Below are 115,343 nucleotides of genomic sequence, written 5' to 3'. Positions count from 1 at the left end.
CCGGCGGTCTCCAGTCCCTAGGCTGGGCCCATGGACGACACCGCGACCCAGGACGAGCTGCCCGGCGACCTCGACCTGACGTGGCGTCCGCTGACCCCGCAGCACTCCGAGGCGCTGTTCGCGCTGATCGCCGCGATCGAGACCGCCGACGACCTGCCGTACCGGACCTCCCAGGGCGAGGTCGCGGAGATGCTCGAGGGCGACTGGAAGGACCTGGTCGCCGACACGGTCGTGGGTATCGACGCGACCGGGGAGATGCGCGCCTACGCCACGGTGGAGATCCGCCCCGGTGACGTCTCGACGGTCCGGGCCTTCGTCGGTGGAGGTGTGCACCCCGCGGCGCGCGGGGTGGGCATCGGGAGCGCGCTCGTCGCGTGGATGACGCAGCGCGCCCGGACCAGGCTGGCGGCCCGCCCCGAGCGTGGCCCCGGTCGGATCGCGGCCTACCTCGAGGACACCGCACCTGAGCACTGGCGGCTCTACGAGCGGGCTGGGTACACCGCGCAGCGGTTCTACACGACCCTGCGCCGCGACCTGCGCACCGACATCCACGAGGCCACGCTCGAACCCGGGCTGCGACTGCTGCCGTGGAGCGAGGACCTCGACGAGGCGACCCGGCTCGCGCACAACGACGCCTTCCGTGACCACTGGGGCAGCGAACCGGCCACCCCCGAGTCCTGGGTGCAGGGCCGGAGCACCTTCGCTCCTGGGTGGAGCTTCGTCGTGGTCGACGACAGCAGGTCGACCGACGCGGACCCCTTCGTCGTGGGCTACCTGCTCTCCGGACGGTACGAGCAGGACTGGCCGGTGGCCGGGTACTCCAGCGGCTACATCGAGACTCTCGGCGTGCGACGTGAGTACCGAGGGCGCAAGATCGCGATCGCGCTGCTCGCCGCGGCCATGACCGCCTACCGCGACGACGGCATCGAGTACGCCGAGCTCGACGTCGACACCGACAACCCCTCGGGTGCGTTCGGACTGTACTCGACGCTGGGGTTCACGAAGGTGCAGGGGTCACGGATGTACTCGATCGAGCTGGACGAGGTGGGTCCGGCGGTCCGGGGCGCCCTTCCACACGCGTAGCACACGCGTAGCACGGGCGCAGTGCGGGCGTAGAACGGGCGCAGGAACAGTGAGACGCCCGCTCCCACCGGTGGCAGCCGATCTAGACTGCCCCAGGTAGTCCCGGCCGCGCCCATGCCGCCGGAGTGTTCGTGCCCGCCGCCCGTCCCGTGCCCGGGATCACCCGAGGCCCCTCAGTGGCCCGGCGGCGGCACCGTGATGAAGAGGATTCCGTGACCCGTCGAACTGTTCCGCTCCTGTCCGTGGCCCTCGCCACGACGTTCCTCGCCCTGGCCGGCTGCTCAGGTGCGGACGCGCCGTCCGCCTCCACCCCGCCCAGCCCGTCAGCGACCGCGACGGCCTCCGACGATGCCGACGCCGCCGACGCCGCCGACACCGCGGCGCCGACCAGCGCTGCCGCGTCTGCCGAGGCTGCTGCCGCGTGGCTGGTCACCTCCGCAGCAGGGGCGCCGATCTTCCAGACCGAGTTCGACGGCGTCGCCTACGACGACTACGGCCTCACCACCGACGTCACCCTTGCGCTGCTCAGCGTCGGCGACGACGACGCCGCGCAGACCTTCGCGGAGGCGCTCGCTGCCCCCGACGCGGTGACCGCCTACATCGGAGACCCGGCGACCGCACAGTACGCCGGGTCCACCGCCAAGCTCCTGGCGACCCTGGAGACCGCCGGGATCGACACCGCCGACCTCGGTGGCCGTGACCTGGTCTCCGAGCTCGTGGCGCTGCAGGCGCCCTCAGGCCGGTTCAGCGACCTCGGTGCAGACGACTACTCCTCGACCGTCTCCCAGGCCTGGGCCGTCCTGGCGCTCAGTGCGACCGCCGAGGCACCCCAGGTCGCCGTGGACTACCTCACCGCCCAGCAGTGCGCCGGCCTGGGCTTCCCGGTCCAGCTCTCCGACGTCAGCCCGGCGGACTGCGTGCCGGACGTCGACGCCACCGCCTTCGCCGTCTCCGCCCTGATCGGTGCCGGGGTCCCGGTGGACGCACCCGCCGTGGCCGACTCCCTCGCCTGGCTCGAGACGGTCAGCGTCCCTGCCGACGGGGGACAGTCCTGGGCCGCCTCGGGCTCCCAGGATCCCAGCGTCAACAGCACCGCGGTCGTGGCCGCGGCCCTGAGCGACGCCGGGGTGGACCCGGCTCCGGCGCTGACCTGGCTCGAGTCCCAGATCCTCACCGAGGGCGCCGACGCCGGAGCCTTCCCGCTGGCCGGGGCACCGGACGCACGCGCGAGCGCACAGGCCACCCTCGCCCTCGCGGGAACGGGCCTGCACGGCCTGATCGGCTGACCTCATGACCGGTCGGGCGTGGTCTGGGGTGGCGTGGTCTGGGGTGCGGCGGTCTGCGGTGCGGTGGTCCAGCGTCGGGGTCCTGACCGCGCTCTGGGCCGCACCCTGGGCCCAGCCGGCCGCGACCGCCGCATCTGCTGCGCCTGTTGCGCCCGCTGCCCCCACTGCGACCGCTCTACCCGACCATCTCACGGCAGACGTCGCGGGGGCCTGCGACGGGGTCGGCGTGGTCGTCGACTTCTCGGGTCTTGGTGCCCCAGGGGTCCGGGGCTGCGCACCCCTCGCACCCGAGGAGTCGTCGACGGCGCTCGAGGCGGTCCTGGCCGCGGGGGTGAGCGTGGAGGGGACGGCGCAGTGGGGGACGGCCTTCGTCTGCCGGGTGGACGGCCGACCCGGCGCCGACGAGGAGATCCACCTCCCGGACGGGTCCACCGTGCGGGAGAGCTGCAGCCGGACCCCGTCCCAGCTCGCCTACTGGTCGCTGTGGCACGCGGACGGGTCACCAGGGGCGCCCGGTGACTGGCTCTACGCGACCACCGGTGCCGGCGACCTCACCGTGGGTGCCGGGGACGTCGTCGGGCTCGTGTTCACGACCGGGACCCAGGCCGCGACGGCGCCGTCGCTGCCCACCGACCTGGCGGCCTCGGGCGACCTGCCTGGCGACTGGGTCGACCGGGCACCGGGCACGACGGCACCGGGCACGACGACACCGGGCGCGACTACGTCAACCGGCGGCGCGCCGAGCAGCGACGTACCGGGGGACTCCACCTCGGGCAGCGGCGCCTCGGGCGCCAGCACCGGCGTCGTGCCGCTGGTCGCGATCGCGGTCGTCCTCGCCGGCGGGGCGGGCGCCGCGGTCGTGGCGCGGCGGCGCAGATGACCGTCCACCCGGCGGCCTGGTGGATCTGGGCGCTCGTGCTCGCCGCGGCGGCGACCGCGACGACGAACGTGCTCGTGCTCGCCCTCCTCGTGGTGGCGGTCTGCCTGGTCGTGGCGAGCTGCGCGCAGGACACCGCACCGTTCCGGCTCTACCTCGTGGTCGCGGCGGCGGTGGTCGTGGTCCGGATGGCCTTCCGGCTGGTGTTCCCGGCCGGCGGCGGCACGGCCCTGCTGACGCTGCCGACCGTGCACCTGGGACCGCTCGAGCTCTTCGGCACCCTCACGACCCAGGCGCTGGTCAGCGGCCTGACCGGCGGGCTCCAGCTGGCCGTGGTGATCCTCGCGGTGGGCGCCGCGCACACCCTCGCGGACGTGCTGGAGCTGCTCAAGCACGCCCCACCCGCCCTGGCCGGGCTCTCGACCTCCCTCGTCATCGCGGTGTCGGTGTTCCCGGGGCTCACCCGCTCCGTGGTCGACGTGCGCCGGGCTGCCCGGCTCCGAGGCGGTCGCCGCACGGGTCTGCGTGCCACCGTGATCCCGGTGCTCGAGGGCACCATGGACCGTTCGCTCACCCTCGCCGCCGCGATGGAGGCCCGCGGGTACGGTTCGCGGGTGACGGAAGCCGGGGGAGCCGTCTCGCGCACCTGGGCACAGCCGGCCGGCGTGCTCGGCGCAGTGACGTGCGTGGCGCTCGCCGCCTACGGGCTCTTCGACTCCGCGTGGCCGAGGTGGGCGCCGGTCGTGCTCACCGCCGTGGCGGTGGCCGCGCTCGTCGTCGCCACCCGGCTGGACCGTTCGGCGCGCCGGACGGTCTACCGGCCCCAGCCCTGGACCGTGGTCTCCTCGCTCGTCGTGGTGAGCGCGGTGGTCAGCGCGGGGATGCTGGTCCTGGGCGTCCCGTCGCAGGTGCGCCACCCGCCACCGGTGCTGCTCCCCGACCTCACGCTGGTCGCCCTGCTCGCCCCGCTGGTCGCTGCGGCACCCGCACTGTCAGCCCTGCTGGTCCGCCGGAGGACATCATGATCGAGTTCACGGACGTCGCCTTCGCCCACGCCGGCGGCCCGAGAGTCTTCGGTGGGTTCACCCTCGCCCTCGAGCCGGGCCAGCTCGTGCTCGTGGCCGGCGGCACCGGCAGCGGCAAGTCGACGCTGCTGGCCACCATCAACGGCCTCGCCCCGCACTTCACCGGCGGCACGCTCACCGGCCAGGTCCGGGTGCACGGCCGCTCGACCCGTGAGGTGCCTCCCCGGGACATGGCCGACCTCGTCGGCTACGTCGGGCAGAACCCCGCCCACGGGTTCGTCACCGCGCGGGTGGAGTCCGAGCTCGCCTTCGCCATGGAGCAGCGCGGTGTGGACCCCGCCGCGATGCGTCGGCGGGTGGAGGAGACCCTCGACCTCGTGGGCATCGCCGACCTGCGCGACCGGGCGCTCGACACGCTGTCCCTGGGGCAGCAGCAGCGCGTCGCCCTCGGTGCGGTGCTCACCGCGGGCCCCCGGGTGCTCGTCCTCGACGAGCCGACGTCGGCCCTGGACCCGGTGGGCGCAGAGGAGGTGCTGGCCACGATCACCCGCCTGGTGGACGACCTCGGACTCACCGTCGTCCTCGCCGAGCACCGCCTCGAGCGCGTCGTGCACTTCGCCGACACCGTGGTCTACCTGCCCGGGGACGGGACGGTCGTGTCCGGGCCCCCCGGTGCGGTGCTGCTCGGCACACCGGTCGCCCCGCCGCTCCTGCGCCTCGGTGCGCTGCTGGGCTGGGACCCGGTGCCGCTCACCGTCCGAGATGCCCGACGCCGCGTGCGAGACCTGGTCGCCCTGCCACCAGCTGTCAGCACACCGGCCCGCACATCTCCCACCGCTCCCATCCCTGCCACCGCTCTCGCATCGCGCACCTCACTCACCTCACCCGCCCCCCTCGCGCCACCCACCTCACCCACCTCACCCGCCCCCCTCGCGCCACCCACCACGCATCGACCGGTCGTGCTGCGAGCCATCGGTCTGCGGGTGCGGTACGGCGCGCGCGACGCGCTGCGCGGGGTCGACCTGGAGCTGCGCGCCGGTGAGGTGACCGCGGTCATGGGCCGCAACGGCTCGGGGAAGTCCTCGCTGCTGTGGGCGCTGCAGGGGAGCGGACGCCGTGACGGCGGCAGCGTCGACGTGCGGGGCACCGACCCGGCCACCGTCTCCCGGGTGCTCGCCCGGGCCCTGGTCGCGCTCGTGCCGCAGGACGTCACGAGCCTGCTGTTCTGCGAGAGCGTGGGCGAGGAGTGCGCGGCCGCGGACCGCGAGGCCGGAGCCACGCCGGGAACGACATCGACGTTGCTCGATGCGATGGTGGCTGGCGTCGACCGCCAGGCCCACCCTCGTGACCTGTCCGAGGGGCAGCGTCTCGCCCTCGCCCTCGCCGTCATGCTCGCCGTGCCGGCCGCCGTCCTGCTCCTCGACGAGCCCACCCGCGGGCTGGACCACGCTGCGAAGGATGCCCTGGTGGTGATCCTGCGGCGGTTGGCCGACGCCGGTGCAGCGGTCGCGGTCGCCACCCACGACGTCGAGCTCGCTGCGGTGCTCGTGGACCGTGTGGTCCTCATGGCTGAGGGGGAGGTCGTCGCGGACGGCCCCGCTCGGGCGATGCTGACCGGCTCGCCGGCCTTCGCCCCGCAGATCGCGAAGGTCTTCGCGCCGTCGACCTGGATGACATTGAGCGATGTCGATGTCTCACGGGTGGCGCCGGCGCCCGAGGTCCGGCCGTGACAGGCGAGCAGGTGACCGGCGAGCACGCAGCCGGCGAGCACGCAGCCACCGGGCATGTGATCGATACCGGCGCGACCGGCGCCACGGCGACCAGGGCGACCAGGCCTCGGCGCGGCGTCTGGCACTGGGGTGTCGTCGTGGTGGCGTGCCTGCTCGGGCTGGCGATGTTCTGCTGGCCGCTGGTGGCCAGCGTCCTGCCCCGGTCCGGTGGGCAGAGCGCGCCGTGGCTCATGCTCGTCCTCGTGCCGGTGCTGCTCGTGATCGTGCTCGGGCAGGTCGGCTCGGGCGAGCTCGACCCGCGCACGCTCGCGATGCTCGGGGTGCTCTCGGCGGTCAACGCCGCCCTGCGCCTGGTGAGCGCCGGGACCGGCGGGATCGAGCTGGTCTTCTTCCTGCTCGTGCTCGCCGGGTACGTCTTCGGTGCGACCTTCGGGTTCCTGCTCGGGATGCTCTCGCTCTTCGCGTCCGCGCTGCTCACCGCCGGGGTGGGTCCGTGGCTGCCGTTCCAGATGCTTGCGGCCGGATGGATCGGTCTGGGCGCCGGATTGCTGGGCCAGGTGCTCGCCGGGCGGGTCGCCCCGCGCGGGCGGGCGGAGATCGCGGCGCTCGCGATCTACTCCGCGGTCGTCGCCTACCTCTTCGGCGCTTTGATGAACCTGTGGTTCTGGCCCTTCGCGATCGGCGGGGACACGGCCGTGTCCTACCTGCCCGGGGGCCCGCTGGGGGAGAACCTGCGGCGCTTCGTCGTGTTCACGCTCACCACGTCCACGCTGACCTGGGACACCGTGCGCGCGGTGACCAACGTCGTCGCGGTCCTCGTGCTGGGCCGCGCCGTGCTCGGCACGCTGCGCCGGGCCCGGCGCCGGGCGGCCTGGGCCGGAATCCCTGAATAGACCCTTCACGGGGCCAGTGTCTGCAGCGTCAACTCCGTCATGGCGTGCCTGACCGCCCGAGGTGCTCGACGCCGCGTGGACCGTCCCAGAGCGGCGAACCGCCTGACCGGCGCCTGGCCGGCGCCTGACCGCGTTAGGAACGCCTGGTCAACCAGTGGGAGGTCGGCCCGCTGTCGCAGTTCAGTTGCTGCTCGGGGTGATCTCGTAGTTCGCCTCCTCGCTGCTCGCCGCCGGGGTGGGGCCATAATTGCCGTTCCAGATGCTCGCGACCGGAGGGATCCGCCTGATGTCACGAAACACTGCCTTATTTGGGGCATAGATCTGATAACCTCGCTGCGCGTCGACTCAGCCTGCCTCCTGGGCTCGTCCGGTCGCGCTCGTCCGGTGACGTCCCGGACCGTTCTTGTGGCACAGACGTCTTGTGGCACAGTCGGCCAGCCGCGGGTGTGGCGGTGCGGGCTGCACGGCAGAGCGACCGGGCCCAACCAGCGACATCCGAACCGAACAGAAGGACAAGACCTTGAACAAGCCGGTAGCCGGAATCGTGTTGGTGTGTGCGCTCGCTGTTGGTCTCGGTGGATGTGCGTCGTCCGACGACGACCAGAGAGGGAGTTCGTCGGCCAAGGCGGCCCCGGCCGCGGAGGAATCGACTGCGCAGGAGTCGACTGCGCCGGAATCAGAGGCAGCAGGCGAGGCTGAGGTCGAGGAAGGGGCGTCGCAGCGAGAAGCTCTCGACGCCTATGTCGCGACTGAGCTGGCCACGTTGCAGGAAGCCGATGCACAGATGCTCGAGATGTTCTCGGACATCACGGTTGAAGGCGTCGACCCGGGCACGGTCGCCTTCGGCTACACCTTCGGCGACCAGATCGACGCCGCCGTGGCCGCGGAGCAGTTCGACCTCGTTGCTTCGGACCTGCAGGAAGTGTGCGACACCCAGGTGTTCCCGGCCATGGAGAGCGTGGGTGTCACTGACTCCCCGATGGTCACCTACACCTACTGGAACGCCGATGGTGCGGAGATCTGGTCAAGGACCTTCGAGCCGTCCTGACCTGACCCGGTGCTGGGCGTGCAACGGCGGCCCAGCACCGTGCAGCTCCAGCCCAGCCACCCTCAGCCGGGGCTGCGGACTTTCCTGGTCTACCAGCCGCGACGCGCGGGGACGTCACACCGAGAAGTACTTCGCCTCGGGGTGGTGGAAGACCATCGCGTCCGTCGACTGCTCCGGGTGCAGCTGCAGCTCCTCGGAGAGCACGACCCCCACCCGCTCGGGGCGCAGCAGCTCCACGACCTTGCGGCGGTCCTCCATGTCGGGGCACGCCGGGTAGCCCAGGGAGTACCGTGCTCCGCGGTAGGCCACCTTGAACATCCCGTCCAGGTCGGCCGGGTCCTCGGCCGCGTAGCCGAGCTCCTCGCGCATGCGTGAGTGCCAGAACTCGGCGAGGGACTCGGTGAGCTGGACCGAGAGCCCGTGCAACTCCATGTAGTCGCGGTACTTGTCCGCCGCGAAGAGCTTGGCGGTGTGCGCGTCGACCGAGGCACCGACGGTCACCAGCTGGAAGCCGACGACGTCGATCTCGCCGGAGTCCTTGGGCCGGACGAAGTCGGCCAGGCACAGGTGACGGTCGCGGCGCTGGCGCGGGAAGGTGAACCGCATCCGCTCGGTGCCCACCTCGCCACCGGAGCCGCCGTCAGGCCCGTCGTGGTGCAGGATCACCATGTCATCGCCGTCGGCGACGGCGGGGAAGTAGCCGTAGACGACCGAGGGGTCGAACATGTTCTCGGTCTTGATCCGGTCGAGCCACTCGCGCAGGCGCGGGCGCCCCTCGGTCTCGACGAGCTCGTCGTAGCTCGCGCCGTCGTCGCCGCGACCGGGCTTGAGGCCCCACTGGCCCATGAAGGTGGCGCGCTCGTCGAGGAAGGCGGCGTAGTCGGCGAGCTGGATGCCCTTGACGATGCGCGAGCCCCAGAACGGCGGCGTCGGGATCGGGTTGTCGGCCGCGACGTCCGAGCGGGCCGGCAGGTCCGCGTCGGGGGTCTGGGTGACGGTCACCGTGGCGTGGCGGCGCTTCTTGAGCGGCGGCAGGCCGACGGCGTCGCGCGCCTCCCCGCGCGCGATGCGGACCAGGGGCTCCATGAGCCGCAGGCCCTCGAAGGCGTCCTTGGCGTAGCGGACCTCGCCCTCGTAGATGTCGGCCAGGTCGTCCTCGACGTACGTGCGGGTCAGCGCGGCGCCGCCGAGCAGCACCGGCCACCGGGTGCCGAACCCGCGGGTGTTGAGCTCGGCGAGGTTCTCCTTCATCACCACGGTCGACTTCACCAGCAGCCCGGACATGCCGATGACGTCGGCGTTGTGCTTCTCGGCGGCCTCGATCATCGCCGCGATCGGCTGCTTGATGCCGATGTTGATGACGGTGTAGCCGTTGTTGGTGAGGATGATGTCGACAAGGTTCTTACCGATGTCGTGGACGTCTCCGCGGACGGTGCCCAGGACGATCGTGCCCTTGCCGGCCTCGTCGGACTTTTCCATGTGCGGCTCGAGGTGCGCGACGGCGGTCTTCATCGCCTCGGCGCTCTGCAGCACGAACGGCAGCTGCATCTCGCCCTTGCCGAAGAGCTCACCGACGACCTTCATGCCCTCGAGCAGGTGGTTGTTGACGATGTCGAGGGGCTTCATGCCTTCGGTCAGGGCGAGGTCGAGGTCGGCGTCCAGGCCCTTGAGCTCACCGTCGATGATCCGGCGCTCTAGGCGTTCCCCGAGCGGCAGGGCGGCCATCTCGGCGGCCCGCTGGTCCTTGAGGGCGGCAGTGTCGACGCCGGCGAAGAGGTCGAGCAGGTGGGCCAGCGGGTCGTGGGTCACGTTCCCGTCGGCGTCGTACTCACGCTTGTCCCACACGAGGTCGAGGGCGGCCTGGCGGTGGTCGTCGGGGATCTTGGCGAGCGGGAGGATCTTGGCGGCGTGCACGATCGCGGAGTCGAGCCCGGCCTGGACAGCCTCGTGCAGGAACACCGAGTTGAGCACGATGCGGGCGGCGGGGTTGAGGCCGAAAGACACGTTGGACACCCCGAGCGTGGTGTGCACGCCGGGGTACTTCGCCTTGAGCGCGCGGATCGCCTCGATGGTCTCGATACCGTCTCGGCGGGTCTCCTCCTGGCCGGTGGCGATCGGGAAGGTCAGGGTGTCGACGATGATGTCGGCCACGTCCATGGCCCACGTGCCCACGAGGTCGTCGATGAGCCGGCTGGCGATCGCGACCTTGGTGTCGGCGGTGCGGGCCTGCCCGTCCTCGTCGATGGTCAGTGCGATGACGGCCGCGCCGTGCTCCTTGACGAGGGGCATGATGCGCCCGTAGCGCGACGTCGGGCCGTCGCCGTCCTCGAAGTTCACCGAGTTCACGACGGCGCGACCACCGATGAGCTCAAGGCCGGCCTGGATGACCGGCGGCTCGGTCGAGTCCATGACGAGCGGCAGGGTCGACGCGCTGGCCAGGCGGGAGACGACCGAGCGGGCGTCGGCGACGCCGTCGCGGCCGACGTAGTCGATGCAGACGTCGAGCAGGTGCGCGCCGTCGCGGGTCTGTGCGCGGGCGATGGCCACGCACTCCTCCCAGTTCTCGGCGAGCATGGCCTCGCGGAAGGCCTTGGAGCCGTTGGCGTTGGTGCGTTCGCCGATGGCCAGGAAGGCGGCGTCCTGGTCGAAGTCGACGTGGGTGTAGAGGCTGGCCACACCCTGCTCCGGGACGGGGGTGCGCTCGACGACCGGGCGCCCACCGACCCGCTCGACGACCTCGCGCAGGTGCTCGGGGGTGGTTCCGCAGCAGCCGCCGACGAGCCCGAGGCCGAACTCGCGCGCGAACTGCTCGTGCGCCACGCCGAGCTCAACCGGGGTGAGCGGGTAGTGCGCGCCGTTCTTGCCCAGCACCGGCAGGCCGGCGTTGGGCATGCAGGTCACCGGCACGGTGGAGTGCTTGGACAGGTGGCGCAGGTGCTCGCTCATCTCGGACGGGCCGGTTGCGCAGTTGAGGCCGATCGCGTCGATGCCCAAGGCGGCCAGGGTGGTCAGCGCGGCGCCGATCTCGGAGCCCATGAGCATGGTGCCGGTGGTCTCCACGGTGACCTGGACGATGATCGGCAGGGTGATGCCGGACTCGGTCATGGCCTGCTTGGAGCCGTTGACCGCGGCCTTGGCCTGCAGCAGGTCCTGGCTCGTCTCGATGAGGATCGCGTCCGCGCCGCCGCTGATCAGGCCCGCGGCCTGGATCGCGAAGGTGCCCTTGAGGTGCGCGTACGTGGTGTGCCCGAGGCTGGGCAGCTTGGTTCCCGGGCCCATCGAGCCCAGCACCCAGCGGGGCTTGTCTGGGGTGGAGTTCTTCTCGGCGCTGCGCCGCGCGATCGCTGCGCCGGCCTCGGCGAGCTCGAAGATCCGGTCGTCGATGTCGTAGTCGCCGAGGTTGGACCAGTTCGCCCCGAAGGTGTTCGACTCCACGCAGTCGACGCCGACGGCGAAGTACGCGTCGTGGACGGACTCGATGACGTCGGGTCGGGTGACGTTGAGGATCTCGTTGCACCCCTCGAGCCCGAGGAAGTCCTCCAGGGTGAGGTCAGCGGCCTGCAGCATGGTGCCCATCGCGCCGTCGGCCACGACGACCCGGGTGGAGATGGCGTTCTTGAGGGCGGCGGCGCGGGGAGTGAGCATGGAGTCAGTGTAGGGAGCGGGGGACTGGCGCGACGAAGCGCCCGCTCAGTGGGCACGGGAGCGCGCACCACCCCCGGATCGCGTGGTCGCGGAGTCGCCACGGTGTGTGTCGGCAGGCCCTGTGCGGTCCGGTGCTCACCCGGTATCGGGCCACCGGTTCCTGGCCGCGGGCTTCTCGTGAGCGGGACGCCCAGGTGGCCCGTCATCGACCCGGATGTGGCCCTCGGATGGCTCGCGCTGGACGGCTGCTCGGGGACTGGGCGGCGCGGGCGGGCGTGTCGGCCCGGTCTCTACGGGTGGTCGGGGACAGCTCGGTGGTCGGGGACCGGCAGACGGCCGCCCGTCTCTGAGCAGGGGCGATGAGGCCTCGGCTACCCGGCATTCGGCTGTGCCTGGGCTGCGGGTGGCACGGCCTTCGCTGTGGACACCCCGGCGTGCGGCGCGGACCTCGTGCCCTCCGGTGGGTCGATGGTGGATGGTGAGGTTGAGGCGGTGGACTTCGTGGTGGTGGTGGCTGCAGAGGAGGATGGCGTTGTTGAGGGAGGTTTCTCCGCCGTTGGTCCACCAGTGGATGTGGTGGATTTCGCACCAGTGGACGGGTTGGGTGCAGGCGTGGAATTGGCATCCGCGGTCGCGGGCGATGATGGCTCGGCGTTGTTCGCGGGTGTAGAGGCGGGCGGTGCGGCCGAGGTTGATGGGGACGTTGTCGGCGGTGATGACGATGCGGGTGAGGTCGGCGTCGCAGAGGATGCGGGCGAGTTCGCTGAGGGGGACGGGGGTCCCGTCCTCGAACGTCGCGGGCTCCACGAGCCCTGGTGCGTTGGACGCGCTGGACTCACTGGACTCGCCGCTGTTTGGACTGTGGCCCCCGGATGGGTTGTCCTGGTTCGATGCCGGGTCATCGCCCTCGGTACTGGCGGCTTGGGCTGCGGCTGCGGCTGCGCGGCGCCGGAGTTCGCGTTGGGACTGGACGAAGGTGTCTTCGGTCATGATGACGGACACGTGGGGGCGGACTGCTGCGCCGTTCTTGAAGGTCCCGCCGTTGATGGCGCGGTCGGCGACGTCGACGAGGGCGTCGGCCATGCGTTGGGGGTAGTCGCGGTCGTCGCCGTCTTCGGGGCGGTGCATCGCCGCCTCGATGGCCACGGCGACGCGGCGTCCGGCGACCACGTTGAGGAATCCTTTGAGGTGGGTGCCGGTGGGGGTGTGGCTGATCGTGAGGTACCGCTTGCGGCGGGTCTCTTCGTGGGTGGCGTCGTGGGCGAGGCAGTCCCGGCGGGCCCACCACCGGTCGGCGGTCTTGGCGAAGGCGTCGGCGTCTTCCTTCGTCGCTAGGTCCAGCAGTTCCTTGTTCTCGCTGGGGGTCAGTTCCGTGGTGCCGGGGCGCTCCGCCTTGGACCGGACCCGGCCCAGGATCTCGGCGTGGACGACCGTCACCGTCCCGGTCGCGACCGCCTGGGCAGCCTCGGGGGACTCCTCGAGCACAGTGGCGACCGTGAGCTGGGTGCGCGCGGTCCGCAGGCCTTCCCCGGACATCTGTCCGCGCCAGGCTTCGAACGAGGAGTATCCGGCTTTCTTCCATTCCCCGCAGTCGCGCTCGGCGACCAGCAGCGAGGCCCGTTCGGCGGTCAACGCCGCGATCGACCTGTCCAGCTCCACGATCCGCCCCACCGGGCCCGCGACGCGGCAGCGACCGGCTGCACGCCCACGGCCGCGCCCGGAGCAGGGACCAGGTCCCAGGGGGCGACGGTCCCCGGAGGCGCAGCTGCGGTGTCCGGCGCAGGCAGCCGAGCGGGGGCCGGTGCGCCACCAGGACTCAGACCCGCGCCCACGCCACCCGCGGCGCCGAACAGCGCCAACCCGGGCTGCACCACCGCCCTCGCAGGACCCGCCATGACCCACCACCCGACACCGTCGTCGACCGCTACAGAGACCGCCATGTCCCCGGAGAATGCGGGGCTCCCACCAGATGCATCGACCCTAGACCCGACCACCGACACGCAGCCCGAGCCAGGAACGGACCGCCACGACAGGCGACCTCTGCCACTCGAAGAACTGCCCGTCACCAGGTAGACGCCCCCGACACGCCGGATGTGAGGTCGACGTCGACGCCATTCTCGACGATGGCGACGGTCCGGCCCTGGGCGGCGAACGAGCGAGCACCGCGTCAACGCTATGCCGGAGCCGTGCGGGCGCTCCTCTACCCGGCCTCGTTCCGCGCAGTCGTCGAGATCAGGAGCAGGACATAGAAGGCGAGGAAGCACGCCGCCCCGCACGCGGCGACCACCTGTGAGGCGACGACCGCGCCGGGGAGCAGTGTGAGGACCACCGAGTACGGCTCGTCCTGGAGGGAGTCGACGGTGATGCCTGCGCCGAGCGCGGCGAGGCCGGCCCACACTCCGATCTGCAGCCACGCCTGACGTGAGGTGATCCCGACCATCGGCCGTGACTGCAGGTCCCCGTCGCCCGGACGGCTCGTGATCACGCACAGGGTGCTCACTGTGAGCAGAGCCAGCAGGATCGGGACGGTGACGAGGATGACGGCGAACATCCCGTACCCCTCCTCACTGCTCACCAGACCGCCGAGGGCGACCCAGGCGATCATCGCGAGGTTCCCCGGAATCACCGCGAGATACACAAGATCAGCCCACAGCGGGCGCTGCGCCGCATCACCCGGATCCCCGCGCCCCTCGTGACCGGCGCGCCACGGTGCCAGGCTCACCGCGAGCAGCACCCATGCGCCTGCGGCGACGAGCGCGGCCAACCGTGCCAGCGGGGCGAAGGTGAGCGCGGCCCAGTCGAGATCGCCCAGGGTCAGGGCCAGGATCGAGGGCTGGGGGCGCGGCGCAACCCCGGGGGCGGAGAGCACGGACAGCGCGGTCGCGGCCCACAGGACTACGAACGGCATCGCCTGCCTGGCGCTGAGCTGGTCCTGCTCCCCGGACCTGACCCGGCGTCGGGCGAGTGTCTGCACGACGGCGAGGAGCAGCGCGACGGCGGCCACCGGGCCGATCTGCCAGGCCGAGCGTGCCCCGGTCGCCCACCCGCAGAGCCACATCACGGAGACCAGGGCCAGGTTCACCGGCGTCAGGGCGGTGACAGTCGGGAACGTCCTGGTGGCGGTCGAGTGCACAAAAGAGAGCATAGGGCATGGATGCCGCGATTGTTCGTGGTGTGGAAGTGCCGCCAGGGCTACGCGGGATCAGACCGTGTGATCAAGCTCGGTGCGGCCTCGCGCGCCGTCGTGCGCCGGACCCGCAACGACCGCACCAGCAGGAGGTAGCAGACGAGGAAGCCGGCCGCCCCGACCCAGGCGACCGCATGGGATGCGCCGACCGCGGAGAGCCCCACCCATTGCCCGATCTGCAGCCCTGCCTGCCTGGAGGTCAGCAGCACCCCGGGCACCGACCACGCGGTCCAGGTGGCCAGGACTGTGCTCACCGAGAGCAGAGCAAGCAGGATCGGCAGCACGGCCACGGCGACGAAGAGGCTATCCCAGCTGCTCTCTCCGCTGGTGATCGCATCCCCCAGGAGTGCCCACCAGATGATCGCCAGATTCCCCGGGATCATCACCGCGAAGACGAGGTCGGACCAGCGGCGCAGGCGGCGTCCCCCGACGCGCGCCGACAGATGCACCACCAGCACCACCCAGGCGACGACGGCGACGCCTGGGCCGAGCGCAGGGAACACACCGGAAGCGTCCCGCTCCGACAGAGAGGCCCACATCGACGCGACCGACCACAGCACGGTCCCGGCCCAGAGGGCGCCGAACAGGGCCCACTGGCCGGGGGTGAGGCGAGCGTCGTCGGGCGGGGCGCTCTGACACCGGGCCAGGACGAGGGGCACGCTGAGCGCGAGCACGACGGCGATCCCGACCGAGAGCTGAGTCTGCAGCAGGCCGTCAGCCACCAGGTCGCCGGCGAGCACGGTGGCTGCCACGACCCAGTTGACGACGTTGATGGTGGCGAAGGTCGAACGACCGCTGAGCCGCACCTACAGCAACCCCACCAGGTCGCGGTCGGCGCCCACCGTGAACACGAGGTCAGGCCAGGACAGGGCGCGGCGTCCTGCGGGTCTCTTCACACAGCGAAGCGTAGGGCACGCCCGCCCAAAAGCGCCCTAACCGACCGCGTGCACCGGAGCCTGCAGCGCCACGCCGGACCCGTCCCGGCGCGGGTCGGCCTCCGGCAACGAGACCGGCTGCCCGGCCGAGCCGGTCGCGTGCGGGGGAGCCGTGCCCACCCAGGCGAGGATGAGGGTGTCCTCACCCTTGAGGAAGCGGTGCGCCCGCACCCCGCCGGTGGCCCGGCCCTTGGCCGGGTACACCTCGAAGGGCGTGATCTTGATCGACCCGGTCTGGGTGCCGGGCAGCGCGTCCTGGGTCCCGGAGACAGTGACGACCGCGTGCGGGGCGTCGTCGGGCAGGATGGCGCCGAAGAAGACGACCTGCTGGCCGGCGCCCAGCTTGATGCCCGCCATGCCGCCCGCGGTGCGGCCCTGGGGACGGACCGCAGAGGCCGGGAAGCGCAGCAGGGACGCCTCGGAGCTGATGAACACGAGCTCGGCGTCGTCGGGCGCGGCGGCCGCGCCGACCACCGTGTCACCGTCCTTGAGGGCGATGACTTCCCAGCTGTCCTTGGCCGGGATGTCGCCGCGGGCGACCCGCTTGACCACACCGGCCGCGGTGCCCACCGCGAGGGTGGGGGCGTCCTCGGTCAGGGACACGAGCGAGACGATCGTCTCCCCGGGGTCGACGGCGCACACCTCGACCGTGGGCACCCCGCCGGACAGGCTCGGGGCGCCCTGGGTGGGGGGCAAGGACGGCAGGTCCAGGACGGACAGCCGGATGATCCGCCCGCGCGAGGTCAGCGCGCCGATCTCGGCGCGGGCGCTGGTGGCGACCACCGAGCGCAGCACGTCGTGGGCGTGGCGGTGGTCGTCGCGGAGCACCGGCTCCTCGCCGGCGGTGCGGGCCATCAGCCCGGTCGTGGACAGCATGACCCAGCACGCGGTGTCCTCGACCTCGAGCGGGACCGCGGAACCGCGGGCGGGCGTCAGACCGGCCGCGCCGGTCACCCCGGCACCGGCGGAGTCGAGCAGGATCGTGCGCCGCGGGGTGCCGTAGACGCGGGCGACGTCGGCCATCTCCTGGCTGACCACGGAGCGCAGGCGGGCGTCGCTGGCCAGGATCGCCTGGAGCTCGGCGATCTCCTCGGCCAGGGCCGCCTGCTCCTTCTCCAGGTCGAGCTGGGAGAACTTCGTCAGGCGGCGCAGACGCAGCTCGAGGATGTACTCCGCCTGCGGCTCGGACAGGTCGAACACGCTGCGCAGGCGCCCACGGGCGGTCTCGGCGTCGTCGGACGTGCGGATCACCTGGATGACCTCGTCGATGTCGACGATGGCCAGCAGCAGGCCCTCGACCAGGTGCAGCCGTTCCAAGCGCTTGGCCAGGCGGTGCTCGCAGCGCCGGCGCACGACGTCGAGACGGTGGTCGACCCACACCGAGAGCATCTCGCGCAGGCCGAGGGTGCGCGGCTGGCCGTCGACGAGGGCGACGTTGTTCATGCCGAAGGAGTCCTCCATCGGCGTGAAGCGGAAGAGCTGCTCGAGGACCGCCTCGGGGTTGAACCCGGTCTTGATCTCGATGACCAGCCGCAGCCCGTGGGTGCGGTCGGTGAGGTCGGTGACGGCCGTGATGCCCGAGAGCTTCTTGGCCTGCACACCTTCCTTGATCTTCTCGATGACTTTCTCCGGGCCCACGAGGTAGGGCAGCTCGGTGACGATGATGCCCTTGCGCTTGGGGGTGACGTTCTCGACGCGGACCGTCGCGCGGGTGCGGAAGGACCCGCGGCCGGTGCGGTAGGCGTCCCGGATGCCCTCGAGGCCGATGATCTTCCCGCCGGTGGGCAGGTCCGGGCCGGGCACGAAGCGCATGAGGTCCTCGAGCGAGGCCTTCGGGTTGGCCACGAGGTGGCGCGCGGCGGCGATGACCTCGATGAGATTGTGCGGGGCGAGGTTGGTGGCCATCCCGACGGCGATCCCGGACGCACCGTTGACCAGCAGGTTCGGGATCGCGGCGGGCAGCACCTCGGGCTGGACGAGCTTGTTGTCGTAGTTGGGCACGAAGTCGACGACGTCCTCGTCGAGGCCGGTCGTCATGACCAGGGCCGCCGGGGCCAGACGGGCCTCGGTGTACCGGGGCGCGGCCGGGCCGTCGTCGAGGGAGCCGAAGTTGCCGTGGCCGTCGACCATCGGCAGGCGCAGGGAGAAGGACTGCGCCATGCGCACGAGGGCGTCGTAGATCGCCGTGTCGCCGTGCGGGTGCAGCTTGCCCATGACCTCCCCGACGACGCGCGCAGACTTCACGTGGGCGCGGTCCGGTCGCAGGCCCATGTCGGCCATCTGGTAGAGGATGCGGCGCTGGACCGGCTTGAGTCCGTCCCGGGCGTCGGGCAGGGCACGCGCGTAGATGACCGAGTAGGCGTACTCGAGGAAGGACCCTTCCATCTCCGCCGAGACATCGATGTCGATGATCTTCTCGGTGTAGTCCGCTGGTTCGGTCGCGGGACCGGCGCCGGTCGACTTGCGTGCCATCGGGTTCGGCTCCTCAGCGGTGGTCAGGGTCGGTGTGGTGGGCAGAGTACATATTCCCACGACCGACGGTGTGCCCAGTCTCCGCAGGGCGGGGGCACCGCCTAGCCTGTACCTGTGACCAGCCCACCGGAGGAATCAGCGAGTCGTCCGGCGTCGGACCGCACCTACCCCCGGGAGTGGGAGGCCGACGTCGTGCTGCGCGACGGCACGACCGCGCGGCTGCGCCCCATCCGGGTCGGCGACCGCGACAAGCTGCAGCGCTTCCACACCCGCCAGTCCGAGCGGTCGACGTACATGCGCTTCTTCGCCGCGATGGAGCGGCTCTCCCCCCGGGACCTCACCCGCTTCACGGTCGTGGACCACCACGACCGGGTCGCGCTCGTCGTGGTGAGCACGACGCCGGCCCCGGACGGACGCAGCGGCCACGAGGAGATCATCGGCGTGGCCCGCTTCGACCGGATCGGCCCCGACGAGGCCGAGGTCGCCTTCAACATCGCCGACTCCCACCAGGGGCGCGGACTCGGCTCGGTCCTGCTCGAGCACATCGCCGCAGCCGCCCGCGAGGTCGGCGTGCGCCGCTTCACGGCCGAGGTGCTGCCCCAGAACGGCAAGATGCTCACGGTCTTCCGGGAGGCGGGCTACCAGACCACCCAGCACGTCGACGACGGGATCGTCTCGGTGAGCATCAACCTCGACCCCACCGAACGTTCCCGCCAGGTGATGGCCGACCGCGAGCACCGGGCCGAGGCCCGCAGCATGCGGGGCCTGTTCACCCCGGGCTCGGTCGTCGTGGTCACCTCCCCTCACGCCGACGAGTTCCAGACCCAGCTGGCCGTCCGGGTGGTCGGCGCCCTGCTCGACGCCCGCGGCACCGATCACGCGGTCGCCCTGACCGTCGTCGGCCTCTCGCCGGCGGCCCGCCAGGAGCTCGAGGGGCGGCCCGAGGCCCCGGTCGCCGGCTCTCCGGTCACCTTCGTCGACACCCTCGCCGAGGTCACCGGCCCGGTCGACCTCGCCGTCCTCACCGTCCCCGCGGACGAGGCCGCCGCCGTCGTCAAGGCCCTCGCCCCGCTGGCCGTGCGCGCGGTCGTGGTGACCGGCCCCGGGTACGCCGAGACGGGGGAGGAGGGTCTCGAGCTGCAGCGCGGCGTCGTGCGGTCCGCGCACGCGGCCGGCATGCGCGTCGTCGGCCCCGGATCGTACGGGCTGTTCGCCCAGCGACCGGAGGCGACCTTCAACGCCTCCCTGACCCCCGCCCTCCCCCCGCCCGGCCGGGTGGGGCTGTTCTGCCAGTCGGCCCCGATGGCCGTGACCGTCCTGGCCACGGTGGCCCGGCGCGGGCTGGGAGTCTCGTCCTTCCTGTCCGCGGGCAACCGCGCTGACGTCTCGGGCAACGACCTCATGCAGTTCTGGCAGGACGACGAGTCGACCGACGTCGTGGGCCTGTACCTGGAGTCGATCGGCAACCCGCGCAAGTTCTCCCGGATCGCCCGCCGGCTCGGCCTGGTCAAGCCCGTCGTGGTGGTCACGGCCGGCCGGTCCGGGCACATCGTGCCCCCCGGCCACGCCGTGCGCACCACCCGCGCCCCGCGCCGCACGCTCGAGGAGATGTTCCGCCAGTCCGGGGTCATCCGCGCCGAGAACACCCACCAGATGATCGACATCATCCAGCTCCTCGCCCACCAGACGCTGCCCCAGGGCCGCCTCGTCTCGATCGTGGCCAGCTCGGCGCCGTTGGCAGCCGTGGTGGCCGAGGCCGCCGGCTCGGCCGGGCTCGTGGTCACCGGACGGGTGGGGATCGTCCCGGACGGCGCCACCGAGGCGCAGGTCACCGAGACGGTCGACGCCGTCTACGCCGACGGCGCGTGCGACGTGGTCGTCGCCGTGCACGTGCCGGTGCTGGGACGCCAGGACGACAGGTTCTGCGAGGCCGTGGCCCGGGCGGCCGCACGCACCGGCCGCCCGACCGTGGCCAGCGTCCTCGGCCTGCACGGCCTCGTCCCGCTGCTCACCGCACCCGCCCCGGACGGCACGCAGGTGACGGTCCCGGCGTACTCGACCCCCGAGGACGCCGTCCAGGCCCTCGGCGCGGTCGTGCGGTATGCGGCATGGCTGGGTCAGGACCACGGCGAGAACCTCGTCTACCCGGACGTGGACGTGGCCGGCGCGCGGCGCATCATCGAGGCCCGAGTGGGTGACGCACGCAGCAGCGACCTCGCAGCCGACGAGGTCCGGGCGCTGCTGGAGTGCTACGGCATCGACCTGTGGCGGTCGGTCCGGGTCACCAACCCCGACGAGGCGGTGGCCGCCGCCCGGGACCTGGGCTGGCCGGTCGCGCTCAAGAGCACGGCCGAGTCCCTGCGCCACCGCGCCGACCTCGGCGGGGTGCGCCTGAACATCACCGACGAGGCCGAGCTGCGCACCAACTACGAGCAGATGTCCCGGGCGCTCGCGGACCACCTGTCCCCGGGGCGCCGCGGCGACTCCGCCCAGTTCGAGGTCCAGCGGATGGCACCGACCGGGGTGGCCTGCGTCGTACGGTCCACCGAGGACCTGCTCTACGGACCGGTCGTGTCCTTCGGGCTCTCCGGCGACGCGACCGACCTGCTCGGCGACGTCAGCTACGGCGTCCCCCCGCTGACCACGACGGACGTCGCGCAGATGGTCCGGTCCATCCGCGCCGCGCCGCGTCTCTTCGGCTACAAGGGGCTTCCCGAGGCCGACGCCGGTGCGATCGAGGACCTCATCGGCCGGGTCTGCGAGCTCGCCGAGAACCACCCCGACGTCCAGTCCCTCGAGCTCTACCCGGTCGTGGTCGCCGAGCACGGGGCCGCGGTGCTCAGCGCGCGGATCACCGTCGGCGCGGCGAACCGCAAGGACGGGCTGCGCCGGTCGCTGCCCGACTGAGCCGGTCGTGGCCCGTCTTCGGCGTTGTCACCGGCGGCGCATAGGATGGGTGGGTGCCTTCGACCAGCCCTGACCTCCGTACCGACCTGCACCGCCAGCTCAACCGCGCGGGCTACTACCCCGACCTCGTCGCCGACGTCCTCGACGTGGCGCTCGCCGACGAGCCCGTCGAGGCCCACCTCGTCCACGTGGAGACGACGTTCACGACCTCCGAGGTGCGCCGCCACGTGACCGTGCTGGTGCTCACCGGCTCTCGGCTCGTGCTCGCCCACGTCGACGACCACTCCGGCGACCACCCCGACACCCACGACGCCCATGACGTGGAGGAGCGCACCGCCTCCCAGTCGAGCGCCGCGGCGACGACCGAGGCTGTCCCGCTGGCCCAGGTGAAGTCGGTCGTGCTGACGCACATGGTGAACTCACCCGAGAAGCACGTCCCGGGTGCACCCCCGGCCGAGCTCACCCTGGCCGTCGGGTGGGGTGCCGTCTCCCGCATCGACCTCGAGCCGATGCAGTGCCCCGACCCGCAGTGCGAGGCCGACCACGGGCTGACCGGCTCGGTCGCCAACGACGACGTCCTCGTGCGGATCAGCGCGCAGGCCGAGGGCCTCGACGCCGTCCGGTCCGCGGTCGCGTTCGCCAAAGCACTCTCGGCAGCGACCGGGCAGGCCGCCCGGGGCGGGACCCGGTGACACCGGCGCCCACCACGAGCCTCACCGACACCGCCCGCAGCGCCGGTCTCCTGCTCCCGGACGTCGGTGGCCGCAGCCTGTCGGCCGTGCTGCCCGCCGTCGCGGGGAGCCTGGGCGTGACCGACGGCCCTGGCCGGTTCGCGGCCGCCCAGGACCTGCTGGGCCTCGCGCCGGCAGAGCGGGTGTGTGTCGTCCTCATCGACGGGCTCGGCTTCGAGAACCTCACCGAGCGCAGCGGGCACGCACCGTTCATGCGCTCCATCCTGGCCGACGGCGGCGAGCTCACCTGCGGCTTCCCCTCGACCACGGCCGTGTCCATGGGCATCTTCGGTACCGGCACCGGGCCGGGACGGACGGGCCTGCTCGGCTACACGGTCCGCAACCCGCACACCGGGGCGGTGGCGAACATGGTCTCCTGGACCGGTCTCGGCGCACCCGAGGACGTCCAGCGCGAACCGACCGTCTTCGAGGCGATCACCGCGGCCGGGGTGTCGGTGACCACGGTGGGCCCGGCCCGGTTCGCACAGTCCGGGATGACCCGCGCCGCGCTGCGCGGGGGCCGGTACTGGAACGCGGAGTCGTTGGCCGACCGCGTCGACGCGGCCGCCTACGAGCTCATCTCACCCGGCATGGTCTACCTGTACTGGGGTGACGTCGACAAGATCGGCCACCACGAGGGCGCGCTGTCCTGGCAGTGGGGCGACGCGCTCGAGGCCGCCGACCGCGAGATCGAACGCCTCGCGCGAACCCTGCCCCGCGGCACCCGTCTGATCATCACCGCCGACCACGGCATGGTCGACGTCGACGTCTCTCGGCGCTGGGACGTGGCACAGACCCCCGGGCTGAGCGAAGGCGTCAAGGTCGTCGCCGGGGAGCCCCGGGCCGTCCACGTCTACTCCCGCAAGGCCAGCGGCGCCGACGCCGTCGCCGCCCGCTGGCAGGACGTGCTCGGCGACGGCGCGCTCGTGGCCACCCGCGACGAGGTCGTCGGTGCCGGCTGGCTGGGACCGGTCTCCGACCACGTCGCACCGTACATCGGCGACGTGATCGTGGCGCTGACCGGCGCAGGGACCGTCGTCGACTCCCGGACGCAGAGCGCCGCCTCGCTCGGGCTCCGCGGAGTCCACGGTTCGCTCACCCCGCGCGAGATGCGCATCCCGTACCTGACGCTCGGCGTCTGAAGTCCCCTGCCGCATCTGAAGTATCCTCCAGCGTCGGGACTACTCCGGCTTCGCCCCGAAGACGATCTCGTCCCAGCTGGGCACCTTGGACCGGGCACGCTTGGCGGTGCGCGGCTTGACCGGCTCCTCGGCCGGCGCAGCATCGTCCGGTGCGCCAGCTGACGCCGCGGCCGGTGCCAAGTCCGGTGCCGCAGCAGGCTCCGCCGGGGTCTCGTCCGGGGCGGGGCGCTGGGCGCTCGGGTGGTCGGCCGACGCCTCGGGGAGGGTGACTTTCGGGAGGGAGTAGACCCGTGCGTCGCCCGCGTCGCCCGTGTCGTCGGCGGGGTGGGCGCCCGGCACGTCCTCGGCCGAGTCGAGGTTGAAGATCGCCGGCGGGCCGAAGCCCTCGAAGCTGGTCTCGTCGTCGAGGTCCATCTGCTGGCGCACTCCGCGCCGACCCCGCAGGTCGTCGAGCAGTGCTGAGGTCTCCTCGAGCTCGACGTCCCGAGGGTCGGTGACGGCCGCGTCTGGGTCGGAGCGCCGGGAGTCGTGCCGGGGGTCGTGGCGAGAGTCGACCGCGTCGAGCACGGGGCGGATCGAGCCGTCCACCTCGACGTCGTAGACGGAGGCGCGGACCGAGGCCAGGTGACGGCGGGGGATGGGCTCGTCGGCGATCTCGGTCTCGGAGAGCCAGCGGGCCTCGTCCTCGAGGGCGTGCAGGGACCGGGCCGGGGCGTCGAAGGTCCAGCGCGCGATCCGTTCCTGGCCGGAGACGAGGAAGGCCACGGTGACGATCCACCCGTGCCCGTCCGGGCGGGCGGCGTCCCACTCGAGTGTCTCGGTGTCCACGCCGCGGGCGGCGAGCCGGTCGGTGACCAGGTCACCGAGGCTCGGGGAGCTGCTGTCGCGGCCGACGCGGGTGGCCGCGGCCTGCTGGGCGATGAAGGCGCGCTCGGCGAGCACGGGTCCCTCGTAGCGGCGGACCTGGGCGACGGTGATCCCGGAGTCGGCGGCGATCTCCTCGGCGCTCTGTCCGGCGCGCACCCGGGACTGGATCTCGCGCGGGGGCAGCACGCCGGCACCCTGAGACTTCAGGTGCTCCAGGCGCGGCCGGTCCCCGCGCACCGCTGCGCGCAGCTCGTCGGTGATCGGCAACCGGAGCCGCTTGCCACCCGGACCTGCCAGGACGAGATGCTCCCCGTCGTCGTGCAGCCCGACGAGCCGTAGTTCACCTGCACTCAACTCAACCATGCGTCCTCCTGTGGCACCTGCTTACGTGTCAGGGTGCCATCTTCTCGGGGCCCCGCGGCGCACGTGGGTCGGTGCGCCGCTCACGGAGATGGACGATCGGCGTTCGACCTCGGCCCGCACAGCGTCAGGCAAGATGATCCTATGACGCCAGAGAACCCAGTACCCGCCAGCTCCCTGCCCGACGCCGCCGGGCTCGCCGCGCTGCGCAGCCTCGCCGAGCGCGCGGCCCTCGCCGCCGCCGACCTCGTGCGCAGCACCCGACCCGACCAGGTGACCGTGGCGGCCACGAAATCCTCCCCGGTCGACGTCGTCACCGCGATGGATGCGGCCTCGGAGGTCCTGCTGCGCAGGCTCATCCTGGCCGAGCGCCCCCACGACGCCATCCTCGGTGAGGAGGACGGTCACGTGGCCGGCACGAGCGGGCTCACCTGGGTCATCGACCCGGTCGACGGGACGGTCAACTACCTCTACGGTGTGCCCGCCTACGCGATCTCCGTGGCGGTCGTGGCCGGCACGCCCGACCCGCGCGAGTGGACGGCCCTGGCCGGGTGCGTCGTGCACGTGAGCGGCGGGACGAGCTGGACGGCCTCGCGCGGCGGGGGAGCCACCCGGGACGGCGTGCCGATCTCGGTCAACGCCGCCAAGGACCTCTCCCAGAGCCTGGTCGGGACGGGCTTCGGCTACGCGAGCGAGCGCCGCGCGGCCCAGGCGCAGGTGCTCACGCACGTGCTGCCCCGGGTCCGTGACATCCGGCGGATCGGGTCGGCCGCCCTCGACCTGTGCATGGTTGCCCAGGGCACGCTCGACCTCGTCTACGAGCGCGGGCTCAACCCGTGGGACATGGCGGCCGGCGCGCTGATCGTCGAGGAGGCCGGGGGAGTCGCGACCGGGCTCCGCGGGATCCCGGCGAGCGCGGAGATGACCGTGGCCGGCCCCGGTGCGTCCGTCGCCGAGCTCGCGGCGCTGCTCGAGGAGCACGGAGCAGACCACGGCGCGTGAGCCGGTCACGAACACGTTTTCACGGCCGGATCGGGGTGAAATGGGGCCAGTGAGCAAGGTCACCGACCCGCGGATGTGCGGTGGGCGCCAAAATGTTGCACAATCCGTTCGCCACCTGGGAACAACTGGAGTGGCCCGAGCATTACATGCGTAAGCAACGAGTTGCGTCATACCGAGGGGCTTCGCAGTCGCCTCGGCACCCACCAAACATCTGCAATGGAGTGTGAGCCCACACATGGCAACCGACTACGACGCCCCCCGCAAGACAGAGGAAGACCTCAGTGAGGACTCTCTCGAAGAGCTGAAGGCGCGTCGCTCTGACAAGAGCTCAGGAGTCGTGGACGAAGACGAGACAGAAGCCGCCGAGGGCTTCGAGCTCCCCGGCGCCGACCTCTCCGGCGAAGAGCTCTCCGTCCGCGTGCTCCCGCGTCAGGCGGACGAGTTCACGTGCTCGAACTGCTTCCTCGTCCACCACCGCAGCCAGCTCGCCATCGAGAAGGACGGCAAGCAGATCTGCTCGGAGTGCGCAGCCTGACCTTCGGGCCTGCCCTCACCTGCTCTCGTTGCCGCGCGATCGTCCCCAGGGTCGGTCGCGCGGTCTCGTCGCGTCAGGACGTCACCCCCGTGCGGAGAGCGCGGCCGCCAGGTCAGCGGCGCGCCGGCTGGAGACGATCCAGTACGGCGTCGGGTCCGCGGGGTCGCTGACCTCGACCCTGACCCCGCCGCCGGCCCACGTGCGCAGGCATGCGAAGGCCCGCGGGTCCCACTCGGTGCCCATCGCGCGCTGGACGCCGGCCCGGTCCAGGACCGTGACCTCCCCGAGCAGCGCGAGCGGGATGTGTGCCTTCCCGGCCACGAGCTCGCCGTCGCGCACCATGACGACGGGTGAGGTCGCCCACGCCAGCGCGATGCCGGCGGCCAGCGTCACGAGACCGGTCACCACCGCGGTGACCGGACCGGCCACGGTCAGCGCCACACCGAGGACCGCCGCGAACACCACCACCCCGATCCACCCGCCCGGGCCGGGCAGCAGCTTCTCGGTGAAGGCCGCCCCCGTGGGGCTCGGCGTCTCGGGGGCAGGATCGGGTGCTGGCGCGGCTGAGGTCATGGCACCCATGATGCCAGGGGGCGCCCAGCGCTTCCCCGTGCCCCGAGTGCCTCCCTGTGTCTGCTGCGGCCTACTGCGTGTCACCGTCGGCGGGCTAGAGTCTCCTACCGTGACCACGCACTCTCCAGAGATCCTCATCACCCTGCTCGACGACGCGGTCCGGGTGCCCGCCTACGCCCACCCGGGCGACGCCGGCGCCGACCTCGTCACGACGGTCGACGTCACCCTCGCGCCGCTGCAGCGGGCCACCGTCCCCACCGGCGTCGCCATCGCGATGCCCGACGGCTACGCGGCCTTCGTCCTGCCCCGGTCCGGGCTGGCGGCGCGGCACGGCCTGACGATCGTCAACGCGCCCGGCACGGTCGACGCCGGGTACCGCGGCGAGATCGCCGTCACCCTCTACAACAGCGACCCGGTCGAGACCATCACCCTGGCCCGCGGCGACCGCATCGCCCAGCTCGTCGTGCAGCAGGTGGCCCGGGCGCGGTTCGTCGTGGCCGACCGTCTCCCGGGGTCCGACCGGGGCGAGGGCGGCTTCGGCTCGAGCGGCGGCTGGTCGCGTTCACCGGTAGCGGAGAACTAGTTCACCCCGGCGCCCGCGGCCTAGTCTTGTCACGTAGAGGTCACGGACCGTTTAGTGTTGTCCCGCCCTGTGCAGTCTCACCTGCACTCGTCCCGGGGCGGACCTGCCTCACACGCATCACCGAAGATCTGAAGGAGACGAACCAGTGGCCCTGTTCCGACGCGGTTCCAAAGAGACCCTTGCACCGACGCAGGACTCCGGGGCCGACAGCGAGTCCAGCGCCGCGGCTGAGCCGGACGAGACGGCGACCACCGCGCACGGAGTCGAGGCCGCTGAGGCGGGCGTGGGCCCCTGGGACGTCACCGAGGTCCCCGAGATCGGCAAGCGGGTCGACCTCGGCGCACTGCGCGTCCCGGGCGTGCCGGGGATGGAGCTGCGGATGGAGGTCGACCAGAAGACCAACCGGGTGACCGGTGCCGGCCTTGCCGTGGACGGCTCCGTGCTGCAGGTGCAGGCCTTCGCCGCACCGCGCACCGACGGCATCTGGGACGAGATCCGCGCCGAGATCGCCGAGTCCATCGTCAAGCAGGGTGGGTCCGTCGACGACGTGCCCGGCCCGTTCGGCCGCGAGCTGCTCGCCCGTCTGCCGGCCCGCACCCCGGACGGACGCACCGGGCACCGTCCGGCCCGGTTCATCGGCCACGACGGCCCCCGATGGTTCCTGCGCGGGGTGGTCAGCGGCAAGGCTGCGGTCGACGTCGAGGCCGCTGCGACCCTCGAGGAGATCTTCGGGCAGATCGTCGTCGTGCGCGGCGACGAGGCGCGCCCTCCGCGCGACCTGCTCATCCTCACCCTGCCGGCCAACGCCACCCCGGTGGCCAGCGCCGCCGCAGGCGCAGCCGTGGACGCCGACGCCGACGCCGCGCCGAGCGCGACCGATCCTGACTTCGACCCCCTCACCCGGGGTCCTGAGATCACGGAGATCCACTGATGAGCCTTCGGTCCGCGCTCAGCTACGCCCTCGCCTCCCAGGAGGAGATCGCGGCCGACGAGGAACGCACCGACTCCCTCGCCCAGACCGGCTGCATCGCGGCAGCGACCGCGGGGAACCGGGTCCAGGTCGCGCTCTCGGGAGTCATCCGCTCGGTCATCCTGCGCCCCCGCCAGGGCGTGCAGGCCTTCGAGGCCGAGCTCTTCGACGGCACCGCCTCGGTCGACCTCGTGTGGCTCGGTCGGCACCGCATCGCCGGGATCGAACCGGGCCGCCGCGCACGCATCGAAGGACTCGTCTGCCAGATCGACGGCCGACCCACGATCTACAACCCGCGCTACGAGCTGCGGGTCCGGCCCGGAGAATGACAGGGAGAATGAGCAGACGATGACCACCGACCCCGTCGCGGAGCAGGCTCCGACCACCGGTGTGCGCACGCTGACCGCCCAGGAGTTCTCGCTGAGCGACTCCGTGGGCGGAGTCCGAGGTGCCATCGAGTCGATGCTCCCCGGGCTGGTCTTCGTCGTCGTCTACACGATCACCCGGGAGCTGTCCCCGGCGCTGTACTCCTCGCTCGGTGTGGCGCTCCTGGCGGTCCTCGCCCGGCTGGTCCAGCGCACGCCCGTCACGCAGGCCTTCAGCGGGCTGCTCGGCGTCGCCATCGGGGTGTTCTGGGCCTGGAAGTCGGGGGACGCGACCGACTACTTCGCCTACGGCCTGTGGACGAACGGCGCGTACCTCGCCGTCCTGCTGGTCACGGTGCTCATCGGCTGGCCGATCGTGGGCGTCGTCGTCGAAGGGCTCCGCGCCGGGCTGGGTCGCGTGGAGGCCGAGCCGGGGGACCCGCCCGCCGGACCGCTCTGGTCGACGGCGTGGCGCAAGGACCGAGCGCTCATGCGTCGCTACACGATCGCCACGTGGCTGTGGATCGCTTTGTTCGGACTGCGCCTCGCCGTCCAGGTCCCGCTCTACCTCAGCGCCTCGGTCGGGTGGCTGGGGACGGCACGCCTGGTCATGGGTATCCCGCTGTGGGCCCTGGTGCTGTGGGCTACGTGGCTGCTGGTCCGCCGACCAGCAGCGCCTGCAGCGCAGCCTGGGACGCATCCCGCCCCGTGACGATGAGCAGCTCGTCTCCGACCTCGAGGGTGTCGTCGACGCTCGGGGCGATCGGCTGGGTGCCGCGCACGATCGCGGCGAGCACGGTGTCCTCGGGCCAGACGACCTGACCGACCCGCTGACCGGTGAGCGGAGAGTCCTCCGGAAGGGTGATCTCCAGGATGTCCGCCCCGGACTGGTGGAAGGTGAAGATCTTCACCAGGTCGCCGACCGCGACGGCCTCCTCGACCATGGCGGTCATGATCCGCGGGGTCGAGACAGCGACGTCGACCCCCCAGGACTCGTCGAACATCCACTCGTTCTTCGGGTTGTTCACCCGGGCCACGGTGCGCGGCACCCCGAACTCGGTCTTGGCGAGCAGCGAGATGACGAGGTTCGCCTTGTCGTCCCCGGTGGCCGCGACGATGACGTCGCACTCGTCGACTTTCGCCTCGGTGAGCGTGGACAGCTCGCAGGCGTCGGCGAGCAGCCAGTCGGCCTCGGGCACCTGGGCGACGCGCATCGACGTCGGCTGGCGGTCGATGAGGGTGACTTCGTGATCGGAGACCAGGAGCTCGCGGGCGATCGAACGCCCCACGGAGCCGGCTCCGGCGATGACGACGCGCATCAGCTCTCCACCTTCGGGGCGTGGGTCAGAATCCGTTCCATGTCGGAGGACCTGTCGGTGTGGACGAGCATGTGCAGGATGTCGTTCTCCTGGAGCACCATGTCCGCGTGGGTGATGACGCCGGCGCCGTAGCGGCTGACGAAGGCCGAGCGGGCCCCCGACGCCTCTTCGATGGACCGGATGGAGTGCCCGTACCAGCCCTCGTGCACGTCGACCTGGCACAGCCCGATCTGACCGGACGGGTCGCGGTACTCGTCGGTCGCGCCCATCGGGAGCATCCGGCGCAGCACCTGGTCCGCGGTCCAGCGGACCGTGGCGACCGTCGAGATGCCCAGCCGCTGGTAGATCTCCGCGCGGCGCGGGTCGTAGATCCGGGCGACGACGTTCTCGATCCCGTACGTCTCTCGCACCACCCGCGCAGCGAGGATGTTGGAGTTGTCGCCGTCGGAGACCGCCGCGAACCCGAAGGTGTCGTCGATCCCCGCCTGATGGAGGGTGTCGCGGTCGAAACCGAGACCTGTCACCTTCTTGCCCCCGAAATCGGGGCTCAGTCGGCGGAAGGCCTCGGGGTTCTGGTCGATGACCGCGACGGAGTGACCGTAATTTTCGAGCGACTGGGCCAGTGTGGCTCCGACGCGCCCGCATCCCATGATGACGAAGTGCACAACCCGGAACGCTATACCAGGTTGGTCGACGCCGACACACGAACCCCGGACCAGGGGCGCAAGGGTTCCGTAAAGGTTTCTGCCGTCGCTGGACCGGAAACCTGAATGTGGGCCTAGCATTGCTCAACGTGTCGGATATCGCAGATGCCGCCAAGCGCCTGCTGCTAGGACGTCCAGTCCGCAGCGAGCACCTGGGGCACACCCTCCTCCCGAAGCGGATCGCCCTCCCGGTGTTCGCCTCGGACGCCCTCTCGTCCGTCGCCTACGCCCCGGACGAGATCCTCCTCACGCTCGCGGTCGCCGGCTTCACCGCGACGACGATCTCCCCCTGGGTGGGCCTCGCGGTCGTCCTGGTGATGATCACCGTCGTGGCCTCCTACCGCCAGAACGTCCACGCCTACCCCTCCGGCGGCGGCGACTATGAGGTGGCGACGAAGAACCTCGGCAAGAACTCCGGCGTCACCGTCGCCAGCGCCCTCATGGTCGACTACGTCCTCACCGTCGCGGTGTCGATCTCCTCGGGCGCCCAGTACGCGGCGAGCGCGGTCCCGGCGCTGCGCGGCCACGAGGCGCAGTTCGCCATCGCCCTCGTCGTGCTGCTGACCATCGCGAACCTGCGCGGGGTCAAGGAGTCCGGGAAAGTCTTCGCGATCCCGGTCTACCTGTTCATGCTGGCCATCGGGCTCACCGCCGTCGTCGGCTTCCTGCGCAGCCTCACCGGAACGCTGCCGATGTCGGAGAGCGCGGAGTTCGAGCTCGTGGCCCAGCCGGGCTTCGACGAGGGGCTGATCGGCTTCGCCGGCGCCTTCCTCATCGCCCGCGCCTTCGCCTCCGGGTGTGCCGCGCTGACCGGCGTCGAGGCGATCAGCAACGGTGTGCCGGCCTTCCAGAAGCCGAAGTCGAAGAACGCCGCGACCACCCTCGCGCTGCTCGGCGGGATCTCCGCGGTGATGATCATGGCGATCCTCTTCCTCGCCAAGCTCACGGGCGTGCACTACGCCGAGGACCCGCACACCCAGCTCACCTCCGGCGGGCAGCTGCTCCCGGCCGACTACGTCCAGCACCCGGTGATCGGGCAGCTGGCCGAGGCCGTGTTCCAAGGCGTCCCGCTCGCCTTCTACCTCGTCTCCGCGATCACCGGGGTCATCCTCATCCTCGCGGCGAACACCGCCTTCAACGGCTTCCCGGTGCTCGGCTCGATCCTGGCCAAGGACGGGTACCTGCCCCGCCAGCTGCACACCCGGGGTGACCGGCTCGCCTTCTCCAACGGCATCCTCACCCTCGCGGCCGGCGCGATCGTCCTCATCTGGGCCTTCGACGCCGAGGTCACGCGGCTCATCCAGCTCTACATCGTCGGGGTGTTCGTCTCCTTCACCCTCTCCCAGCTGGGCATGGTCCGGCACTGGACCACGGCCCTGCGCACCGAGACGAACCCGAAGACGCGGGCCACCATGGGCCGGTCCCGGGTGGTCAACGGGGTGGGCCTGGCCATGACTGGCACCGTCCTCATCATCGTGCTGCTGACGAAGTTCACGCACGGCGCGTGGATCGCCCTGCTCGCGATGGCCGGCCTGTTCGTGCTCATGAAGGCGATCCGCTCGCACTACGACGTCGTCTCCGCCGAGCTCGAGCTGGGGGAGGACCCCTCCGCCTCGCGCGCGCTGCCCAGCCGGGTGCACGCCATCGTCCTGGTCTCCAAGCTGCACAAGCCGACGATGCGGGCGATCTCCTACGCCCGGGCGTCCCGGCCCAACACCCTCGAGGCGCTCACCGTGGGGGTCGACGCCGAGGACATCGCGCGGCTCACGGCCACCTGGGAGGCGCTCGACCTGCCCGTGCCGCTGCGGGTGCTGGACTCCCCGTTCCGGGAGATCACCCGTCCGATCCTGTCCTACGTGCGCTCCATCCGCCGGGAGAGCCCCCGCGACCTCGTGGTGGTCTACATCCCCGAGTACGTCGTCGGGCACTGGTGGGAGCAGCTGCTGCACAACCAGAGCGCGCTGCGGCTCAAGGGGCGTCTGCTGTTCACCCCGGGTGTCGTGGTCGCCTCCGTCCCGTGGCAGCTGTCCTCGACCAAGGGGCAGACCGGCCTCGAGGGGACGGCCTACGTGGAGAAGCGACGGCGGATCGGGTACTGACGGGGCCGGCCGGCGGGGGATACTTGACGGGTGCCTATCAACTCTGTGCCTTCCGACCTGCCTGCTGACGTGCCTGCTTCCGCTGCGCCCACCGAGCCCGCCCCCACCGAGCCCGCTGAGCCGACTGCGCTCATCGAGCTCGAGATCGGCCGGATCGCCCACGGTGGTCACTGCGTCGCACGCCACGAGGGGCGCGTCGTGTTCGTCCGGCACACCCTCCCCGGGGAGCGGGTGCTCGCGCGCCTGACCGACTCCGGCGAGGGGTCGACGTTCTGGCGCGCCGACGCGATCGAGATCCTCGAGGCGTCACCAGACCGGGTCCGTTCGCCCTGGCGCCAGGCCGGTGCCGACGGCGTCGGCGGCGGCGAGCTCGCCCACGTCGCGCTCGAGGCCCAGCGCCGCTGGAAGGCGACCGTGGTCGCCGAGCAGCTGAGCCGCCTGGCCAAGATCGACCGTGAGGTCGTCGTGGAGGCTGCCCCCGGCGACGACGAGCGCGGCGGCCTCGGCTGGCGCACCCGCATCGACCTCGTCGCCGACGACGCCGGCCGGGCCGGCATGCGCATGTTCCGCTCCCACGACGTCGTCCCGCTGCACACCATGCCGCTGGCGACCGAGGAGGTGCTCGCCGCCGCGACGGCCGAGAAGGTCTTCACCCGCCGCTGGGCGCCGGGCACCGCGATCGAGATCGTCGCGCCCGCCTCGGGCGCCGACCCGATCGTCCTGGCCGACGGCGACGTCGTGCGCGGGTCGGGCCTCGACAAGCGGCCCAACGTCCGCCGCGCCGTGACCGAGACCGTCGTGGTCGACGGCGAGGAGATCACCTACCGGGTCGCCGCCGACGGGTTCTGGCAGGTGCACCGCGAGGCTCCGTCCCTGCTCGCCCAGGTCGTGCTCGACTCCGCCCGCGGCGGCGCCGACGGCGACATCACCGACGCGACCGTCGTCGACCTCTATGCCGGGGCCGGGCTGTTCACGGTCCCCCTCGCCAAGGCCGTGGGTCAGGTCGGGCGGGTCGTGTCCATCGAGGGCGACGCCCGCGCCGCCAAGGACGCCCGCCGCAACGCCCATGCCTACGAGCAGGTGGAGATCCACGAGGGCGCGGTCGATCACGTGCTGCGCACCGCCGGGCACGGCGCGATCGGGGGGGCCGACATCGTCGTCCTCGACCCGCCCCGCACCGGTGCCGGCGCCAAGACGATCAAGGAGATCGTCGCGCTGTCCCCGTCCCGGATCGTCTACGTGGCCTGCGACCCGGCCGCCCTCGCCCGCGACATCGCCTACCTGGCCAAGGACGGGTACGAGCTGGAGAGCCTGCGGGCCTTCGACCTGTTCCCGATGACGCACCACGTGGAGTGCGTGGCGGTTCTCACGCGGTAGGGCGCAGCCCCGTCCGACGAGCGCAGAGGGCGACCGGATCGCCCCCTGTGAAGCCGACACGCTCGCGGTTGGCTTCGCAGGGGACCCGGATCTGCCTAGCGGCGGTCGCGGCGGTCGTCGCGGCGGTCGCCACGGTCGTCGCGGCGATCTTCTCGTCGATCACCTCGGCGGTTGATCCCGTGCGCCACCACGACGGCGCCTCCGACCGCGGCCACGGTCCTTCTCCTGCGCCTGGCTGCCATGGGCATGTCAGTCTCCTTCCTCGTCTGCGTCTGCGTCTGCGTCTGCGTCTGCGGCGTCGGCCTCGACGGCCGCGATCACCGCCTGGATCGGAATGCGCCCGCTGGCGGCCAGCTGGCCGCCAGCATGGCGGACAGCCGAACCGAACGGCGCCGCCCACAGGTTCTCCCACACGAGCACCGCTGCCGCGCTGCCGGGCTCGATCGTCTCGACCAGGTCGATGACGTCCTGCTCGCTCAGCAGCATCGCCAGCTCTGTCTCATAGGCGCGCAGCTCACCGATGTCGCTGTCCTCCATGTCCGAGGCCTCGAAGACCTCGTAGCCTCCGTCGGTGTCCTTGGTCAGGAAGATCAGGTCCAGGACGCGGATCAGGTTTCGGTCGACGAGGTCCTTCAGGATCGGGGCGACCTTGCCGGTGAACTTCGGCTCCGGGAACTCGAGGACGATCCAGTCGACCGGCCCGAGCTCGTCAATGTTGATGCTCATGCACAACTCCTCTCGTGGTGTGGTGACGACTCGCAGTACGACCACGACGGTCATGCTCCGGTTGGATGTCCAAGACGTGCACCGTCAGCAGCCATGGTCGTTCTCGATACTCCGAGTGTGCTTCGGGACTGCTGCCGGGCGCCTCGTCCCTCACGGATGACCGTGGTCTGGAGCGCCCACGGGAGTCATGCCGGTATAAGAGGGGGATCCATGGGGTGATGGCCTTCCCGGAGATGTCGAGCTGCAGTTGGTCTGCCGTGCTGGAGCCGTCGACTCGGTACGTGATCGTCAGCGGCGTGCTGCGTTCGCCGAGACCAGGAGGCCCGAATCATCTCCCTGGAATCGAACGGACCAGGGCCCAGGACCCTTGGCGTCGTCTCGATGACGCGCCACGTGGAGTGCGTGGCGGTGGTCACGCGGTAGTCGCCGGCGACGCCCGTCCCGCACGCTGGGTATGTTGTTCCCGTCAGTGACGGCAGTGACTGCAGCGACGGCGATGCCCAGGAGTACCGATGAACGGATCGACCACGACCAGCATGGCTGGCCTCACCGCAGCCGAGGTCGACGAGCGCCGGTCCCAGGGCCTGAGCAACACGGTCTCCCACCAGACCTCCCGGTCCTTCAAGGACATCCTCCGGGAGAACATCTTCACGCTGTTCAACCTCATCCTCGTGATCGCCCTCGTCCTCGTGCTTGCCACGGGCCGCTGGCCGGACGCGTTGTTCGGCCTGGTCATCGTCATCAACGCGGCGATCGGGATCGTCACCGAGTACCGGGCCAAGCGCACCCTGGACAACCTCGCGATCCTCGACGCGCCGTTCGCGCGGGTGACCCGCGACGGCGCCCTGGGGCAGGTGCGCCTGGAGGACATCGTGCGCGACGACGTCGTGCACCTGGGAGCCGGGGACCAGGTCCCCGCGGACGGGGAGGTCCTGGAGTCCCGGGGCCTCGAGGTCGACGAGTCCATGCTCACCGGGGAGTCGCACTCGGTGCACAAGCCACTCGGCGCCGAGGTGCTCTCGGGGTCCTCGATCGTGGCCGGCAGCGCCGTCTACCGGGTCACCAGGGTCGGTGAGGAGGGCTACGCCAACCGGATCACCGCTGCGGCGAAGAAGTACTCGACCGTGCAGTCGGACCTGCGCGACGGCGTGAACAAGATCCTGCGCATCGTCTCCTTCGGGATCGTCCCGATCGCGCTGCTGCTCGCCTGGAGCCAGCTGCAGGCGACCGGGGGGTGGGAGACCGCCCTCCAGGGCGAGAACTGGAAGGACGCGGTCGTGGCGGCCGTGGCCGGGGTGGTCGGGATGATCCCCGAGGGGCTGGTCCTGCTCACCTCGCTGAACTTCGCGATCGCCTCGATGCTCCTGGCCCGTCAGAAGGTGCTTGTCCAGGAGCTCGCCGCGGTCGAGGTGCTCGCCCGGGTGGACGTGCTCTGCCTCGACAAGACCGGCACCATCACCGACGGGACCGTGTCCCTCACCAGTCTCAAGACCCTCGCCGACCTCCCCGGGGCGATGGCCGCGCTCGCGGCCTTCGCGGCCGACGCCGACGGGAACGCCACCTCCAAGGCCCTGGCGACCGGCGTCGACGCGGTCACCGCCGCCGCGGTCACCGGGTCCGTCCCGTTCTCCTCCGCCCGCAAGTGGAGCGCCCTGGCCACCGCCGACGGCGCCTGGGTGATGGGCGCCCCCGAGATCCTGCTCGGGCACCGCACGGACGACGCCGCTCAGCGGGCGCGCACCCTGGTGGCCGGGGAGGCCGACACCGGCGCCCGGGTGCTGCTGCTCGCCCGCAGCCCGCAAGGGATGCCCGGGACCGAGGCCCCGCTCGCGGGCGACCTCCAGCTCGCCGTCGTCGCCGTGCTGGGGGAGCGGATCCGCCCCGACGCAGCCCAGACCCTCGCCTACTTCCGTGAGCAGGGCGTGCGCGCCAAGGTCATCTCCGGCGACAACCCCGACACCGTCGCGGCGATCGCCACCCGGGTCGAGCTGCGCGGGGAGGGGGTCGAGGTGGCGGGCTACGACGCCCGGCACCTGCCCACCGACGACCCGGCCGAGCTGGCCCGCATCGTCGCCGAGTACGACGTCTTCGGCCGGGTCAGCCCCGAGCAGAAGCGCGAGATCGTGCACGTGCTGCAAGGTCAGGGGCACGTCGTGGCGATGACCGGGGACGGTGTCAACGACGCCCTCGCGCTCAAGGACGCCGACCTGGGCATCGCGATGGGCAACGGCGCGGGGGCGACCAAGGCCGTGGCCCGCATCGTCCTCGTCGACGGCCGGTTCGCGACCCTGCCCGGGGTGCTCGGACAAGGGCGCCGGGTGATGGCGAACATGGAGCGGGTCGCGACCCTCTTCCTCACCAAGACGACCTACGCGGCGCTGCTCGCCGTCGTCGTCGTGCTGCTCGCCTGGCCGTACCCGTTCCTGCCGCGGCACATGACCATCATCGGCTCGCTGACCATCGGGATCCCGGCGTTCCTGCTGGCGCTGCCGTCCAACAACCAGCGGTACCTGCCCGGGTTCCTGCGCCGGTGCCTGTCCTTCGCGATCCCGCTGGGCATCGTCACCGGGACGCTCGCTCTCGTGGTGTTCTCGGTCGTGTGGAACCTTGACTCCCTCGTCCAGGCCCGGACCGCCGTCTACATCGTGCTCATCGTCGTGGGCCTGTTCGTCGTGGGGGTGGTCGCCCGCCCGTGGGCGCCGTGGAAGGTCGCGATGATCACGGCGCTGGCCGCGGCCGCGGCCGCGACGCTGTGGATCCCGTGGGTCCACGAGCTCGTCGAGCTCGAGTACCCGAGCCGCAGCGCGGCCGGAGTGATCCTCGGCGCGATCGTCGTGGGGTGCATCCTCGTCGAGGTGATCCACCGCTGGCTGACGCCGTGGCTCGTGGCCCGGAATGTATCTTGACGTCAAGATACATGCGCTATGATGGTCGCAGCACAGCCCGGCGTAGGCTGGGTCAATCCCCCAAGTGACAGACACAAGCAACTGAAGAGGAGCCTACGTGAGCAGCGTGGACACGTTCGGATCGAAGGGAGCTCTCGAGGTCGACGGCACCTCGTACGAGATCTTCCGACTCTCCGCAGTACCGGGCACGGACAAGCTTCCGTTCAGCCTCAAGGTTCTCGCTGAGAACCTCCTCCGCACCGAAGACGGCGCGAACATCACCGCTGATCACGTCACCGCGATCGCGAACTGGGACCCCGACGCCCAGCCCGACACCGAGATCCAGTTCACGCCCGCGCGCGTGATCATGCAGGACTTCACCGGGGTGCCGTGCATCGTCGACCTCGCTACCATGCGTGAGGCCGTCGCCGACCTCGGCGGCGACCCCGAGCGGATCAACCCGCTCGCCCCGGCCGAGCTCGTCATCGACCACTCCGTGCAGATCGACGTCGCCGGCCGCGCCGACGCCTTCGAGCGCAACGTCGAGCTCGAGTACGAGCGCAACCGCGAGCGCTACCAGTTCCTGCGCTGGGGCCAGACGGCCTTCGACGACTTCAAGGTCGTCCCCCCGGGCACCGGGATCGTGCACCAGGTCAACATCGAGTTCCTCGCCCGCACCGTCATGACCCGCGAGGTCGACGGTGTGCTGCGCGCCTACCCCGACACCTGCGTGGGCACCGACTCCCACACGACCATGGTCAACGGCCTGGGCGTGCTCGGCTGGGGCGTCGGCGGCATCGAGGCCGAGGCCGCGATGCTCGGTCAGCCCGTCTCGATGCTCATCCCGCGCGTCGTCGGGTTCAAGCTCACCGGCCTCATCCCCTCCGGTGTCACGGCCACCGACGTGGTCCTCACGATCACCCAGCAGCTGCGCCAGCACGGCGTGGTGGGCAAGTTCGTCGAGTTCTACGGAGTGGGCGTCGCGGCCGTGCCGCTCGCCAACCGCGCCACCATCGGCAACATGAGCCCCGAGTTCGGCTCGACCGCGGCGATCTTCCCGATCGACGGCGTCACCCTGGACTACCTGCGCCTGACCGGCCGCTCCGAGGAGCAGCTCGCTCTCGTCGAGGCGTACGCCAAGGAGCAGGGCATGTGGCTCGACCCGTCCTCACCGACGTACGTCGAACCGCAGTTCTCCGAGTACCTCGAGCTCGACCTGTCCACGGTCGTCCCCTCGATCGCCGGACCGAAGCGCCCCCAGGACCGCATCGAGCTGTCCCAGGCGAAGGCCGCGTTCACCCGCGACCTGCCGGTCTACGCCCCCGAGGTGTTCGACGCCGTCGACGAGGCCGAGAAGGAGTCCTTCCCGGCCTCGGACCCGCCCTCGATCACCGAGCACTCCCACCGTGTGGTCGACGTGACCGACACCCAGGGCCGGTCCTTCGGGCTGTTCCACGGCGCCGTGGCGATCGCCTCGATCACCTCCTGCACCAACACCTCGAACCCCTCGGTCATGATGGCCGCCGGGATCCTGGCGAAGAAGGCCGTCGAGAAGGGCCTGGTCGCCAAGCCGTGGGTCAAGACGTCCATGGCGCCGGGCTCGCAGGTCGTCACGAACTACTACGAGAAGGCGGGGCTGTGGCCCTACCTCGAGGCCCTCGGCTTCCACCTCGTCGGCTACGGCTGCGCCACGTGCATCGGCAACTCCGGCCCGCTCGACGAGAACATCTCGACCGCGGTCAACGACCACGACCTCGCCGTGGTGTCGGTGCTCTCCGGAAACCGCAACTTCGAGGGTCGCATCAACCCCGACGTGAAGATGAACTACCTCGCATCCCCGCCGCTGGTCATCGCGTACGCGCTGGCCGGGACGATGGAGTTCGACTTCGAGCACCAGCCGCTGGGACGCGACGGCGAGGGCCACCCGGTCTTCCTGCGCGACATCTGGCCCACGCCCGAAGACGTCCAGACGACGATCGACTCCTCGATCGACCGCGCGATGTTCACCAAGGACTACGCGGACGTCTTCACCGGCGACGAGCGCTGGCGCGCGCTGCCCACCCCGGTGGGCAACACCTTCGAGTGGGACCCCACGTCCACCTACGTGCGCAAGCCCCCGTACTTCGAGGGCATGGGCCTGACCCCGGACCCGGTCACCGACATCTCCGGTGCCCGCGTGCTCGCCAAGCTCGGCGACTCGGTCACCACCGACCACGTCAGCCCGGCCGGGGCGATCAAGCCCGGGACGCCGGCCGCGGAGTACCTCGCCGCGAACGGCGTGGAGCGTCGTGACTACAACTCCTACGGCTCACGCCGCGGGAACCACGAGGTCATGATCCGCGGGACCTTCGCGAACATCCGCCTGCGCAACCAGCTCCTGGAGAACGTCGAGGGTGGCTACACCTTCAACTTCATCAAGGGTGAGCAGTCCTTCATCTATGACGCCGCCCAGGACTACGCCGCAGCCGGCGTGCCGCTCGTCGTCCTCGGTGGCAAGGAGTACGGCTCCGGGTCCTCCCGCGACTGGGCCGCGAAGGGCACCGCGCTGCTCGGCGTCAAGGCCGTCATCACCGAGAGCTTCGAGCGGATCCACCGCTCCAACCTCATCGGCATGGGCGTCCTGCCGCTGCAGTTCCCGGCCGGTCAGAACGCCGACACCCTCGGCCTGGACGGCACCGAGACCTTCGACATCTCCGGTGTCACGGGCCTCAACGAGGGCTTCACCCCCGAGACGCTGCACGTCACCGCGACGAAGAGCGACGGTTCGGTCGTCGCGTTCGACGCCGACCTGCGCATCGACACCCCGGGCGAGGCGGACTACTACCGCAACGGCGGGATCCTGCAGTACGTGCTCCGGTCGCTGGTCACCACCTGACCCGGTAGCCCGCACAGCACCAGCACCGCCCGACGGCGGGGCGCTCACCACGGTGGGCGCCCCGCCGTCGGTGTCTGCGCCGCTACAAGGCCGCTATGTGGAGGAGTCGCGGGCGCGCTGGGCGAAGGTGCCGGCGGTGACCGCCGCGTAGGACCGGGAGACGACCTCCTCCAGGACGGCGAGGTCGACGGCGGCCAGATCCTTGATGTAGAGGCAGACCAGGCCGGTCGTGTGCGGGCCGAGCCGGGCGAGCAGGTCGGCGTGCGCGCCGACGCCGTCGGGCAGGTAGATGGTGCTCGCCGCCTTGCGCGGGGAGAACCCGGCGGCCCCCGCATCGCCCTGGCGCCCGCTCGGGTACTGGTAGTGGTACTGCCCGAACCCGATGATCGAGGGACCCCACAGGACGGGAGGCTGCCCGGTCACCCGGCCCATGAGGGCCAGGAGCGTCTCGGCGTCCCGGTGCCGGACCGGGTGGGCGATCGCGGCCACGAAGGCGGCGACGTCGCCGTCGTGGGGGGCCGTCACGGGTGTGGGTGCCATGGGGTCAGTATGCGCGCGCGGGGTCCGCGGTGCAGCGGGGTCGGGCTCAGCCCAGCAGCTCGGCGACGACGGCCTCGCCGAGCGCCGCGAAGGCCGGGTCGTCGTCGCTGTGGGCCAGCAGGGAGGTCGCCATGGCCAGTGCCCAGCCGCGGGCGCGGTCCCACGTCGCCGCACCTTGCGGGCCGCCCGCCTCAACCGCCCCGCGGAACGTGGCCCGCCCCGGTGCGTCGAAGACCAGCCAGGCCGCGGCGAGGTCGCAGGCCGGGTCGCCCGAGCTCATGTCCCCGAAGTCGACGACCGCCCGCAGCTCGAGGTCACCGGCCGCGGAGGCACCGACCACGATGTTGAACGGGTGCAGATCACCGTGCAGCCACAGCGGTGGGCCGTCCCACCCGGGGGAGGCGAGGGCCCGCGCCCACACCTCGCGCAGCTCGTCGGTGCGCGGGTGGGCGACGGCCTCGAGCCGCTCGTGCACAGCGGCGTCACGACCGGCGAGCGGCCCGCCGCGCACCGGGTTGACCGGTCCGTCGGCGGGTGCGGGGAGGTGCAGCTGGGTGAGGAACCGTGCGAGCGGCCCGGCGACCGGTCGCAGCCGTGCCCGGTCGAGGGCGCCGGCCACCTGCCCCTCGATCCACGGGACCACGCTCCAGTGCCACGGGTAGTACGAGGTCGGTGAGCCCGCGAACAGGGGTGCGGGGACCGTCGCGTCGACCATCGAGGCGATGCCCGCCAACCAGGTCTGCTCGTTGATCAGCAGCTGCGCGCCGAGGGCGCGTCGGGGGACGCGCACGGCGGCGGTGTCGCCCAGGCGCAGCATCGTGTTGTCCCACCCCTGGGAGACCAGGGTGAGGTCAAGCTCGGCCACCGCGCCCAGGCCGTCGACCTGGGGGCACTGGTCGGCCAGCAGGCGGCGGACGAGCGCGACGTCGACGACGACCTCGGCCGCGGGCTTGTCAGCCACGCAGACTCGTGGCAGCGGCCGCGTCGGCGAAGGCGCCGAACACGACGTGGGCGCGCGGCACCAGGCTCGGGAACCGGGCGGCCGCGTCCGTGGTCATCTGGGCCGCGGCGCCCGGGGACAGGTCGCTGGTCATCGCCGGCTCGGTGAGCCACCGCTTGAGCAGCGGGCCGTCCACCTCGAGGTGGAACTGCAGGCCCAGGGCGCTGCCGTGGCGGAAGGCCTGCACGGGGGTGAGGTCGGAGGAGGCCAGGACGGTCGAGCCCGGCGGTGCGTCGACGGCGTCGGCGTGCCAGTGCAGCACGACGGGGTCGGGTGTGGCGTCGACGGCGAGCGGGTAGAGCATCGGGTCGCGCAGACCCGCGCCGGTCAGCGCGACCGGGGCCAGCCCGACCTCGGAGCCGTGACCGGGGTGCAGGGCCGCCCCGAGCGCGACGGCTAGCAGCTGCATGCCCAGGCAGATCCCCAGGACCGGCACCCCGGCAGCGGTCGCCTCGGCCAGCAGCCGGCGTTCGGCGGCGAGCCCGGGGTGGGTCGCGTCGTCGAGGGCGCCCATCGGCCCGCCCATGACGACGAGGCCGCAGAGGTCGGCGGCACCCGGCAGGTCGGGGTCCGCCTCGTCCAGCACGGTGACCGTACGGACCGGCAGCCCGCGCGAGCGGAGGGCCGCGGTGAGGATGCCGGGTTCCTCCCAGGCGGCGTGCTGGATGACCAGGACCGTGCGGGCGGGGTCAGGTGCGGGGGAGAGGGGCATGCCGCCATGGTAGTCAGAGCGGCACGCGGATCGGCCGCGGCACCCACGGCCGGGTCCAGCCGAGGGCGTCGAAGATGCCGTCGAGGACGAGCCCGGTGAAGCCCCAGACGATCCGCTCGCCGACGACGAAGGCCGGGCTGTCGAAGGTCCGTGACCCGCGGTGGATCACCGCCGACCCGCGGTTCGCGGGGTCCAGCAGCGCGGCGACCGGGACCCGGAAGACCGCCGCCGACTCCGCCGGGTCCATGACCCCCACCGCGCACGGGGTCTCCCACCAGGCCAGCACCGGGGTGACGACGTGGTTGCTGACCGGCAGGGGGACGTCGCCCAGCATGCCGACGACGTCGACGCCGGCCGGGTCCAGGCCGGTCTCCTCCGCGCCCTCCCGCAGCGCCGCGGCCACCGGCCCGGAGTCGTCGGGGTCGCCCCGCCCGCCCGGGAAGGCGATCTGGCCGGGGTGGTGGTTGAGGGAGGCCGCCCGCTCGACGAACAGCAGGTCCGGGGAGCCCTCGTCCGCGAACAGGACGAGCACGGCCGCGGCCCGGGCCGCGAGCGGGGACGTCGGGCGGTCCCACGTGTGGCCGGAGAGCACGAGGCGGTCGAGCTGGGTCCGCACGGGCTCGGCCACCGGGTTCACCACCAGCTCACCACCCGGCGGGCAGCGGGCGACCCTCCTCGTAGCCGGCCGCCGACTGGACCCCCACGACCGCCCGCTCGGCGAACTCGGGCAGGCTGGTGGCCCCCGCGTACGTGCACGCGCTGCGCAGCCCCGAGGTGATCTGGTCGATGAGGTCCTCGACGCCGGGGCGCGCGGGGTCGAGGTACATCCGGGAGGAGGAGATGCCCTCCTCGAAGAGCGCCTTGCGGGCCCGGTCGAAGGGCGAGCCGCCCGCCGTCCGCGCGGCCACGGCCCGGGCCGAGGCCATCCCGAAGCTCTCCTTGTACTGGCGGCCGTTGCCGTCGTCGTGCAGGTCGCCGGGGCTCTCGTGGGTGCCGGCGAACCAGGACCCGACCATCACCTGGGAGGCGCCCGCGGCCAGGGCGAGGGCGACGTCGCGCGGGTGGCGCACGCCGCCGTCGGCCCAGACGTGCTTGCCGAGCTCGGTGGCGCGCGCGGCGCACTCGAGGACGGCCGAGAACTGGGGGCGCCCGACTCCGGTCATCATCCGGGTGGTGCACATGGCACCGGGGCCCACCCCGACCTTGACGATGTCGGCGCCGGCCGCCACGAGGTCGGTGACCCCCTGGGCGGTGACGACGTTGCCGGCCACGATCGGCACGTCCGGGGAGACGGAGCGGACGGCGGCCAGCGCGCTGAGCATCTTGGCCTGGTGACCGTGGGCGGTGTCCACGACGATCACGTCGACGCCGGCTGCGAGCAGCTCGGCGGTCTTGGCGGCCACGTCCCCGTTGATGCCGACCGCGGCGGCGATGCGCAGCCGGCCCTGGGCGTCGGTGGCCGGGTCGTAGATGCTCGAGCGCAGCGCGCCGATCCGGGTGAGCACACCGACGAGCTCACCGTCGTGGACCACCGGGGCGAGCTTGCGCCGGGAGGTGTGCAGCTGGTCGAAGGCCGTGCGCATGCCGTCGGCGCCGGAGCCGGCGAGCACGGCGGCGTCGATGAGCGTCGGGTTGGCCGACATCACCTGGTGGACCTGCGTGAACCGGTCTACCCCGAGGCAGTCCGAGGCGGTGACGATGCCCACCGGGCGACCGGACTGCACGACGATCGCCGCGCCGTGGGACCGCTTGCCGATCAGCGTGAGCGCGGTGTGCACGGTGTCGGCGGGGGAGACCGTCACGGGGCTCTCCACGACGAGGTGCTTGGACTTGACCGTCGCCACGACGTCGGCCACCACCTCGGTGGGGATGTCCTGGGGGATGACCGCGATCCCGCCGCGCCGGGCGATCGTCTCGGCCATCCGCCGCCCGGACACCGCGGTCATGTTCGCCACGACCAGCGGGATCGTCGTGCCGGTCCCGTCGTGGCTGGCGAGGTCGACGTCGAAGCGGGAGGTCACCTCGGAGCGGGCGGGGACGAGGAAGACGTCGCCGTAGGTGAGGTCGGTCGTGGGCGGGTGTCCATCCAAGAAGCGCATGCCACCAGTCTACGAAACGGCGCCGGCGGCCCGGACCGAACGTGTGGATCCTGTGTGGTTGTCCGGTGGCGCGGCCACCGGGGCGCACCCGCGCCGGGCGCCCAATAGAGTGGACCCCCGTGCATCCCGCACGACGACGCCGCGTGCGAGCTCGCTCCCCGAGCTACCGCGGCAGCAGAGGAGGCAACGCCATGGGGCTGCTGGAATCGATCCGGTCACCTGAGGACCTCCGTCGGCTCACGCCGGCGCAGTCAGACGACCTGGCAGCCGAGATCCGCGACTTCCTCGTGCAGTCCGTCTCGCGCACGGGTGGGCATCTGGGCCCCAACCTCGGCGTCGTCGAGCTGACGATCGGCATGCACCGGGTGTTCTCCTCACCGTCGGACTCCTTCGTCTTCGACACCGGGCACCAGGCGTACGTGCACAAGCTGCTCACCGGCCGGCAGAACTTCGCCGACCTGCGCAAGCGCGAGGGCCTGTCGGGCTACCCCAGCCGCGCCGAGTCCGTCCACGACATCGTCGAGAACTCCCACGCCTCGACCGCGCTGAGCTGGGCGGACGGGATCGCCAAGGCGAACCTCGTGCGCGGGCGCACCGACCGGCACGTGGTCGCGGTCATGGGCGACGGCGCCCTGACCGGCGGGATGGCCTGGGAGGCACTCAACAACATCGCCGCCGGACCGGACCGGCGCCTCGTGCTCGTCGTCAACGACAACGGCCGCTCCTACGCCCCCACGATCGGCGGCATGGCCCACCACCTCGACACCCTGCGCACCACGCGCGGCTACGAGAACGTGCTGTCCTGGGGCAAGCGCACGCTGCGCCGCTCCGGCCCGCCCGGGCGCGTCGCCTACGACGCCCTGCACGGGCTGAAGAAGGGCATCAAGGACGTCGTCGCCCCGCAGGGGATGTTCGAGGATCTGGGCATCAAGTACATCGGCCCCGTCGACGGGCACGACATCGCCGCGGTCGAGCGGGCGCTGCGGGCAGCGAAGACCTTCGGCGGACCGGTGCTCGTCCACGTCATCACCGAGAAGGGGCGCGGGTACACCCCGGCCGAGCAGGACGTCGCCGACCGCTTCCACGCCGTCGGGCAGATCCACCCCGAGACCGGGCTGCCCGTCGCCCCGTCCCGCTTCGGGTGGACCAAGGTGTTCGCGGAGGAGATCGTCGCGATCGGTCACGCCCGGCCCGACGTCGTGGCGATCACCGCCGCGATGCTCGCCCCGGTCGGCCTCGCACCCTTCGAGACGGCGTTCCCGACCCGGACCTTCGACGTCGGGATCGCCGAGCAGCACGCGGCCACGAGCGCGGCCGGCATGGCGTTCGCGGGGCTGCACCCCGTCGTCGCGCTCTACGCGACCTTCCTCAACCGGGCCTTCGACCAGGTCCTCATGGACGTCGCCCTGCACAAGGCCGGGGTCACCTTCGTCCTGGACCGTGCCGGGATCACCGGAGACGACGGCGCGAGCCACAACGGCATGTGGGACCTGGCCATGCTGCGCATCGTGCCCGGCCTGCACCTGGCCGCCCCCCGGGACGAGCCGACGCTGCGCGCCGCGCTGCGCCGCGCGGTCGACATCGACGACGCCCCGAGCGTGGTGCGCTACCCCAAGGGCAGCATGGGGGCGCCCCTCGCGGCGGTGGACACCCTCGACGGCGTGGACATCCTCGCCCGGGAAGAGCCCGACGCCGCGGCGGTGCGGGTGCTCGTGGTCGGCGTCGGCTCGATGGCGACCACTGCGCTCGAGGTCAGCGAGCTGCTCGCCGCGCACGGCGTGGCCACGACGGTAGCCGCACCGACCTGGGTGCTGCCCCTGCCCGAGATGCTCGTCAAGCTCACCGGCGAGCACGATCTCGTGGTGACGATCGAGGACGGTCTGGCCGAGGGTGGCATCGGCGCGCTGCTGGGGGAGCGGGCCGCCCGCGCCGGGCTGGGCACCCGGGTGCACACGGTCGGGCTGCCCACCGCCTTCCTCGACCACGCCACCCGGGCCCAGATCGTGGCGGCGAACCGGTTGGGCGCCCCCGACATCGCCCGGGACGTGCTCGACGCCCTAGCGCGCTGACCTGCACGGGAGGGTTATATGCTGTGGCCGTGACCCAACGACGGGTGGTCCCGCGGCCTTCGAGGCGGGGGAGTCGCTCGCCGGCGAATCCGTGAGAGAAGGATCCCCATGAGCACCCCCACGACAGTTCGTTCCCTCGAGCCGATCGGCTTCTCCATCCCGGCGAACGTGCCCACGCACTGGTACAACCTCAACGCCGACCTCCCTTCCCCGGTGCCTCCGCACCTGCACCCGGGCACGCGGGAGCCGCTGGTCCCGGCCGACCTGGCCCCGCTCTTCCCGATGGCGCTCATCGAGCAGGAGGTCTCGACCGAGCGGTACATCGAGATCCCGCAGGTGGTCCGGGAGATCTACGCGCAGTGGAGGCCGGCCCCGCTCGTGCGCGCTCACCGGCTCGAGCGTGAGCTAGGCACCGCTGCGCGGATCTACTACAAGTACGAGGGCGTGAGCCCGGTCGGCTCGCACAAGCCGAACACCGCCGTCGCGCAGGTGTACTACAACGCCGTCGAGGGCATCACCAAGCTGACGACCGAGACCGGCGCCGGTCAGTGGGGCGCGTCGCTGTCCATGGCCTGCGCGATGCTCGGGCTGACCTGCGAGGTGTGGCAGGTGCGTGCCTCCTACGAGTCCAAGCCGTACCGCCGGTTCCAGATGGAGGTCTACGGGGGCGTGTGCCACTCCTCGCCCTCGGACCTCACCGAGTCCGGCCGAGCCATCCTCGCCGCGACCCCGAACACGACCGGGTCGCTCGGCATGGCGATTAGCGAGGCCGTGGAGGTCGCCGCCGGCGACCCGAACGCGCACTACTCCCTGGGCAGCGTGCTCAACCACGTGATGCTGCACCAGTCGGTGATCGGGATCGAGGCCCTCGACCAGCTCGACCAGGCCGGGGAGACACAGGCCGACGTGGTGTTCGGGTGCGCGGGCGGCGGCTCGAACCTCGCGGGGCTGTCCTTCCCGTTCATCGGCAAGAACCTGCGCGAGGGCACCACGACCCGGGTGGTGGCCTGCGAGCCGGCTGCGTGCCCCTCGCTGACGCAGGGGGAGTACCGCTACGACCACGGCGACGTCGCCGGCCTGACCCCGTTGCTCAAGATGCACACCCTCGGCACGGACTTCGTGCCACCGGCCATCCACGCCGGCGGGCTGCGGTACCACGGCATGGCGCCGATGGTCTCCCACACGGTCAACCTCGGGCTCATGGAGGCCGTCGCGATCGAGCAGGACGACGCCTTCGCCGCCGGGGTGCTCTTCGCCCGCGCCGAGGGCATCGTCCCGGCCCCGGAGTCGACGCACGCCCTCGCCGCGGCGATGACCTACGCCCGCACGGTCACCGAGCCGGAGGTCATCGTCATCGGCCTGTCCGGCAACGGCGCACTCGACCTCCCGGCCTACGCCGAGTACGTGTGAGCCGCCTGCACCCGGCGCGCCCAGGAACTGCATGCACGCGGGGTCGCCGGGCGCAAGTGACCTTCGACCCGGCCCGGCGGGCCGGCCCGCCGACGCCGTGACCACCGCACTCACCGAGATCCTCTTCATCGGCGGCGCGAGCGGCACGGGGAAGACGAGCGTGGCCCTGGAGGTCAGCGCCGCGCTGCGGCGTGCGCGGGTGGCCCACGCGCTCATCGACGGGGACAACCTCGACGCGAGCTACCCGGGCCCCATGGACTCCGGGCGTCCGTGGCTCACCCTGACCAACCTGCAGGCGCTGTGGGGGACCTACCGGGAGGTCGGTCAGCACCGGCTGATCTACGTCAACACCGTCAGCGTGCTCGAGGTCGACGCGCTCCGGGACGCCGTCGACCCGCTGGCGGAGGTCATGGCTGTGCTGCTCGAGGCCGACGACCGAGCGATCGGTGCCCGGCTGGGCGCCCGGGAACAGGGTTCCGAGCTGGACGAGCACCTGGCCCGCAGCGCCCGGTGGAGCGCTGACCTGCGCTCACGCACCCCCGAGTGGGTGGCGCGGGTGGACACGACCGACGCGACGATCGTCGCCGTGGCGCAGACGGTTCTCGCCCTCACGGGGTGGCGCTCGCCACCGAGGACGGCGAGCGGGGAGAATGGTCACGACACCCGCGGCTGGGTGTGATGCACAACTCAGCCTTCTGGGCGTCTGGGGGCCTTAGGTCCCAAGTCGTCCCATCAATAACTTCCTAGTGTGGAAGACAAGATCAACAGGTCGAGGGATTCCCCAAGGAGATGGCGATGACCACCACAGCAGAAGGCACCACCAACACCACCGGTGCCAGCACCCCCCAGCCATGGCGCACCTTCGCCGAGGGTGACTGGACCGCGGCCGTCGACGTCCGCGACTTCATCCAGCGCAACTACACGCCCTTCGAGGGGGACACCTCCTTCCTGGCAGGTCCCACGGCGAAGACTCTTGCCGTGTGGGACACCCTCGAGAAGGAGTACCTCTCGGTCGAGCGCGCCAAGCGCGTCTACGACGTGGACACCCACACCCCAGCCGACGTCGACGCCTTCCCGGCCGGCTACATCAGCGCTGACGACGACGTCATCGTCGGCCTGCAGACCGACACCCCGCTCAAGCGCGCGATGATGCCCTACGGCGGATGGCGGATGGTCGAGACCGCGATCAAGGAGGCCGGGCTCGAGCCCGACCCCAAGGTGAAGGAGATCTTCACCAAGTACCGCAAGACCCACAACGAGGGTGTCTTCGACATCTACACCCCGCGCATCCGCGCGGCCCGCTCCTCGCACATCATCACCGGCCTGCCCGACTCCTACGGCCGCGGCCGGATCATCGGTGACTACCGCCGGGTGGCGCTGTACGGCGTGGACTTCCTCATGGCTGAGAAGCTCAAGGACAAGGACCTCGTCGCCGACCAGCCGTTCTCGGAGAACTGGGCCCGGTACCGCGAAGAGCACTCCGAGCAGGTCAAGGCGCTCAAGAAGCTCAAGAACCTCGGTGAGCAGTACGGCTTCGACCTCGGTCGCCCGGCCGCCAACGCCAAGGAGGCCGTCCAGTGGACGTACTTCGGCTACCTCGCGGCAGTGAAGTCCCAGGACGGTGCGGCCATGAGCATCGGACGGCTGTCCGCCTTCATCGACGTCTACGTCGAGCGTGACTTCGCCGAAGGCACCCTGACCGAGTCCGAGGCTCAGGAGCTCATCGACGCACTGGTCATCAAGCTGCGCATCACCCGCTTCCTGCGCACGATCGACTACGACCAGATCTTCTCCGGCGACCCGTACTGGGCGACCTGGTCCGACGCGGGCTTCGGCGACGACGGCCGCACGCAGGTCACCAAGACCTCGTTCCGCCTGCTGCAGACCCTGCGCAACCTCGGCCCGGCGCCCGAGCCCAACATCACGATCTTCTGGGACGACAAGCTGCCCCAGGGATACAAGGACTTCTGCGCCGCGATCAGCATCGAGACCTCGGCGATCCAGTACGAGTCCGACAACCAGATCCGCCAGCACTGGGGTGACGACGCCGCGATCGCGTGCTGTGTGTCCCCGATGCGGGTCGGCAAGCAGATGCAGTTCTTCGGCGCCCGGGTCAACGCGGCCAAGAGCCTGCTCTACGCGATCAACGGCGGCCGTGACGAGATGAACGGCAAGCAGATCGTCACCGGCTTCGACCCGATCGCCACGGACGCCCCGCTCTCCTTCGACGAGGTGTGGGCCAAGTACGACGCGATGCTCGACTGGGTCGTGGGCACGTACGTCGAGGCGCTGAACATCATCCACTACAGCCACGACAAGTACGCCTACGAGGCCATCGAGATGGCGCTGCACGACTCCGACATCGTCCGCACCATGGGCTGCGGCATCGCGGGTTTGTCCATCGTCACCGACAGCCTCTCGGCCATCAAGCACGCCAAGGTCACCCCGGTCCGCGACGAGTCCGGCCTTGTCGTCGACTACGTCACCGAAGGTGACTTCCCGGTCTACGGCAACGACGACGACGGTGCCGACTCGATCGCCCAGCTCGTGGTCAAGACGGTCATGGACAAGATCCGTGCGCTGCCGCTCTACCGCGACGCGGTGCCGACCCAGTCGGTCCTGACGATCACCTCGAACGTCGTCTACGGCAAGGCGACCGGGAACTTCCCCTCCGGTCACCGCAAGGGCGAGCCCTTCGCGCCCGGTGCCAACCCCGAGAACGGGATGGACACCCACGGGATGGTCGCCTCGATGCTCTCGGTCGGCAAGCTCGACTACAACGACGCGCTCGACGGCATCTCGCTGACGAACACGATCACCCCGAGCGGCCTGGGACGCACCAAGGACGAGCAGGTCGCCAACCTCGTGGGCATCCTCGACGCCGGCATGGGGGAGGGCCTGTTCCACGCGAACATCAACGTCCTCAACCGTGAGACGCTCGAGGACGCGATCGAGCACCCGGAGAACTACCCCAGCCTCACGGTGCGGGTCTCCGGCTACGCGGTCAACTTCGTCAAGCTGACGCGCGAGCAGCAGCTCGACATCCTCACCCGGACGTTCCACACCTCCGCGTGAGAGACCACCTCCTCCGGAGGTGAACCGGTCGGCACCCGCCCCTGCGGCGGGTGCCGACCACCATCGCAGGACGCCCGGCGAGCACGGAAGGCACCCATCATGAGCAGCACACCGACGCCGACGGCGGTCGTCGCCGAGTCTGGCGACGCGTGCCTGCTGGGCATGCCCACCCTGCGGCCCGAGCCCGAGCCCGAGCCCGAGCCCGACGTCTCAGCGCTGGGCGACAAGGACTTCGCCGCCCCCACCCGCCGTGCCAGTGGCGTGGGCACCGGCGGTCTCGAGGTCACCGCCCTCGACCGCGGTTCCAAGCTCGAGCAGATGCGGGCCGGGACCCTCGGGTCGATCCACTCCTGGGAGCTGGTGACCGCGGTCGACGGCCCTGGCACCCGGATGACGGTGTTCTTCGCCGGCTGCCCGCTGCGCTGCCTGTACTGCCACAACCCCGACACGATGAAGATGAAGAACGGCGAGTCGGTCACCTCCGACGAGCTGCTGCGCCGGATCAAGCGCTACAGGGCGGTCTTCACCTCGACCGGTGGTGGTCTGACGATCTCCGGCGGAGAGGTGCTCATGCAGCCCGCCTTCGCGGCCACCCTGCTGGCCGGCGCGAAGGAGCTCGGGATCCACACGGCGATCGACACGTCGGGGTTCCTCGGCGCAGCCTGCACCGACGCGATGCTCGAGAACATCGACCTCGTGCTGCTCGACGTGAAGTCGGGCGACCCCGAGACGTACACGAAGGTGACCGGGCGCGAGCTCCAGCCCACCCTCGACTTCGGACGGCGGCTGGCGGACAAGGGCGTGGAGATCTGGCTGCGCTTCGTCCTGGTCCCCGGTCTCACCGACGACCCGGCGAACATCGAGACGATCGCCGACTACGCGGCGTCGCTGCCCACGGTCTCCCGCGTGGAGGTGCTCCCCTTCCACCAGATGGGCCGCGACAAGTGGTCCTCGCTCGGGATGAAGTACGAGCTCGAGGACACCCCTCCGCCCTCGGCCGAGGACGTCGAGCGGGTGCGCGACCAGTTCCGCGCGCGCGGTCTCCTCGTCTTCTGAGACACCGTCTTCTGAGCGACCCGCCTCCGCAGACACCAAAGGCGTGTGAGCCCCGGTCATCAACGTCCCCCCCGGGATCGACCTGGTGCCCACACGCCTTCGGAGTGCGGAGAGTGCTACACGAGCACGAGCTCCGCACGATTGAGGCCGATCGCGGCCGTCAGCTCTCCCCGGGTGCTGCCGTTCGGGCTGAGCGCACGCAGCTCCCAGGTGCCGGGCGCGGCGTAGAACCGGAAGCTGCCCTCCGGGCTGCTGACCACCTCGGCGGTGAACTCACCGGTGGAGTCGTGCAGGCGGACGTAGGCGCCGGCGACAGGTGCACCGGACCGGGTGAGGGTCCCCTCGATGACCGTGGCGCCGGCGGCCGGCGGCGCGGCGGGCAGGCTCTGGTCGGGTGCACCGCAGGAGGTCATGAGGCGTTGCGCTCGATCGGCACGCCCACGAGGGAACCGTACTCGACCCAGGAGCCGTCGTAGTTCTTGACGTCAGGCTGGCCGAGGAGCTGGCTGAGCACGAACCAGCTGTGGCTGGAGCGCTCACCGATGCGGCAGTAGGCGATGGTGGCCCTGGTGGTGTCCAGGCCGGCTGCCCCGTAGAGGGCGGCGAGCTCGTCGTCGGACTTGAAGGTGCCGTCGTCGTTGGCCGCCTTGCTCCACGGGATGTTGATGGCGGACGGGACGTGGCCGCCCTTCTGTGCGTGCTCCTGGGGGAGGTGCGCGGGGCCGAGGATCGTCCCGGCGAACTCCTCCGGGGATCGCACGTCGACGAGGTTCTTGTCGCCGATGGCGGCGACGACTTCGTCGCGGAAGGCGCGGATGGTCAGGTCCTGCTCCTGGGCCACGTACGTCGTCGGGGTGCGGGTGACGACCGCGTCGCTGAGGGAGCGGGAGTCCAGCTCCCACTTCTTGCGCCCGCCGTCGATGAGCTTGACCGAGGTGTGGCCGTACAGTGTGAAGTACCAGAAGGCGTAGGCGGCGAACCAGTTGTTGTTGCCGCCGTAGAGCACGACGGTGTCGTCGTTGCTGATGCCCTTGGCCGACAGGAGCGCCTCGAACTGCTGCTTGTTGACGAAGTCGCGGCGGACCGGGTCCTGCAGGTCGGTCTTCCAGTCGAGCTTGATCGCGCCGGCCAGGTGACCCTTGTCGTAGGCGGTGGTGTCTTCGTCGACCTCGACGAAGACGAGACCGGGAGCGGCGAGGTTCATCTCGGCCCAGTCGGGAGAGACCAGTACGTCGGTGCGTGCCATGTGCGGAGTTCTCCTCGTCGGCGTCCGCAGCCCTCAGCTGGGGAACGTGTCGGTCATCGCGTCGCTCATGACGCTAATCGACCGAATCCCCTTCGGCGGATTCCGTCTCGCGATGTGGTCGACCACTACCACATCTGACCCCGTTTGGGCGGCAGATGCGGTAGTGGTCCACCTCTTGATCTCGAACGGTGAGACGTCGGTCAAGCCTCACACCCCGACGACGGTCGGCGCGTCCGCCGCGCCGACCGGCAGCAGGCGGGCGCCCAGCACCCGCTCGGAGTAGCCGGTGCGGTCGAGGTAGGGAGTGATCCCCCCGGCGCTGAACGGCCAGCCCGCCCCGAGGATCATGCACAGGTCGATCTGGGACGGTCCGGCGACCACCCCCTCGGCGAGCATGAGCCCGATCTCGGTCGTCAGCGCCGTCAGGACGCGGTCGAGCACCCCGGCCTCGTCCAGCACGACCGGTGCATCCGGCGCGGGGTCGAAGGCTGCCTGCAGGGCGGGGTCGACCCGGGCGGGCAGTCCGCGCCCCGCCGGTGCCAGCACCACCGGGATCTTCTCCGCCACGATCCGCTCCAGACCGGGCGAGGCAGGGAAGCGGTCCCCGAGGTCCTCGCGCAACGACGTGAGCACGTGCAGCCCGACCGCCGGGCCCACGAGGTCGAAGAGCGCGAACGGTCCCATCGGCAGGCCGATCGGGCGCAGTGCCCGGTCGGCGACCTCGACCGGGGTCCCGTCCTCGACCGCCCCGACGATCTCCCCGAGCAGCAGCACGAGCAGCCGGTTGACGACGAAACCGGGCCGGTCGGCCACCCGGACGGCAGTCTTGCGCAGCTTCTTGGCCACGGCGAAGGCGGTGGCCAGCGCGGCGTCGTCGGTGCGCGCGGCGTCGACGACCTCCACGAGCGGCATCTGCGCGACCGGGTTGAAGAAGTGCAGCCCCACGACCCGCTCGGGGTGGGCCAGGTCGGCGGCCATGTCGGTGATCGACAGGGCCGAGGTGTTGGTCGCCAGGATCGCCAGCGGGGAGACGATGCCCTCGAGCTCGGCGAACACCTTCTTCTTCAGCGACGCCACCTCGGTCACCGCCTCGATGACGAAGTCGCAGGCCGCCAGGTCCTCGATCCGCGTCGTCCCGTGCACCGAGGCCAGCACCTGGGCGCCCGCGTCGGCGCCCATCCGGTGGGTGGACACGAGCTTCTCCACGGTCGAGCGCACCGCCGCCAGGCCGTGCTCGACGCGTTCGGCGTCGAGGTCCCGCATGACCACCGGGACACCCAGGCGCCGGGCGAAGAGCAGGGCGAGCTGGGCTGCCATGAGGCCGGCGCCGACGATGCCCACCCGGGTGACCGGCCGGGCCAGGGCGGCGTCCGGGGCGCCGGTGGGGCGCTTGCCCGCGTTGACGAGGTGGAAGGCGTAGATGCTCGCCCGCATCTCGTCGCTCATGATGAGGTCGGCGAGCGCCTCGTCCTCGGCCGCGAAGGCCGACGTCATGTCGGCCTCGCGCGCCTCGGCCAGCAGGTCCAGCGCCCGGTAGGGCGCCGGCCGGGACCCGTGCACGACGGCGTCGACCCGCTCCCGGGCTGCCGCCACCGCGGCGGCCCACTCCAGCGCGGGGGCGAGCGGGGGACGGTCGACGACGATCTCCCCGCGCACCACCGCGTCCGCCCAGACGACCGACTGCTCGAGGAAGTCCGCGGCGTCGAGCAGGGCGTCGGCGAGGCCGATCTGGACGGCCTCGGCCGCCGGGTACGGCTTGTTCGCGGCCGGGCGGGTGAGGATCACCTCGATCGCCCGCTCGATCCCGACGATCCGGGGGAGCAGGTAGGACCCACCCCAGCCGGGGACCAGGCCGAGCGAGGTCTCCGGCAGCGCCACGGCGGGGACGTCGGAGGCGATCGTCCGGTAGGTGCAGGCCAGCGCGAGCTCGAGGCCACCCCCCAGGGCGACGCCGTTGACGAAGGCGAAGGTCGGCACCGCCATGTCGGTGAGCAGCCGGTAGGCGCGGTGCCCGGCCGCGCCGAGCTCGTGGGCGGCGGCCCGGCTGGTGACCGCCGCGGCGGCGGTCAGGTCCGCGCCGGCGGCCAGGAAATAGGGCTTGCCGGTCACCGCGGCCGCGGTGATCTCCCCGTCGGCGGCGCGCCGGGACACCACGGTCAGGGCAGCTTCCAGCTCGGCGAGGCCGAGCGGTCCCAGGGTCGTGGGCTTGGTGTGGTCCAGCCCGTTGTCGAGGGTGATGAGGGCGAGCGTGCCGCCGGAGGGCAGCGCGACGTCGCGCACCAGGGCGTGGGTGACGCGTTCGGCCGGGGCATCGGGGCGGGTCGTGGTCATGTCGGCTCCTGTCAGTTCTCGGTGGGGGCGCTCGTGTGCCCGGAGTAGTCCGCGTGGTGGGGGTTCTCCCAGATGACGGTCCCGCCCATGCCCAGTCCCACGCACATCGTGGTCAGCCCGTACCGGACGCCGGGGTGCTCGGCGAACTGTCGCGCGAGCTGGGTCATCAGCCGCACGCCGGAGGAGGCGAGGGGGTGGCCCACCGCGATCGCCCCGCCGTACAGGTTCACCCGCGGGTCGTCGTCGGGCATGTCGAAGTGGTCGAGGAAGGCGAGGACCTGGACGGCGAAGGCCTCGTTGATCTCGAAGAGGCCGATGTCGCCGATCGACAGTCCGGCGTTGGCCAGGGCGCGCTCGGTCGCCGGGACGGGTCCGACTCCCATGATCTCCGGCGGCACACCTGCGTAGGCGAAGGACACCAGGCGCATCCGGGCCGGCAGACCCAGCTCGGCGACCGTGTCGCCGTCGGCGAGCAGGCAGACGGCGGCGCCGTCGGTGAGCGGGGAGGCGTTGCCCGCGGTGACCCGCCCGCCGGGGCGGAAGGGCGTCTTGAGGCCGGCGATGTCCGCCAGCGTGGTCCCGGGACGGGCGAGCTCGTCGGCGGTGGCCAGCCCCCAGCCGAGCTCGGGGGAGCGGACCGCGACGGGGACGAGGTCGCCGGTGATCTGCCCGGCCGCGAGGGCCGCGGCGTACTTGGCCTGGCTCGCGACGCCGTAGGCGTCGGCGCGCTCCTTGGTCAGGTGCGGGAAGCGGTCGTGGAGGTTCTCCGCGGTCGCGCCCATGACGAGGGCGGAGGGCTCGACGAGCTTCTCGGAGACGAACCGCGGGTTGGGATCGGCGTCGGTACCCATCGGGTGGTGGCCCATGTGCTCGAGGCCCCCGGCCAGGGTGACGTCCTGCTGGCCGAACCCGATCGCCGAGGCGGTCGTGGTGACCGCGGTCATGGCGCCTGCGCACATCCGGTCGATCGCAAAACCCGGGACGGTGACGGGGAGCCCGGCCAGCACGGCGACCGACCGGCCCAGGGTCAGGCCCTGGTCACCTCTCTGGGTGGTCGCGGCGAGGGCGACCTCGTCGATGCGCTCGGTGGGCAGCTCGGGTCGGCGCCGCAGCAGCTCCCGGACGGCTTTGACGGCCAGGTCGTCGGAGCGGGTGTATCCGTAGAGGCCATCGGGTCGGGCCTTGCCGAAGGGGGTGCGCACCCCCTCGACGAAGACGACGTCACGGACGGACCGGCGATGGGCCGAGATGGGCATGAGATCTCCTGACTGACGGACGACGGTGTCCACCGGGTACAGGCTACCGGGAGTTTCAGGAAAGTCCAGGGAGGTGCCGACCAGAGCGAAGACGGCGTGACGGACCTACGCTCGAGGACATGACCAAGTTCGCGGTCCCTTCAGGAACATCCGCTCCCGCGACCACCGCCACACCCCCGGTCCCGGTCGACGTCGGGGGCGCGGCGCGCACGGAGCCGGTCGGCTACTGGCGCAGGGGCGTGGCCCGGCTCTCGGGCGGAGCGGGACGCGTCGTGGGGCTCGACGTGGCTCGCGGGATCGCGATCCTCGGGATGTTCGTGGCCCACCTCTACGAGCCGCACCCGGTCACCGGAGCCGGTGCACTCCCGTGGAGCTGGATGGTCGACGGGCGGTCCTCGATCCTCTTCGCCACGCTGGCCGGGGTCTCCCTCGCGATCATGTCCGGACGGTCCCGCCCATACGGCGGTGTCCCCGCCCTCCAGGCGAGGACCCGCATCCTTGTCCGCGCCGTCCTCGTCCTCGTCATCGGGGAGCTGTTGACGATGCTCGGCACCCCCGTCGAGGTGATCCTCCAGTCCTACGCCGTGCTGTTCGTGCTCTCCCTGCCGTTCCTGCGCTGGCCGGTCCGCAACCTCTTCCTGCTCGCCGGAGCGTCCGCGGTGGTCCTGCCGTTCCTGCGCCCGGTCGTCATCGCGGTCCTGGGGTGGGCCGAGCTGGGCTACGCCCCGCTCGCCGACCTGCTCGTCACCGGGCCCTACCCCGCCCTCGTCTGGTTCACCTTCGTCGTCCTCGGCCTGGCGATCGGACGCTGCGACCTCGGCCGGCGCACGATCCAGCTGCGCCTGCTCGGCGTCGGCGCGACCGTCGCGGCCCTCGCCTACTCCCTGGCCCTCTCCGCCGGGACGCAGGTGGCCTCCGTCGACCTGGGCACCACCGAGGGGGGCACCTGGGTCGCTCCCGTCCCCGGCCCCTTCACCATGCCCGACCTCGCCGCCGTCGCGCGCACCGCGCAGGCGCACTCGGGCGGCCTGCTCGAGGTCATCGGCTCGGGCGGGGTCGCGATGGCCGTCATCGGCGCGTGCCTCCTCGTGTCCCGGTGGCTGTGGTGGGTGCTGGTCCCGGTCGCGGCCGTGGGCTCGCTGGCGCTGACCGCCTATGCGGTCCACATCGTGGTGCTGTGGCAGCTGGGGGAGGCGTACTGGGAGCACACCGGCTTCGAGCTGCTGTGGGCCTTCGTCGGCTGCACGCTCGTCGCCTGCACGCTGTGGCGGTTCTTCCTCGGCCGCGGGCCCCTGGAACGTCTGCTCACCCGGGTGTCGTGGCGGGCGGCGTCGATCCCGCCCGCCACCAAGGCTCAGCCGACCTGACCTACCCACCGATGAGAGGGGTTCCCCGTGACCGGACATGCGCATCTCCCGCTGCACCCGTCGATGGCTGGGCGGCAGTACGCCGGCTGGACCCCGCGCGCTGCAGCGTTCGAGGGGCTGGGTCAGCGGATGCTGCCCGACCAGGCCATCTCCGTGTCGGACGGGGCGGTGCTGCACGCGGACGTGTATCTGCCGCGGCGCGAGGGTCGCTATCCGGCGGTGCTCTCCTTCGCTGCGTACAGCACCGAACGCCTGACGGCGGGCATCCCGAGCGGTTCGAACGAGATCGGATCCCCGCCGGTGTTTACCGACCGCGGATACGCGCCGGTGATCGTCGAGCGACGCGGCATGGGCCGCTCCACGGGCGAGCAGGTGGTGTTCTTCGATCCGCAGGACATCGATGACCACGAGGCAGCGATCGCGTGGGCGGCGCAGCAGCCATGGTGCACGGGCGAGGTGGTCCTGTTCGGCACCTCCTACTACGGCATGACCCAGCCGATGGTCGCTGCGCGGCGCCCCCCGGCGCTGAGAGCGTTCTTCGCCAACGAGATCTGCACCGACCTGTACCGCCAGCTCGTCTACTTCGGCGGCGTGCCCGCACTGCACTTTCTCGACGTGTGGATGGGCGCGAACTTCACGCAGAAGGCCTACGACGAGCGGATCTCACCCGATCGACGCGCCGCGATCAGCCAGGTGGCCAACGGCCCGTTGCACGCCCTGGTCGAGAAGGCGGTGCACCACGACGTCGACCGCATGTTCGCAGCCTTCATGGCCGCGACGCCCGTGGAGAGGGTGCGCGAGGTGTACGCGAGCTGGCTCTTCGATGCGAAGTCGCGTGAGGCGAACCTGGTGCCGGTCGGTGCCGAGGACACGCTCGGCGACATCGATGTCCCCTTCGTCGTGGTGCAGAACCTCGGCTACTTCAACCTGCACCAGTTCGGCAGCTACGACCTCGTCGAGAACGCCGGCACCGCGGCGGACTCGACATGGTTGATCCTCGCACCGCCCGCCTACGACATCCCCGTCTACTCCTGGCAGGGTGAAGCGCTTGCGTTCTTCGACCATGTGCTGCGAGGCACGGACAACGGGTACGCCGAGCAGCCACACGTGCGGTACTGGCTCGACGGGCCTGACCGGTTCGAGTCGGCCACGGCCTTCCCTGCAGCGGACGCTGCGTCGCTGCGTCTGCACCTGGGGTCCGGCGGCGCGGACGCCCAGCGTCACCAGCTCTCGGTCGACCCGGTGGCCGACCTGACGGCGTCCGTCTCGAACTCGTGGGCTGCCGTCCCGATCGGGCTGCCCGTCCTCGGCGGGCTCGACGAGGTCGCCAACCAGACGCTCACCTTCGACTGGCCTGTCACATCTCCGACGCAGATCGCCGGCGCCGTCACGGCGAACCTGTCCTTCAGCTGCAACGAGATCGACTCCTACGTGCTCGCGCGGCTCTCGCGCACAGACGTCGGGGGACAGCGGCATCACCTGTCGATGGGGGCCATCCGCCCCGCGGCACGCACCGTCGACGACGAGCGCAGCACGGCGATCGAGATCGCGATCGATTCCGGCCGACGGACACCGCTGATCCCGGGGGAGAGGGTGACCTTGCGGTTCAGCCTCACTCCGGCGCCGACGCTGCTCCAGCCCGGTGACACGCTCCGGCTCGACATCGCGAGCCGGACCGATCTGCTGCGGATGAGCCCCGCCGACGGATACGCACAGTTCGACCTGCCTGTGCCGCCCTACCTCAGCCGCAACACGCTGCACTTCGGCGGGGAGAGCTGGATCGAGCTCGGACACCCGACCCCACCGGCCTCATGAGGGTCAGCGGCGCACCCGGCGCACGATGGTCTTCGCCGCCGGCAGCGCCCGGTTCCAGGCCGAGTACCAGAAGGAGAACGGCACGTCGACCGACCCGACCAGCTGGTCGGTGTGCTGGGCGAAGCTCCGCTTGAAGTCGGAGATGCCGTCGTTGAGCAGGCCGTTCATGTCGTACCGGGCCAGCCCCGCGGACTTGGCCTCCAGGATCGAGGCCCACTTCACCGGCGCGTTCGCGCGGAGCTTGCGCCCGGCGTCGTTGATCCCGCCGTACAGCTCGAAGGAGGTGTGCCCCGAGCTGACGCACCAGACGAACGCGACGGGAGCGTCGCCGTCGAAGGCCGCCACGACCACCGAGTGCTCCCCGAGCAGGCGGTGCAGGTCGAGGTAGTACCCGTCGGAGTGCAGGGCGAAGCCCGCCCGCTCGGCGGTCTCGTGATAGACGCCGAGCACGGCCTGGAGGGTCTCGGCGTCGCGCACCCGGCGCACGTCGAGCCCGGACCGGGCGGCCTTGCGGATGTCGTAGCGGGTCGACTTCGACATCGCCGCCTGGAGGGCGTCCTCGGTCTGGGTGACGTCGAGGATGAGGGTGGTCGGGAAGAGGATCGGGTTGATCGCCGGGCGCCCGTCGGTGATCGCGACCGGCTCGGTCTCGGCCCAGTCCGGCTCGAAGGTGATCCCGACGCCGCGGACCTCTCGGCGGCAGTACTCCGTCACCGCGTCGCACACGGCGCCGCGGTCCTCGGTCGCCTCGACCGCCGGTCCCCGCGGGACGTAGCTGAGCGCCCGGAACACCCCGGGCAAGGGCCGGACCAGCACCTGGGCGGCGCCCACCCGGCGCCCGGAGTCGGTGACCAGCAGCCGCAGCGCCCGCCAGCCGTGGGCGGCCTTGAGCTCACCCCATCCCCAGAGCTGGAGCGGGTGACCCTGGAGGGCGAGCACGTGCTCGTCCCAGGCGGTCGGATCGGTGACGACGTCGATGCTGAGCATTTCTCAGACCCTACCGGGCTGAACGGGCGCGGGCTGCGCTGTGGTCGGCGCGGTGGTCGGCGGAGCGGCAGGCCGGGCGTCCACGAGAGCGGTGGTGAGCGCGCCGGACAGCAGGTCGACCTGCCACGGGCGGGCACCGCGCGCGCGCAGCAGCTCCCCGACCGAGGCCTCGGTGATCTGCGCCGGCGGGGTCCAGCACAGCCGGCGCAGGGCGTCGGGCTGGAGCAGGTTCTCGACCGGGATGTGGTGGGTGGTGGCGAGGTCGCTGACGACCGCGCGCGCGGCCTCCAGCCGGGCCGCGGCGAGCGGGTCCCGCTCGGCCCAGGCCCGCGGGGAAGGTGGGGCGTCGGTCCGCGGGGCGTTGAGCGAGGGCAGGTCGCCCGCGGGCAGCGCGAGCGCGCGGTCGATCGCCGACTGCCACAGCACCGCCCGGCGCTGGGTGCCCTTGCCCGCGAAGGCGGGCAGCGCGGTGAGCGCGGGGACCGAGCGCGGCAGGGCCTGCGCCGCGGCGATGATCGCGCGGTCGGGGAGCACCCGCCCGGGGGCGACGTCGCGGCGTCGGGCGTTGTCGTCGCGGGCGAGCCACAGCTCCCGCACGACGGCGAGCTGGCGGGCCTGGCGCAGGGTGTGCGATCCCGACACCCGGCGCCACGGGTCGACCCGCGGGGCCGGCGGCGCCGCGAGGCGGACCGCCTCGAACTCCTGGCGGGCCCACTCGGTCTTGCCGGCCTGCGCGAGCCGGGCACCCATCTGCTCGCGCAGCTCGACGAGCACCTCGACGTCGAGGGCGGCGTAGAGCAGCCAGTCCTGCGGCAGCGGACGGGTCGACCAGTCCACGGCCGAGTGCTCCTTCGCCAGCCCGAGGCCCAGGACCTCTGCGACCACGGCCGCCAGCCCCACCCGGTCCATGCCGAGGATCCGGGCGGCCAGCTCGGTGTCGAAGACTGCCGACGGCCGGAGGTTCTGCTCCCGCAGGCCGGGGAGGTCCTGGGAGGCCGCGTGCAGCACCCACTCGACGCCCTCGAGCGCCTCGCTGAGGTCGGACAGGTCGGGGAGCGCGATCGGGTCGATGAGCGCCGTGCCGGCACCCTCCCGCCGCAGCTGCACGAGGTACGTGCTCTGGCCGTAGCGGTATCCGGAGGCGCGCTCGGCGTCCACGGCCACCGGGCCGGAGCCCGCCGCGAACGCCGCGACCGTGCGGGCCAGCGCAGCGGGGGTGGTCACGACCGGGGGGATGCCGCCGGCGGGGGCGGTCAGCGCGGTGACCACGGGTCCGGTGGGCGTCTGGGTCGACTCGGGCGATCCAGGTGATGCGGGCGCAGGGGTCTGGGTGGCCGGGCCGCCGGCCGGTGCTGGTGAGCTCATGGCCCCACGGTATTCCTCGTGAGCCCCGATCCCCTCACGCCGGGCCGAGAGACCGCCGCGGAGAGACCGCCGCGGCGAGACCTCAGGGGCGGCGGTAGATCGCCCGGACGCCGTCGGGCAGGCGGGGCACGCCGGCCGCGGCGGCGAGCATCTGTTCCCAGGCGAGCAGGTGGCCGCCGAGGTCGGGGGTGCGGGGGGTCCACGAGGCGCGGATCTCGAGCTCGACGCGGTCCTGGTTCTCGGCCATCACCCCGAAGGTCTGGCTGACCACCCGGGTCACCGTGCCCCCCAGCGCGTCGACGCCGCCGACGTGGTCGGCGAGGCTGTCGGTCAGCCAGGTCCAGGCGACCTCGTTGAGCATCGGGTCGGTGCCCATCTCGGCGTCGACCTCGGCCCGCACGAGGGTGACCACCCGGAAGGTGCCGCGCCACTCGACCTGGCCGACCGGGTCGTGCAGCACGATGAAGCGGCCGTCCGCGACGTCGTCGTCGGCGTCGTCCTGCTCGAGCGCGGCCCTGGCTCCCGAGCGCAGCAGGCGCCCGGACAGGGCGGCGGCGTAGGGCGCGACCCGGGCGGGGGCGGGGATCTCCTGCAGTCGCAGGTCCGGCCGGGTGGCTACCGCCCGCAGCGACGCCAGCGCCCGCGCGAAGGCGGCGGGCGGGACGGCTGCGGAGGCGTTGGTCACACTCGCACTGTAGGACCGGTACCTGACAAAAGAGTCGAGCCACGCCCGTGGGTGGGGGATTGACACCGTCGTGAGATGGTCGGCGCCGCCGCGGCGGTCGCGGCTATTCTGACGGGACACGTTGAAGCGACGAAGGAGAAGTTTGATGTCTGCACGCGCACAGATCGGCGTCACCGGCCTTGCGGTCATGGGTCGCAACCTCGCGAGGAACTTCGCCCGGCACGGATACACCACCGCCGTGCACAACCGTTCCTACGCCAAGACGGCGTCGCTCATCGCAGACCACGGCTCCGACGGCGACTTCATCGCCTCGGAGTCGATGGCGGACTTCGTCGCCTCCCTCGCCCAGCCGCGCAAGGTCGTCATCATGGTCAAGGCCGGCGGCCCGACCGACGCTGTGATCGCCGAGCTCGTGCCCCTGCTGGACGCCGGGGACATCATCATCGACGCCGGCAACGCGCACTTCCCCGACACCATCCGCCGCGAGGCCGAGCTCAAGGAGCACGGCCTGCACTTCGTGGGGACCGGCGTCTCCGGCGGCGAGGAGGGTGCCCTCAACGGACCCTCGATCATGCCCGGCGGCTCCGCGGAGTCCTACCAGTGGCTCGGCCCGATCCTCGAGGACATCTCCGCCAAGGTCGACGGCATCCCGTGCTGCACCTACATCGGCTCCGACGGCGCCGGTCACTTCGTCAAGATGGTCCACAACGGCATCGAGTATGCCGACATGCAGCTCATCGCCGAGGCCTACGACCTGCTCAAGCAGGGCCTGGGGGCCTCCGCCCAGGAGATCGGTGAGATCTTCGCCGAGTGGAACACCGGCGACCTCGAGTCCTTCCTCATCGAGATCACCGCCGACGTGCTCCAGCACGTCGACGCCGAGACCGGTCAGCCTTTCGTCGACATCATCCTCGACCGCGCCGAGCAGAAGGGCACCGGCCGCTGGACGGTCCAGAACGCCCTCGACCTCGGGGTGCCGATCACCGGCATCGCCGAGGCGACCTTCGCCCGCGCGCTGTCCGGCTCGGTGCCCCAGCGCACCGCCGCCGCCGGGGTGCTCGTCGGCGACGCCGGCACCTGGGACGTCACCGACCGCGCCGCCTTCATCGAGGACGTCCGCCTGGCCCTGTACTCCTCCAAGGTCGTCGCCTACTCCCAGGGCTTCGACCAGATCGCCGCGGCGTCCGCCGAGTTCGGCTGGAACATCGACCGTGGCGCGATGGCACGGATCTGGCGGGGTGGCTGCATCATCCGGGCCCGCTTCCTCAACCGCATCACCGAGGCCTACGAGCGCGACGCCGACCTCGCGCTGCTGCTCGCCGACCCGTACTTCACCAAGAAGGTCGGCGAGGGTGTCTCCTCGTGGCGTCGGATCGTCTCCCTCGCCGCGCTCAACGGTGTCCCCACGCCGGCGTTCGGTTCCTCGCTGTCCTACTACGACGGCGTGCGCGCCGAGCGGCTGCCGGCCAACCTCATCCAGGCCCAGCGTGACTTCTTCGGAGCGCACACCTACCACCGCGTCGACAAGGCCGGAGTGTTCCACACCGAGTGGTCCCTGGACCGCAGCGAGTCCGACGCCTGACCGCCGCAGGAGCATCATGACCGCCGACGGCGCCGCCGCGATCACCGGGGCGCTCGCCGCCCGCACCAGGACCGAGCCGGGCGACTGGTTCCTCGTGTTCAAGGCCCGCTACGCCATGGAGGTCCTCGCGCGCGCGGTGGCCGACCTGCGCGGACCCGGTGAGGCCGTCACCCAGGTGCTCACCTGCTCGACGGCGGTCGACCCGCTCCTGGCAGGAGGGCTGCACCCGGTCTACGCCGAGGTGTCGCCCTCCTCCTACGCGATCGACCCGGCGCGCGTCGTCCTCGGGGAACGGACCCGCGTCGTCGTCGTCCAGCACACCTTCGGGATCGTCGACGACGCCGGCGCGGGGGCGCTGGCCTCCCTCGCCCGGGAGGCGGGCGCGGTCCTGCTCGAGGACAGCGCCCACTGCGTGGGCACCCTGGCCCGCGACGAGGCGGGCCTCCCCGTCGCGGACGTCTCGGTGCACTCCTTCGGGGTGGAGAAGATGCTCCCGACCCGCTTCGGCGGGGCGATCTGGCTCAACCCGGCGATGGCCGACGCCGAGCTGCGCGCGCTGCTGGTCGAACGGCTGAGCGCGCTGCGCCCGGTCGGGCGGCGGATCGACCTCGTCACCCGGGCGTACCGCACGCAGGTGCGGGTGCTCAACAGGCTGCCGTCACGGCTCGCCGGACCGCTGCGCTCCACGCTCGTGCGGACCCGGCTCCTCGAGCCCCCGATCGCGCCGGTCGAGCAGCGGGGCGGTCTCCCGTACCCGCCGATGGCACCCTCGCCCTGGATGATCGCGCAGATCGCCGCACACCTGCCGGCCCTGGACGCCGACGAGTCGCGGCGGGCCGCGGTCGTCGAGACGTACCTGGAGCTGCTGGGCGACGCGGTGGAGGTCCCAGCCGCGATCACGGGGCGCCGCGCCCTGGTCCGGTTCCCGTTCCTCGCCGCGGACGGCGCGACCGCCGAGCGGATCCTCGACACGCTCACTGCGGCCGGGCACTACCCCGGGCGGTGGTACCGGCCCGCGCTGTTCCCGGGCGCCCATGACCCCGCGGTCTACGGGTACGTGCCGGGGGACGGCACGCTCACCACGACCGAGGACGTCATCACCCGGATCGTCAACCTGCCGACCCGGGTGGACGTGGCGACTGCGCGGCAGGTGGCGCGCGCGGTCCTCGACGTCATCGGTTGAGACGCACCCGGGCGTAGCGAAGGTAGTCGAGGGTGTGCCGCAGGTCGATGCGGGCGATGACCAGGCGCCGGGCGAGGCTGCGGTCAGCCCGGTAGCGCAGCGTGTGGACCGTGCCGCCGTTGCGTGCGGCTGCGCGGACCTGCGCGCGGATGGCCCGGGGCGCGAACGCGAGGACCACGAGGTAGGGCACGTTGACCCAGAGCCGCTCGGTGGTGGTCACCGTGTCGGTGAGACCCTGACCGTCGACGTGGTCGTCGACGAGGCACCGCGTGAGGTTCCCGCCGGCCGCCATGGTGTAGTAGCTCGTGGCGCCCTGGCGCAGGTTGACCTCGAGGATCTTGCTCGCGCCGGTGCGCCGGTCGACCATGACGTCGAAGTTGGCGGTCCCGACGTAGCCGACGCCGTCGAGCAGGGTCCGGATCGACCCGGCGAGGTCGTCGTCGGTGATCGAGATGATGGCGTTGTTGTTGCCGACCTCGCGCGGGTTGTACTCGGTGAGCGCGACCTGCCCCACGGACAGGAACCGCATCCGCCCGTGCCGGTCGGAGTAGGTGTTGGCGACGCGCATGACCGTCTCGTCGCCAGCCAGGTACTCCTGCACGATGAGGTCGTCGTCGTATCCGGCAGCGAAGATCCGCTCGACCAGGTCGCGCAGCTCAGCCGGGGACGTGACGAGGTAGACCTTCTGCTTGCCCTCGAAGGCGATCCGCGGGTACGTGTCGGTGTTCGACGGCTTGAGGATGACCGGGTAGGGGAACGGGAGGTCCTCCCCGAGCTGCTCGGTCTGGGCGCCGGGGCGCACGACGACCGTCTCGGGGTGGGGTACCCCGAGCTCGGCGCAGGTGCGGTAGAAGTCGGTCTTGTTCATCAGCCGGGCGGCCAGGGCCGCGTCCACGAGCGGGATGATGTAGTGCTCCTCGAGCTCGGCACGGTGCTCGAGGAGCACGTTCGTGTAGAACTCGATGTTGGAGATGAGGAGGCGCTGGCGGCCGGGGAGCTCGGCGGCGAGGGCCTTGAGCGTCGCGACGATCACCTCGGGCTGGTCGAAGTCCCGGTAGGTCCGCACGTCGATGATCTTCGAGCCGGCGGTCTCGGGCAGGGGCGCTCGACCGAGGGCGAGGGAGCGCACTCCGAACGCCTCGTGCAAGGACCGGGCGATGTTGTACGCATTGACGTTCGTCCCGAGGATGATCGGGACGAACGTGTCGTTTCCATAGGTCATGCAGCCGTGCTCCCAGCTCTTCAGACTCCCGCCGACGGTACGCCGTGGGCGTGGCTATCCTACGCGGCGGGCTCGGCTCAGCCGAGCTCGCTGGTCCCGGAGTACAGGTGCAGGACCGGCACGTGCAGCTCTTCCCGGGCCCGGGAGGCCCAGTCCCGGTGGAAGGTGTCCTCGACGAGGTGGGGGTAGCTGACGACGACGACCTCGAGGATCTCCTCGGCCGCGATCGCGGTGTGCAGGGCGGGGAGCGGGTCCTCGTCGATGATCTGGCCGGTGGCGGGCGCCCCGGCGGCGGCGAGGGCGGTGATGCTCCCGGCGAGGCGTTCGCCGGCCTCCGCCTTGGCCTCGGTCGTGCTCGGGACGCCTTCGGTCGCGTCGTCCCAGGCTTCCTTGAACTGGCCCGAGCCCAGGTGCTCGAAGATCGCACCGAGGAGGCTCTGGCCGGTCTCGGCCGGGACGAGGACGCGGTAGCGCACGTCGTCGTCGGCGTGCAGGGCGACGATCTTGTCGGCGTCGGCGGCGAGAAGGGTGTCTTCGGTCAGCACGAGAATGGTGTCGGTCACGCCAACACCTTACTGCCAGAGCCACCGCGCGAGCAGCACGCCGTCGCTGATCAGCAGGTGGGCGAGCCGCGCCGCGGCCGGCGGGCGCAGGTACCCGGCCGTGCGCACGATGCGGGTGGCGGGCCCGGCGACCAGCTGCGGGCTGGTGGTCACGCACACCTCGTCGACGAGGCCGGCACCGAGCAGGTCGCCGAGCAGGGTCGGCCCGCCCTCGCAGAGCACCCGCGTCAGGCCGCGCCGGGCCAGCTCGGCCAGGCCGGCGGCCAGGTCGACGTCGCCGCTCCCGGCCACGAGGACCCGGTCGGGGAGTAGGCGCCCGTCGAGCGACCGGCCACCCTCGACGGTCGTCAGCACGAGGCAGGATGCGGCCTCGGGGGTGAGGAAGGCGTCCGGCAGGGTACCGGACCGGGTGACCACGACGGTCGTCAGCGTCGGCGGGAGCCCGGCGGCCACCCGCGTGGCGGTCAGCGCGGGCGGCACCTCGAGCGGGGTGTACCCCTCGGTGCGGGCCGTCCCGGCGCCCACGAGCACGACGTCGGCCATGGCCCGCATGACGGTGAAGGCGCGGAAGTCCGCGGAGTTGTTGATCGACCCGGAGCGGCCCGTGTCCCCCCACGCGGCGCCGTCGATCGTGGTGACCATGTTGGCCCGCACATAGGTGCGGCCCGGCGGCGGGAACGGGTGGGCGTAGAGCGCGGACAGGTCCCGCTCGGCAGGGTCGGGGGCGAGGTGGGCGCCCGGGCGAGGGCCGGGGCCGGTGGCCACGAGGACCCCTAGCCCCGGTCCGGCGTCGCTCATCCGGGGGTCCCGGCCCCGAGCCCGGCGAGGTGCTCACGCACCTGGCGCTGGATCCGGCCCTGCAGCGAGGCCATGCCGCCCAGGCGCAGCGGGCTGATCAGAGTGGCCAGCCCGAGGCGGGTGGGCAGGTCGGCGGGGACAGCGAGGACCTCCGCGGCGGTGAGTCCGGCGAGCCCCTCGCTCAGCACCCCGGCGAAACCGCGGGTGGTGGGTGCCTCCGCGGGGGCGCTGATGTGGATCGTCGCGGCGTGCGGGGCGACGGCGGCGACCTCGGTCGCGACGTACACGGGGGACTGGCACTCGGTGACCTGCTCCATGCGGGACAGGTCGCTCGCGTACGGCTCGGGGACGTCGGGCACCTCGTCGCCCATCTCGACGAGCATCTCGAGGCGCTGAGCCGGGGCGAGGGCGACGAAGTCCTCGATCAGGGCGGCGAGCGCGGGTGGGAGGGCAGGGGAACCGGAGGGGGAGGCAGTGGTGATCGACACAGTTCCAGCCTAGGCGGTCGCCGGTAGACTGGAGACTCGTGACTGCCGCTACGACGCACCTGACGCAGGTCCGTCCCCATGTCCCGACCGAACGGCTGCTGGCTGACCTTGTGCCCCCGCGGCACTTCGCCGGAGCCTCCTTCGCCTCCTACCGGGCCAACCCCCGCTACCCGAGCCAGCAGACGACCGCCCAGCGCCTCGCCGAGGTCGCCGAGCTCCTCGACGGCGGCTCGGGCGGGTGGCTGCGCCGGCTGCGGGTCGTCGCCCCGAAGAAGGCCGTCGCGGTCTACCTCGACGGCGGCTTCGGCGTCGGCAAGACCCACCTGCTCGCCGCGCTCGCGCACGCCGTCGGCCCGGAGGCGACGTACTACGGGACGTTCGTGGAGTACACGAACCTCGTCGGTGCGCTCGGCTTCGCCAGGACCGTCGAGGCGCTCGCCACCAAGCGCCTGGTCTGCATCGACGAGTTCGAGCTCGACGACCCCGGGGACACGGTCCTCATGTCACGCCTGCTGCGCGAGCTCGCCGACCGCGGGGTGGCGCTCGCTGCGACGTCGAACACGCTGCCCGACTCCCTCGGTGAGGGGCGCTTCGCGGCGGAGGACTTCCTTCGCGAGATCCAGGCGCTGGCCGCCCGCTTCGAGATCATGCGGGTGGACGGGGAGGACTACCGCCACCGTGACATCGTCATCGAGTCGCTCGGCCTGTCCGACGACGCCGTGACCGGCGCGGTCGCCGGGCGGGACGGGGCGATGATCGACGACTTCGACGAGCTGCTCGGCTACCTCGCCCGGGTGCACCCGAGCAAGTACGGCGCCCTGCTCGACGACGTGACGCTGCTCGGCCTGACCGGCGTGCACCCGGTGACCGACCAGTCGACCGGGCTGCGCCTCGTGGTGCTCGTCGACCGTCTCTACGACCGTGACGTGCCGGTCCTGCTCGGCGGTTCCGGGCTGGTCGACCTGTTCACCGAGCAGATGCTCACCGGCGGGTACCGCAAGAAGTACCTCCGCGCGCTCTCGCGTCTGGGGTCCCTCGCGCAGGACGGGCAGGACCTCGTGGAGCGGGTCGCCTAGGCGTCAGGACTGCGCGAGCCGAGCCTGCTCGGCCGCGACGTCGAAGTGCGCCGGCGGCCAGCCGAGGTCGAGGTCGGTGAGAGCGTCGAGCATGAGCTGGGACACCGCGAGTCGGGCGAACCACTTGCGGTCGGCCGGGACGACGTGCCACGGCGCGACGTCGGTGCTCGTCTTGTCGAGGACGTCCTGGTAGGCCTCGCGGTAGGCGGGCCACTTGCCCCGACCGTCGATGTCGCTCGGGTCGAACTTCCAGAGCTTGTCCTCGCGGGTGAGACGCTCACCCAGCCGCGCCTTCTGCTCCTCGGCGGAGATGGCGAGCACGACCTTGACGATCCGTGTGCCCGCGGCGGCGACCTTCGCCTCGAAGGCGTTGATCTCGGCGTAGCGCTTGCTCCACACCTCGGGCGGGACGAGCTCGTCGACCCGCGCGATGAGCACCTCCTCGTAGTGGGACCGGTCGAACACCCCGATGTAGCCCGGGCGGGGGAGCGCGTTGCGGACCCGCCACAGGTAGTTGTGCTTGCGCTCGAGGGCGGTGGGCACACCGAAGGATCGGTGCGTCACCCCCTGCGGGTCCACCTGGCCGATCACGTGCCGGACGATCCCGCCCTTGCCCGAGGTGTCCATGCCCTGCAGCACGAGCAGGACCGAGCGTGAGCCCCCGGAGCGACCGTCGGCGAAGAGCTTCTCCTGGAGCTCGGACAGCGCGGCGCCGTTCGCGGCGAGCTGGGCCTCGGCGGCAGCGCGGTCGCCCGCCCACCCGGGGGTCGAGGCGCACTCGAGCCCTGCGAGGGGCTGAGGGCGCAGCGCCAGGTCGGCGGGCTGCTCCCACCCGCGCTGTCCGGCGGGAGCCTCGGTCTTCGCCGCCGTGTCCCTCGCCGTGACCTTCGAGGACCGTGACGCCTTCGAGGACTTGGACGCCTTGGACGCCTTAGGCGCCTTGGATGCCTTGGACGCCTTGGGTGACTTTGACGACTTTGACGACTTGGACGACTTCGACTGGGACATCGTGCCTCCGGACAGGGCTGTGATGGGCTAGGTCAGATGCTAGCCGACCACGGCGACGCCGCGACCGGCCACGACGAGCGTGGAACCGGCGAGGTCGACCTGGCCCCAGGAGGCGAGGACACCACCGCCACCGGGCAGCGGCGTGCTCTGCGGGGTGGGTGCGAGGTTGATCGCGACGGTGACCGATCCGCGCCGCACGAGCAGCAGACCGTCGGCGGGGGTGGCGGGCACCTCCACGGTCACGGCGCTGCGGTCGCCGGAGGCGAGATCGGGCACGGTCCGGCGCAGCTCGATGAGCCGGCGGTGCCAGGCCAGGAGCGCCGCGTGACCGGGACGGTCCACCTCGGCCCAGTCCAGCCGGCTGCGCTGGAGTGTCTGGGGGTCCTGAGGGTCCGGGACCGCCTGGGCGTCCCAGCCGTGGGACGCGAACTCCGACCGCCGCCCGCGGGTGACCGCCTGGGCGAGCTCGGGGTCGGGGAAGTCGGTGAAGTACTGCCACGGGGTGGTCGCGCCCCACTCCTCACCCATGAAGAGCATGGGGGTGTACGCGGAGGTGAGCACGAGCGCCGCGGAGATCGCCCCGAGGTCGAGGTCGCGGTCCTGCGCGCCGGTCGGCGACAGGCTGGTCCCGGGCCGGTCACCGAGCGCGCGGTTGCCGACCTGGTCGTGGTCGCAGGAGAAGACCACGAAGCGGTGGCCGTCCAGGTCGGCCGGGACCGGGTGCCCCCACGGCTGCCCGCGGAAGGTGGACCAGCCGCCGTCGTGGACGAAGACGTCGGTGAGCGCGTGGGTGAGGACGGCCGGGGACCCGAAGTCGTCGTAGTAGCCCTGACGCTCCCCGGTGAGGAGCGCGTGGATGGCGTGGTGGACGTCGTCGGCCCACTGCGCCGTCATGCCCAGGCCGCCCGCGGCGACGGCCGTGACGGTGGCCGGGTCGTTGGTGTCGGTCTCGGCGATGAGCCCGAGCGGGCGGCCCACCTCGAGGGACAGGGCGGCGACCGTCTCGGAGAGCTCGGCGAGCAGGTGCACGGGGGAGTCGTCGACGATGGCGTGCACGGCGTCCAGGCGCAGGGCGTCGACGTGGAAGTCGCGCAGCCACTGCACGGCGTTGTCGATCACCCATCGGCGCACCTCGGCGGCGTCGGGTCCGTCGACGTTGATGCCCTGGCCCCAGGGAGTGGGGTGGTGGTCGGAGAAGTACGGGCCGAAGGCCTGTACGTAGGCCCCGCTCGGGCCGAGGTGGTTGTAGACGACGTCGAGGGCCACACCGAGCCCCAGTCCGTGCGCGGCGTCCACGAACCGGGCGAGCGCGTCCGGCCCGCCGTAGGGCTCGTGCACCGCGAAGATGTGGACGCCGTCGTATCCCCAGCCGTGCCGGCCGTCGAAGGCGGCGACGGGCATGAGCTCGACCATGTCGACGCCGAGGTCACGCAGGTGCCCCAGGCGCTCGATCGCGGAGTCGAGGGTCCCACCGGGAGTGAACGTCCCCACGTGCAGCTCGTAGACGACCGCGCCCGGGACGGGGCGACCGGACCAGTCCTGGTCGGTCCAGACGTAGGCGCCGGTGTCGACGACCTGGCTGGGCCCGTGCACCCCGGCCGGCTGACGGGCGGTGCGCGGGTCGGGACGCGGCGGCCCGCCGTCGACGCTGAACCCGTACAGGCCGCTGTCGGTCGGCGCGGTCCACCACCCCGGCCGGGAGGCGTCCGGGACCATTGCGAGGTGCGGGTCCGTGGCGGTGAACTCTGCCCCCGTGGGGGTCACGAGATCGACCGTGCGCGCGGTGGGTGCCCAGACCGCGGCCATCACGCCTCCTCGCGGACCAGGAGCGCGACCGGGAGGACGTCGAGCAGCTCGGCGACGAGCTGCGGCCCACCGGCCACCACCCGCCCGGACAGCACGTCCTGCCAGTTCCCCTCGGGCAGCACGAGCGTGTGCTCGCCCCACCCGCCCAGGTGCTGCAGCCGGACCGCGCCGCGGGTCGCCACGGTGACCGTGACGGGTTCCCCGGCCTCGGTCCGGGTGAAGGCGAGCGCAGCGCCCGACGACGCGGCCAGCGGCCGGTACCCGGCCTCGGGCCCCACGAACGCACCCGGGACGTCGCGCCGCACGCGCAGCGCCCGCGAGGTGACCCACAGCTTCTCGTCGGCAAGGTCGCGGGGCTTGGCGCCGTCGTCGAGGCGCTCCAGGCGCCGGTGCAGCTCGGCGGCGTCCACGCTCTGGCGGTTGTCCGGGTCGACCAGGCTCGTGGCGAAGGTCTCGCTGCCCTGGTAGACGTCGGCGACCCCCGGCATGGTCAGGCGCACGAGCTTGGTGCCCAGGGCGGCCGCGCGCACCGCCGGTGCGGTGCGCCGGGCCCAGGCCTCGTACAGGGCCAGGCTGGCCGGGTCAGTGAGCGCCCAGCTGGCGAGGTTGAGCACGGCCTCCTCGTAGGCCTCGTCGGGGCGGGTCCACGACGTGCTCGTCTTGGCCTCGCGGGTGGCCTTGCGCAGGTACTGCTCGAGGCGGTCGAAGCTGATCGGCGTGCCCACCCCGTCAGGACCGGTGGCCGGTGTCCAGGTGCCCGCGATCGTCTGCCAGAGCAGGTTCTCGGTGCGGCCGTCCACGAGAGCGCTGCGGGTGCGGGCGGACCGGGCGCGCAGCGTCGTCACGAGCTCGGCCCACTCCTCGGCCATCTCCGAGAGCACACCGAGGGTCGCCCGGGTGTCCTCGCTGCGCTTGGTGTCGTGGGTCGAGCCGGAGGTCATGGCCGCGGGGGAGTGCGTGGCGAGCCGCCCGGCGAAGGCGTGGAACTCGTCCTGGCTCAGCGCGAAGTGGCTCGGCTCGCCGCCCACCTCGCACAGGGACGTCAGGTGGGTCCAGCGGTAGAAGGCGGTGTCTTCGACACCCTTGGCCATCACGGCGCCGCAGACCTGCTGGAACCGGACGACGAGCTCGTCCCGACGGGCCTCGCGGCGGCGTCCGGCGCTCCCCACCTCTCGGCCCAGCAGCAGCTCCACGAGCACGTCGAGGGTCTGCGCGCGCTCGGAGTCGAGGTGGGCGCGGGCCGCCGCGGCGGCGGCGGCCATCGCCTGGAGGGCTTCCCGCGAGGTGACCTCGCCGGGCACCACGTACGCCCGGTACCGGTCGAAGGACACGAGCAGCAGGGTGAGGCTCTCGTGCAGGGCCCGCCACGTGTGATCACGCAACCGGGGGTCGTCGCGGCAGATCTCCGCCGCGAGGTCGGTCAGGCGGTGCACCTCGGCGTACAGGGGGCCGGTGATCACCTCACGCTTGGACGTCTCGATGAGCGCGGCCAGGCCGTCGCTGTCGTCCCCGGTGACCCGGTGCATGAGGCTCGCCAGGCGAGCTTCTCCGGCCGGCTCCACGAAGGTGGACTGCACCCGCCACAGACCTTCGTAGCCGGTGGTGCCCACGGTCACCCAGTCCCGGGGGACCTCCTCCTCGCCGGCGAGGATCTTCTCGACGACGACCCACGCTCCGCCGGAGCGTTCGCCCAGCCGGGCCAGGTACCCGGCCGGGTCGGCGAGCCCGTCGGGGTGGTCGATCCGCAGGCCGTCGATCACCCCGGTCTCGAGCAGCTCGAGGATGAGCTCGTGCGTCTGGTCGAAGACGTCGGGGTCCTCGACCCGGATCGCCACGAGCGTGCCGACGTCGAAGAACCGGCGGTAGTTGAGCTCCTCGTCACCGACCCGCCAGTGCGCGAGGCGGTAGTGCTGGCGGTCGACGAGCTCGACGAGCGGCAGCGACTCGGTGCCTTCGCGGACCGGGAACACGTGCTCGTGGTAGCGCAGCACGAGAGTCTCGCCGGTCCCGGGCACGTCGATCGTGTCCAGCACGAGCTCACCGGAGGCGAGCACGTCACCGATCCGGGAGCCGAGCACCGGCATGAGGATGGCGCCGTCCCCGGTCTCGAAGTCGATGTCGAACCACGTGGCGTAGGGCGACTCTGGACCGAGGGTGAGGACGGACCACAGGGCGGCGTTGTGCCAGGCAGGCGTGGGCACCGCCATGTGGTTGGGGACGATGTCCAGGACCATGCCGAGCCCGGCCGCCCGGGCGCCCGCAGACAACCGGTCCAGGCCGGCCCGCCCGCCCAGCACCTCGCTCACCGTGGAGTGGTCGACGACGTCGTAGCCGTGCGTCGAGCCCGGCGCCGCCGTGAGCACGGGTGACAGGTACAGGTGCGTCACGCCGAGCGAGACGTAGTAGTCCAGCCGTTCGCAGACGTCGTCGAAGGTGAGGTCGGCGCCGAGCTGGAGCCGGTACGTCGACAGCGGCACCGGGCGGCCCGGTGCCGGAAAGCGACGGTCGACGGTGGCGTGCGTGGGCTCGTGGTCCATGTCGATTCCCCTAGTCCGCCAGCGGTGCCCGGGTCAGCAGCACCATGCTCCGCGCCTCGACCATCCGGGTCTCGCCGGCCATGATCGTCTGCGAGGAGACCGTGGGCAGCTCGACCCGGTTCGTCGTGGGCACGATGGGCGCGGCGTCCGCGGGCGGGTGGGCGGTGTCGAAGACGACGGCCCACTCCACCCCGAACTCCTTGTCCGGGAGGGTGAACTCGAGCTGGTCGTCGTGGGCGTTGAAAAGCACCAGGAAGCTGTCGTCGATGACGCGCTCGCCCCGCTGGTCGGGTTCGGCGATCGCCTCGCCGTTGAGGAACACCGCGACCGAGCGGGCGTAGCCGTGCTCCCACTCCTCGTCGCGCATGTGCCGCCCGTCCGGGTTGAGCCATGCCATGTCCCCGAGCGTGTCGTCGGTCCAGTCGTGGTCACCGGCGAAGAAGCGCCGACGCCGCAGCACGGGGTGGCGCAGACGCAGGTGCACGAGCTGCTGGGTGAAGCGCAGCAGGTCCTCGTTCTCGTGAGAGAGGTCCCAGTCCATCCAGGCCAGCTCGTTGTCCTGGCAGTAGACGTTGTTGTTGCCCTGCTGGGTGCGGCCGATCTCGTCGCCGTGCGCGATCATCGGCACACCCTGGGAGAGCAGGAGCGTGGCCAGGACGTTGCGCTGCTGGCGCCCGCGCAGCGCGAGGATCTCGGGGTCGTCGGTGGGACCCTCGACACCGCAGTTCCAGGAGCTGTTGTGGCTCTCGCCGTCGTTGTTGCCCTCGCCGTTGGCGTCGTTGTGCTTCTCGTTGTAGGAGAAGAGGTCGGCAAGGGTGAAGCCGTCGTGGGCGATGACGAAGTTCACCGAGGAGATGGGCTTGCGGCCGGTGTGCTCGTAGAGGTCCGAGGACCCGGTGATGCGGCTCGCGAACTCGGCGAGCGAGGAGGGGTCCCCGCGCCAGAAGTCACGGACGGTGTCGCGGTACTTCCCGTTCCACTCGCTCCACATGGACGGGAACCCGCCCACCTGGTAGCCGCCGTCGCCCAGGTCCCAGGGCTCGGCGATGAGCTTGACCTGGCTGACGATCGGGTCCTGGTGGACGAGGTCGAAGAAGGCGGAGAGCCGGTCCACCTCGTGGAACTGGCGGGCCAGGGTCGAGGCGAGGTCGAAGCGGAAGCCGTCGACGTGCATCTCCGTCACCCAGTAGCGCAGCGAGTCCATGATGAGCTGGAGCACGTGCGGGTGACGCATGAGCAGGGAGTTGCCGGTGCCGGTGGTGTCGAAGTAGTGCTGCTGCTCGTCGTCGACCAGGCGGTAGTAGGCCTGGTTGTCGATGCCGCGGAAGCTCAGCGTGGGGCCCATGTGGTTGCCCTCGGCGGTGTGGTTGTAGACGACGTCGAGGATGACCTCGATGTTGGCGTCGTGCAGGGCCTTGACGAGGGTCTTGAACTCCTGGACCTGCTGGCCGGTGCTCCCGGAGGAGGAGTAGCGGTTGTGGGGGGCGAAGAAACCGATGGTGTTGTAGCCCCAGTAGTTCGACAGGCCCTTCTCCACGAGTGTGGAGTCGTTGACGAACTGGTGCACGGGCATGAGCTCGACCGCCGTGACACCGAGCTCGGTGAGGTGGGCGATCACCGCGGGGTGCGACATGCCCGCGTAGGTCCCGCGCAGCTCCTCGGGGATGCCCGGGTGCAGCTGGGTCATGCCGCGCACGTGCGCCTCGTAGATGACGCTCTCGTGGTACTCGTGGTTCGGCGGTCGGTCGTGGCCCCAGTCGAAGAAGGGGTTGATGACGACAGACTTCATGGTGTGCGCCGCAGAGTCGTCGTTGTTGGGCACATCGGGGTCGCCGAAGGTGTAGGAGAACAGGCTCTGGTCGCCGCCGACGTCGCCGTCGATGGCCTTGGCGTAGGGGTCCAGCAGCAGCTTGGACGGGTCGCAGCGCAGCCCCTGCTCGGGGTCGTAGGGTCCGTGAACCCGGAAGCCGTAGAGCTGGCCCGGCTGGATGGTGGGGAAGTAGGCGTGCCAGACGAAGGAGTCCACCTCGGTCAGCTCGAGCCGCGTCTCCGTCCCGTCCGGGTCGAAGAGGCACAGCTCGATGCGGTCTGCGACCTCGGAGAAGATGGCAAAGTTCGTGCCGCTCCCGTCGAAGGTCGCGCCAAGGGGGTAAGGGTGTCCGGGCCAAGTCTGCATGGAGACAGACTGCCCTACGAACGTGTCAGCGTCACACGCTGTCCGCCGATGTTGCCATGATCACGCCGCAAAGTGCCGTGAGGGAGGCGAAATGACCAAACGCCTCGAGGTCGACCGGCTCTACCTCGAGCAGGTCTGCGCAGGTCTGCGCGGCGCCGTCCGGTGCCCTCTGGCGCGAGGCCTGAGAATTTGGTCTCATTGGGCATGACGTCCAACACATCCCAGCCCTCGCCCCCTCGTCGCGGGGCGACCCCGGTCCCGACGGTCCCCGACGAGCGGTATCACGACTCCGACCAGCCCGGGATGGGTGATGTCCTCGCCGGGGGCGACGCGAGCCGCGCCCCGAAGTCGTTGCGCGAGTCCGAGCGCCGCGCCAAGGGCGACGCGATCCTGGCCGGGAACGACTGGGACTGCCCGGAGGAGATCTAGCGCCGGGGTCTCGGGTCGACGAGGTCCTCGATTCCCTGGTGCCGGAGGGCCGGCCGGGGAGAGAATGGAGGCATCACGTCGATGAAGAAGGTGAGAACCATGCAGACGGTGGAGCACGCGCGTTTTGGCGCCCCGAGCGAGGTTCGGGAGTTCCCGCACGGTCGGGCGGACATCCTCACGGTCGGTGACTCGGTGATCGGCAGGCTCACTCTGCAGCCCGGCTGGCGCTGGTCCCAGGACCTCAAACCGATCGCCGGGACCGACAGCTGCTTGGCCCCGCACTTCCAGTACCACGTCTCGGGAACGCTGATGATCCGGATGGACTCCGGGACCGAGATCGTCGCCGGCCCCGGTGACGTGACGAGCCTGCCCGAGGGGCACGACGCCTGGGTGGTCGGTGACGAGCCGGTCGTCGTCGTCGACTGGTACGGCGCGACGGACTGGGCGAAGGCCGACTAGCTGTCGTCTGTGGGGTCGGCAGCGGATGCGTGGTGGCGCGGAATCGCGCCCACTCTCATCCCCACCGGATGACGCCGCGGCCTCCCCGCGCCGTGACGATCGCTGTATGGCCCTCCACGAACGTGATGTGATCCGCGACGAGACGACCGTGCCGCTGTTCGGCAGCGGAGCACTGCGGGGACTCGTCCCCAAGTACACCTTCCCCCTGGCTGAGTCCCCGTCCGACGACGCGTTCCAGCTCGTCGCCGACGAGATGCTGCTCGACGGCAACAGCCGGCAGAATCTCGCGACCTTCTGCCAGACGTGGGAGGAACCACAGGTGCACGAGCTCATGGACCTGGCGATCGACAAGAACATGATCGACCAGGACGAGTACCCCCAGACCGCAGAGATCGAGCGGCGGTGCGTGCACATGGTCGCGGACCTGTGGAACGCGCCGGGTGCGGCGAACACGGTCGGGACCTCCGCCGTCGGCTCCTCCGAGGCGTGCATGCTGGCGGGGATGGCGGCCACGAGACGATGGCGGGCGAGACGGCAGGCCGCCGGGCTGCCGAGCGAGAGACCCAACATGGTCTGCGGCCCGGTCCAGGTGGTCTGGCACAAGTTCGCTCGGTACTGGGACGTGGAGATCCGCGAGGTCCCGATGGCGCCCGGCTCCTACGCCATGACCCCGGAGCAGATGCTCGAGCGGGTCGACGAGAACACGGCCTTCGTGGTCGCGACGCTCGGGGTCACCTACACCGGCGCCTACGAGCAGATCGCCGAGATGGCGGAAGCTCTCGACCGGCTCCAGGCAGAGACCGGGCTCGACGTCGACATCCACGTCGACGCGGCCAGCGGTGGATTCCTGGCCCCGTTCTGCGCTCCGGACCTCGTGTGGGACTTCCGGCTGGAGCGCGTGAAGTCGATCAGCGCCTCCGGGCACAAGTTCGGGCTCGCGCCGCTCGGGGTGGGGTGGGTCGTGTGGCGGGATGCGGCCGAGCTCCCGGCCGACCTGATCTTCCACGTCAGCTATCTCGGCGGGGACATGCCGGTCTTCCAGATCAACTTCTCCCGGTCGGCCGGCCCCGTCGTCGCGCAGTACTACGACTTCGTGCGGCTCGGCAGGGAGGGCTACCGGGCGATCCATGACTCCTGCTACGAGACCGGTCAGCTGCTCGCGACCGCCGTCCCGACCCTGGGTCCCTTCGAGATCGTGTTCGGCAGCACGCCCCAGGACGGCATCCCGGCCGTCACGTGGAAGATCATCGAGGGGGAGGACCCCGGGTACACCCTGTACGACCTCGCCGACCGACTGCGCATGCGGGGGTGGCAGGTGCCGGCCTACCCGCTGACCGGCGCGGCTGCGGGCACCGCCGTCCAGCGCGTCCTGGTGCGCCAGGGCGTGAGCCGGGACATGGTCGAGACCCTCATCGACGACCTGCGCGACGCGGTCGAGCACCTGCACCGGCATCCGGTCACCGTGTCGATGACACCTGAGGAGTCCAGCGGCTTCAGCCACCTGTGACCGGCCCCGGACCGGCCGCGGACCGGTCATCTCACCCCTCCGGGATGAGGCCCGCCGCGGGTCACCGGGTGGACCGTGGAGGGACGGCCACGCCGCCGCACCAGAACACTCACCAGCACTTCACCACGGAGGACCCCCATGTCTGAACTCATCGTGATCGGCTACGACGACCATGCAGTAGCGACGCAGGCCTACAACGAGGTCATGCAGCTGCAGAAGGACTTCGTCGTCCAGCTGTCCGGGCTCGCCGTCGTGCAGGTCGACGCCGAGGGCAAGAGCCACGTGGAGACGCCGGGGAAGATCGTCGGCGTCTCCGCCGCCTCGGGGGCGCTCTGGGGGATGATCATCGGCCTGCTGTTCCTCGTCCCGTTCGTGGGGCTCGCGCTCGGTGGGGCGCTCGGCGCGCTCATGGGGAAGATGGGCAAGTCCGGTATCGACGACGAGTTCCGGAGTCAGGTGAAGGAGATGCTCACCCCCGGCAGCGCGGCCGTGGTGGTCATGGCCTCGAAGATCACCGAGGACAAGTTCGCCGACGCGATGAAGCAGTACGGCGGCACCCTGCTCAAGACCTCGCTGTCGGAGGAGGACGAGAAGGAGCTCGCCCACGACCTGACCGAGGGCGCGTGAGCCTCGACCGCGGCGAGCGAGCGAGCCGGGGACGGTCCGTCCGGGACCGGGTGCCGCTCGAGCAGCACTCCCAGTACTCGGTCCACGGACGGGCGGACCCGGTCGCGCTGCTGGAGAGCCAGGCGGCGACACGGGTGCCGGAGCTCGTCCCCATCCGGTACGGGCGCATGGTCAGCTCGCCGTTCGCCCACTACCGCGGGGGCGCCCTCATCATGGCCGCCGACCTCGCACGGAGCCCGAACTCGGGGCTGGACGTCCAGCTGTGCGGGGATGCGCACATGAGCAACTTCGGCATCTACGCGTCCCCGGAACGGCGTCTCGTCTTCGACATCAACGACTTCGACGAGACTTATCCCGGCCCCTTCGAATGGGACGTCAAGCGGCTGGCGGCGAGCGTGTACGTGGCCGGCCTGGCCAACGAGTTCCCCGCCAAGACCTGCCGCCGGATGGTTCGCACGTGCGCCCGCGGGTACCGCGAGGCGATGCGCGACTTCGCCCACCAGGGCAATCTTGCCGTCTGGTACTCCCGCGTGGAGATGGATGAGCTGCTCCCACGGATCGGTCACACGCTCGACGCCGAGCGGGAGAAGCGGATTCAGACCGTCATCGACAAGGCACGGACACGTGACAGCGTCCACGCGCTGGCCAAGCTCACGATCGTGGTCGACGGCAGGCCGCGGATCGTCAGTCAGCCGCCGCTCATCGTCCCCGTGGAAGAGCTGGGGGGTCAGGAGGGAGCCGCCCAGGCCTACGAGCGACTTTCCGGTCTGGTGCAGTCCTACGGTCGCAGCCTCCCCAGGCACCGCCGCCACCTCCTCACCCAGTTCTCGCTGGTGCAGGTGGCTCGCAAGGTCGTGGGCGTGGGGAGCGTGGGGACCCGGGCGTGGATCCTGCTGTTCGAGGGCATCGACGGGGCAGACCCGCTCTTCCTGCAGGCCAAGGAGGCTCAGGCGTCCGTGCTCGCCGGGCACCTGCCCGCGGGCGGCATCACGAACGAGGGGGAACGGGTCGTCGCCGGGCAGCAGCTCATGCAGGCGAGCAGTGACATCTTCCTCGGGTGGGACAGGGTCCCCGGACCGGACGGGGTCGAACGCGACTTCTACGTGCGTCAGCTCCGCGACGGCAAGGCCTCGCTCCCGGTGGAGGCGATGGTGGCCGACGGGATGACCTTCTACGGCCGGGTGTGCGGGGAGTCGTTGGCTCGGGCGCACGCCCGCTCCGGGGACCGGGTGGCGATCGCGGCCTACCTCGGCTCGAGCGACCGCTTCGACCGTGCCGTCGCCGACTTCGCCGAGACTTACGCCGATCAGAACGCACGCGACCACGGGGCGCTCCAGGCCGCGATCGCCTCAGGACGGGTGACTGCTCAGTCCGGAGTGTAGTGAGCCAAGGTCCGGGGACCCACGGAAAGGGACACGATCATGTCAGACGACGCGGCACCGATCCAGGAGGGCGCCGACACCGCCCAGCTCGCCGCGCGGCTCGCCCGTCTCGAGCGCGAGAACGCCGCTCTGCGCGAGCAGGTGGCACCTGCCCCGGGTGCCCACCGGCGTCGTCACCGCGGACGCTCCGCGACCGCGCTCATCCTCATCCTGCTCGGGGTGCTGCTCGCCCCGGTGGCCGTGGTCGCGAGCTGGGCGCAGCGCGAGATCACGGACACCGACCGGTACATCGCCACCGTCGGCCCGCTCGCGAGCGACCCGGTCATCCAGTCCGCGGTCGAGAACCGTCTGGTCCAGGTCGTCATGGAGCAGCTGGACGTCCCGACCCTCGTCCAGGACGCGCTGTCGGCGCTGAACAGTCCGGACCTGCCGCCTCGAGCATCTCTGGCGCTGGGGGCGGTCGAGCAGCCGCTGGTCGACGGGATCGAGTCGCTCATCCGCAAGGCAGCCACGACCGTGGTCGAGAGCGACGCCTTCGAGACCGCCTGGGTCGAGGCGAACCGGGTGGCGCACACCCAGCTCGTCGCGCTCCTGCAGGGGGACCCCAGCACTGTGCTGCAGATCGGTGACCAGGGACAGCTGACGATCGAGCTCTCCGGGGTGATCGAGACCCTCAAGACCGAGCTCGTGGAAGCCGGCTTCTCGGTCGCGGCCAACATCCCCGCCGTCAACGCCTCCTTCACGATCGTGCAGACGACTCAGCTGGTCGAGCTGCAGAATGCCTACTCCCTGCTCGACGTCGTGGGGACCTGGCTGCCATGGCTCAGCCTGACCCTCATCGCCGCGGGAGTGCTCACCGCCGTTCACCGCGCACGTGCTCTCGTCGTCGCCGGGCTTGCGCTCGCAGCCTCGATGCTCGTCCTGGGCATCGGTCTCTACGTGGCGCGCAGCCTGTACCTGGGCGAGCTGACCGGCAAGGTCGAGCGGCTCGACGCCGCCGAGGTCCTCTTCGACCAGCTCGTCGCCTTCATCCGGGTGTCGCTGCGCACGGTGGCCGTGCTCGGCCTGGTCCTCGCCGCCGCCGCCTACCTGGGCGGTGGGAGCGACTCCGCGCGCGGCCTGCGTACCGGTATCGGTCGCGGCTTCGCCGCCGTCCGGGGCTGGGGGCAGCAGCGAGGGGTGACCACCGGCCCGGTCGGCCTCTGGATGTACGCGCACCGGACCCTCCTGAGAGTCGTCGTCATCTCGCTCGCCGGACTCGTGATCCTGCTGGCACCAGCGCCGACCCCGGTCACCGTCGTGACCGCCGCGGTGGTCGCGGTGGTGCTCATCGCGATCCTGGAGCTCGTGGCCAGACCACCGGTGGTGACGCAGGACTCGACGCAGTCCCCGGCGCAGACGTCGATGCAGACCTGAGCAGAGGGCGCACAGAACGTCCGGAGACCCGGGAGGATCTCCGGACGTTCTGTGCGCCCTGCAGGCTCGGTCAGTACTCGGTCAGCGCGCGAGGATTCGTTGCTTCTGCGCCTCGAACTCCGCCTCGGAGAGGACCCCCTGATCCTTGAGCTCACCGAGGGACTTCAGCTGGGCGAGGACGTCGTCCATCCCCCCGGCTGCCGGGGCAGCGGCGACAGGTGCCGGGGGCGGCGGAGCGGCCTCCGGCTCCGGCGGGGCGTCCTGCTCCGCCCACCGGCCGGCCTGGCGGCGGGAGACTCGATTGGACACCGCGGTGGCCGTCCCTGCGACCACCGCGGTACGGGCAACTCCTCGAAGCAGACCAGGCATGGTCGTCGTCCTTCCTATCTCATGATCGGGATGTGGGGTCAGCCGCGCTGCTCGGCCGCGTCGATCGAGGCCAGCAGCGCCTGGACGGGAATGCGGCCGCTCGCCACGAGCTGCGCTCCGCTGCGCCGCAGGGCCGCGGCGAAGGGCCCGGCCCAGCTGTTCTCGTAGACGAGGATGCCTGCCGAGCTCCCCGGCTCGAGCACCGTTCCCGCCTCGTCGATGTCCTCCTGGTCCAGCAGACCTGAGGCCACGCCCTCGAACACGGTGAGGTCGAGCTCGCCGTCGGAGTCCAGATCCGCCAGCACGAGCCCGGTCAGTGTCCCGTCCATCTCCTTCTTGATGAGCACGAGGTCGAGGAGACGGATCACCCCCCGATCGACCAGATCGACAAGCAGCGGAAGGCCGTGGCCGGTGAACCTGCTGCCGGGGAACTCGACGACGATGTAGTCGACCGGTCCCATCTCGTCGAACGCGTCCGCTGCGCCGCCGCCGGGATCCGTTCCCGTGTGCTCTTCCGTCATGGTGACCACCCATCTCTGTGTCGTCGTACCTGTCTGTCATCGCCAACGTTGCCGCGGCGTAAGTCACTGCACGTCATCCTCCACGGACGAGACTCACCCCGGTCCGCCGACACTGATGCCGGTCCCGGTCCCTCCCCGCAGGCCGGTCAGCAGCCGGAGCGCCACACCGATGTAGAAGACGCTGACCAGCATCTGCGCGGTCACCACCGCGCGGGCCGGGGTGCTCACGGCGTGGATGTCACCGAAGCCGACCGTCGAGACGATCGTGACCGTGAAGTACAGCGCGTCGGTCCGGTTGTTGATCCCTGCGAACTGGTCCGCGGACGAGGCAGCCATCCGGTCATAGGTGATCGCGAAGACGAGGATCAGCAGGTAGAGCACCGTGAGCAGCGCCTCGGAGCGGGCCCACACCGAGGGATGGCTCCGGATCGCCCGGACCTGGATCCGGAGCACGACCACGAAGCCGACCCACGCGAGCAACGACCACCCCGCCCGCACCCCCGACTCCCGGTCGGCGAACGGGCCGGCGTCGGGCAGGGCGTAGTAGCAGGCGGTGAGCAGGACGATCATCACCGAGGTTCGCACGCCGAACGCGCCGAGCTCACGGGCGACCGACCTAGGCGTGTCCATGTCGCCATTCTCGGCCGGGGGGGCACCGGCCGGCCTCATCCGCGGCGTGTGAGTCCGTGTGCGGGCCGTGGGCTGGCCGACGGGATGCCGCGGGAGAACAGCACCGAGGCCAGGGCGATCACGGTGAGCGCGAACAGCGCGGAGCGCAACGAGGAGATCTGGGACTCGGTGTAGATCTGCGTCAGCGTGTCGCCCTGCGCGGCGCTCAGCCCGGCCTGCTCGGCGATGGAGTCGACGCTGTCGGCCTCGACGATCCCGACGCCGTCCTGGGTCTGGCTGCTGATGGTTGCCTGCACGTCGGCCGGGAGGTCGCTGGCGGCCACGGACGCGCCGAAGGTCGAGGTCAGGGCGGCGATGAGGACCGAGCCGATGAGCGCCGTCCCGAGGGAGGACCCGAGGTTCTGGAACACCCCCTGCAGGCCTCCCACCTCGCTCGTCTGCGTCTCCGCCACCGCCGACATGTTGACGTTGCCCAGCTGCGAGGCGAGCAGGCCGAGCGCCGCGCCGGCGCAGAACATTCCCACACCGAAGAGGATGCTGCGCAGCTCCAGGTCGACTGAGCCCAGCAGGACCAATGAGCTCAGTACAAGGATCCCCTGCCCCCACCGCACGATGCGGCGCGGTGACCAGAGGGAGGACAGTCGGGTGCCCACGACGGAGAAGAGGATCAACGAGACCGAGAGCGGGAAGATCTTCAGCCCGGTCTCCAGGGCGTCGAGGCCGAGCGTCATCTGCAGATAGACCGGGACCATGAAGAACACCCCCGCGGTGATCGCGTACTGCGCGCCGAGGACGCTCAGGCCGCTGCGCAGTGCAGTGATCGAGAACATCTCGACCTGCACGAGAGGGGGGCGACCTGTGCGCACGAGGGCCCCCTGGCGGCGGACGAAGGCGTAGAGCAGGAACCCTCCGGTGATCATCAGCCATGCGGAGAGGGAGATCCCCAGCGGGGCGATCTCCCTTCCGCCGATCTCGGGGGAGGCTGCCGGGCGGACCCAGCCCCAGGTCTTGCTCTGCAGCATCCCGAAGACCGCGAGCACGAGGCCCGACGCCGAGAGCAGCACGCTCGGGGCGTCGATCCGCACGTGCTGGCGAGGTGTGGAGTCGGTGACGAGCCGGGAGAAGGACAGGACCACGACCATGATGACGACCTCGCCGGCGAAGACGTATCGCCAGCTGGCGTAGGTGGTGAGGAAACCGCCGATCAGCGGACCGGCTGCCACAGCGGCCCCGGAGATCGCCCCGATCGCTGCGTAGGCCTTGACGCGGTCGGGCCCGGTGTAGTTGTCGGCGATGAGCGCGGCGACCGCGGGGATGACGAGCACGGCGCCGATCCCCTCGATGATCGACCAGCCGAGGAACAGCAGGGCGATGTTGGGGCTCAGCGCCGTGATGAGCGACCCCGCAGCATAGATGCAGGAGCCGACGACGAAGGCGCGGCGGCGCCCCCACACGTCCCCGAGCTTGGCGCCGAGAAGCATCAGCGCCGCCATCGTCAGCGTGTAGAAGGTGATGGCGGCCTGCATCGCGGCGACGGTCGTGTCGAGGTCGGCCACGACGGTCGAGATCGAGACGTTCATGACCGTCCCGTCGAGGACGAGGACGAACTGCGCGCTGCCCAGGATGAGGAGCACCGACCACTTTCTCACGTCCGGCGCCTAAGCGGCGAGACGGTAGAAGCGCCAGAAGCCGAAGCTCGCCTCGTCCAGCACCTGGAACCGAGTCAGGCCCGCCCGTAGGCCGTAGCTGCGGAGCGTGTCCGGGCGCATGACCGTGCCGGTGCCCTCCGAGGGGGTGTGGGACAGTCCGTCGGGGAGGCAGACCAACAGGCTGAAGCCGTACATGAGGCGCTCCAGGTCGTCGCCCGGGGGAGTGAAGGTGGGGGCGACGGCCTCGTCCATGACGATGACGGAACCGCCCGGGCGCAGTGACCGTCGCGCCGCGCTGAGCACCTCGACCGGCTGAGACATGTCGTGGACGCACTCGAAGGCGAAGACGAGATCGTAGCTGTCGGGTGGCAGGGCGGCGGCGTCCGCGACGGTGAACCGGACGTCGCGTGACGGATCCTGTGTCTGGGAGAGGTTCTGACGTGCGAGGGCGATCGACGGCTCGTCGATGTCGAAGCCGTGCACCGTCGCGGCGGGGTAGGCGTTCGCGAGCGCGATCGAGGACCACCCTGCCCCGCAGCCGATGTCGGCGACCTGGGCGTCCGGGCGCGCGAGCGTCTCGTGGAGCCAGGGGATGCTCTCGAGAGCGGCGGGCAGCGCACGGGTGAACCAGGGCCGGTTGAGGTCAGCCTGCGACTCGCGCGCGTCGCGCCCGAGCTGTCCCCAGCTGACGCCTCCACCGTTCTGGTAGGCGTGCAGGAGGGCCGGGATCTGCTGCATGCTGGCGGCCAGGGTCCTGGCCAGCGGAGCGATGTGAGACAGGCTCTCGGGGTCGGTGAACACCTCCCGGGCGGGGTCGGTGAGGGTGAACCGGTGGTCCTCGGAGGGCCCCGAGGCGTCGGGTTCGGGGGCGGTCGCGACGACGAATCCGGTGATCGCCTGCTGCTCGAGCCACTCGCGGACGTACCGGGGATGGGTGCCTGTCCGCTCGGCGAGCTCCACAGCGGTTGCGGGGCCGTCGGCGACGAGGCTCCGGTAGAGCCCCAGCCTGTCCCCGAGGTAGATCGACAGGATGTCCGCAGTGCCGAGCGCGGCCTGGAGCACACGCTCAGCCAGGGCATCGACCGCGGGGTCTGCGGGGCCGTCGAAAGGGGAAGTCATGAGAAGTCCTCCTGCCTGGTGTGCGCTTCTCTCCACCGTGCCTCGCTCAGCGGGCACCGGCAACTGGGCGGAGCGCGGCGGGAACCTGATGCTGACGCTCTGAATCGGCCCGAGTCCCCGTACGCTGGGAACCGATACTGACTGACCAGCAAGGAGATCGCCGTGACCACGCGTTCGGGTGCCGACGCCACCGTCGGCGACGTGATGACGGAGCTGGCGGCTCTCGAGGACCCGAGGATCCGGGCGGTGAACGAACGTCATGGGGACGACCACGGTGTCAACCTCACCAAGCTGCGCGCGGTGGCCAAGAGGCTCAAGACCCAGCCCGACCTCGCCGGTCAGCTCTGGGGGACGGGGGACACCGCGGCCCGGCTCGTCGCGATCCTGGTCAGCCGCCCCACGGCGTACACCGCGCCCGAGCTTGATGCCATGCTCCGCGATGCGCGCGTCCCCAAGGTGCACGGATGGCTCGTCAGCTACGTCGTCAAGAAGAACCCGCACGTGGACGACCTTCGCTCCGACTGGTTCGCCGACCCCGACCCGGTCGTCGCCAGCGCCGGGTGGGCCCTGACGAGCGACCGGGTCGCGAGAGACCCCGAAGGGCTCGACCTGGCCGAGCTCCTCGACCGCATCGAGACACACCTGGTCGACGCCCCGGACCGCCTGCAGTGGGCCATGAACGAGTGCCTGGCGACCATCGGTATCCACCACCCCGAGCACCGCGGCCGCGCGATCAGCATCGGCGAGAGCCTCGGAGTCCTCAAGGACTACCCCACCCCGCCGGGCTGCACGTCCCCCTACGCGCCGGCCTGGATCAATGAGATGGTCCGCCGTCAGACTCAGCCTGTCGTGGGCAGCAGCCGCCGCTGAGCCCTTGCCTGGACCGACGGATCGTGCTGAGATAGTCCGCACACGAAGGGGAGTATCCCGCGGATGTCTCGTCGTCAGTACGGCCCGTGCGGGCCCGGCGAGCAGGCCCCCAGGGCTGGGAGAGACCTTCGATCGACACGATCGGAGGTTTGTCATGGACGTTGCATTCTGGATCTGGGCAGCGGTGGTGGGTTTCATCGTGGTGATGCTCGCGATCGACCTGGTCGCTCATCGCCACGCGCACGTGATCGGAGTCCGCGAAGCGGCCCTCTGGTCCGGGGTGTGGGTGGCCCTCGGCGTCTCCTTCGGTGCGATCGTCTGGTGGGTATGGGGCGCGGAGCTCGGTCAGCAGTACTTCGCCGGGTACCTCATCGAGAAGTCCCTGGCCGTGGACAACGTGTTCGTGTGGGCGATCATCTTCAGCTTCTTCGCGGTGCCACGGGAGTTCCAGCACCGGGTGCTCTTCCTCGGCGTGCTCGGAGCGCTGGTCTTCCGAGGGATCTTCATCGCCGCCGGCGCGCTGCTCATCGAGAACTTCGCGTGGATCCTCTATGTCTTCGCCGCGTTCCTGCTCTACACCGGCTACCGGATGATCCGTCAGCGCAACGAGCACCTGAACCCGGAGCAGTCGATCGTCCTGCGGGCCTTTCGCCGGTTCGTGCCGATGACCGAGGTCTACCACGGGCAGCGGCTGTTCGTCCGGCGGCGCGGGATCCTGCTGGCGACGCCGCTCCTCGCGGTCCTTGTGCTCATCGAGGTCACCGACATCGTCTTCGCCGTCGACTCGATCCCCGCCATCTTCGCCGTCACCGACGAGGTGTTCCTCGTCTTCACCGCGAACGCCTTCGCCATCCTCGGCCTGCGCGCGATGTACTTCCTCCTCGCCGACCTCATCCACCGCTTCATCTACCTCAAGATCGGCCTCGCCCTCGTACTCATGTGGGTGGGCGTCAAGATGCTCCTGAAGATCGACGTGGTCTACATCCCCACACCGATCTCCCTGGCCGTCATCGCGACGATCATCACTGTCTCCATCGTCCTCAGCCTGCGCGCGACCCGTGGCCAAGGGCGCCAGGCTCTCCTGACGCCCGACGAGCCCCCGTTCCGGGTCGCCACCGCTGAGGAAGACGCCGCCGTGGACCCTGCCTGGGGTCGCCGTCGCGGACGGCGACCTTCGATCACCCGGTAGATCCTGAATCACCCCTACCGGATGGCGACCGCACCGCTGCCTGTCAATACGTTCGTCCTGTCATGCACTAGCGCATGACCTGGACAGAGGGAGTCACTTCGATGTCGACTACGCACAGCACCAGATCTAGCGCCGCCGTCGGCTGGATCACGTTCGCAGGGGTCATCATGGTCACGGTCGGCGCCTTCCAGGCCTTCGCCGGCCTGGTCGGCATCCTCGAGAACGAGTTCTATGCAGTCACCCCGAACTACGTCCTGCAGTTCGACGCCACGACGTGGGGCTGGGTCCACCTCATCATCGGCCTGGTCGTGATGGCGGCCGGGTTCGGGGTGTTCTCGGGAAATGTCCTCGCCAGGACCGTCGGCGTGTTCGCGGCCGTTGTCAGCATGCTCGCCGCGTTCTTCTGGATCCCCTGGTACCCGATCTGGGGGATCATCGTGATCGCGATCGACATCGCGGTCATCTGGGCCCTCACCGTTCACGGGCGTGACCTCGCCGAGGGCTGACACACCACGGGCGCTGGACGACTGACCTGTTCCGACCCGTTCCGAGAATCCTCTGAGAATCACGCGTCACGCTGTGATCATGAGCATCCTCACGGAACGCAGTGCGCGTCGAGCCACACCGGTCAGGGAGGTCGGCGTCCATCGGAGGTGGCCGTGGGCAAGGGTGGGGCTGCACACGGCCACCCTCGGTGGTGCGGTGGCAGTGCTCGCATTCTGGTGGGCGGGCACCCCCGCGTCGATCGGGACGACGCCGGGAGGAGCGCTCACGAGTGCGGGGGAGCTGGCCGGTCTCCTCGCCGCCTACCTGGTGTGCTTCCAGCTGCTGCTCATCGGACGTGTGCCGTGGTTCGAGCGTGCGGTAGGGATGGACCGGCTCGTGGGGTGGCACCGGTCTCTCGGCACGACCGTCGTCCTCCTGGTGCTCACCCATGTGGGACTCATGATCATCGGTGGAGGGCTCCTCGACCACCAGGCGCCGTGGCCGGAGACTCTTTCGCTCATCGCGACTCAGCCCGATCTGCTCAGCGCCGTGGCGGGGACCGCCCTCTTCCTCCTGGTGGGTCTCTCGAGCGCACGGCTGGCTCGCAGGGTCCTCTCCTACGAGGTGTGGTTCGTCCTTCACCTGTCGGTCTATGTCGGCATCTTCCTCACCTTCGGGCACCAGATCGCGGCCGGAACGCACTTCGTCGGGTCGCCGGTCGCCCGGGCGGTCTGGATCGGCCTCTATGTGGCCACCGGCTCGGCGCTCCTCGCCTGGCGCGTGGTCGTCCCTCTCCTCGCCCACCGCCGGATGGTGCTGCGGGTCGACCAGGTCGTCCCGGAGGGAGGCGCGATGGTGAGCGTGTGGTTGCGGGGAGCGGGGCTGGGCGGGCTGCAGGCCCGAGGTGGGCAGTTCGTGCTGGTCAGGTTCCTCACACCGGGGCACCTGTGGACCGCGCACCCCTACTCCCTCTCGATGATACCGACCTCGGACCGGCTCCGGGTGACGGTCGCCGCGCTCGGGGACCACTCCTCCGCGACGGCCCGGTTGCGTCCGGGGACCCGGGTCCTGCTCGAAGGTCCGTTCGGCCGGATCACCGCCGATCGGGCGCGGTCCACCCGCACCCTGCTGGTCGCGGGTGGAGCGGGCATCGGACCGATCCGCTCGCTCGCCGAGGATCTGGTCCTGCGGGGCAACGACGTCGTCGTCGTGCACCGTGCCCACTCCCCGGAAGGGCTGGCGTTGGGCCGGGAGCTCTCCGCCTCGTCCGTGAGGTACATCCCGTTGCCAGGGCGCCGGGCTGACTACGGGTATGACCCGCTCAGCCCACCGAGTCTCCTGTGGCACGTCCCGGACATCGCCGACCGCGACGTCTTCGTCTGCGGCCCGGAAGGGCTGGTGTCCACAGTCGTCTGCTCCGCGCGCGCCCTCGGCGTTCCCCGCGCGGCGATCCACCGCGAGGAGCTGAGCTTGTCATGACCACCCCACGCTGGCGCGGAACACTCATCTACACAGGGACCCTGGCCACGATCGGCACCATCGCCGTCGCGCGGTTCGGCCCGCTGGCTGCGACTGATCAGGCGGTGCTGTCCGCGGCGCCGCCGATCACCTCGCCCTCGGGAGCGGCGTTGTCGTCAGCAGGGGGGACGGGGACGCCGTCCCCGTCCCCGTCCGACACGTCGACCCCCGCGACCGGGTCGACCACCTCGAGCACGGTGACAGTCGCAGGATCGGTGTCCCAGACGCGCTACGGTCCGGTCCAGGTGACGGTGACGTTCACCGGGACCCAGATCGTCGACGTCCAGACTCTCCAGTCTCCGAGCGCTCAGCGTGAGAGCGCCCAGATCTCGGAGAGGTCAACGCCGGTGCTCGCGAAGGAGGTCCTAGCTGCCCAGTCCGCGAGCATCGACACCGTCTCCGGGGCGACGTACACCTCCGAGGGCTACCGTCAGTCGGTCCAGTCGGCGATCGACCAGGTGGGCTGACGCGTGCGCCGGACAGCGGTGGTCATGGGCATCCCGATGTCGATCGACGTCCGGGACGCGCCCGATGAAAGCACGGCGGACGAGGCGGTGGGTGCCGCCTTTGCTGTCCTGACCTCGGCGGACGAGCGCTTCAGCCCGTATCGCATCGACAGCGAGCTGCGCCGCTACGAGCGTGGGGAGGTTGCCGCGTCCCTCGACCTCGTCGAGATTCTCGATATCGCCTCTCGGGCGAGCGTGGCCAGCTTCGGGGCGTTCCGCATCTACGCTCCAGACGGTTCGCTCGACACGAACGGTGTGGTCAAGGGGTGGGCGGCGCAGCGCGCGGCTGATGAGCTCCTGGCTCGCGGGGTCCGGAGCTACTGCCTGAACGCTGGGGGCGACGTCGTCACGCACGGGGAACCCGAGCCGGGACGGCCCTGGCGGACCGGTGTCCGCGATCCGGGTGATCCCCGGCGGATCCTTGCGGTGATCGCCCAGCGCGACGGTGCGGTCGCGACGTCGGGCGTCTATGAGCGTGGAGCTCATGTCTGGGACGGGCGCACCGGCGAGCCGGCGAGCGCCCTCCTCGCCGCGACGGTGGTCGCGGACAGCCTCGTCACCGCGGACGTCCTCGCGACCTGCGTTCTCGCGCTCGGACCTGCGGGAGTGGCCTGGGCGATCGAGCAGGGCGCACGTGAGGCGTTCGCCGTCCTGCCGGACGGGACAGTGGTCAGCTCCGGGACGCCGGCCCTGCGGCCCGCAGTCGCAGGGTGAGCGTCGCGCCGCCCTGACCAACGGGCCGCGGGCCGGCCGAGACGGACCCGCCGTGCTGGGCCGCGACCTCGGCGACGAGGGCCAGCCCCAGCCCGTAGTGGCGGCGGTCGTGCTCGGCGGCGATCCCCGTCCGCCGGGAGGCGAACCGCTCGAAGAGGTCAGCGGGTTCACCCGTGATGCCCGGGCCGTCGTCCTCGACCTGCACGGCGACCGCATCGCCGTCGCGCTCGACGACAACCCGCACGTGGCCTGTCGCGTGGTCGATGGCGTTGTCGATGAGTGCGGTCACCGCTCGTCGCACCGACACCGCGGAGACGGTCGCGACGACGGACGGCGGACCGTCTCTGGTGAGCTCGATGTGTCGCTCTTGGGCGGTGGCACGTGCCGCGTCGACCGTCGCGTCGGCGATCGCGGCGATGTCGACGGCGGCCAGATCGACGGAGCGGGCATCGGCCGCGAGGAGCATGTCCTCCAAGATGGAGGTCAGCGCCCTGGTGTCGGCCAGCAGCCCCTCCACGTCCCCGGGCACGCGCGAGTCGCCTGCCAGCCCGTGCTCGGCGCGGACGTGGCGCTGCAGGAGCTGCGCCCGCGTCGACAGCAGGGTGAGCGGGGTGCGCAGCTCGTGACTCGCGTCGGCGACGAACCTGCGCTGCAGTGCGAGCGCCTCGACTGTCGGGCGCACGGCACGGCGCCCGAGCCACGCACCTCCGAGCCCCGCCAGGACGACGCCGACGCCGCTGGCGACGACGAGTGCGGTCACGAGCCGCTCGATCTCCTCCCGCCCCTCGTGCGGGTCGAGCGCCACCTGGACCGTCCGGTCGCGCGACTGGGTGGTGAAGACTGCGACCGTCCCCTCCTCGAGAGCGACTCGCGTCCACCGGTCCTGACCTGAGCGGGCCACCTCGGCCATCACGGTGAAGTCCGGGAGCCCGTCCGGCATGTCGTCGGAGACCTCGAGACCCCGGGCGCCTTCCACCGCGACCCACATGCCGTCCGGGGCATCGTGGACATCGTCGATCGACCGCGCTGTGCTTTCCAGGCGACGCTCACCGTCCGCGCTCTGCCCTCGCACGACGACCAGCACGACGACGGCTCCCAGCAGGGTCAGGCACACCAGGACGAGTGCCGCGGTCTGCAGCCCCAGGCGTCGGGCGGTGCGCCTGAGACGGTCGTTCTCGGCCGAGGTCAGGGGAGTCGGGTAACTCATCAGTAGCCCAGGCGGTAGCCGAGGCCGCGGACGGTCGTGACGACCTCACGGCCCAGCTTGCGCCTCAGGTAGTAGACGTACGTATCGACGGCGCCCTCGTCGCCGGTGCCGTGAAACACGCGGTCGAGGATCTCGCTGCGCGAGAAGACCTGGTGGGGGCGCCGGGCCAGGAGGTCCAGGAGGGAGCACTCCCGCTCCGAGAGGTCGACGATCGTCCCGTCGGCCGCGGTGACCCGGCGGGTGCGCGCATCGAGCTCGAGAGGACCGAAGCGGACGTTTCCGGTGTCCTGGAGCGCGCCGCGCGTGCCACGGCGCCGCAGCGCTCGCAGGCGGGCGGTGAACTCGTCGACGTCGAACGGCTTGGACATGTAGTCTTCCGCGCCGGCGTCGAGCCCCGCGACCCGGTCGGCCGGGTTGCCCAGCGCAGACAGGACAAGAGCCGGGGTCAGCACGCCGCGCCCGCGGAGACGCCCGAGCAGGTCGAGACCCTCGATCGCTGGTAGCCCGCGGTCGAGCACAAGGACGTCGTAGGTCTTGGTCAGCCCCAGATGGAGGCCGCGCTGGCCGTCGTCGGCGACGTCGACGGAGTAGCCCTCGTCGGTGAGGAGCTCTGCGAGCATCGCGGAGAGCTGAGTGTCGTCCTCGACCAGCAGCACTCGTGCCGACTGCGTCATCCGTGTGACCTCCTGCGCACATCGTAGGTCCAGCGGGCGGGGACGGGAGAAGACCGCGCTGCCAAGCTGCCGGCTGGCTCTGCTACAGCTCCACCGCGGTGCCTGTGACACGCACGCGACCTTCGAGCGGGACCTCGACCGTGATCGACGACGGATGCCCGATGGCCGCGCCCTGCTCGACCTGAATCACCGCGGGCAGCTGGAGGTGCCCACCCGCTCGCAGATAGGAGCCGAGCCCGGCCGCCGCCGACCCCGTGGCGGGGTCTTCCCGGATGCCACCGCGGGGGAACGGATTGCGCGAGGCGAACCGCTCCGCCGAGACCCGGTGGACGACCGGGATGGTGCCGTCCCACCCTTCACGGTCCTGGATACGCAGCACAGCCTCGGCGTCATGATCGAGCGCGGCCAGGACGCCCTCTCGCACGAAGACGATCGGGTGGGGGTTGCCACCGCGTACGAACGCCGCAGGCAGGTCGGGGTCGAGGTCGGCGCGGGAGAGGCGGAGCGCGGCAAGCAGCTCCTCGAGCAGGTCGCCGGCCAGCGGGCCGACGACCGTGTCGACGGCGGTGAGGGTCGCCGCGTCGACTGTGACCTCCACGGGCACCTCACCGGCGTTGGTCTCGAGAACCACCACTGGGCCGGCGCCGCGGCGGGCGAGTGCGACTCCCGAGGCGATGGTCGCGTGGCCGCAGAAGGCGATCTCGTCGCGAGGCGTGAAGTACCGGATGCGCGCCGACGTCGGCGTGACCGCAGTGAGGAACGCTGTCTCGCTGAAACCGAGCTCGGCCGCGATGCGCAGCATGTCCGCCCGGGCGAGGGTTTCGGCGTCGACGACCACTCCGGCGGGGTTGCCCGAGTGTGGGTGCGGGTCTGCTGTCGTGAAGGCGCGATAGGTGAGGATCTCCATGACCGGAGCCTAGGGCCGCAGCAGTCGGCACTGCACGGACTGTTCACGGCGGCGGACCGCCTACGGCGTGTGCGGCTCCAGTCCCTCGGGGTCGATCGGCCACTGGATCTCGGTGCGCAGTTCCTCGGCCGGGACGTCGGCCGGGCGCAGTGGACAGCGCAGCGATACGCTCGCCGGGTGACCCAGACGACGCTGGTGCAGCAGGCGCATCACATGGCGGGGGCGATCTACGGGACGATTCTGGCCACGAGCGTGGTTGCCGCGGCCGGCCATGATCCAGAGACGATCGACCGCGCCGCGCTCCTGGTGCTTGGCACCTCCGTGATCTTCTGGCTGGCCCACGTCTACTCGCTCGGACTCGCTGCGCGCATGGTCCTGCGCCGGCCGGTCCGACGCGAGGAGCTGATCTCCCTGGCGCGCGCGGAGTGGCCGATGCTGCAGTCGTCCTGGCCCATTGTGCTGGCGCTCATGCTCGGGGTTGTCGGCGTCATCGATCGCGCAACGGCGGTCGTGGTGGCCCTGGTGGTGGGCATCGTGGCGTTGTTCGCCTATGGGCTGGTGATCGGCAGGCAAGAGGACATGGGGTGGCCACGCGCGCTCCTCAACGCCATGCTCGCGGGCATGTTCGGATTGGCCATCCTGGCGCTCAAGGTGTTCGCGCACTGAGCCGACCCCGAGAATCGACTACCCGATCGACATCGCGCACGGGACATCCGCATCACCGCCGACGTGTATGTCCACCACATGTCCGTACGATTCAGTCGACCTGGTCGAGGGTCGCGGTTGTCTCATCGTCTGTGTCGGTCTCTCCGCAGAGGGACAGGGAGGTGACTGCGTACTCCACACCCGACTGGTTCTCGAGTGGGGTGGCATCGATGAACGAGAAGCGCTGGCCATCCGGAATGCCGTCGGCGATCGTTGCGACGTGGAAGTCGGTATTCAGCTGGGTCTCAGTCCAGCCGACGGCGACTCCGTCGGAGGTCGTGGTCGCGAGCACCTGTTCAACAGTGAAGAACCGCTCCGCGCAGAGCTCTTTCAGGGAGATGCCGTCCGGGGTGGCAGTGACGGGCGCATACAACGCGGAGGGGTGCAGGTAGGGGTGCGCACCCTCCAGCCAACGCACAAGGCCGTCTCGGATTCTTCCGAAACGGCCTTCGACCTGCGGTGATGCTGGTGGGCGATACTGGGATCGAACCAGTGACCTCTTCCGTGTCAGGGAAGCGCGCTACCGCTGCGCCAATCGCCCATGTGAAGCTGACCTGCGAGGTGGAGACGGGATTCGAACCCGTGTGGACGGCTTTGCAGGCCGCTGCCTAGCCTCTCGGCCACTCCACCGTTCGAGATCCATCGTCCGGCTTTCGCCTGACAACTTCTCTCCGAGCGGACGACGGGATTTGAACCCGCGACCCTCACCTTGGCAAGGTGATGCTCTACCGCTGAGCTACGTCCGCATGCGCTTCAACTCGCGGGTGTCAAGACCCCGTGACCTCGGCGCGTCCCAGACTCTAGTGGAACGTTGCAGGTGACGTCCAACTGACCTCCGGTGGTGAGACTCATGTCACAGACCCTGGTGTGGTCGACGATGGTGGCTCCGCGCCTTGACATCAAGGCCCGGAGGCGAGGGAGCAATCCCATCCCGGCCGCGCACTGGACGGCTGGCCGCTGCCAGCAGATCGATTCCCGACAAGAGCGACAACTCACGAGACGCTACCGTGGAGATATCCCTGGCGAAGGAGAGACCCGTGGGCATGGTGGTCATGTACGGCTCAGTGTCGGTGGACGGCTTCATCGCGGATGAGAGTGACCAGCCGGGACCACTGTTCGACTGGTTGACCAGCGGTGACGTGCCGTTGGACGAGAGCGGCGTGTTGACGGTGTCGCAGACCTCCCACGACTACATCCGGCCGTACTGGGACCAGATCGGGGTGACGATCGCCGGCCGCCACGTCTTCGACATGACGGACGGCTGGGACGGGAAGCCTCCCAGCGGGATCGACCAAGTGGTCGTGGTGACGCACCGACCGAAGCCCGAGGGCTGGGCCTCCGGGGCGCCGTTCCACTTCGTCGACGGCGTCGAGGCGGCCGTGGCCAAGGCGCAGGAGCTTGCGGGTGACCGCATGGTCGAGGTCGCTGCTGGCGACGTCGGTGGCCAGGTGCTTGCCGCGGGCCTGGTCGACGAGGTGCGCATGGACGTCGTACCCGTCGTGTTCGGGTCCGGCAAGCGCTTCTTCGGGTCGGTCCATGGGCAGCGCCGGTTGGAGGACCCTGACGTGGTGATTCAGGGCAACCGGGTGCTCCATCTGCGCTATCGCGTGCGCCGGTGACCGATCGACGCGGGGTCAGCGGGCGAAGGCCGAGAGGTGCCGCTCGGATCCGGAGAGGAGATGGGCATACACCTGCTCCACATCGGGGGCGGCGAGGCCGGTCGCGGCCTCCTTGAGACTGGCGATGTCGGTGGTCTCGACGACCACGCCAGCCTCGAAGGCGGCGGCCAGATCTACTGAGCCCGCCGCGAGCTGGGTGTCGTACAGCTCTTGGAAGCTCACGGTCGCGAAGGTCCCGACCGGCAGACCGAGCGTCGGGTCGGCGATGTCGTATCGGTCGAGGACGACGCGGACCTCGGTGAGGTGCTGGGTCTCGGCGCTCGCGATTCGGGTGAACACCGTGGTCGAGTACGCGTCGGCGAAGGCGACGTAGAGGTCGTGCGCCAGCTTCTCATCCTCGGCGATCGCAGCGAGATCGAGTCTCTGGGCATCGGTGAGGGTGCCGCTCGCGACGTCGGTCAGGTCGGCACGGGTGCCAGCGCCCGTCCCCATGCCTGTTCCTGTGCCGCGGCCCTGGCCGGCCACCCCGTGACCGCCTCGGCCGGAGCGGTTCCCGGTCGGGGTTCCGGTTCCGGACCCGGGTCCGGTCCCGTCGCACGTGGCGACCTGGGTGCTCTGCGGGCTCGGGGTGCCCGGATCTGCTGACGAGGGTCCTCCCCGGCCGACGGCGAAGCCGGAGGAGGCGAGCAGTGCGGTGGCGATGGCGCTGGCGGCGATGACCGCGGGGACGCGGGTGCTGGTGCGCATGAGAAAGTCCTTCGTCTGGTCTGGTCGAATGGTGGGCACGACCTCACGATGCGTCCGCGAGATGTGGTGCGGTGGGGATCGGTGTGGAGGCGGTGTGGATTCTCCTGCCGAGGCGGTGGAGCCGGGACCATCGGCACCCCAAGGCACTCGGGAGCGAGGAGGATGGGCATGTGCCCACCGTGCTGGTCGTCGAAGATGAACGTGACATCCGTGAGGTGCTGCGCCGGTACCTGGAGCGCGCGGGCTTGTCGGTGTTGACCACGGGGACGGGGGCCGAGGCCATCCGGCTGCTCACCTCAGCGCCGCCCGATCTTGTGGTGCTCGACCTGGGCCTGCCCGACGTCGACGGTCTGGACGTGCTGCGGGAGATCCACGCCGCGGGCTACCCGCCGGTCATCGTGCTGACCGCCCGCGGCACCGTCGACGACCGCATCCGCGGGCTGGAGCTCGGCGCGGACGACTACGTGACCAAGCCGTTCAGCCCGCACGAGGTCGTGCTGCGAGTGCAGGCGGTCCTGCACCGCTCGGGCCAGAGCACACAGGAGGGCCCGACGACGTACGGCGGGGGCCGGCTGCGCATCGACGAGGCCCGGCACGAGGCGTGGTTGGACGACCGCAGGCTCGAGCTGACCCCGACGGAGTGGGGGCTGCTGGTCGCGGTCGCCGCGACGCCGGAGCGGGTCTTCTCACGCTACGAGCTGGTCAACCGGGTCCGGGGGTACGAGTACGCCGGCTACGAGCGGACCATCGACTCCCACGTGAAGAATCTGCGGCACAAGCTCGGCCCAGACGGTGCGGACGTGCTCGAGACCGTGCTCGGCGTCGGCTACCGGCTGCGCCTGCGGCGCGACGAACCGTGATGGGCTCCCCGCGCCGTGGCCTCGGGCCGCTCGGCCGGCGGCTGCTGCTCGCCTTCCTGCTGGTCGCGGTCTCCTCGGTGGTCGTGCTGACCGTCGCCGCGCTGATCGGCGTCGGGCAGGGGTTCCAGGCCTCGCTCGAGGCGGACCGGCAGCGCACGGCGGTCGCCGCCGCGACCGCCGCCGGTCGGGCGTACGAGCGAGCCGGGGGATGGGACGGGGCGGACCTCGAGCGCGCCGGCGCAGTGGCCGAGGATGCGGGCGCCCGGCTCTTCGTCGTGGACCAGGACGGGTCTCTCGTGGGTGGCCCGGCCGGTGAAGGGCTCGCCGGCGGGGGCCAGGGTCGGGGCCAGGGCGAAGGCGGCGGACAGGGCGCGTTCGAGGCCGCGGTCATCGTGGACGGGACCGCCGTCGGCACCACGCGTCTGGTCTTCACCGCGGCGGCCAGCACCGGGGCGCGGGACATCGCCTGGTCGTGGATCGCCGTCGCGGCCGTCGTCGCTCTCGTCGTCGCCGTGGGTGCGAGCTGGGTGGTCACCCGACTGCTCACGCGCCCGGTCGACGCCATGACCTCCGCCGCCCGCGCGTTCGCGGCCGGTGACCGGCAGGCGCGCGCGGGCGTCCGCGGACCGGGTGAGCTGGGGGAGATGGCCCGCGCGTTCGACTCCATGGCGGACGCGGTCTCGCGGTCGGAGCAGGAGCGGCGCAACCTCACCGCCGACGTCGCGCACGAGCTGCGCACGCCGCTCGCCGCGCTGCAGGCCGGTCTGGAGGAGCTGCGCGACGGGCTCGTCCCGGCGACGCCGGCCGGGTTGGCCGGGCTCCACGACCAGGCGCTGCGGCTCGGGCGCGTGGTGAGCGACCTCGCCGAGCTGTCCGCGGCCGAGACGGGCAGCCGAGCCGACCAGCGCGCGGACGTGGACCTGTGTCAGGTCACCCGCGACGAGCTTCGGGCCCGCGACTCCCAGCTCCGCGCCGCGGGGCTCGTGGTGCGCAGCTCGCTGGACGGACCGCTCCTGGTGCGAGCCGACGCCGACCGGCTGCACCAGGCCGTGGGCAACCTGCTCGCCAACTCCGCCCGGTTCTGCCGGCCGGGGGACGCAGTCACCGTGTCGGTCCGCCGCGAGGGAGAGCGCGCGGTGCTCGACGTGGCGGACACCGGCCCTGGGATCGATGCCGACGAGCTGCCGCACATCTTCGACAGGCTCTGGCGTGGTCGCGCCGCGGAGCAGGTGGCGGGCTCGGGGATCGGTCTCGCGGTCGCCCGCGAGATCGTCACGGCTCACGGGGGCACCATCGCGGCGGACTCGACGGCCGGCGCGGGGACGACCCTCACCATCGATCTGCCCCTGGCCCAGGCTGCACCTGGTCGAACCTGACGACCTGGCCTGGGCGGCCTGGCGCCCGTCTTCGTTGTAGTCTTGAATACCGGTGGGGGTATCTACTGGTCTAGTCGTACTCCCTCGGTCTGCTCGCTCGAACCTGAAAGGTTGACGTGCCATGACCAGCACGATCACCACGGTAGAGACCCCGTCCCTGGGGGACCGCAGCTATCTGGTCCACGACGGGCAGGTGGCGTTCGTCGTCGATCCCCAGCGGGACACCGACCGGATGCTGGCCGCGGCCGCGCTCGCCGGCGTGCGGATCACCCACGTGTTCGAGACGCACATCCACAACGACTACGTCACCGGCGGGTTCGCCCTCGCCCAGCAGACCGGTGCTCAGTACCTCGTCAACGCCGAGGACAAGGTGTCCTTCGAGCGTGTGCCGGTCCGGGGCGGCGACGTCGTCGAGGTCAGCCCCGACCTCCGGGTGCGGGTCGTGCACACCCCCGGGCACACGTTCACCCACCTGTCCTATGTCCTGGAGGGCGCGGACCCCGCGGTGTTCTCGGGCGGATCCTTGCTGTTCGGATCCACCGGTCGCCCCGACCTGCTCGGTCCAGAGCACACCCATGAGCTGGCGCACCACCAGTACTCCTCGGCGCGGGCGCTCGCGGAGGAGCTGTCCGACGACACCGTGGTGATGCCGACGCACGGGTTCGGCAGCTTCTGCTCGTCGACCTCGACGACGTCGGGGGCGACCGGGTCCACCATCGGGAACGAACGCCTGGTCAACCCGGCACTGCGCGACGACGAGGACGACTACGTCGCCCAGATCGTCGCCGGCCTGGACGTCTACCCGGCGTACTACGTCCACATGGGACCGGCCAACGCCCATGGTCCCGGCGGTGTGGACCTGAGCGCACCGCGGCGGGCCGACAAGGAGGAACTGCGTCGTCGGCTGGAGGCGGGGGAGTGGCTCGTCGACCTGCGCAACCGCACGGCGTTCGCGGCGGGGCATGTCACCGGCACCTTGAACTTCGGGCTCGACGGCCAGTTCGCGACCTATCTCGGCTGGCTCATCCCCTGGGGCACCCCGGTGACGCTGCTCGGCGAGAGCGCCGAGCAGGTCGCCGATGCCCAGCGAGAGCTGGTGCGGATCGGCATCGACTACCCCGCCGCGGCCGCCACCGGCTCTCCGGGCGACTGGAGCGATGATCCCCTGGGCCACTTCGAGCGGGCATCCTTCGCCGACCTCGCCCAGGTGCTCCACCACCGCCCGGTCGTGATCCTCGACGTCCGCCGTGTGAGCGAATGGCGCCAGGCCCATGTCGACGGTGCGGTCCACCTGCCGATCCACGACCTGCTCGGGCGGATCGACGAGGTGCCCGACGGCGAGATCTGGGTCCACTGCGCAGGTGGCTATCGAGCGTCGATCGCAGCCTCCGTCCTGGTGGCAGCGGGGCATCAGGTGGTCGCCGTCGACGACTCCTTCGACGACCACGCAGCCAGCGCCGGGCTCACGCTGGTGGCGGGGGCGGTAGAGACGAGCTGACGCGAGCTCGCCCTCCCAGCCTCTCGAGAAAAAGGACTCTTCGTGCTCGCACTCGTCATTCCCGTCGGCCTGCTGATCGGGATCAGCCTCGGGGCGCTCGGCGGCGGCGGATCGATCCTGGCGGTGCCCGCTCTGGTCTACCTCTTCGGCCAGGACACCCGAGCAGCCACGACGGGGTCGCTGATGATCGTGGGGGTGACGTCGCTGATCGGCCTGATCCCGCACCGTCTCGCGGGTCGCGTCAGCCTGGCCAAAGGCCTGGTCTTCGGCGTCCTGGGCGTGGCCGGCTCCTACGCCGGCTCGCGCCTCTCGACGGCGGTGCCCGAGGCGGTCCTGCTGGCCGGCTTCTCCATGCTCATGCTCGTCGTGGCTGCCCTGATGACCCGCAGCCGCCGCCAGCAGGCTCGCTCCGGCGCGGCGGGTGGCGGCGGTAGCGGAGTGATCGTGGAACCTGTGCTGCGGTGGCGTCCCAGCTTCAGGTGCGACTGCCCACGTGCCGCGAAGATCGTCCTGACCGCCACCGGGGTCGGCCTGCTCACCGGCTTCTTCGGGGTCGGTGGCGGGTTCGCGGTGGTGCCCGCCTTGGTCCTTGCCCTCGGCCTGTCGATGCCGCTGGCGATCGGCACGTCGCTGCTGGTCATCTCCATCAACAGCTTCACCGCACTGCTCTTCCGGACTGGTGAGGCGGTCACCCTCGACTGGTGGTTGATCGGCGGGTTCACTCTGTCCGCCGTCGTCGGCAGCCTCCTGGGGAGCCGAGTCGTGTCCCGGGTCAGCCCCGCCCGACTCAACCTGACCTTCACGGTGCTGCTTGTCGTGGTGGCTCTCTATACCGCCGCGCGCAGCGTCCCGTCGCTGTTCTGATCCTCACCCGGGTTGAGCGGGGTTCAGCGTCGCGAGGCTGAGTCCCGCTCGGTCGTGCTCATGCCGAAAGCCAGGTACAGCGGGCAGGTCCCCACGGCCGACGTCGCGAGCATGACCCCGGCGAGGGCGTAGGCCACCAGGGGCAGAGTGCCGGCCGGGCCTGCGATCACGCCGATGACCACCAGGGCGGGCGCCAGGACGAAGGCGCGCAGCTTGCGGTCCGTCGATCCCATGTTCTTCTTCACGATGATCTCCCAGAGTTGTCGGTATGCCCCGGAGACGTGAGTGATGCTCGCATCTCGTTGACACGTCCAGGCTATACCCCCTCGGGTATATCCGCTGAGCGGCCCGAGGAGACATCCGGCGACACTCGGGTGCACTCGTTGCGCAAGCGTGCCAAGTGGTAGATCCAGCCGTCCTGGTGCTCGGCCAGGAGTGTTGGTGGCGTCAGCGCTTCCGTGAAGCCGGCTTCGGTGACGGTGACCTTGGTGGTGGAGCCCAGGGGCTCGAGCTGAACCGACACACTCAACGGGCCGATCCAGCCTGGCTCGCTCCAGGCGAAGGTCAGAAGCCGAGGGGCGACGGCACCGGTGATCGTTCCTGAGGCTTGCTTCTCTTCGCCATCCTCGCTCCGTGTCTCTAGAAGTGGGGCGCCAGGAACCGCATCGAACACCATCTCCGGCCACCACGACGACCGTCCGACGGTGATCGCGCGCCAGACGTCATCGACACGCGCCTCGATGATCACCGAGACTGACACATCACCGTCCGACATGAGGCCACCGTATCCGGCTGCTTCTGGCTCGCTCTACCCGACGGCGTCCGCGGTCGTATCCCCCCAGGGAAGTCTGCGACATCCCACAACGGCAGCCGTAGGGGTGTGCACCCTCCAGCCAACGCAAGAGACCGCCGCAGATTCCCCCGAGACGGCCTCTGGCCTGCGGTGATGCTGGTGGGCGATACTGGGATCGAACCAGTGACCTCTTCCGCGTCAGGGGCAGGAGGGGTGTTTGTGGGTGTCCAGCGGTGTCCATATCTGCAGGTCACGGCGTTGGCGTGCAGTAGGTCATCGCTGGACACCCCTGGATTCATCGCGGTAGGGGTACGGAGGTCGAGAACAAGGAGGTGACCGCCCGCACAGCCCCTGCTTCAACGACCCCAGGACGACCACCGGCCCCGGAACCGGCGCCCACCCGACGACACGGAGACCTTGTCCTATCCCCATGGCAAAATCACGCCTCAAGCGAGCGCATCGACGCCCAAGCGAGTGGCCTCAGGGATCGGGGAAAGATCGCGGCTAGCATCAGATCGTACGGTCCCGCGCTCTCATCACATGAGATGCGTCTCGCCAGACCTTCAAGGACAAACACGCCCATGCCGCTCCAGCCCACGTCTTCCAGAATCGCCCCGACGCTCGACTCGGACTGGTGTCTGAACCTGTCTGGGCAATGGCGGTGCGCGATTGACCGGGATGCGGTAGGAGAGCTCGAGCAGTGGTTCCGGGCCGAGTTGCCCGGCGAGCCGCTGAGGGTCACCCTCCCGGGTTCGATTCAGGAGCAGGGCATCGGCGATCCGATCGGAGTGGAAACGCCGTGGACCGGTGGCATCGTTGACCGTTCGTATTTCACGGACGACATCTACGCGCAGTACCGCGAGCCGGGCAACATCGCGGTCCCATTCTGGCTGCAGCCTCAGGTCTACTACCGCGGCGCTGCGTGGTTCCAGCGAGAGGTGGAGATCCCAGCTGGCTGGGGTGAGCGGAAGGTCACCCTCTCGCTCGAACGAGTGCACTGGGAATCTACCGTCTGGATCGACGAACGTCGCGTGGGCATCGAGCAAAGCCTGACGACGGCCCACCGCTACGACCTCGGGCGGCTCACTCCCGGCCGTCACCTGCTGACGATCAGAGTGGACAATCGGACTGTCATCGACGTTGGCCCCAACTCACACAGCGTCTCAGACCACACCCAGGGCAACTGGAACGGCATCATCGGGGATATCTCCCTCACAGCCATGCCCGAGGTCGTGATCAGCCGGATTCGGGTGGTACCGAACGTCGCCGCCAAGTCCGCGCTGGTGAAAGTAGACATCGCCGCGGGCAGCGGTGGTGCCGGCAAAGGGAGCGTACGGGTTTCGGCGCGCCGCTTCAACGTGCCAGGTAGCCAGAGCAGCGCCCCAGCAACCGGGCATTTTGAGGCCGAATACGGGATCGACCTGTCCTCACGTGGTCTCACTGCCAGTGGGGCTCAGGTCGACGTGGAGCTCCACCTGGGCGATGAAGCCAAGACCTGGGACGAGTTCCAGCCCGCACTCTACGAACTCACGGTCGAGTTGGTCACGGACGTCCGCGGATCTGAACATCGGCACGAAGCCAGCACCGTCTTCGGTCTCCGCGAGGTCGGCGTCGAAGAAACGCAGGTGACGATCAACGGCCGACGGACATTCATCCGCGGCACTCTGGAGTCGTGTGTATTCCCACTGACCGGGTACCCGCCAACCGATGTGGAGTCGTGGCGCAAAGTAGTCGCGGCCGCCCAGGATCACGGGTTGAACCTGCTGCGCTTCCACTCGTGGTGCCCGCCCGAGGCAGCGTTCATCGCAGCTGACGAAGCAGGTCTTTACATGCAGGTAGAGGCTCCGATCTGGGCGAATCAGGGCGCGGCCCTCGGAGAGTCCCGGCCCGTCGACGCCTTCTTGTACGAGGAAACCAGCAAAATCCTTGACACCTACGGCAACCACCCGTCGTTCATCATGATGGCGCACGGCAACGAGCCCGGCGGTCGCGATGCCGAGTTCCTCGCAGCGTGGGTAAACCGGTGGCGCACGTCCGATCCCCGACGGCTGTACACGAGTGCTGCAGGATGGCCAGCCATCCCGGAGAACGACTTCGACAATATCCCCGATCCTCGCACCCACCGCTGGGGAGAGGGTCTCGACTCCCGGTTGAACGCGCATGAGCCAGAAACCGAGTCAGATTACCGCGAATGGGTTGAGTCCCGGCAGCGTCCCATCATCAGCCACGAGATCGGGCAATGGTGCGCTTATCCCGATTTCTCCGAAGTCGAAAAGTACACCGGATTGATGCGACCGAAGAACTTCGGCATCTTCGCCGACCGGCTGCGGGACGCAGGGATGGCGGACCAGGCGGAGGCGTTCCTGCGATCGTCGGGAAAGCTGCAAACTCTCTGCTACAAAGAGGACATCGAATCCGCCCTGCGCACGGAAGGCTTCGGCGGATTCCATCTGCTCGGTCTGACCGACTTCCCTGGCCAGGGAACAGCTCTCGTCGGGGTACTGAACCCGTTCTGGGAGTCGAAGGGTTACTCGAAGGCGGAAGAGTTCGCGCGTTTCTGCGGTCCGACTGTTCCCCTGGCTCGACTGCCGCGCCGAGTCTGGGCGGCAAACGAGGAGATGAAGTTCACCGTACAGGTGGCGCACTTCGGGCCCGCGCCAATCACAGGTGACGTGAACTGGAGCATCCGGGATCGCACCGGTATTGCGACCCACACGGGAGTTGTCGCGCAAAACGTCGTCATTCCTGTGGGCAATGGCACGCGGTTCTTTCCTGTGATCATTCCAGCCGGCCTTGTGGCCGAGCCTGCGCACCTGACGCTGGCCGTCACTATCGAGTCCTCCGATGGCTCCTCGTACGAGAACGACTGGAACGTCTGGGTGTACCCGGAGAGGACGACTGCTCGGGATGCTTCAGAGATTGACTCCCGCGGTTCGCTGTTTGTGACCGCTGACGCTCAGGCGGCGATCGAACACGCCTTGGCTGGCGGCACCGTGCTCCTTGAGGTACGCGCGGAGGACATCGACAACGACATCGCTCTAGGTTTCACCCCCGTCTTCTGGAACACCGCTTGGACCTACAATCAGCCGCCGCACACCCTCGGCGTACTGCACGACGCCGCACATCCGGTGTTCCAGGGGTTCCCCACCGAAGGGCACACCGACTGGCAGTGGTGGGAGGTGCTGCACGGCGCCAGAGCAATGCTCCTCGACGGACTTCCCGATCAGCTGCGCCCGCTCGCCCAGCCCATAGATACCTGGTTCTCAGCGCGCCGACTGGGGGCGCTGTTCGAGGCGAACCTGGGTGCAGGGAAGATCATGGTGACTTCGCTCAATTTGGACCCAACGGGCGACCGAGTGTCCGCCCGCCAGTTCCGACGGAGTCTGACGGAATACCTAAGAGGTGCGGACTTCGCGCCAACCGAGACCATCGACGTGGCACAACTGCTCAGCGTTCTACGGGGATAACACGGGGGACACGCCCAGGTCCGCTGCCGCCACCGAAGCACCGCCGCCGACCCTGAGCACGGGACATCCCGTAGCAGCCGGGTCCGGCGCCCGTGACTGTGCATCACCACCCCCCACCGCCGGCACACCTGCAGGTCCCGGGGCTCGACCGGAGGAGCACACGTGATCTGTCACTGGTTCACCCTCGTGTGGGCGCGCGTCAGTCTGTCGACCAGCGTCGCCCCGCTCGGCTCGCCGCGACGGGCCGCGGCGTTCTCGAGTGCTGCCGCGATTGTCCGGGCGGCGGTGGTGACCGGGAGCCCGGCGGCGATGGTGACCTCGGAGGCATCGAGGACTGCGCGGCGCACCCGAACCCCGACGCGCCGGGACTGGAACCGCTCGGGCAGCACAAACTCGTGCTCATCGGCCAGGTGGTCGCCGAGTCCGTGCAGCTGGGCTGCGGAGCTGTGGGAGACGACACCGGCGATGGGCAGATCGGCCAGTCGCTCCTGGACCGAGCGGGCCGGCTGGAGGGCGAGCCACGCGGACCGCAGCGGGAGGAGATGGTCGCCCTGGACCGCGGGGGAGACGTAGACCCCGTGCTCGAGCCAGTCGAACAGGCCGGCGTCGACCATCCGCGACAGCTGCCTGCGAGACAGCCCCTGTGCCTGCGCCTGGGCGCTGGCCGGCGCGAGCGCGGAGGGGCGGACCGCTTCTCACTGGCATTGTTCGCTACCCAGGTCCACCCCCGTCCAGGGGTGTCGACGAAAACGCGTAGGGGTATGCACCCTCCGGCCAACGCAAAAGACCGCCTCGGATTCCTCCGAGACGGCCTCTGGCCTGCGGTGATGCTGGTGGGCGATACTGGGATCGAACCAGTGACCTCTTCCGTGTCAGGGAGCGGAGGCGTGTCTGTGCGTGTCTCGTGGGATCTATATCAGCAGATCAGAGAGCTGCGCGGTTCCTCCTGGGTACCGATGGACACCAGTGGATGGCTACCGGTAGGGGTACGCGTAGGGGTACGCAGGGGTGAGACCGCGAGGGAGGGCAAGCGGACCGCCGGCCGTCCGCCGTCAGGGGCTATGGCCATGGCGATGACGCTGTCGCCTGATGCCGGTCTGATGCCCAGCGTCATCATGGCCGTGGCTGGTGCGTGGTAACCGTGCTGATCGGGTGCTGGCCGGTGGCGCACGAGGAAGTCGCCTGTCATCAGGAGTTGACCCGCGACAACGCGGTGCGTCATCGATGGGGCTATATGACGCGGTGAGCGCGGGGGTGTCTCGACGACAACTGGCCATATGGGTATGACAGTCTGAAGTGGCCCCCATGTCGGGTGTGACGGCGGCGCGCAGTGAGTTGACGGCGTCGTCGAGGTTGCCCAGGCTGCGCATGAGGTCGATATCGCTACCGGGCCGCGCGCAGCGGAATCACGCCCAGGCCGGTCTTCCTATTGGCCGCCGCGCACCGGGCACCCTACCCACCCACGAGCCCTTTGCGCGCACTCGCGGCATGGACTTATCATTGATGCCTGAAAAGTCGCTGAATTGCAAAGCGTCACAAGATGCCCTTGTGGGAGCGCTTCCAACCTGCTACGTTCCTCGCACCGGTTCACTGATGAACCGGTGCGAGCGCGCCTTCCCGTTCACCCTCGACCGGTTTCGCCCTCACCCCACCTCGCGAGATGGATGCTGACGTGACTCGTTCGATCATCTTTCGCCCGCTCCAGATCGGGCATTTGGCGCCTCTGATGGTGCTCACGCTGGCCGCCTGCGCGGGTGCCTCAGGTTCGCCTCAAGCACCTGATTTCAGACTCGGCGACATGACGATCGAAGAGTATTGCTCACCCAATGCCGAGCCACTCGAACACCCTGTTGGGATGTTCCGATCTGCATGCGCTTTGGGAGACCCAGAGGCGGACGCCGGTGCCACAATCCCGTCAACTGGCATCAACGACAGGTTGGATGCCGGGACGATCTCGGCCCTCGTCTTCTGCGACCGTGACGCCACCGTCACCATCAGCTGGCAGCACGAGTCCGGAAATGTCGACAAGGCGATTCCCTGCACCGACAGCCCTGACGGTTCCTACGCAGTGGTCGCCACGCTAGACGCCGAGATAAGGACCGATGTCACCATGGTCACTCCCAGCACCGCCTCGACGGTCATCCTCTTGATGAACGACTCGATCTCGGAATAGGACCATGTCTCACACCTTTCAGACTTCACACAGGGGTCGCGTGTCCTTCTGCGCGTTGCTCGCCAGCACCACCATGATTCTTACCGGCTGCGGGTCACAGGCCCCTGAGGAGACGACGACCGGGGAGGGAACTGCGCTATCTGGCTTGCTCGCCGAGGCCACTGCGGTGGGCGCCGACCAGTCTCAACTCGACATCCTCGGCGGGACGACAGTTGTCTTCGGCGACTACGAGTCCGCCATGAACTCCGCTCTCACCTGCATGGAGGAAGGTGGGATTCCGGTGACCCGCAACGGACCGGTGAAGTCCAACGGAGTGGTCCGCATCGACTACTCCTATCCCGGAGAGGTCGACGGATTCACGGCGACCCAGATCCACGACCTGAGCGAGGACTGCCTCGACAGGTACGCCCGTTTCGTCGACATGTATTGGCAGGCTGAATCACCCGAGGCGGTCGCCTTCAGCGAGCGTCGGGCGACCGCGCTGCGCGGTCCGCTCGAGGAGTGCCTCACCGGATTCGGCGTCGATTTCTCGGAGGATGAGGGGTTTTACGATCTCGTCGGCCGCGCCCTGGACATCGCACAGAAGGACAACAGCTCGGACTGCCTGACGACCATCAACTACTCGGGCTGGGAGGGATGAGCCGCTCCCCCCGACCTCGAGGTGGCGTTCGGGCAGGTTGGGTCGTCGCGAGTGGCCTGCTGCTGGCACCTGTCCTGGGGCTGGCGGCGTGGGCGGTGGTCGCCGACCTTGACGATCCCACCGCTGCCGCCGCGCCCATCGGGGCGCTTCTCGTCCCGGTGACTTCGGCGGAGCTGGTGGCGTCCTCGTCCGTCGGCGTCGTGCTGGAGTCGGCTCCTGGCCGGGACATTCTGTCTCAGGGCACCGGCCTGGTCACTGCTGCCCCTGTTGTCGGGGCGACCTTGGACAATGGCGACGAGGTGATTCGGATCGACGGCCGGTCTGTCCGCGCGATGGTGTCGACGTCTCCGCTGTGGCGCGACCTCGCAGCCGCGGATACGGGCGCCGACGTCGCCCTGGTGCAGGAGTACCTGTCGGCCCTTGGGTACTACTCGGGCACGGCGGACGGTGTGTTCGGAGCGAGCCTCCAACGGGCAGTGTCTGCTTTCAACAAGGACGCGGGGCTCGCCCCGAGCACCCAGGCGTTCCTGGTGTCGTCGGTCATCTGGATCGGTCCACAACCGCAGACGGTCTCCGCGGTTGTCCTGTCCGAGGGCGCCCAGATCGTGCCCGGAGACGTCGTGTTCACCGGCCCGCCGCGGATGTCCTCGGTGCTGGTGACCGAGCCGAGCGGGGGGATCGCCGCGACCGGCGACTACACGGCCGGGGCCCAGATCACCGTCAACGGTGTGACGGCCGCCTACCAGCCCGGGTCCGGCGTCATCACCGACCCTGAGATGGTCGCCGCGATCAGCGGTGCGCTGGCCCCGGGCACCGAGGGCACCGCGCAGGTGTCCTCGACCACGTCCATACCGGTGCGCGTCGTGCCTGCCTCTGCCCTGGTCACCGGACTTGACGGCGCTACGTGCGTGTACGCGGGCCCCGACGCCGAACCGACCCTCGTGGCGCCGATAGGTGGCGGGAACTCCAGTGTCCAGCTCGACTCGACCTTCGCTCTGACCGAGGTGCTGGCCAACCCGAACCAGGTAGCGGTGAAGGTCCCGTGCGGCTCCTGACGGACGCGGTCACGGTGCGGTACCCGCGTGCGAGGCAACCCGTTCTGGACGGGGCATCCTTCTCGGTACGGACCGGTGAGAGCGTCGCGATCCTCGGTCCCTCAGGGTCTGGGAAGTCGACCCTGCTCTCGGTGCTCGGAGAACTCTTGACGCCGAGCGGTGGAGAGGTGCGCGTCGAGGTCGACGACGTCCCCGTGCCCCTTCTCCCACGAGAGATCACCAGCTGGGTACTGCAGACGACCAACGTCTTCCCCGAACGTTCCGCCCTGGAGAACGTCGCGATCGCGGCCTCCACACGGGGCGTCTCGTGGCGCCACGCCCTGGACCTCGCGGCGACCTGCCTGGCCGAGGTCGGACTCGCTGCCCGCGCCGGAGACGAGACCAAGGTGCTCTCCGGCGGTGAGGTTCAACGGGTCGTCATCGCCCGCGCACTCGCGTCGGGGCGCCCCTTCCTGCTGGCCGACGAGCCCACGGGGCAGCTTGACCGCGCAACGAGCGAGACTGTCCTGGAGGCCATGCTCCGCTCGACCGAGAGCGTGGGAGACATGGGAGTCGTCGTGGTCACCCACGACACCGCCGTCGCCGCGCGATGTACTCGCACCGTGCACATCGACGAGGGAAAGGTGGTCCCCGGATGACCCGCCCGACGCCGCGACGAGGATCCTGGACCCTGTGGACCTCCGTCACCGAGGGGCTACGCAACATCCGCGACGGGGCGACCCTCGGCGCGGGCCTGGTGCTCATCACCGCAGCCGTAGTCGGCGCGACCACCATGGCGGACATCACCACCGTCTCCGCCGTCGTCGCAGACGAGGCCGCCTACCTCGACGCCGGTGGGGACATCCTCGTGGTCGTTCCGGCCGAGGGGCAGCTCTCCGCTGCCGTGTGCGACCGGTTGCCGCAGCTGACCGGCGTGCGTGCCGCCGCGGCCGTCACCCAGCTCCCTGCCGGCGTGCGGCTGGTCGGTAGGCCCGGGTCGAGCCAGGCTGTCGTCGTCGCGACCTCCGGCGTCGCCGACCTCCTGGGCACCCCGATGCCCGGAGCCGACCAGGCGATCGCACCGGACACGATCATGGAGCGCTGGCTGTGGGAGGCCGGGACTCTCCTGCAGATCGACGCCGACGACGCCGCACAGCAGGGCGTCGACCTTCCGGCAGGCCCAATCTCGATCGCCGCCACGCACGACTTTCGCCAGCTGAGCGAGGCCGCCTCCACGAGTATCCTGCTCATCACCACGACGAACACACCCGCGAGCGAATGCACCGTGCGGATCGCCCCCCAGTACCGGGAGGACCTGCGCTCTGCCCTGCCCGCGATGCTCGGCGAAACCGTCACCAACCCCGTCCAGGTGGCCGACCGCATCGCCACCGGCGCCCTGTCCCAGGACTTCTCCATCACCTTCGAACAGCGAGGGACTCGCCACGCCGGGCTGCTGGCGGGAGCATTCTCCGGCTTCGTCTTCGCCATGGTGCTGTGGACCCGCCGGGGACGGTCCGCGCTCTACGCGAGCCTCGGAGTTCCCTACACTGGCGGCGTCGTTATCCGCTGGACGGAAACCCTGCTGCCCCTGTGGGTCGGCGCCTCCTGGGGCACGCTGCTCGCAGTGACGGCGTCGATCGCGCGTGAGACCCCCGTGGACATCGCGCTCGAGGTGGGGCTGCGGCAGGGGACCTGTGCCGCACTGGCTGCCTCGGCTCTGGTCCTGCTCGCCGCGCTGTGGCGCCCCCAGACCCTCCAAGCCCTCAAGGACCGCTGACCGCACCCTCGCGAACCGCGGTGCCTGTCTTGCGGAAAGGGCCGTCCCATTCCGCGACGATGAAGAACGGGGCTGCACACTCCAGAGGTCCGGGTAAATCACCAATCGACCAGCCAGCTGGCAGAGACCAACAGCGGGCGACTGCAGCAACTGCGCTGGCCAGACGGTCGGCAAAGTTGGTACCAAGTCACGTCCTGAAGGTGACAAGGTGGGCGCGGACCTCGACACAGGGGGCGAGCGCCTCGCCGGGGTCTCGCCGGCAGGTTCCCGGCGTCCCAGGTGGGGCGGTAAGAGTCGCGCCGGACCGTCCGTACGCTCCCTCACAATGTCGCCCTGGGCGCTCCTCGTGGTGTCGGCTGCTGCCGCAACAAAGCCCGGTGATTGTTGAAGTGCCAGATGTGTCATGGATTCCTGAACGCTCTCGAGCATCTCCATGCGCGGGTCGTCCAGGGCCGCCGCCGTCCGTGGCGGGCAGGCTCGGATCGTCGGCGTCGTGGGGTGAACTCGACGATGTCGACGGTCCTTGCCTGACTCAAGCGACACCTGAATCCGCGACGGTGACATCAGCGTCGTCACCCCCTTAGCGGGCCAGAGGCTTCAGGTTCTCGCGGATCGTTGTGAGGTCGGCGGTACGGTCAGGCTTGCGCTGTCCGTTGGCGCCGATCGACAAGTCCGCGAACCGCAGCACGACCAAGCGGAGACCGTGCAGCGGAATCTGCTCGGCGCGACGGGCGTCGTAAATGCGCCGCTGCTCCGCGCGTCCTACCCCGCTGAGGGTCTGTCGGCGGTCGAAGAATGGTGCTGGCTCGTGGTGCTGGGACTCGTGGACCTCGACGACGAGGTGATCGTCGGGCCAGTAGGAGTCGACCCGCAGCCGCGCACGGTTGCCTTGTGCGTTGGGATCGCCGAGCAGCCAGCTGAACGTGTGCTCCCGGCTCCCGCGTGCGCCGAGGATCTCGTCGCACAGGTCGAGCACATACGCCGCGCGGCGCGATTGCACAGGCTGAACGCCGGCATCTGGTTCCGGCGCGATTACGGGGCGGACTGGTGAGGCCAAGGCGTCTCTGACGTCATCTTCGGCGAAGACGTATCTCGAACCGTCCTTGCGCCCTGGGATGCGTCCTGCGCGAGCCCAGACCCTGATTGTTCGCGCGGAAACGCCGAGGACAGTGGCGAGCTCTTCTGAGGTCAATGCGCTGGTCGGTGGCACATGACTGTCATACAGGTCCCGGCGATCACCGTCCAGGACGAAGTGCTCTCGGGGTGTCCCGCGCCGCGCCGCACACCAACTATCAAGCACCGAGCTCGTCGCGCCGAAGGTGGTCGGCAACGCGGGCGAGTGTCAATTCACAGGTGCTGTTTCTTCGGTTTCGTACACCGAAGGGGCAGGCGAAGGGGTCACGTCGGGTTGGAGGGAGAAAGCCTGGAGGGAGCACTACGGCGGCCAGTTCAAGTGCCTCCCGGTGGAGGTGGGGAAGGGAGGGATCGTGGCGAAGCGGTCGAACGGTGAGGGTTCGGTTCGCAGGCGCGGGAACGGGACGTGGGAGGCCCGGCTATATTACGAGGACCCGTGCACGGGCGTGAGGAAGCGCCGGTCGTTCTACGGGCAGACGGCAGCTGAGGCGCGCGGGCGGATGCGCGAGGCGAGGGAGCGGCTCGCGGCCGGTGCCCCTGTGACGGATTCGGTGATGACGGTGCAGGACTGGTGCCGGCGGTGGTTGGCCACGACGGTCGCGGCGTCGAGCAGGCGTCCCACGACGCGGGTTCTCTACGAGAGCCTGGTGCGCTCACACCTGTCGACCCCGCCCTTGGGGCAGGTAAGGCTCGGGCGCGTGCACCCCTCCGATATTGAGGCGCTGGTCTTGCGACTGCGGGCGCGCGGACTGGCCGAGTCCACTGTGCAGCGGATCTTCATCGTCTTGCGGATGGCGCTGGAGGGGGCGGTGCGCGACGGGCTC

General features: G+C 70.7%; 100 protein-coding genes and 3 tRNA genes (1 of these 103 only partly in view). 55 read left to right on the top strand and 48 right to left on the bottom strand.

Features of this window, described 5'->3' with window-relative positions; genetic code table 11:
- Positions 1-30: 30 nt before the first annotated feature.
- From ACWA15_RS11425 to ACWA15_RS11395, 7 genes are all read left to right on the top strand, one after another.
- Positions 31-1,083, top strand: coding sequence for a GNAT family N-acetyltransferase (locus tag ACWA15_RS11425; protein ID WP_464055357.1), 1,053 nt, complete (start codon positions 31-33; stop codon positions 1,081-1,083).
- A 212-nt stretch (positions 1,084-1,295) separates the two neighbouring features.
- Positions 1,296-2,369, top strand: a complete 1,074-nt coding sequence (locus ACWA15_RS11420) for a prenyltransferase/squalene oxidase repeat-containing protein (RefSeq protein WP_464055356.1) — start codon at positions 1,296-1,298, stop codon at positions 2,367-2,369.
- A 226-nt stretch (positions 2,370-2,595) separates the two neighbouring features.
- Complete coding sequence (locus ACWA15_RS11415) at positions 2,596-3,249, top strand: hypothetical protein (RefSeq protein ID WP_464055355.1); 654 nt, start codon at positions 2,596-2,598, stop codon at positions 3,247-3,249.
- Positions 3,246-4,271 carry a hypothetical protein gene (locus ACWA15_RS11410; RefSeq protein WP_464055354.1) on the top strand — a complete coding sequence of 342 codons (1,026 nt, stop codon included), beginning with the start codon at positions 3,246-3,248 and terminating at the stop codon, positions 4,269-4,271. The genes ACWA15_RS11415 and ACWA15_RS11410 overlap by 4 nt, the downstream gene beginning before the upstream one ends.
- On the top strand, positions 4,268-6,001 hold the full coding sequence (locus ACWA15_RS11405; protein WP_464055352.1) for an ABC transporter ATP-binding protein: 1,734 nt from the start codon (positions 4,268-4,270) through the stop codon (positions 5,999-6,001). Before ACWA15_RS11410 ends, ACWA15_RS11405 begins: the two co-directional genes overlap by 4 nt.
- Positions 5,998-6,894 carry an ECF transporter S component gene (locus tag ACWA15_RS11400; RefSeq protein WP_464055351.1) on the top strand — a complete coding sequence of 299 codons (897 nt, stop codon included), beginning with the start codon at positions 5,998-6,000 and terminating at the stop codon, positions 6,892-6,894. The genes ACWA15_RS11405 and ACWA15_RS11400 overlap by 4 nt, the downstream gene beginning before the upstream one ends.
- 520 nt (positions 6,895-7,414) lie before the next feature.
- Positions 7,415-7,942: a hypothetical protein gene (locus ACWA15_RS11395; protein ID WP_464055350.1), complete on the top strand. Its 528-nt coding sequence runs from the start codon at positions 7,415-7,417 to the stop codon at positions 7,940-7,942.
- Between the two features lie 114 nt (positions 7,943-8,056).
- Here the strand turns inward: ACWA15_RS11395 and metH are convergent, their stop codons facing one another.
- The 5 genes from metH to ACWA15_RS11370 all read right to left on the bottom strand — a co-directional run bounded on the left by metH (position 8,057) and on the right by ACWA15_RS11370 (position 18,181).
- Positions 8,057-11,587, bottom strand: coding sequence for a methionine synthase (gene metH, locus ACWA15_RS11390; protein ID WP_464055348.1), 3,531 nt, complete (start codon positions 11,585-11,587; stop codon positions 8,057-8,059).
- Between the two features lie 135 nt (positions 11,588-11,722).
- Positions 11,723-13,246: an HNH endonuclease signature motif containing protein gene (locus ACWA15_RS11385; protein ID WP_464055347.1), complete on the bottom strand. Its 1,524-nt coding sequence runs from the start codon at positions 13,244-13,246 to the stop codon at positions 11,723-11,725.
- A 541-nt stretch (positions 13,247-13,787) separates the two neighbouring features.
- A complete protein-coding gene (locus ACWA15_RS11380) occupies positions 13,788-14,720 on the bottom strand; it encodes a hypothetical protein (RefSeq protein WP_464055346.1) in 933 nt (310 codons plus the stop codon).
- Between the two features lie 59 nt (positions 14,721-14,779).
- Entirely contained in the window at positions 14,780-15,580 is an 801-nt protein-coding gene (locus ACWA15_RS11375; RefSeq protein WP_464055344.1) for a hypothetical protein, read from the bottom strand.
- Between the two features lie 126 nt (positions 15,581-15,706).
- On the bottom strand, positions 15,707-18,181 hold the full coding sequence (locus ACWA15_RS11370; RefSeq protein WP_464055342.1) for a DNA gyrase/topoisomerase IV subunit A: 2,475 nt from the start codon (positions 18,179-18,181) through the stop codon (positions 15,707-15,709).
- Positions 18,182-18,295: 114 nt separating this feature from the next.
- On the opposite strand from ACWA15_RS11370, the gene ACWA15_RS11365 reads away from it, so the two are divergent.
- Genes ACWA15_RS11365 through ACWA15_RS11355 form a run of 3 tightly spaced genes read left to right on the top strand, consistent with a single transcriptional unit; the run spans position 18,296 to position 22,961 of the window.
- Positions 18,296-21,088 (top strand): bifunctional acetate--CoA ligase family protein/GNAT family N-acetyltransferase, encoded by a 2,793-nt coding sequence (locus ACWA15_RS11365; protein WP_464055341.1) that lies wholly within the window; start codon positions 18,296-18,298, stop codon positions 21,086-21,088.
- 53 nt (positions 21,089-21,141) lie between these two features.
- Positions 21,142-21,780 carry a DUF5998 family protein gene (locus tag ACWA15_RS11360; RefSeq protein WP_464055339.1) on the top strand — a complete coding sequence of 213 codons (639 nt, stop codon included), beginning with the start codon at positions 21,142-21,144 and terminating at the stop codon, positions 21,778-21,780.
- Positions 21,777-22,961 (top strand): alkaline phosphatase family protein, encoded by a 1,185-nt coding sequence (locus ACWA15_RS11355; RefSeq protein ID WP_464055338.1) that lies wholly within the window; start codon positions 21,777-21,779, stop codon positions 22,959-22,961. The genes ACWA15_RS11360 and ACWA15_RS11355 overlap by 4 nt, the downstream gene beginning before the upstream one ends.
- 39 nt (positions 22,962-23,000) lie before the next feature.
- On the opposite strand, the gene sepH is transcribed toward ACWA15_RS11355, so the two are convergent.
- Positions 23,001-24,191: a septation protein SepH gene (gene sepH, locus ACWA15_RS11350; RefSeq protein ID WP_464055336.1), complete on the bottom strand. Its 1,191-nt coding sequence runs from the start codon at positions 24,189-24,191 to the stop codon at positions 23,001-23,003.
- 141 nt (positions 24,192-24,332) lie between these two features.
- Here sepH and ACWA15_RS11345 point away from each other — a divergent pair, with 141 nt between their 5' ends.
- Together ACWA15_RS11345 and ACWA15_RS11340 are read left to right on the top strand one after the other, a co-directional pair.
- Positions 24,333-25,190, top strand: a complete 858-nt coding sequence (locus tag ACWA15_RS11345) for an inositol monophosphatase family protein (RefSeq protein ID WP_464055334.1) — start codon at positions 24,333-24,335, stop codon at positions 25,188-25,190.
- A gap of 235 nt (positions 25,191-25,425) precedes the next feature.
- A complete protein-coding gene (locus ACWA15_RS11340; protein ID WP_464055333.1) occupies positions 25,426-25,725 on the top strand; it encodes a DUF4193 domain-containing protein in 300 nt (99 codons plus the stop codon).
- 81 nt (positions 25,726-25,806) lie between these two features.
- Here ACWA15_RS11340 and ACWA15_RS11335 read toward each other — a convergent pair whose 3' ends face one another.
- Complete coding sequence (locus tag ACWA15_RS11335) at positions 25,807-26,298, bottom strand: DUF3093 domain-containing protein (protein ID WP_464055331.1); 492 nt, start codon at positions 26,296-26,298, stop codon at positions 25,807-25,809.
- Positions 26,299-26,407: 109 nt separating this feature from the next.
- On the opposite strand from ACWA15_RS11335, the gene dut reads away from it, so the two are divergent.
- The 4 genes from dut to ACWA15_RS11315 all read left to right on the top strand — a co-directional run bounded on the left by dut (position 26,408) and on the right by ACWA15_RS11315 (position 28,928).
- Positions 26,408-26,881, top strand: a complete 474-nt coding sequence (gene dut / locus ACWA15_RS11330; RefSeq protein WP_464055330.1) for a dUTP diphosphatase — start codon at positions 26,408-26,410, stop codon at positions 26,879-26,881.
- A 145-nt stretch (positions 26,882-27,026) separates the two neighbouring features.
- Complete coding sequence (locus tag ACWA15_RS11325; protein ID WP_464055328.1) at positions 27,027-27,812, top strand: DUF3710 domain-containing protein; 786 nt, start codon at positions 27,027-27,029, stop codon at positions 27,810-27,812.
- Positions 27,812-28,180 (top strand): OB-fold nucleic acid binding domain-containing protein, encoded by a 369-nt coding sequence (locus ACWA15_RS11320; RefSeq protein WP_464055326.1) that lies wholly within the window; start codon positions 27,812-27,814, stop codon positions 28,178-28,180. The genes ACWA15_RS11325 and ACWA15_RS11320 overlap by 1 nt, the downstream gene beginning before the upstream one ends.
- 19 nt (positions 28,181-28,199) lie before the next feature.
- Complete coding sequence (locus tag ACWA15_RS11315) at positions 28,200-28,928, top strand: DUF3159 domain-containing protein (protein ID WP_464055325.1); 729 nt, start codon at positions 28,200-28,202, stop codon at positions 28,926-28,928.
- On the opposite strand, the gene ACWA15_RS11310 is transcribed toward ACWA15_RS11315, so the two are convergent.
- Together ACWA15_RS11310 and ACWA15_RS11305 are read right to left on the bottom strand one after the other, a co-directional pair.
- Positions 28,861-29,535 carry a potassium channel family protein gene (locus tag ACWA15_RS11310; RefSeq protein WP_464055323.1) on the bottom strand — a complete coding sequence of 225 codons (675 nt, stop codon included), beginning with the start codon at positions 29,533-29,535 and terminating at the stop codon, positions 28,861-28,863. The two genes, ACWA15_RS11315 and ACWA15_RS11310, sit on opposite strands and share 68 nt — an antisense overlap.
- Positions 29,535-30,185: a potassium channel family protein gene (locus tag ACWA15_RS11305; protein ID WP_464059489.1), complete on the bottom strand. Its 651-nt coding sequence runs from the start codon at positions 30,183-30,185 to the stop codon at positions 29,535-29,537. The genes ACWA15_RS11310 and ACWA15_RS11305 overlap by 1 nt, the downstream gene beginning before the upstream one ends.
- Before the next feature lie 143 nt (positions 30,186-30,328).
- Between ACWA15_RS11305 and ACWA15_RS11300 the strand changes: the two genes are divergently transcribed.
- A complete protein-coding gene (locus tag ACWA15_RS11300; protein ID WP_464055322.1) occupies positions 30,329-32,338 on the top strand; it encodes an APC family permease in 2,010 nt (669 codons plus the stop codon).
- Between the two features lie 36 nt (positions 32,339-32,374).
- The gene (locus ACWA15_RS11295) at positions 32,375-33,715 is read left to right on the top strand and encodes a class I SAM-dependent RNA methyltransferase (RefSeq protein WP_464059488.1); all 1,341 of its coding nucleotides are present in this window, start codon (positions 32,375-32,377) and stop codon (positions 33,713-33,715) included.
- A 249-nt stretch (positions 33,716-33,964) separates the two neighbouring features.
- Here the strand turns inward: ACWA15_RS11295 and ACWA15_RS11290 are convergent, their stop codons facing one another.
- Positions 33,965-34,441, bottom strand: coding sequence for a DUF6325 family protein (locus ACWA15_RS11290; protein ID WP_464055321.1), 477 nt, complete (start codon positions 34,439-34,441; stop codon positions 33,965-33,967).
- A gap of 512 nt (positions 34,442-34,953) precedes the next feature.
- Here ACWA15_RS11290 and ACWA15_RS11285 point away from each other — a divergent pair.
- Complete coding sequence (locus ACWA15_RS11285; protein ID WP_464055320.1) at positions 34,954-37,347, top strand: HAD-IC family P-type ATPase; 2,394 nt, start codon at positions 34,954-34,956, stop codon at positions 37,345-37,347.
- Positions 37,348-37,444: 97 nt separating this feature from the next.
- Positions 37,445-40,201, top strand: coding sequence for an aconitate hydratase AcnA (acnA, locus tag ACWA15_RS11280; RefSeq protein ID WP_464055319.1), 2,757 nt, complete (start codon positions 37,445-37,447; stop codon positions 40,199-40,201).
- Between the two features lie 93 nt (positions 40,202-40,294).
- Here the strand turns inward: acnA and ACWA15_RS11275 are convergent, their stop codons facing one another.
- From ACWA15_RS11275 to guaB1, 5 genes are read right to left on the bottom strand one after another with little or no spacing between them, the layout of a single operon-like run.
- Entirely contained in the window at positions 40,295-40,741 is a 447-nt protein-coding gene (locus tag ACWA15_RS11275; RefSeq protein WP_464055317.1) for a DUF1801 domain-containing protein, read from the bottom strand.
- A gap of 46 nt (positions 40,742-40,787) precedes the next feature.
- Positions 40,788-41,702, bottom strand: a complete 915-nt coding sequence (locus ACWA15_RS11270; protein WP_464055316.1) for an aminoglycoside phosphotransferase family protein — start codon at positions 41,700-41,702, stop codon at positions 40,788-40,790.
- Entirely contained in the window at positions 41,695-42,453 is a 759-nt protein-coding gene (locus ACWA15_RS11265) for a glutamine amidotransferase-related protein (RefSeq protein WP_464055315.1), read from the bottom strand. Before ACWA15_RS11265 ends, ACWA15_RS11270 begins: the two co-directional genes overlap by 8 nt.
- Positions 42,454-42,466: 13 nt before the next feature.
- Positions 42,467-43,093 carry an NUDIX hydrolase gene (locus ACWA15_RS11260; protein WP_464055313.1) on the bottom strand — a complete coding sequence of 209 codons (627 nt, stop codon included), beginning with the start codon at positions 43,091-43,093 and terminating at the stop codon, positions 42,467-42,469.
- Between the two features lie 4 nt (positions 43,094-43,097).
- Entirely contained in the window at positions 43,098-44,552 is a 1,455-nt protein-coding gene (gene guaB1 / locus ACWA15_RS11255) for a GMP reductase (protein ID WP_464055311.1), read from the bottom strand.
- Positions 44,553-44,743: 191 nt separating this feature from the next.
- Between guaB1 and dxs the strand changes: the two genes are divergently transcribed.
- The 5 genes from dxs to pflA all read left to right on the top strand — a co-directional run bounded on the left by dxs (position 44,744) and on the right by pflA (position 52,162).
- Positions 44,744-46,621 (top strand): 1-deoxy-D-xylulose-5-phosphate synthase, encoded by a 1,878-nt coding sequence (gene dxs, locus ACWA15_RS11250; protein WP_464055310.1) that lies wholly within the window; start codon positions 44,744-44,746, stop codon positions 46,619-46,621.
- 108 nt (positions 46,622-46,729) lie between these two features.
- Positions 46,730-48,031, top strand: a complete 1,302-nt coding sequence (locus tag ACWA15_RS11245; protein ID WP_464055308.1) for a TrpB-like pyridoxal phosphate-dependent enzyme — start codon at positions 46,730-46,732, stop codon at positions 48,029-48,031.
- Between the two features lie 97 nt (positions 48,032-48,128).
- Positions 48,129-48,710, top strand: coding sequence for an adenylyl-sulfate kinase (locus ACWA15_RS11240; RefSeq protein ID WP_464055307.1), 582 nt, complete (start codon positions 48,129-48,131; stop codon positions 48,708-48,710).
- Between the two features lie 116 nt (positions 48,711-48,826).
- Positions 48,827-51,106: a formate C-acetyltransferase gene (pflB, locus tag ACWA15_RS11235; RefSeq protein ID WP_464055306.1), complete on the top strand. Its 2,280-nt coding sequence runs from the start codon at positions 48,827-48,829 to the stop codon at positions 51,104-51,106.
- A gap of 162 nt (positions 51,107-51,268) precedes the next feature.
- The gene (gene pflA / locus ACWA15_RS11230; protein WP_464059487.1) at positions 51,269-52,162 is read left to right on the top strand and encodes a pyruvate formate-lyase-activating protein; all 894 of its coding nucleotides are present in this window, start codon (positions 51,269-51,271) and stop codon (positions 52,160-52,162) included.
- A 116-nt stretch (positions 52,163-52,278) separates the two neighbouring features.
- On the opposite strand, the gene ACWA15_RS11225 is transcribed toward pflA, so the two are convergent.
- The 4 genes from ACWA15_RS11225 to ACWA15_RS11210 all read right to left on the bottom strand — a co-directional run bounded on the left by ACWA15_RS11225 (position 52,279) and on the right by ACWA15_RS11210 (position 56,995).
- Entirely contained in the window at positions 52,279-52,575 is a 297-nt protein-coding gene (locus ACWA15_RS11225; protein WP_464055305.1) for a DUF1416 domain-containing protein, read from the bottom strand.
- Positions 52,572-53,408, bottom strand: a complete 837-nt coding sequence (locus tag ACWA15_RS11220) for a sulfurtransferase (RefSeq protein WP_464055304.1) — start codon at positions 53,406-53,408, stop codon at positions 52,572-52,574. Before ACWA15_RS11220 ends, ACWA15_RS11225 begins: the two co-directional genes overlap by 4 nt.
- A gap of 207 nt (positions 53,409-53,615) precedes the next feature.
- On the bottom strand, positions 53,616-55,739 hold the full coding sequence (locus tag ACWA15_RS11215) for a 3-hydroxyacyl-CoA dehydrogenase NAD-binding domain-containing protein (protein WP_464055302.1): 2,124 nt from the start codon (positions 55,737-55,739) through the stop codon (positions 53,616-53,618).
- A gap of 11 nt (positions 55,740-55,750) precedes the next feature.
- On the bottom strand, positions 55,751-56,995 hold the full coding sequence (locus ACWA15_RS11210; protein ID WP_464055300.1) for a thiolase family protein: 1,245 nt from the start codon (positions 56,993-56,995) through the stop codon (positions 55,751-55,753).
- A 119-nt stretch (positions 56,996-57,114) separates the two neighbouring features.
- Here ACWA15_RS11210 and ACWA15_RS11205 point away from each other — a divergent pair, with 119 nt between their 5' ends.
- Positions 57,115-58,362 carry a heparan-alpha-glucosaminide N-acetyltransferase domain-containing protein gene (locus ACWA15_RS11205; protein ID WP_464055299.1) on the top strand — a complete coding sequence of 416 codons (1,248 nt, stop codon included), beginning with the start codon at positions 57,115-57,117 and terminating at the stop codon, positions 58,360-58,362.
- A 27-nt stretch (positions 58,363-58,389) separates the two neighbouring features.
- On the top strand, positions 58,390-60,177 hold the full coding sequence (locus tag ACWA15_RS11200) for a CocE/NonD family hydrolase (RefSeq protein ID WP_464055298.1): 1,788 nt from the start codon (positions 58,390-58,392) through the stop codon (positions 60,175-60,177).
- Positions 60,178-60,180: 3 nt separating this feature from the next.
- On the opposite strand, the gene ACWA15_RS11195 is transcribed toward ACWA15_RS11200, so the two are convergent.
- From ACWA15_RS11195 to ACWA15_RS11185, 3 genes are all read right to left on the bottom strand, one after another.
- Positions 60,181-61,164 carry a lipid II:glycine glycyltransferase FemX gene (locus tag ACWA15_RS11195; protein ID WP_464055297.1) on the bottom strand — a complete coding sequence of 328 codons (984 nt, stop codon included), beginning with the start codon at positions 61,162-61,164 and terminating at the stop codon, positions 60,181-60,183.
- A 3-nt stretch (positions 61,165-61,167) separates the two neighbouring features.
- Positions 61,168-62,529, bottom strand: a complete 1,362-nt coding sequence (locus ACWA15_RS11190; protein ID WP_464055295.1) for an HRDC domain-containing protein — start codon at positions 62,527-62,529, stop codon at positions 61,168-61,170.
- 82 nt (positions 62,530-62,611) lie between these two features.
- Positions 62,612-63,214, bottom strand: a complete 603-nt coding sequence (locus ACWA15_RS11185; RefSeq protein WP_464055293.1) for a DUF3000 domain-containing protein — start codon at positions 63,212-63,214, stop codon at positions 62,612-62,614.
- Positions 63,215-63,359: 145 nt separating this feature from the next.
- On the opposite strand from ACWA15_RS11185, the gene gndA reads away from it, so the two are divergent.
- Positions 63,360-64,796: an NADP-dependent phosphogluconate dehydrogenase gene (gene gndA, locus ACWA15_RS11180; RefSeq protein ID WP_464055292.1), complete on the top strand. Its 1,437-nt coding sequence runs from the start codon at positions 63,360-63,362 to the stop codon at positions 64,794-64,796.
- A 16-nt stretch (positions 64,797-64,812) separates the two neighbouring features.
- Positions 64,813-65,979, top strand: a complete 1,167-nt coding sequence (locus ACWA15_RS11175) for a DegT/DnrJ/EryC1/StrS family aminotransferase (RefSeq protein ID WP_464055291.1) — start codon at positions 64,813-64,815, stop codon at positions 65,977-65,979.
- On the opposite strand, the gene ACWA15_RS11170 is transcribed toward ACWA15_RS11175, so the two are convergent.
- The 4 genes from ACWA15_RS11170 to ACWA15_RS11155 all read right to left on the bottom strand — a co-directional run bounded on the left by ACWA15_RS11170 (position 65,969) and on the right by ACWA15_RS11155 (position 69,050).
- Complete coding sequence (locus tag ACWA15_RS11170; RefSeq protein WP_464055290.1) at positions 65,969-67,201, bottom strand: carboxylate--amine ligase; 1,233 nt, start codon at positions 67,199-67,201, stop codon at positions 65,969-65,971. The genes ACWA15_RS11175 and ACWA15_RS11170 overlap by 11 nt on opposite strands.
- Positions 67,202-67,278: 77 nt before the next feature.
- Positions 67,279-67,764, bottom strand: coding sequence for a hypothetical protein (locus tag ACWA15_RS11165; protein WP_464055288.1), 486 nt, complete (start codon positions 67,762-67,764; stop codon positions 67,279-67,281).
- Between the two features lie 9 nt (positions 67,765-67,773).
- A complete protein-coding gene (locus ACWA15_RS11160) occupies positions 67,774-68,562 on the bottom strand; it encodes a dihydrofolate reductase family protein (protein WP_464055286.1) in 789 nt (262 codons plus the stop codon).
- A complete protein-coding gene (locus ACWA15_RS11155) occupies positions 68,559-69,050 on the bottom strand; it encodes a SufE family protein (RefSeq protein ID WP_464055284.1) in 492 nt (163 codons plus the stop codon). Before ACWA15_RS11155 ends, ACWA15_RS11160 begins: the two co-directional genes overlap by 4 nt.
- Before the next feature lie 38 nt (positions 69,051-69,088).
- Between ACWA15_RS11155 and zapE the strand changes: the two genes are divergently transcribed.
- On the top strand, positions 69,089-70,126 hold the full coding sequence (zapE, locus tag ACWA15_RS11150) for a cell division protein ZapE (RefSeq protein ID WP_464055283.1): 1,038 nt from the start codon (positions 69,089-69,091) through the stop codon (positions 70,124-70,126).
- A gap of 3 nt (positions 70,127-70,129) precedes the next feature.
- Here the strand turns inward: zapE and ACWA15_RS11145 are convergent, their stop codons facing one another.
- From ACWA15_RS11145 to glgX, 4 genes are read right to left on the bottom strand one after another with little or no spacing between them, the layout of a single operon-like run.
- A complete protein-coding gene (locus ACWA15_RS11145; protein ID WP_464055281.1) occupies positions 70,130-71,134 on the bottom strand; it encodes a PPK2 family polyphosphate kinase in 1,005 nt (334 codons plus the stop codon).
- Between the two features lie 39 nt (positions 71,135-71,173).
- The gene (gene treZ, locus ACWA15_RS11140; protein ID WP_464055279.1) at positions 71,174-72,940 is read right to left on the bottom strand and encodes a malto-oligosyltrehalose trehalohydrolase; all 1,767 of its coding nucleotides are present in this window, start codon (positions 72,938-72,940) and stop codon (positions 71,174-71,176) included.
- Entirely contained in the window at positions 72,940-75,477 is a 2,538-nt protein-coding gene (gene treY / locus ACWA15_RS11135) for a malto-oligosyltrehalose synthase (protein WP_464055277.1), read from the bottom strand. The genes treZ and treY overlap by 1 nt, the downstream gene beginning before the upstream one ends.
- Before the next feature lie 10 nt (positions 75,478-75,487).
- Positions 75,488-77,653 carry a glycogen debranching protein GlgX gene (glgX, locus tag ACWA15_RS11130; protein WP_464055275.1) on the bottom strand — a complete coding sequence of 722 codons (2,166 nt, stop codon included), beginning with the start codon at positions 77,651-77,653 and terminating at the stop codon, positions 75,488-75,490.
- A gap of 204 nt (positions 77,654-77,857) precedes the next feature.
- Between glgX and ACWA15_RS11125 the strand changes: the two genes are divergently transcribed.
- The 6 genes from ACWA15_RS11125 (at position 77,858) to ACWA15_RS11100 (ending at position 83,473) form a co-directional block, all read left to right on the top strand.
- Positions 77,858-78,082 (top strand): hypothetical protein, encoded by a 225-nt coding sequence (locus ACWA15_RS11125; RefSeq protein WP_464055273.1) that lies wholly within the window; start codon positions 77,858-77,860, stop codon positions 78,080-78,082.
- Positions 78,083-78,163: 81 nt separating this feature from the next.
- Positions 78,164-78,541 carry a cupin domain-containing protein gene (locus ACWA15_RS11120; protein ID WP_464055271.1) on the top strand — a complete coding sequence of 126 codons (378 nt, stop codon included), beginning with the start codon at positions 78,164-78,166 and terminating at the stop codon, positions 78,539-78,541.
- A 106-nt stretch (positions 78,542-78,647) separates the two neighbouring features.
- Positions 78,648-80,048, top strand: coding sequence for a glutamate decarboxylase (locus ACWA15_RS11115; RefSeq protein ID WP_464055269.1), 1,401 nt, complete (start codon positions 78,648-78,650; stop codon positions 80,046-80,048).
- 138 nt (positions 80,049-80,186) lie between these two features.
- Entirely contained in the window at positions 80,187-80,675 is a 489-nt protein-coding gene (locus ACWA15_RS11110) for a DUF1269 domain-containing protein (protein WP_464055267.1), read from the top strand.
- Positions 80,672-82,057, top strand: coding sequence for a DUF2252 domain-containing protein (locus ACWA15_RS11105; protein ID WP_464055265.1), 1,386 nt, complete (start codon positions 80,672-80,674; stop codon positions 82,055-82,057). Before ACWA15_RS11110 ends, ACWA15_RS11105 begins: the two co-directional genes overlap by 4 nt.
- A 39-nt stretch (positions 82,058-82,096) precedes the next feature.
- Complete coding sequence (locus tag ACWA15_RS11100) at positions 82,097-83,473, top strand: hypothetical protein (protein WP_464055263.1); 1,377 nt, start codon at positions 82,097-82,099, stop codon at positions 83,471-83,473.
- Positions 83,474-83,554: 81 nt separating this feature from the next.
- On the opposite strand, the gene ACWA15_RS11095 is transcribed toward ACWA15_RS11100, so the two are convergent.
- From ACWA15_RS11095 to ACWA15_RS11075, 5 genes are all read right to left on the bottom strand, one after another.
- Positions 83,555-83,842: an SHOCT domain-containing protein gene (locus ACWA15_RS11095; protein WP_464055262.1), complete on the bottom strand. Its 288-nt coding sequence runs from the start codon at positions 83,840-83,842 to the stop codon at positions 83,555-83,557.
- Between the two features lie 38 nt (positions 83,843-83,880).
- A complete protein-coding gene (locus ACWA15_RS11090) occupies positions 83,881-84,363 on the bottom strand; it encodes a DUF6325 family protein (protein ID WP_464055260.1) in 483 nt (160 codons plus the stop codon).
- Between the two features lie 93 nt (positions 84,364-84,456).
- Positions 84,457-84,993 (bottom strand): potassium channel family protein, encoded by a 537-nt coding sequence (locus ACWA15_RS11085; RefSeq protein ID WP_464055259.1) that lies wholly within the window; start codon positions 84,991-84,993, stop codon positions 84,457-84,459.
- Between the two features lie 35 nt (positions 84,994-85,028).
- A complete protein-coding gene (locus ACWA15_RS11080) occupies positions 85,029-86,642 on the bottom strand; it encodes an MFS transporter (RefSeq protein ID WP_464055257.1) in 1,614 nt (537 codons plus the stop codon).
- A 9-nt stretch (positions 86,643-86,651) separates the two neighbouring features.
- Entirely contained in the window at positions 86,652-87,761 is a 1,110-nt protein-coding gene (locus tag ACWA15_RS11075) for a methyltransferase domain-containing protein (protein ID WP_464055255.1), read from the bottom strand.
- Between the two features lie 204 nt (positions 87,762-87,965).
- Here ACWA15_RS11075 and ACWA15_RS11070 point away from each other — a divergent pair, with 204 nt between their 5' ends.
- The 6 genes from ACWA15_RS11070 (at position 87,966) to ACWA15_RS11045 (ending at position 93,044) form a co-directional block, all read left to right on the top strand.
- On the top strand, positions 87,966-88,631 hold the full coding sequence (locus ACWA15_RS11070) for a DNA alkylation repair protein (protein ID WP_464059486.1): 666 nt from the start codon (positions 87,966-87,968) through the stop codon (positions 88,629-88,631).
- Positions 88,632-88,785: 154 nt separating this feature from the next.
- Complete coding sequence (locus ACWA15_RS11065; protein ID WP_464055254.1) at positions 88,786-89,820, top strand: TerC family protein; 1,035 nt, start codon at positions 88,786-88,788, stop codon at positions 89,818-89,820.
- Positions 89,821-89,921: 101 nt separating this feature from the next.
- Complete coding sequence (locus ACWA15_RS11060) at positions 89,922-90,326, top strand: DUF7144 family membrane protein (RefSeq protein WP_464055252.1); 405 nt, start codon at positions 89,922-89,924, stop codon at positions 90,324-90,326.
- A 196-nt stretch (positions 90,327-90,522) separates the two neighbouring features.
- Positions 90,523-91,785, top strand: coding sequence for a ferredoxin reductase family protein (locus tag ACWA15_RS11055; protein ID WP_464055250.1), 1,263 nt, complete (start codon positions 90,523-90,525; stop codon positions 91,783-91,785).
- Positions 91,782-92,291 carry an FMN-binding protein gene (locus ACWA15_RS11050; protein ID WP_464055248.1) on the top strand — a complete coding sequence of 170 codons (510 nt, stop codon included), beginning with the start codon at positions 91,782-91,784 and terminating at the stop codon, positions 92,289-92,291. The genes ACWA15_RS11055 and ACWA15_RS11050 overlap by 4 nt, the downstream gene beginning before the upstream one ends.
- A gap of 3 nt (positions 92,292-92,294) precedes the next feature.
- Positions 92,295-93,044 carry an FAD:protein FMN transferase gene (locus ACWA15_RS11045; protein ID WP_464055246.1) on the top strand — a complete coding sequence of 250 codons (750 nt, stop codon included), beginning with the start codon at positions 92,295-92,297 and terminating at the stop codon, positions 93,042-93,044.
- Here ACWA15_RS11045 and ACWA15_RS11040 read toward each other — a convergent pair.
- The 3 genes from ACWA15_RS11040 to ACWA15_RS11030 all read right to left on the bottom strand — a co-directional run bounded on the left by ACWA15_RS11040 (position 93,001) and on the right by ACWA15_RS11030 (position 95,832).
- Positions 93,001-94,251, bottom strand: a complete 1,251-nt coding sequence (locus ACWA15_RS11040) for a sensor histidine kinase (RefSeq protein WP_464055244.1) — start codon at positions 94,249-94,251, stop codon at positions 93,001-93,003. The genes ACWA15_RS11045 and ACWA15_RS11040 overlap by 44 nt on opposite strands.
- Entirely contained in the window at positions 94,251-94,925 is a 675-nt protein-coding gene (locus ACWA15_RS11035; RefSeq protein ID WP_464055242.1) for a response regulator transcription factor, read from the bottom strand. The genes ACWA15_RS11040 and ACWA15_RS11035 overlap by 1 nt, the downstream gene beginning before the upstream one ends.
- Before the next feature lie 82 nt (positions 94,926-95,007).
- Positions 95,008-95,832 (bottom strand): PhzF family phenazine biosynthesis protein, encoded by an 825-nt coding sequence (locus ACWA15_RS11030; protein ID WP_464055240.1) that lies wholly within the window; start codon positions 95,830-95,832, stop codon positions 95,008-95,010.
- Positions 95,833-96,009: 177 nt separating this feature from the next.
- On the opposite strand from ACWA15_RS11030, the gene ACWA15_RS11025 reads away from it, so the two are divergent.
- The gene (locus tag ACWA15_RS11025) at positions 96,010-96,498 is read left to right on the top strand and encodes a hypothetical protein (protein WP_464055238.1); all 489 of its coding nucleotides are present in this window, start codon (positions 96,010-96,012) and stop codon (positions 96,496-96,498) included.
- 91 nt (positions 96,499-96,589) lie between these two features.
- Here the strand turns inward: ACWA15_RS11025 and ACWA15_RS11020 are convergent, their stop codons facing one another.
- The 4 genes from ACWA15_RS11020 to ACWA15_RS11005 form a co-directional block, all read right to left on the bottom strand.
- Entirely contained in the window at positions 96,590-96,910 is a 321-nt protein-coding gene (locus ACWA15_RS11020) for a hypothetical protein (RefSeq protein ID WP_464055236.1), read from the bottom strand.
- A 93-nt stretch (positions 96,911-97,003) separates the two neighbouring features.
- A tRNA-Val gene (locus tag ACWA15_RS11015) sits at positions 97,004-97,078 on the bottom strand.
- A gap of 18 nt (positions 97,079-97,096) precedes the next feature.
- Positions 97,097-97,167: transfer RNA gene (locus tag ACWA15_RS11010), tRNA-Cys, on the bottom strand.
- 44 nt (positions 97,168-97,211) lie between these two features.
- Positions 97,212-97,283, bottom strand: a tRNA-Gly gene (locus ACWA15_RS11005).
- A 291-nt stretch (positions 97,284-97,574) separates the two neighbouring features.
- Between ACWA15_RS11005 and ACWA15_RS11000 the strand changes: the two genes are divergently transcribed.
- On the top strand, positions 97,575-98,156 hold the full coding sequence (locus ACWA15_RS11000; RefSeq protein WP_464055234.1) for a dihydrofolate reductase family protein: 582 nt from the start codon (positions 97,575-97,577) through the stop codon (positions 98,154-98,156).
- 15 nt (positions 98,157-98,171) lie between these two features.
- Here ACWA15_RS11000 and ACWA15_RS10995 read toward each other — a convergent pair whose 3' ends face one another.
- A complete protein-coding gene (locus ACWA15_RS10995) occupies positions 98,172-98,903 on the bottom strand; it encodes a DUF2202 domain-containing protein (RefSeq protein WP_464055233.1) in 732 nt (243 codons plus the stop codon).
- Between the two features lie 170 nt (positions 98,904-99,073).
- Between ACWA15_RS10995 and ACWA15_RS10990 the strand changes: the two genes are divergently transcribed.
- The 4 genes from ACWA15_RS10990 to ACWA15_RS10975 all read left to right on the top strand — a co-directional run bounded on the left by ACWA15_RS10990 (position 99,074) and on the right by ACWA15_RS10975 (position 103,501).
- Positions 99,074-99,763 carry a response regulator transcription factor gene (locus tag ACWA15_RS10990; protein WP_464055232.1) on the top strand — a complete coding sequence of 230 codons (690 nt, stop codon included), beginning with the start codon at positions 99,074-99,076 and terminating at the stop codon, positions 99,761-99,763.
- Entirely contained in the window at positions 99,763-101,139 is a 1,377-nt protein-coding gene (locus ACWA15_RS10985) for a sensor histidine kinase (RefSeq protein WP_464055230.1), read from the top strand. Before ACWA15_RS10990 ends, ACWA15_RS10985 begins: the two co-directional genes overlap by 1 nt.
- A gap of 121 nt (positions 101,140-101,260) precedes the next feature.
- Positions 101,261-102,637, top strand: a complete 1,377-nt coding sequence (locus tag ACWA15_RS10980; RefSeq protein WP_464055228.1) for an MBL fold metallo-hydrolase — start codon at positions 101,261-101,263, stop codon at positions 102,635-102,637.
- A 42-nt stretch (positions 102,638-102,679) separates the two neighbouring features.
- On the top strand, positions 102,680-103,501 hold the full coding sequence (locus ACWA15_RS10975; protein WP_464055226.1) for a sulfite exporter TauE/SafE family protein: 822 nt from the start codon (positions 102,680-102,682) through the stop codon (positions 103,499-103,501).
- Positions 103,502-103,524: 23 nt separating this feature from the next.
- On the opposite strand, the gene ACWA15_RS10970 is transcribed toward ACWA15_RS10975, so the two are convergent.
- Positions 103,525-103,746 carry a YgaP family membrane protein gene (locus ACWA15_RS10970; RefSeq protein WP_464055224.1) on the bottom strand — a complete coding sequence of 74 codons (222 nt, stop codon included), beginning with the start codon at positions 103,744-103,746 and terminating at the stop codon, positions 103,525-103,527.
- A gap of 71 nt (positions 103,747-103,817) precedes the next feature.
- Positions 103,818-104,276, bottom strand: a complete 459-nt coding sequence (locus ACWA15_RS10965; RefSeq protein WP_464055222.1) for an SRPBCC family protein — start codon at positions 104,274-104,276, stop codon at positions 103,818-103,820.
- Positions 104,277-104,875: 599 nt separating this feature from the next.
- On the opposite strand from ACWA15_RS10965, the gene ACWA15_RS10960 reads away from it, so the two are divergent.
- Positions 104,876-107,761 carry a sugar-binding domain-containing protein gene (locus ACWA15_RS10960; protein WP_464055220.1) on the top strand — a complete coding sequence of 962 codons (2,886 nt, stop codon included), beginning with the start codon at positions 104,876-104,878 and terminating at the stop codon, positions 107,759-107,761.
- A 170-nt stretch (positions 107,762-107,931) separates the two neighbouring features.
- On the opposite strand, the gene ACWA15_RS10955 is transcribed toward ACWA15_RS10960, so the two are convergent.
- Positions 107,932-108,375 (bottom strand): type IV toxin-antitoxin system AbiEi family antitoxin, encoded by a 444-nt coding sequence (locus ACWA15_RS10955; RefSeq protein ID WP_464055218.1) that lies wholly within the window; start codon positions 108,373-108,375, stop codon positions 107,932-107,934.
- Positions 108,376-109,433: 1,058 nt separating this feature from the next.
- Between ACWA15_RS10955 and ACWA15_RS10950 the strand changes: the two genes are divergently transcribed.
- From ACWA15_RS10950 to ACWA15_RS10930, 5 genes are all read left to right on the top strand, one after another.
- The gene (locus tag ACWA15_RS10950; RefSeq protein WP_464055216.1) at positions 109,434-109,934 is read left to right on the top strand and encodes a hypothetical protein; all 501 of its coding nucleotides are present in this window, start codon (positions 109,434-109,436) and stop codon (positions 109,932-109,934) included.
- A 166-nt stretch (positions 109,935-110,100) separates the two neighbouring features.
- A complete protein-coding gene (locus ACWA15_RS10945; RefSeq protein WP_464055214.1) occupies positions 110,101-110,574 on the top strand; it encodes a hypothetical protein in 474 nt (157 codons plus the stop codon).
- A gap of 95 nt (positions 110,575-110,669) precedes the next feature.
- Complete coding sequence (locus ACWA15_RS10940; RefSeq protein ID WP_464055212.1) at positions 110,670-111,629, top strand: peptidoglycan-binding domain-containing protein; 960 nt, start codon at positions 110,670-110,672, stop codon at positions 111,627-111,629.
- Positions 111,617-112,267 carry an ABC transporter ATP-binding protein gene (locus ACWA15_RS10935; RefSeq protein WP_464055210.1) on the top strand — a complete coding sequence of 217 codons (651 nt, stop codon included), beginning with the start codon at positions 111,617-111,619 and terminating at the stop codon, positions 112,265-112,267. The genes ACWA15_RS10940 and ACWA15_RS10935 overlap by 13 nt, the downstream gene beginning before the upstream one ends.
- The gene (locus ACWA15_RS10930; protein ID WP_464055208.1) at positions 112,264-113,385 is read left to right on the top strand and encodes a hypothetical protein; all 1,122 of its coding nucleotides are present in this window, start codon (positions 112,264-112,266) and stop codon (positions 113,383-113,385) included. Before ACWA15_RS10935 ends, ACWA15_RS10930 begins: the two co-directional genes overlap by 4 nt.
- A gap of 580 nt (positions 113,386-113,965) precedes the next feature.
- Here the strand turns inward: ACWA15_RS10930 and ACWA15_RS10925 are convergent.
- Together ACWA15_RS10925 and ACWA15_RS10920 are read right to left on the bottom strand one after the other, a co-directional pair.
- Positions 113,966-114,715 (bottom strand): helix-turn-helix domain-containing protein, encoded by a 750-nt coding sequence (locus tag ACWA15_RS10925; RefSeq protein WP_464055206.1) that lies wholly within the window; start codon positions 114,713-114,715, stop codon positions 113,966-113,968.
- Positions 114,716-114,985: 270 nt separating this feature from the next.
- Positions 114,986-115,141, bottom strand: a complete 156-nt coding sequence (locus ACWA15_RS10920; protein WP_464055204.1) for a hypothetical protein — start codon at positions 115,139-115,141, stop codon at positions 114,986-114,988.
- A gap of 76 nt (positions 115,142-115,217) precedes the next feature.
- Between ACWA15_RS10920 and ACWA15_RS10915 the strand changes: the two genes are divergently transcribed.
- On the top strand, positions 115,218-115,343 hold the 5' portion of the coding sequence (locus tag ACWA15_RS10915) for a tyrosine-type recombinase/integrase (protein WP_464055202.1). It continues 681 nt past the right edge of the window; 126 of the gene's 807 nt are visible here — the first part of the coding sequence; the start codon lies at positions 115,218-115,220; its stop codon lies off the right edge, out of view.

This window comes from Sanguibacter sp. TS_SC_8 (assembly GCF_055361235.1).
This window is presented reverse-complemented; position numbering and strand designations above follow the sequence as displayed.

Coding starts and splice junctions, on each gene's coding strand:
- ACWA15_RS11425 (WP_464055357.1), top strand. CDS start 31: ATGGACGACACCGCGACCCAGGACGAGCTGCCCGGCGACCTCGACCTG.
- ACWA15_RS11410 (WP_464055354.1), top strand. CDS start 3,246: ATGACCGTCCACCCGGCGGCCTGGTGGATCTGGGCGCTCGTGCTCGCC.
- ACWA15_RS11405 (WP_464055352.1), top strand. CDS start 4,268: ATGATCGAGTTCACGGACGTCGCCTTCGCCCACGCCGGCGGCCCGAGA.
- metH (WP_464055348.1), bottom strand. CDS start 11,587: ATGCTCACTCCCCGCGCCGCCGCCCTCAAGAACGCCATCTCCACCCGG.
- ACWA15_RS11370 (WP_464055342.1), bottom strand. CDS start 18,181: ATGGCACGCAAGTCGACCGGCGCCGGTCCCGCGACCGAACCAGCGGAC.
- sepH (WP_464055336.1), bottom strand. CDS start 24,191: ATGGTTGAGTTGAGTGCAGGTGAACTACGGCTCGTCGGGCTGCACGAC.
- ACWA15_RS11345 (WP_464055334.1), top strand. CDS start 24,333: ATGACGCCAGAGAACCCAGTACCCGCCAGCTCCCTGCCCGACGCCGCC.
- ACWA15_RS11340 (WP_464055333.1), top strand. CDS start 25,426: ATGGCAACCGACTACGACGCCCCCCGCAAGACAGAGGAAGACCTCAGT.
- ACWA15_RS11335 (WP_464055331.1), bottom strand. CDS start 26,298: ATGACCTCAGCCGCGCCAGCACCCGATCCTGCCCCCGAGACGCCGAGC.
- ACWA15_RS11320 (WP_464055326.1), top strand. CDS start 27,812: ATGAGCCTTCGGTCCGCGCTCAGCTACGCCCTCGCCTCCCAGGAGGAG.
- ACWA15_RS11315 (WP_464055325.1), top strand. CDS start 28,200: ATGACCACCGACCCCGTCGCGGAGCAGGCTCCGACCACCGGTGTGCGC.
- ACWA15_RS11310 (WP_464055323.1), bottom strand. CDS start 29,535: ATGCGCGTCGTCATCGCCGGAGCCGGCTCCGTGGGGCGTTCGATCGCC.
- ACWA15_RS11305 (WP_464059489.1), bottom strand. CDS start 30,185: ATGGGATGCGGGCGCGTCGGAGCCACACTGGCCCAGTCGCTCGAAAAT.
- ACWA15_RS11290 (WP_464055321.1), bottom strand. CDS start 34,441: ATGAGCATCAACATTGACGAGCTCGGGCCGGTCGACTGGATCGTCCTC.
- ACWA15_RS11285 (WP_464055320.1), top strand. CDS start 34,954: ATGAACGGATCGACCACGACCAGCATGGCTGGCCTCACCGCAGCCGAG.
- ACWA15_RS11275 (WP_464055317.1), bottom strand. CDS start 40,741: ATGGCACCCACACCCGTGACGGCCCCCCACGACGGCGACGTCGCCGCC.
- ACWA15_RS11265 (WP_464055315.1), bottom strand. CDS start 42,453: ATGCCCCTCTCCCCCGCACCTGACCCCGCCCGCACGGTCCTGGTCATC.
- guaB1 (WP_464055311.1), bottom strand. CDS start 44,552: ATGCGCTTCTTGGATGGACACCCGCCCACGACCGACCTCACCTACGGC.
- dxs (WP_464055310.1), top strand. CDS start 44,744: ATGGGGCTGCTGGAATCGATCCGGTCACCTGAGGACCTCCGTCGGCTC.
- ACWA15_RS11245 (WP_464055308.1), top strand. CDS start 46,730: ATGAGCACCCCCACGACAGTTCGTTCCCTCGAGCCGATCGGCTTCTCC.
- pflB (WP_464055306.1), top strand. CDS start 48,827: ATGACCACCACAGCAGAAGGCACCACCAACACCACCGGTGCCAGCACC.
- pflA (WP_464059487.1), top strand. CDS start 51,269: ATGCCCACCCTGCGGCCCGAGCCCGAGCCCGAGCCCGAGCCCGACGTC.
- ACWA15_RS11225 (WP_464055305.1), bottom strand. CDS start 52,575: ATGACCTCCTGCGGTGCACCCGACCAGAGCCTGCCCGCCGCGCCGCCG.
- ACWA15_RS11220 (WP_464055304.1), bottom strand. CDS start 53,408: ATGGCACGCACCGACGTACTGGTCTCTCCCGACTGGGCCGAGATGAAC.
- ACWA15_RS11215 (WP_464055302.1), bottom strand. CDS start 55,739: ATGACCACGACCCGCCCCGATGCCCCGGCCGAACGCGTCACCCACGCC.
- ACWA15_RS11210 (WP_464055300.1), bottom strand. CDS start 56,995: ATGCCCATCTCGGCCCATCGCCGGTCCGTCCGTGACGTCGTCTTCGTC.
- ACWA15_RS11205 (WP_464055299.1), top strand. CDS start 57,115: ATGACCAAGTTCGCGGTCCCTTCAGGAACATCCGCTCCCGCGACCACC.
- ACWA15_RS11195 (WP_464055297.1), bottom strand. CDS start 61,164: ATGCTCAGCATCGACGTCGTCACCGATCCGACCGCCTGGGACGAGCAC.
- ACWA15_RS11190 (WP_464055295.1), bottom strand. CDS start 62,529: ATGAGCTCACCAGCACCGGCCGGCGGCCCGGCCACCCAGACCCCTGCG.
- gndA (WP_464055292.1), top strand. CDS start 63,360: ATGTCTGCACGCGCACAGATCGGCGTCACCGGCCTTGCGGTCATGGGT.
- ACWA15_RS11175 (WP_464055291.1), top strand. CDS start 64,813: ATGACCGCCGACGGCGCCGCCGCGATCACCGGGGCGCTCGCCGCCCGC.
- ACWA15_RS11170 (WP_464055290.1), bottom strand. CDS start 67,201: ATGACCTATGGAAACGACACGTTCGTCCCGATCATCCTCGGGACGAAC.
- ACWA15_RS11160 (WP_464055286.1), bottom strand. CDS start 68,562: ATGAGCGACGCCGGACCGGGGCTAGGGGTCCTCGTGGCCACCGGCCCC.
- ACWA15_RS11145 (WP_464055281.1), bottom strand. CDS start 71,134: ATGTCCCAGTCGAAGTCGTCCAAGTCGTCAAAGTCGTCAAAGTCACCC.
- treZ (WP_464055279.1), bottom strand. CDS start 72,940: ATGGCCGCGGTCTGGGCACCCACCGCGCGCACGGTCGATCTCGTGACC.
- treY (WP_464055277.1), bottom strand. CDS start 75,477: ATGGACCACGAGCCCACGCACGCCACCGTCGACCGTCGCTTTCCGGCA.
- glgX (WP_464055275.1), bottom strand. CDS start 77,653: ATGCAGACTTGGCCCGGACACCCTTACCCCCTTGGCGCGACCTTCGAC.
- ACWA15_RS11125 (WP_464055273.1), top strand. CDS start 77,858: ATGACGTCCAACACATCCCAGCCCTCGCCCCCTCGTCGCGGGGCGACC.
- ACWA15_RS11120 (WP_464055271.1), top strand. CDS start 78,164: ATGAAGAAGGTGAGAACCATGCAGACGGTGGAGCACGCGCGTTTTGGC.
- ACWA15_RS11115 (WP_464055269.1), top strand. CDS start 78,648: ATGGCCCTCCACGAACGTGATGTGATCCGCGACGAGACGACCGTGCCG.
- ACWA15_RS11110 (WP_464055267.1), top strand. CDS start 80,187: ATGTCTGAACTCATCGTGATCGGCTACGACGACCATGCAGTAGCGACG.
- ACWA15_RS11100 (WP_464055263.1), top strand. CDS start 82,097: ATGTCAGACGACGCGGCACCGATCCAGGAGGGCGCCGACACCGCCCAG.
- ACWA15_RS11095 (WP_464055262.1), bottom strand. CDS start 83,842: ATGCCTGGTCTGCTTCGAGGAGTTGCCCGTACCGCGGTGGTCGCAGGG.
- ACWA15_RS11090 (WP_464055260.1), bottom strand. CDS start 84,363: ATGACGGAAGAGCACACGGGAACGGATCCCGGCGGCGGCGCAGCGGAC.
- ACWA15_RS11085 (WP_464055259.1), bottom strand. CDS start 84,993: ATGGACACGCCTAGGTCGGTCGCCCGTGAGCTCGGCGCGTTCGGCGTG.
- ACWA15_RS11075 (WP_464055255.1), bottom strand. CDS start 87,761: ATGACTTCCCCTTTCGACGGCCCCGCAGACCCCGCGGTCGATGCCCTG.
- ACWA15_RS11070 (WP_464059486.1), top strand. CDS start 87,966: ATGACGGAGCTGGCGGCTCTCGAGGACCCGAGGATCCGGGCGGTGAAC.
- ACWA15_RS11065 (WP_464055254.1), top strand. CDS start 88,786: ATGGACGTTGCATTCTGGATCTGGGCAGCGGTGGTGGGTTTCATCGTG.
- ACWA15_RS11060 (WP_464055252.1), top strand. CDS start 89,922: ATGTCGACTACGCACAGCACCAGATCTAGCGCCGCCGTCGGCTGGATC.
- ACWA15_RS11050 (WP_464055248.1), top strand. CDS start 91,782: ATGACCACCCCACGCTGGCGCGGAACACTCATCTACACAGGGACCCTG.
- ACWA15_RS11040 (WP_464055244.1), bottom strand. CDS start 94,251: ATGAGTTACCCGACTCCCCTGACCTCGGCCGAGAACGACCGTCTCAGG.
- ACWA15_RS11035 (WP_464055242.1), bottom strand. CDS start 94,925: ATGACGCAGTCGGCACGAGTGCTGCTGGTCGAGGACGACACTCAGCTC.
- ACWA15_RS11030 (WP_464055240.1), bottom strand. CDS start 95,832: ATGGAGATCCTCACCTATCGCGCCTTCACGACAGCAGACCCGCACCCA.
- ACWA15_RS10995 (WP_464055233.1), bottom strand. CDS start 98,903: ATGCGCACCAGCACCCGCGTCCCCGCGGTCATCGCCGCCAGCGCCATC.
- ACWA15_RS10985 (WP_464055230.1), top strand. CDS start 99,763: ATGGGCTCCCCGCGCCGTGGCCTCGGGCCGCTCGGCCGGCGGCTGCTG.
- ACWA15_RS10980 (WP_464055228.1), top strand. CDS start 101,261: ATGACCAGCACGATCACCACGGTAGAGACCCCGTCCCTGGGGGACCGC.
- ACWA15_RS10965 (WP_464055222.1), bottom strand. CDS start 104,276: ATGTCGGACGGTGATGTGTCAGTCTCGGTGATCATCGAGGCGCGTGTC.
- ACWA15_RS10960 (WP_464055220.1), top strand. CDS start 104,876: ATGCCGCTCCAGCCCACGTCTTCCAGAATCGCCCCGACGCTCGACTCG.
- ACWA15_RS10955 (WP_464055218.1), bottom strand. CDS start 108,375: ATGGTCGACGCCGGCCTGTTCGACTGGCTCGAGCACGGGGTCTACGTC.
- ACWA15_RS10930 (WP_464055208.1), top strand. CDS start 112,264: ATGACCCGCCCGACGCCGCGACGAGGATCCTGGACCCTGTGGACCTCC.